At 40.4% G+C, this 115,343-nt stretch carries 96 protein-coding genes, 4 tRNA genes, 3 rRNA genes, 4 pseudogenes and 1 riboswitch (2 of these 108 only partly in view); of the genes and pseudogenes, 66 read left to right on the top strand and 41 right to left on the bottom strand.

Going from position 1 to position 115,343, the window contains the following annotated elements:
- Nucleotides 1-3,256, top strand: the 3' portion of a protein-coding gene (locus G7074_RS10245) for a HAMP domain-containing sensor histidine kinase (protein WP_166208260.1). The gene continues 476 nt to the left of window position 1, outside the view; 3,256 of the gene's 3,732 nt are visible here — the last part of the coding sequence; its start codon lies off the left edge, out of view; it ends in the stop codon at nucleotides 3,254-3,256.
- A gap of 31 nt (nucleotides 3,257-3,287) precedes the next feature.
- On the opposite strand, the gene G7074_RS10250 is transcribed toward G7074_RS10245, so the two are convergent.
- On the bottom strand, nucleotides 3,288-4,190 hold the full coding sequence (locus G7074_RS10250; protein ID WP_124558824.1) for a hypothetical protein: 903 nt from the start codon (nucleotides 4,188-4,190) through the stop codon (nucleotides 3,288-3,290).
- Nucleotides 4,191-4,396: 206 nt separating this feature from the next.
- Between G7074_RS10250 and G7074_RS10255 the strand changes: the two genes are divergently transcribed.
- Nucleotides 4,397-5,941 (top strand): glycoside hydrolase family 10 protein, encoded by a 1,545-nt coding sequence (locus tag G7074_RS10255; protein WP_166208263.1) that lies wholly within the window; start codon nucleotides 4,397-4,399, stop codon nucleotides 5,939-5,941.
- Between the two features lie 4 nt (nucleotides 5,942-5,945).
- Here the strand turns inward: G7074_RS10255 and G7074_RS10260 are convergent, their stop codons facing one another.
- From G7074_RS10260 to nagB, 4 genes are all read right to left on the bottom strand, one after another.
- Nucleotides 5,946-6,968, bottom strand: coding sequence for a LacI family DNA-binding transcriptional regulator (locus tag G7074_RS10260; RefSeq protein WP_166208266.1), 1,023 nt, complete (start codon nucleotides 6,966-6,968; stop codon nucleotides 5,946-5,948).
- A 42-nt stretch (nucleotides 6,969-7,010) separates the two neighbouring features.
- Nucleotides 7,011-7,679, bottom strand: coding sequence for a hypothetical protein (locus tag G7074_RS27910; RefSeq protein ID WP_205944173.1), 669 nt, complete (start codon nucleotides 7,677-7,679; stop codon nucleotides 7,011-7,013).
- 206 nt (nucleotides 7,680-7,885) lie between these two features.
- The gene (locus G7074_RS27915) at nucleotides 7,886-8,170 is read right to left on the bottom strand and encodes a DUF5009 domain-containing protein (protein WP_205944174.1); all 285 of its coding nucleotides are present in this window, start codon (nucleotides 8,168-8,170) and stop codon (nucleotides 7,886-7,888) included.
- Nucleotides 8,171-8,340: 170 nt separating this feature from the next.
- Nucleotides 8,341-10,266 carry a glucosamine-6-phosphate deaminase gene (gene nagB, locus G7074_RS10270; RefSeq protein WP_124558822.1) on the bottom strand — a complete coding sequence of 642 codons (1,926 nt, stop codon included), beginning with the start codon at nucleotides 10,264-10,266 and terminating at the stop codon, nucleotides 8,341-8,343.
- 152 nt (nucleotides 10,267-10,418) lie between these two features.
- On the opposite strand from nagB, the gene G7074_RS10275 reads away from it, so the two are divergent.
- The 3 genes from G7074_RS10275 (at nucleotide 10,419) to G7074_RS10285 (ending at nucleotide 16,168) form a co-directional block, all read left to right on the top strand.
- Nucleotides 10,419-11,615: an anhydro-N-acetylmuramic acid kinase gene (locus G7074_RS10275; protein ID WP_166208269.1), complete on the top strand. Its 1,197-nt coding sequence runs from the start codon at nucleotides 10,419-10,421 to the stop codon at nucleotides 11,613-11,615.
- A gap of 115 nt (nucleotides 11,616-11,730) precedes the next feature.
- Nucleotides 11,731-14,859, top strand: coding sequence for a SusC/RagA family TonB-linked outer membrane protein (locus tag G7074_RS10280; protein WP_205944175.1), 3,129 nt, complete (start codon nucleotides 11,731-11,733; stop codon nucleotides 14,857-14,859).
- A gap of 16 nt (nucleotides 14,860-14,875) precedes the next feature.
- Nucleotides 14,876-16,168, top strand: coding sequence for a RagB/SusD family nutrient uptake outer membrane protein (locus G7074_RS10285; RefSeq protein ID WP_166208272.1), 1,293 nt, complete (start codon nucleotides 14,876-14,878; stop codon nucleotides 16,166-16,168).
- Nucleotides 16,169-16,207: 39 nt separating this feature from the next.
- Here the strand turns inward: G7074_RS10285 and G7074_RS10290 are convergent, their stop codons facing one another.
- Nucleotides 16,208-16,954 carry a DeoR/GlpR family DNA-binding transcription regulator gene (locus G7074_RS10290; protein ID WP_124558819.1) on the bottom strand — a complete coding sequence of 249 codons (747 nt, stop codon included), beginning with the start codon at nucleotides 16,952-16,954 and terminating at the stop codon, nucleotides 16,208-16,210.
- Nucleotides 16,955-17,187: 233 nt separating this feature from the next.
- Between G7074_RS10290 and G7074_RS10295 the strand changes: the two genes are divergently transcribed.
- The 3 genes from G7074_RS10295 to G7074_RS10305 are packed head-to-tail and all read left to right on the top strand — an operon-like array spanning nucleotide 17,188 to nucleotide 22,597.
- Complete coding sequence (locus tag G7074_RS10295; protein ID WP_166208275.1) at nucleotides 17,188-20,268, top strand: SusC/RagA family TonB-linked outer membrane protein; 3,081 nt, start codon at nucleotides 17,188-17,190, stop codon at nucleotides 20,266-20,268.
- Nucleotides 20,269-20,279: 11 nt separating this feature from the next.
- The gene (locus tag G7074_RS10300) at nucleotides 20,280-21,833 is read left to right on the top strand and encodes a SusD/RagB family nutrient-binding outer membrane lipoprotein (protein WP_166208277.1); all 1,554 of its coding nucleotides are present in this window, start codon (nucleotides 20,280-20,282) and stop codon (nucleotides 21,831-21,833) included.
- Between the two features lie 23 nt (nucleotides 21,834-21,856).
- Complete coding sequence (locus tag G7074_RS10305) at nucleotides 21,857-22,597, top strand: DUF4397 domain-containing protein (protein ID WP_166208280.1); 741 nt, start codon at nucleotides 21,857-21,859, stop codon at nucleotides 22,595-22,597.
- Between the two features lie 145 nt (nucleotides 22,598-22,742).
- Here G7074_RS10305 and G7074_RS10310 read toward each other — a convergent pair.
- Nucleotides 22,743-23,207 (bottom strand): annotated as a pseudogene (locus G7074_RS10310) (porin family protein); the annotation flags it as partial.
- A gap of 385 nt (nucleotides 23,208-23,592) precedes the next feature.
- Here G7074_RS10310 and G7074_RS10315 point away from each other — a divergent pair.
- The 6 genes from G7074_RS10315 to G7074_RS10340 all read left to right on the top strand — a co-directional run bounded on the left by G7074_RS10315 (nucleotide 23,593) and on the right by G7074_RS10340 (nucleotide 33,046).
- A complete protein-coding gene (locus tag G7074_RS10315) occupies nucleotides 23,593-23,808 on the top strand; it encodes a hypothetical protein (protein WP_124558814.1) in 216 nt (71 codons plus the stop codon).
- Between the two features lie 89 nt (nucleotides 23,809-23,897).
- Nucleotides 23,898-24,731 (top strand): phospholipase, encoded by an 834-nt coding sequence (locus G7074_RS10320; RefSeq protein ID WP_124558813.1) that lies wholly within the window; start codon nucleotides 23,898-23,900, stop codon nucleotides 24,729-24,731.
- Between the two features lie 193 nt (nucleotides 24,732-24,924).
- Complete coding sequence (locus G7074_RS10325; RefSeq protein ID WP_124558812.1) at nucleotides 24,925-26,616, top strand: S41 family peptidase; 1,692 nt, start codon at nucleotides 24,925-24,927, stop codon at nucleotides 26,614-26,616.
- A gap of 24 nt (nucleotides 26,617-26,640) precedes the next feature.
- Complete coding sequence (locus G7074_RS10330) at nucleotides 26,641-27,969, top strand: alpha-L-fucosidase (protein ID WP_124558811.1); 1,329 nt, start codon at nucleotides 26,641-26,643, stop codon at nucleotides 27,967-27,969.
- Between the two features lie 107 nt (nucleotides 27,970-28,076).
- Nucleotides 28,077-30,335, top strand: coding sequence for a GH92 family glycosyl hydrolase (locus G7074_RS10335; RefSeq protein ID WP_166208283.1), 2,259 nt, complete (start codon nucleotides 28,077-28,079; stop codon nucleotides 30,333-30,335).
- 107 nt (nucleotides 30,336-30,442) lie between these two features.
- Nucleotides 30,443-33,046, top strand: a complete 2,604-nt coding sequence (locus tag G7074_RS10340; RefSeq protein WP_166208286.1) for a glycoside hydrolase family 2 TIM barrel-domain containing protein — start codon at nucleotides 30,443-30,445, stop codon at nucleotides 33,044-33,046.
- 97 nt (nucleotides 33,047-33,143) lie between these two features.
- Here G7074_RS10340 and G7074_RS10345 read toward each other — a convergent pair whose 3' ends face one another.
- The 4 genes from G7074_RS10345 to G7074_RS10360 all read right to left on the bottom strand — a co-directional run bounded on the left by G7074_RS10345 (nucleotide 33,144) and on the right by G7074_RS10360 (nucleotide 37,335).
- Nucleotides 33,144-33,470: a 2Fe-2S iron-sulfur cluster-binding protein gene (locus G7074_RS10345; RefSeq protein ID WP_025141835.1), complete on the bottom strand. Its 327-nt coding sequence runs from the start codon at nucleotides 33,468-33,470 to the stop codon at nucleotides 33,144-33,146.
- Nucleotides 33,471-33,508: 38 nt separating this feature from the next.
- Complete coding sequence (locus G7074_RS10350; RefSeq protein WP_039477703.1) at nucleotides 33,509-34,519, bottom strand: NAD(P)/FAD-dependent oxidoreductase; 1,011 nt, start codon at nucleotides 34,517-34,519, stop codon at nucleotides 33,509-33,511.
- 194 nt (nucleotides 34,520-34,713) lie between these two features.
- Nucleotides 34,714-35,205, bottom strand: a complete 492-nt coding sequence (locus G7074_RS10355) for a hypothetical protein (RefSeq protein WP_124558808.1) — start codon at nucleotides 35,203-35,205, stop codon at nucleotides 34,714-34,716.
- A 3-nt stretch (nucleotides 35,206-35,208) separates the two neighbouring features.
- Nucleotides 35,209-37,335, bottom strand: a complete 2,127-nt coding sequence (locus tag G7074_RS10360) for a prolyl oligopeptidase family protein (protein WP_166208289.1) — start codon at nucleotides 37,333-37,335, stop codon at nucleotides 35,209-35,211.
- Nucleotides 37,336-37,454: 119 nt separating this feature from the next.
- Here G7074_RS10360 and G7074_RS10365 point away from each other — a divergent pair, with 119 nt between their 5' ends.
- The 11 genes from G7074_RS10365 to G7074_RS10415 all read left to right on the top strand — a co-directional run bounded on the left by G7074_RS10365 (nucleotide 37,455) and on the right by G7074_RS10415 (nucleotide 47,981).
- Nucleotides 37,455-38,204 (top strand): UDP-2,3-diacylglucosamine diphosphatase, encoded by a 750-nt coding sequence (locus tag G7074_RS10365; protein ID WP_124558806.1) that lies wholly within the window; start codon nucleotides 37,455-37,457, stop codon nucleotides 38,202-38,204.
- Nucleotides 38,205-38,507: 303 nt separating this feature from the next.
- Nucleotides 38,508-39,581: a peptide chain release factor 1 gene (gene prfA, locus G7074_RS10370; RefSeq protein WP_124558805.1), complete on the top strand. Its 1,074-nt coding sequence runs from the start codon at nucleotides 38,508-38,510 to the stop codon at nucleotides 39,579-39,581.
- Nucleotides 39,582-39,684: 103 nt separating this feature from the next.
- A tRNA-Asp gene (locus G7074_RS10375) sits at nucleotides 39,685-39,758 on the top strand.
- A 196-nt stretch (nucleotides 39,759-39,954) separates the two neighbouring features.
- Nucleotides 39,955-40,028, top strand: a tRNA-Asp gene (locus G7074_RS10380).
- 564 nt (nucleotides 40,029-40,592) lie between these two features.
- Entirely contained in the window at nucleotides 40,593-40,910 is a 318-nt protein-coding gene (locus tag G7074_RS10385) for a VOC family protein (RefSeq protein WP_199748419.1), read from the top strand.
- A gap of 962 nt (nucleotides 40,911-41,872) precedes the next feature.
- A 16S ribosomal RNA gene (locus G7074_RS10390) occupies nucleotides 41,873-43,394 on the top strand.
- A gap of 183 nt (nucleotides 43,395-43,577) precedes the next feature.
- Nucleotides 43,578-43,652: transfer RNA gene (locus G7074_RS10395), tRNA-Ile, on the top strand.
- A 17-nt stretch (nucleotides 43,653-43,669) separates the two neighbouring features.
- Nucleotides 43,670-43,746: transfer RNA gene (locus G7074_RS10400), tRNA-Ala, on the top strand.
- Between the two features lie 365 nt (nucleotides 43,747-44,111).
- Nucleotides 44,112-46,987, top strand: a 23S ribosomal RNA gene (locus G7074_RS10405).
- Nucleotides 46,988-47,069: 82 nt separating this feature from the next.
- Nucleotides 47,070-47,181: ribosomal RNA gene (gene rrf / locus G7074_RS10410) — 5S ribosomal RNA — on the top strand.
- Together the 16S, 23S and 5S rRNA genes with 2 tRNA genes alongside form the textbook arrangement of a ribosomal RNA operon.
- Before the next feature lie 383 nt (nucleotides 47,182-47,564).
- Nucleotides 47,565-47,981, top strand: a complete 417-nt coding sequence (locus tag G7074_RS10415; protein ID WP_124558249.1) for a hypothetical protein — start codon at nucleotides 47,565-47,567, stop codon at nucleotides 47,979-47,981.
- Nucleotides 47,982-48,064: 83 nt separating this feature from the next.
- Here the strand turns inward: G7074_RS10415 and G7074_RS10420 are convergent, their stop codons facing one another.
- Nucleotides 48,065-48,958, bottom strand: coding sequence for a LysR family transcriptional regulator (locus G7074_RS10420; protein WP_124558248.1), 894 nt, complete (start codon nucleotides 48,956-48,958; stop codon nucleotides 48,065-48,067).
- 77 nt (nucleotides 48,959-49,035) lie between these two features.
- On the opposite strand from G7074_RS10420, the gene hutH reads away from it, so the two are divergent.
- The 5 genes and pseudogenes from hutH to G7074_RS27135 all read left to right on the top strand — a co-directional run bounded on the left by hutH (nucleotide 49,036) and on the right by G7074_RS27135 (nucleotide 52,590).
- Nucleotides 49,036-50,568 carry a histidine ammonia-lyase gene (gene hutH / locus G7074_RS10425; RefSeq protein WP_124558247.1) on the top strand — a complete coding sequence of 511 codons (1,533 nt, stop codon included), beginning with the start codon at nucleotides 49,036-49,038 and terminating at the stop codon, nucleotides 50,566-50,568.
- 20 nt (nucleotides 50,569-50,588) lie between these two features.
- Entirely contained in the window at nucleotides 50,589-51,488 is a 900-nt protein-coding gene (locus G7074_RS27575; RefSeq protein ID WP_255456796.1) for a hypothetical protein, read from the top strand.
- Nucleotides 51,489-51,490: 2 nt separating this feature from the next.
- Nucleotides 51,491-51,649, top strand: a complete 159-nt coding sequence (locus G7074_RS27580) for a urocanate hydratase (protein WP_255456797.1) — start codon at nucleotides 51,491-51,493, stop codon at nucleotides 51,647-51,649.
- Nucleotides 51,650-51,669: 20 nt separating this feature from the next.
- Nucleotides 51,670-51,816: pseudogene (locus G7074_RS27585) on the top strand (hypothetical protein); the annotation flags it as partial.
- A 69-nt stretch (nucleotides 51,817-51,885) separates the two neighbouring features.
- Nucleotides 51,886-52,590, top strand: coding sequence for a hypothetical protein (locus G7074_RS27135; protein ID WP_240916554.1), 705 nt, complete (start codon nucleotides 51,886-51,888; stop codon nucleotides 52,588-52,590).
- Between the two features lie 49 nt (nucleotides 52,591-52,639).
- Here G7074_RS27135 and G7074_RS10435 read toward each other — a convergent pair whose 3' ends face one another.
- Nucleotides 52,640-53,542, bottom strand: a complete 903-nt coding sequence (locus G7074_RS10435) for a LysR family transcriptional regulator (protein ID WP_124558245.1) — start codon at nucleotides 53,540-53,542, stop codon at nucleotides 52,640-52,642.
- 100 nt (nucleotides 53,543-53,642) lie between these two features.
- Between G7074_RS10435 and G7074_RS10440 the strand changes: the two genes are divergently transcribed.
- Together G7074_RS10440 and G7074_RS10445 are read left to right on the top strand one after the other, a co-directional pair.
- Complete coding sequence (locus G7074_RS10440) at nucleotides 53,643-54,272, top strand: NAD(P)H-dependent oxidoreductase (protein ID WP_124558244.1); 630 nt, start codon at nucleotides 53,643-53,645, stop codon at nucleotides 54,270-54,272.
- Nucleotides 54,244-54,528, top strand: a complete 285-nt coding sequence (locus G7074_RS10445) for a putative quinol monooxygenase (RefSeq protein ID WP_124558243.1) — start codon at nucleotides 54,244-54,246, stop codon at nucleotides 54,526-54,528. Before G7074_RS10440 ends, G7074_RS10445 begins: the two co-directional genes overlap by 29 nt.
- A gap of 1 nt (nucleotide 54,529) precedes the next feature.
- Here G7074_RS10445 and G7074_RS10450 read toward each other — a convergent pair whose 3' ends face one another.
- Together G7074_RS10450 and G7074_RS10455 are read right to left on the bottom strand one after the other, a co-directional pair.
- Entirely contained in the window at nucleotides 54,530-55,381 is an 852-nt protein-coding gene (locus tag G7074_RS10450) for a DMT family transporter (RefSeq protein ID WP_124558242.1), read from the bottom strand.
- A 117-nt stretch (nucleotides 55,382-55,498) separates the two neighbouring features.
- The gene (locus G7074_RS10455; protein WP_124558241.1) at nucleotides 55,499-55,846 is read right to left on the bottom strand and encodes a hypothetical protein; all 348 of its coding nucleotides are present in this window, start codon (nucleotides 55,844-55,846) and stop codon (nucleotides 55,499-55,501) included.
- A 116-nt stretch (nucleotides 55,847-55,962) separates the two neighbouring features.
- On the opposite strand from G7074_RS10455, the gene G7074_RS10460 reads away from it, so the two are divergent.
- From G7074_RS10460 to G7074_RS27140, 6 genes and pseudogenes are all read left to right on the top strand, one after another.
- Nucleotides 55,963-56,520: a superoxide dismutase family protein gene (locus tag G7074_RS10460; RefSeq protein ID WP_166208292.1), complete on the top strand. Its 558-nt coding sequence runs from the start codon at nucleotides 55,963-55,965 to the stop codon at nucleotides 56,518-56,520.
- Nucleotides 56,521-56,663: 143 nt separating this feature from the next.
- Nucleotides 56,664-57,191, top strand: coding sequence for a biopolymer transporter ExbD (locus tag G7074_RS10465; protein WP_124558239.1), 528 nt, complete (start codon nucleotides 56,664-56,666; stop codon nucleotides 57,189-57,191).
- 294 nt (nucleotides 57,192-57,485) lie between these two features.
- Nucleotides 57,486-57,692, top strand: coding sequence for a hypothetical protein (locus tag G7074_RS10470; RefSeq protein WP_124558238.1), 207 nt, complete (start codon nucleotides 57,486-57,488; stop codon nucleotides 57,690-57,692).
- 63 nt (nucleotides 57,693-57,755) lie between these two features.
- Nucleotides 57,756-58,916, top strand: a complete 1,161-nt coding sequence (locus G7074_RS10475; RefSeq protein ID WP_166208295.1) for an HlyD family secretion protein — start codon at nucleotides 57,756-57,758, stop codon at nucleotides 58,914-58,916.
- Between the two features lie 6 nt (nucleotides 58,917-58,922).
- Nucleotides 58,923-60,784, top strand: a pseudogene (locus G7074_RS10480) (peptidase domain-containing ABC transporter); the annotation flags it as partial.
- 96 nt (nucleotides 60,785-60,880) lie between these two features.
- Complete coding sequence (locus G7074_RS27140) at nucleotides 60,881-61,033, top strand: hypothetical protein (protein ID WP_240916580.1); 153 nt, start codon at nucleotides 60,881-60,883, stop codon at nucleotides 61,031-61,033.
- A gap of 106 nt (nucleotides 61,034-61,139) precedes the next feature.
- On the opposite strand, the gene metK is transcribed toward G7074_RS27140, so the two are convergent.
- On the bottom strand, nucleotides 61,140-62,390 hold the full coding sequence (gene metK / locus G7074_RS10485) for a methionine adenosyltransferase (RefSeq protein ID WP_124558235.1): 1,251 nt from the start codon (nucleotides 62,388-62,390) through the stop codon (nucleotides 61,140-61,142).
- Between the two features lie 225 nt (nucleotides 62,391-62,615).
- Between metK and G7074_RS10490 the strand changes: the two genes are divergently transcribed.
- The 6 genes from G7074_RS10490 (at nucleotide 62,616) to hisS (ending at nucleotide 68,092) form a co-directional block, all read left to right on the top strand.
- Entirely contained in the window at nucleotides 62,616-63,497 is an 882-nt protein-coding gene (locus tag G7074_RS10490; RefSeq protein ID WP_233603770.1) for a diacylglycerol kinase family protein, read from the top strand.
- A 121-nt stretch (nucleotides 63,498-63,618) separates the two neighbouring features.
- A complete protein-coding gene (locus G7074_RS10495) occupies nucleotides 63,619-63,969 on the top strand; it encodes a translation initiation factor (RefSeq protein WP_124558233.1) in 351 nt (116 codons plus the stop codon).
- A 221-nt stretch (nucleotides 63,970-64,190) separates the two neighbouring features.
- Nucleotides 64,191-64,736 carry a hypothetical protein gene (locus tag G7074_RS10500; protein ID WP_166208298.1) on the top strand — a complete coding sequence of 182 codons (546 nt, stop codon included), beginning with the start codon at nucleotides 64,191-64,193 and terminating at the stop codon, nucleotides 64,734-64,736.
- Nucleotides 64,737-64,795: 59 nt separating this feature from the next.
- Nucleotides 64,796-65,794, top strand: a complete 999-nt coding sequence (locus tag G7074_RS10505; protein ID WP_166208301.1) for a sensor histidine kinase — start codon at nucleotides 64,796-64,798, stop codon at nucleotides 65,792-65,794.
- Between the two features lies 1 nt (nucleotide 65,795).
- A complete protein-coding gene (locus G7074_RS10510) occupies nucleotides 65,796-66,539 on the top strand; it encodes a LytTR family DNA-binding domain-containing protein (protein ID WP_166208304.1) in 744 nt (247 codons plus the stop codon).
- Nucleotides 66,540-66,700: 161 nt separating this feature from the next.
- On the top strand, nucleotides 66,701-68,092 hold the full coding sequence (gene hisS / locus G7074_RS10515) for a histidine--tRNA ligase (RefSeq protein ID WP_124558230.1): 1,392 nt from the start codon (nucleotides 66,701-66,703) through the stop codon (nucleotides 68,090-68,092).
- A gap of 102 nt (nucleotides 68,093-68,194) precedes the next feature.
- Here the strand turns inward: hisS and G7074_RS10520 are convergent, their stop codons facing one another.
- Nucleotides 68,195-68,932, bottom strand: a complete 738-nt coding sequence (locus G7074_RS10520; RefSeq protein WP_166208307.1) for a class I SAM-dependent methyltransferase — start codon at nucleotides 68,930-68,932, stop codon at nucleotides 68,195-68,197.
- Between the two features lie 178 nt (nucleotides 68,933-69,110).
- On the opposite strand from G7074_RS10520, the gene G7074_RS10525 reads away from it, so the two are divergent.
- Entirely contained in the window at nucleotides 69,111-70,409 is a 1,299-nt protein-coding gene (locus G7074_RS10525; RefSeq protein ID WP_124558228.1) for an MFS transporter, read from the top strand.
- A 111-nt stretch (nucleotides 70,410-70,520) separates the two neighbouring features.
- On the opposite strand, the gene G7074_RS10530 is transcribed toward G7074_RS10525, so the two are convergent.
- Entirely contained in the window at nucleotides 70,521-70,901 is a 381-nt protein-coding gene (locus tag G7074_RS10530) for a VOC family protein (protein ID WP_124558227.1), read from the bottom strand.
- Between the two features lie 128 nt (nucleotides 70,902-71,029).
- Here G7074_RS10530 and G7074_RS10535 point away from each other — a divergent pair.
- The 4 genes and pseudogenes from G7074_RS10535 (at nucleotide 71,030) to G7074_RS10550 (ending at nucleotide 75,386) form a co-directional block, all read left to right on the top strand.
- Nucleotides 71,030-72,309, top strand: a pseudogene (locus G7074_RS10535) (replication-associated recombination protein A).
- A gap of 56 nt (nucleotides 72,310-72,365) precedes the next feature.
- Nucleotides 72,366-73,838 carry a DUF5687 family protein gene (locus tag G7074_RS10540; protein WP_166208310.1) on the top strand — a complete coding sequence of 491 codons (1,473 nt, stop codon included), beginning with the start codon at nucleotides 72,366-72,368 and terminating at the stop codon, nucleotides 73,836-73,838.
- 2 nt (nucleotides 73,839-73,840) lie between these two features.
- Complete coding sequence (locus G7074_RS10545) at nucleotides 73,841-74,533, top strand: ABC transporter ATP-binding protein (RefSeq protein WP_199748258.1); 693 nt, start codon at nucleotides 73,841-73,843, stop codon at nucleotides 74,531-74,533.
- Between the two features lie 175 nt (nucleotides 74,534-74,708).
- Entirely contained in the window at nucleotides 74,709-75,386 is a 678-nt protein-coding gene (locus tag G7074_RS10550) for an OmpA family protein (RefSeq protein ID WP_199748257.1), read from the top strand.
- Between the two features lie 470 nt (nucleotides 75,387-75,856).
- On the opposite strand, the gene G7074_RS10555 is transcribed toward G7074_RS10550, so the two are convergent.
- Entirely contained in the window at nucleotides 75,857-76,201 is a 345-nt protein-coding gene (locus tag G7074_RS10555; RefSeq protein WP_124558223.1) for a hypothetical protein, read from the bottom strand.
- Between the two features lie 149 nt (nucleotides 76,202-76,350).
- Here G7074_RS10555 and G7074_RS10560 point away from each other — a divergent pair, with 149 nt between their 5' ends.
- Genes G7074_RS10560 through G7074_RS10570 form a run of 3 tightly spaced genes read left to right on the top strand, consistent with a single transcriptional unit; the run spans nucleotide 76,351 to nucleotide 79,073 of the window.
- Nucleotides 76,351-77,382, top strand: coding sequence for a Gfo/Idh/MocA family oxidoreductase (locus G7074_RS10560; protein ID WP_166208313.1), 1,032 nt, complete (start codon nucleotides 76,351-76,353; stop codon nucleotides 77,380-77,382).
- Between the two features lie 5 nt (nucleotides 77,383-77,387).
- Nucleotides 77,388-78,164: a zinc-dependent peptidase gene (locus G7074_RS10565; RefSeq protein ID WP_317125514.1), complete on the top strand. Its 777-nt coding sequence runs from the start codon at nucleotides 77,388-77,390 to the stop codon at nucleotides 78,162-78,164.
- 18 nt (nucleotides 78,165-78,182) lie between these two features.
- On the top strand, nucleotides 78,183-79,073 hold the full coding sequence (locus G7074_RS10570) for a DUF6263 family protein (protein WP_124558221.1): 891 nt from the start codon (nucleotides 78,183-78,185) through the stop codon (nucleotides 79,071-79,073).
- Between the two features lie 51 nt (nucleotides 79,074-79,124).
- On the opposite strand, the gene G7074_RS10575 is transcribed toward G7074_RS10570, so the two are convergent.
- The 5 genes from G7074_RS10575 to G7074_RS10595 all read right to left on the bottom strand — a co-directional run bounded on the left by G7074_RS10575 (nucleotide 79,125) and on the right by G7074_RS10595 (nucleotide 83,121).
- Nucleotides 79,125-80,111 (bottom strand): alpha/beta fold hydrolase, encoded by a 987-nt coding sequence (locus G7074_RS10575; RefSeq protein WP_124558220.1) that lies wholly within the window; start codon nucleotides 80,109-80,111, stop codon nucleotides 79,125-79,127.
- A 126-nt stretch (nucleotides 80,112-80,237) separates the two neighbouring features.
- Nucleotides 80,238-81,080, bottom strand: coding sequence for a GIN domain-containing protein (locus G7074_RS10580; protein ID WP_124558219.1), 843 nt, complete (start codon nucleotides 81,078-81,080; stop codon nucleotides 80,238-80,240).
- 4 nt (nucleotides 81,081-81,084) lie between these two features.
- On the bottom strand, nucleotides 81,085-81,459 hold the full coding sequence (locus G7074_RS10585; RefSeq protein WP_166208316.1) for a GntR family transcriptional regulator: 375 nt from the start codon (nucleotides 81,457-81,459) through the stop codon (nucleotides 81,085-81,087).
- An 18-nt stretch (nucleotides 81,460-81,477) separates the two neighbouring features.
- Nucleotides 81,478-82,290 carry a hypothetical protein gene (locus G7074_RS10590; protein WP_124558217.1) on the bottom strand — a complete coding sequence of 271 codons (813 nt, stop codon included), beginning with the start codon at nucleotides 82,288-82,290 and terminating at the stop codon, nucleotides 81,478-81,480.
- A 3-nt stretch (nucleotides 82,291-82,293) separates the two neighbouring features.
- Nucleotides 82,294-83,121 (bottom strand): ATP-binding cassette domain-containing protein, encoded by an 828-nt coding sequence (locus G7074_RS10595; RefSeq protein WP_124558216.1) that lies wholly within the window; start codon nucleotides 83,119-83,121, stop codon nucleotides 82,294-82,296.
- A 295-nt stretch (nucleotides 83,122-83,416) separates the two neighbouring features.
- On the opposite strand from G7074_RS10595, the gene namA reads away from it, so the two are divergent.
- A complete protein-coding gene (gene namA / locus G7074_RS10600; protein ID WP_233603769.1) occupies nucleotides 83,417-84,499 on the top strand; it encodes an NADPH dehydrogenase NamA in 1,083 nt (360 codons plus the stop codon).
- A gap of 412 nt (nucleotides 84,500-84,911) precedes the next feature.
- Here the strand turns inward: namA and G7074_RS10605 are convergent, their stop codons facing one another.
- Nucleotides 84,912-87,224: a TonB-dependent receptor gene (locus G7074_RS10605; protein ID WP_166208319.1), complete on the bottom strand. Its 2,313-nt coding sequence runs from the start codon at nucleotides 87,222-87,224 to the stop codon at nucleotides 84,912-84,914.
- 121 nt (nucleotides 87,225-87,345) lie between these two features.
- Nucleotides 87,346-87,633, bottom strand: coding sequence for a hypothetical protein (locus G7074_RS10610; RefSeq protein ID WP_166208322.1), 288 nt, complete (start codon nucleotides 87,631-87,633; stop codon nucleotides 87,346-87,348).
- 223 nt (nucleotides 87,634-87,856) lie between these two features.
- On the opposite strand from G7074_RS10610, the gene G7074_RS10615 reads away from it, so the two are divergent.
- The 4 genes from G7074_RS10615 (at nucleotide 87,857) to G7074_RS10630 (ending at nucleotide 90,639) form a co-directional block, all read left to right on the top strand.
- Nucleotides 87,857-88,429, top strand: coding sequence for a TlpA disulfide reductase family protein (locus G7074_RS10615; protein ID WP_124558260.1), 573 nt, complete (start codon nucleotides 87,857-87,859; stop codon nucleotides 88,427-88,429).
- 95 nt (nucleotides 88,430-88,524) lie between these two features.
- Nucleotides 88,525-89,028, top strand: coding sequence for a GNAT family N-acetyltransferase (locus G7074_RS10620; RefSeq protein ID WP_124558213.1), 504 nt, complete (start codon nucleotides 88,525-88,527; stop codon nucleotides 89,026-89,028).
- On the top strand, nucleotides 89,029-89,514 hold the full coding sequence (locus G7074_RS10625) for a MarR family winged helix-turn-helix transcriptional regulator (RefSeq protein WP_124558212.1): 486 nt from the start codon (nucleotides 89,029-89,031) through the stop codon (nucleotides 89,512-89,514).
- A gap of 66 nt (nucleotides 89,515-89,580) precedes the next feature.
- Complete coding sequence (locus G7074_RS10630) at nucleotides 89,581-90,639, top strand: nucleoid-associated protein (protein ID WP_124558211.1); 1,059 nt, start codon at nucleotides 89,581-89,583, stop codon at nucleotides 90,637-90,639.
- A gap of 81 nt (nucleotides 90,640-90,720) precedes the next feature.
- Here the strand turns inward: G7074_RS10630 and G7074_RS10635 are convergent, their stop codons facing one another.
- The 6 genes from G7074_RS10635 to G7074_RS10660 are packed head-to-tail and all read right to left on the bottom strand — an operon-like array spanning nucleotide 90,721 to nucleotide 96,840.
- The gene (locus tag G7074_RS10635; RefSeq protein ID WP_166208325.1) at nucleotides 90,721-92,067 is read right to left on the bottom strand and encodes a DUF58 domain-containing protein; all 1,347 of its coding nucleotides are present in this window, start codon (nucleotides 92,065-92,067) and stop codon (nucleotides 90,721-90,723) included.
- Between the two features lie 53 nt (nucleotides 92,068-92,120).
- Nucleotides 92,121-93,098 (bottom strand): MoxR family ATPase, encoded by a 978-nt coding sequence (locus G7074_RS10640; RefSeq protein ID WP_124558209.1) that lies wholly within the window; start codon nucleotides 93,096-93,098, stop codon nucleotides 92,121-92,123.
- A complete protein-coding gene (locus G7074_RS10645; protein ID WP_124558208.1) occupies nucleotides 93,079-94,269 on the bottom strand; it encodes a DUF4350 domain-containing protein in 1,191 nt (396 codons plus the stop codon). Before G7074_RS10645 ends, G7074_RS10640 begins: the two co-directional genes overlap by 20 nt.
- Entirely contained in the window at nucleotides 94,266-94,997 is a 732-nt protein-coding gene (locus tag G7074_RS10650) for a DUF4129 domain-containing protein (protein ID WP_124558207.1), read from the bottom strand. Before G7074_RS10650 ends, G7074_RS10645 begins: the two co-directional genes overlap by 4 nt.
- Nucleotides 94,998-95,000: 3 nt before the next feature.
- The gene (locus G7074_RS10655) at nucleotides 95,001-95,885 is read right to left on the bottom strand and encodes a hypothetical protein (protein WP_166208328.1); all 885 of its coding nucleotides are present in this window, start codon (nucleotides 95,883-95,885) and stop codon (nucleotides 95,001-95,003) included.
- Nucleotide 95,886: 1 nt separating this feature from the next.
- Nucleotides 95,887-96,840 (bottom strand): stage II sporulation protein M, encoded by a 954-nt coding sequence (locus G7074_RS10660; protein ID WP_124558205.1) that lies wholly within the window; start codon nucleotides 96,838-96,840, stop codon nucleotides 95,887-95,889.
- A gap of 154 nt (nucleotides 96,841-96,994) precedes the next feature.
- On the opposite strand from G7074_RS10660, the gene G7074_RS10665 reads away from it, so the two are divergent.
- Nucleotides 96,995-97,735, top strand: a complete 741-nt coding sequence (locus tag G7074_RS10665; protein ID WP_124558204.1) for an RDD family protein — start codon at nucleotides 96,995-96,997, stop codon at nucleotides 97,733-97,735.
- An 8-nt stretch (nucleotides 97,736-97,743) separates the two neighbouring features.
- On the opposite strand, the gene G7074_RS10670 is transcribed toward G7074_RS10665, so the two are convergent.
- The 6 genes from G7074_RS10670 to G7074_RS10690 form a co-directional block, all read right to left on the bottom strand.
- A complete protein-coding gene (locus tag G7074_RS10670) occupies nucleotides 97,744-98,070 on the bottom strand; it encodes a DUF2752 domain-containing protein (RefSeq protein WP_124558203.1) in 327 nt (108 codons plus the stop codon).
- A 6-nt stretch (nucleotides 98,071-98,076) separates the two neighbouring features.
- Entirely contained in the window at nucleotides 98,077-98,565 is a 489-nt protein-coding gene (locus G7074_RS10675) for a DUF5684 domain-containing protein (RefSeq protein WP_124558202.1), read from the bottom strand.
- 86 nt (nucleotides 98,566-98,651) lie between these two features.
- Nucleotides 98,652-98,975, bottom strand: coding sequence for a hypothetical protein (locus tag G7074_RS27145; RefSeq protein WP_370526623.1), 324 nt, complete (start codon nucleotides 98,973-98,975; stop codon nucleotides 98,652-98,654).
- Nucleotides 98,921-99,373: a GDSL-type esterase/lipase family protein gene (locus G7074_RS27150; protein ID WP_240916519.1), complete on the bottom strand. Its 453-nt coding sequence runs from the start codon at nucleotides 99,371-99,373 to the stop codon at nucleotides 98,921-98,923. The genes G7074_RS27145 and G7074_RS27150 overlap by 55 nt, the downstream gene beginning before the upstream one ends.
- A gap of 66 nt (nucleotides 99,374-99,439) precedes the next feature.
- Entirely contained in the window at nucleotides 99,440-100,168 is a 729-nt protein-coding gene (lipB, locus tag G7074_RS10685) for a lipoyl(octanoyl) transferase LipB (protein ID WP_124558200.1), read from the bottom strand.
- 12 nt (nucleotides 100,169-100,180) lie between these two features.
- Nucleotides 100,181-100,828, bottom strand: coding sequence for a 4'-phosphopantetheinyl transferase superfamily protein (locus G7074_RS10690; RefSeq protein WP_124558199.1), 648 nt, complete (start codon nucleotides 100,826-100,828; stop codon nucleotides 100,181-100,183).
- A gap of 71 nt (nucleotides 100,829-100,899) precedes the next feature.
- Between G7074_RS10690 and dcd the strand changes: the two genes are divergently transcribed.
- From dcd to purD, 5 genes are all read left to right on the top strand, one after another.
- Complete coding sequence (gene dcd / locus G7074_RS10695) at nucleotides 100,900-101,436, top strand: dCTP deaminase (protein WP_124558198.1); 537 nt, start codon at nucleotides 100,900-100,902, stop codon at nucleotides 101,434-101,436.
- A gap of 268 nt (nucleotides 101,437-101,704) precedes the next feature.
- Nucleotides 101,705-104,395 (top strand): carboxypeptidase-like regulatory domain-containing protein, encoded by a 2,691-nt coding sequence (locus tag G7074_RS10700; RefSeq protein ID WP_240916520.1) that lies wholly within the window; start codon nucleotides 101,705-101,707, stop codon nucleotides 104,393-104,395.
- A 165-nt stretch (nucleotides 104,396-104,560) separates the two neighbouring features.
- Nucleotides 104,561-105,322: an enoyl-CoA hydratase/isomerase family protein gene (locus tag G7074_RS10705; RefSeq protein ID WP_166208331.1), complete on the top strand. Its 762-nt coding sequence runs from the start codon at nucleotides 104,561-104,563 to the stop codon at nucleotides 105,320-105,322.
- Nucleotides 105,323-105,454: 132 nt separating this feature from the next.
- Nucleotides 105,455-106,336 (top strand): SDR family oxidoreductase, encoded by an 882-nt coding sequence (locus G7074_RS10710; RefSeq protein WP_124558196.1) that lies wholly within the window; start codon nucleotides 105,455-105,457, stop codon nucleotides 106,334-106,336.
- 121 nt (nucleotides 106,337-106,457) lie between these two features.
- Entirely contained in the window at nucleotides 106,458-107,729 is a 1,272-nt protein-coding gene (gene purD / locus G7074_RS10715) for a phosphoribosylamine--glycine ligase (RefSeq protein ID WP_166208333.1), read from the top strand.
- 130 nt (nucleotides 107,730-107,859) lie between these two features.
- Here purD and G7074_RS10720 read toward each other — a convergent pair whose 3' ends face one another.
- Together G7074_RS10720 and G7074_RS10725 are read right to left on the bottom strand one after the other, a co-directional pair.
- Nucleotides 107,860-109,005 (bottom strand): TlpA disulfide reductase family protein, encoded by a 1,146-nt coding sequence (locus tag G7074_RS10720; RefSeq protein ID WP_124558194.1) that lies wholly within the window; start codon nucleotides 109,003-109,005, stop codon nucleotides 107,860-107,862.
- Between the two features lie 95 nt (nucleotides 109,006-109,100).
- A complete protein-coding gene (locus tag G7074_RS10725) occupies nucleotides 109,101-110,282 on the bottom strand; it encodes a formimidoylglutamase (RefSeq protein ID WP_166208336.1) in 1,182 nt (393 codons plus the stop codon).
- 71 nt (nucleotides 110,283-110,353) lie between these two features.
- Between G7074_RS10725 and G7074_RS10730 the strand changes: the two genes are divergently transcribed.
- Entirely contained in the window at nucleotides 110,354-111,316 is a 963-nt protein-coding gene (locus tag G7074_RS10730; protein ID WP_166208339.1) for an NAD-dependent epimerase/dehydratase family protein, read from the top strand.
- A complete protein-coding gene (locus G7074_RS10735; RefSeq protein WP_124558191.1) occupies nucleotides 111,316-112,617 on the top strand; it encodes an HAD-IB family phosphatase in 1,302 nt (433 codons plus the stop codon). Before G7074_RS10730 ends, G7074_RS10735 begins: the two co-directional genes overlap by 1 nt.
- Nucleotides 112,618-112,854: 237 nt before the next feature.
- Here G7074_RS10735 and G7074_RS10740 read toward each other — a convergent pair whose 3' ends face one another.
- Nucleotides 112,855-114,144: a voltage-gated chloride channel family protein gene (locus G7074_RS10740; protein ID WP_166208342.1), complete on the bottom strand. Its 1,290-nt coding sequence runs from the start codon at nucleotides 114,142-114,144 to the stop codon at nucleotides 112,855-112,857.
- A gap of 16 nt (nucleotides 114,145-114,160) precedes the next feature.
- Nucleotides 114,161-114,223: riboswitch (Fluoride riboswitch) on the bottom strand.
- Nucleotides 114,224-114,495: 272 nt separating this feature from the next.
- Here G7074_RS10740 and G7074_RS10745 point away from each other — a divergent pair.
- Nucleotides 114,496-115,343, top strand: partial view of a branched-chain amino acid aminotransferase gene (locus G7074_RS10745; RefSeq protein ID WP_124558189.1) — the 5' portion only. 217 nt of this gene lie beyond the right edge of the window; the window shows 848 of its 1,065 coding nt (coding positions 1-848); its start codon is at nucleotides 114,496-114,498; its stop codon lies beyond the right edge, outside the window.

A 115,343-nucleotide genomic window follows, 5' to 3' on the forward strand; every position in this document is an offset into this window, starting at 1 on the left:
GTATTTTAAAAACGATATAGACCCGCTGCTATCTAGCACTAAGATTTTAACCTTTGCTTCTTTTACCGATAAGGATGTTTACACGATAAAAAGCCTTGATAATAAGTTTTTATTTGGGTTGAAGGTTAAGCCGGGCTATGCCGATACCTATTACTCGGGTACGCAGCTTTGGCTTTTTGTGGCTGGTATGTTGTGCATTTGCATGTTTTTTAATTCGCTATGCTCGTTTATTGCACGGCGCGGGCATATCGCATGGGGTACCTTTTTATTGCTGTTTTTCTTTATGGCTTTTCGTTTAACAGATTTGTATTTCGGCTGGTTTAACCATCGTTTTACTTTAGATCTGTTTGACCCTAAAATATATGCCGATAGTTTCTTAATGCCTTCGCTTGGCGATTTTCTGCTCAATGTAATTGCCATTACCTGGTTGCTTTTGTTTATGTACAATCACAAAGAACAATACCAGTTTCCCGGGTGGATTAAACGGAATAAAGTCGTAGGGTTGTTTATTCAGGCCGTGCTACTGGTACTTATTGGTAAGATAGTATGGGATACCGACGATATTTTCTTCGGACTGATTTTTAACTCGCGCATTAACTTTGATATTGTAAACATCTTAAAGCTTAGCGGAACCAGTTGGGTTGGAATCGTAATTTTATGTCTGGCCTGGTTCCAGATTTACCTTATTACTGTAATTTCGGCAACGATAAGCAGTCAGTTAAATGTTACCAACAAAGAGCGGATTATTATTTTTGTAATCGGCTTTGCAGGAGTATTTGTTTACAAGTTGTTTGTTGATTTTAATGCCTTTTTTATTGTTTTTGCCCTCATTTTATTTATTGTAGCCAGGGCAGTTTATTTAAAGGAAAGCAATTTTTCCATTGGCATGTTTGCCATTGTGTTTTTTTGCCTGGCCTTTAATACTTCAATTAAATACACCCGGTTTAAAGACATTAAGGAAAGAAACCTGCGCGAACCTTTGGCGCGTAAAATACAATCGTCGGAAGATTTAAATGCCATTCTTGCCTTGGGGTCCTTAGGGAATGAAATTGCTAAAGACGATTTCCTGGCCCGGTATTTTAACCAAAATAAAATGGCCAATTATGCGGTACTTAAAAACCACCTTAAGGATTACCTGGATGGCTATTTAAGCCGGTACGACTCGCAGATTTATCCTTACGACAGGTTGGGAACTGCAATGGGCAATGCCGATAGCCCACCCATTGACAAGTATAAAAACCTGGTTGAGGCAGGCTCAGTGAAAATTGATGGTTCTAATTTTTTCTATCAGGTAAACAATACTTTTGGCTATCAGGACTACTTTGGGATTATTTCGGTTGTAGATAATGGCAATTTACTGGGTACACTGATTATCGAACTCCGTTCTAAACCCTACAATTACAATAACAGGCTCCCTGATCTTTTGGGTGACCAAAAAGAGGCAAAGGACGAGGATTTTAGAGGCTATTCCATTGCCTTTTACAGCAATAATAAACTGCTTAACCAATCGGGAAATTTTACTTTTCCTTTAGATGGTAGCATATTTAAAGGCAAAAAAGATGATTTTGTTATCCTCAGCGATGATAGCTTGCATTATAGCCACTTAATTTATAAGCCTTCTGCAAGTAAAATGGTGGTAATCAGTAAAGCAAAAGTAGATTATGTAGAACGGTTGGCGGCCTTGTCTTTCTTTTTTCTGGTTTTCATTATCTTCTCGTTACTTCTTTATGGGTTAATATGGTTGATTAAAAACCTCGACGATGATAAAGTAGGCTGGTTTAGTATTAACCGGTCGTTGATGATCAACGCCAATAAGATTTTATATAAAACACGCATCCAGGTGGTAATTGTATTATCGGTAGTGGCTACTTTGGTTATTGTTGGCTGGGTAACCTATTACTACATGAATAAAGAATACCGTGGCCAGCAAGATGCGATATTGAAAGATAAAATCAGAAAGGTTCAGCAGAACTTTGAAAAGCAGGTTTTTAATAATGGGATGATCTCTAACGATGAAAGTGCAGTGGCCGATTTCAACAACTTCGCCGATATTAACAATGCTGATCTGAACCTGTATGATTTAAATGGTAACCTGACCATGACCACTTATCCGAAGCTTTACAACTATAAAATTATTGGTCGGAAAATGGGTCCACTGGCCTATATTTCTTTAAATGGCCTGCACCGATCTGAATTTATTAACCTGGATGAGAAAATAGGAAATTTAACCTATGCTGCGGCCTACGCTCCCATAAGGAACGCGCAAAATAAAACAATAGCTTATTTAAGCCTTCCCAATTATTCGAATGAAGAAGAATATACGGATAAAATAGCCCTTTTTGTGAGTAACCTGATTAATATTTATGCTCTGGTTTTTGTTGCCATTGGGGTGCTGGCAATCTTTTTGGCCAACCAGATAACCAGCCCGTTAACTTTTATTCAGGAGAGTATAAGCCGAACAAAAATAGGACAGCGTAACGAACCGATTGTATGGCGGAGGCATGATGAAATTGGTTCGTTAATTAAAGAGTACAACAACATGATTGCCGCCTTAGAAGATAGTGCCCTTAGACTGGCCCGCTCTGAGCGTGAAAGTGCCTGGCGCGAAATGGCTAAACAAGTGGCGCACGAAATTAAAAATCCGTTAACTCCACTTAAATTAGGGGTTCAGTTACTGGAGAAATCCTGGAAAGAAAAAGACCCGAACTTTGAGCTGAAGTTTAATAAATTCAGCAAATCGTTTATCGAACAGATTGATAGTCTATCTAAAATTGCTTCTGAGTTCTCTAATTTTGCTAAAATGCCCGATACCAACTTAGAGCGCCTTTTATTGCTACCTATTATTGAGCAGGCGAGAGAAGTATTTAAAAGTACAGATAACGTAACCATTGATGTGTTAAACAAAAGTGAGAAAGACATCGAAATCATGGCTGATCACGATCAGTTGTTGCGCACTTTTAACAACTTGCTTAAAAATGCCATTGAAGCCATTGACGAGGAGACTTTGTGCTGCATAACCATTATTGTTTATATGGATACGAAAAACGCCTATATCGAAATTAAAGATAATGGTAAAGGCATACCTCCATCCCTGCACGATAAGATATTTGTACCCAACTTTACTACAAAATCTTCAGGTACAGGATTAGGGCTGGCGTTTGTAAAACAGGCTGTAGAAAATGCCGGTGGTTCAGTTAAATTTACATCAATAAGTGGCCTTGGGACAACGTTTTATTTGAATTTTCCATTGGCTTAATTGAGTGTCGAGAAGAAGCGTTTATGTGATTTTACCTCAGTTCTATCTGGGCTTTACCCATGGTGTTACCATCGGCATATAAGATTACGGTATAAATACCTTTAATAAAGGGCTTTGGGTTTGCCCAATCGATAACATAAGTACTGTCGTCGTTATTGTAGTTGATAAAGATAGAGTGGCTGTACTGCATATCCTGTCCGTCGGCTTCAAAGTGGTTACCTTCATCAGCGAGCAGGTTTCCTGCCGGATCAAAAACCCTTAGGTAAATGTTATGATGGCCTTTTTCTGCCAGTTGATTTGGAATAATGGTAAAACGCACGCTTAGTTTTTCGGCTGTAGACGATTTGGTTACTTCTACTTTTTTTCCGCTTGATTTAGTTCTGAAAGCTACAATTTCGGCCGATTGAAGTTTTAGCACCGCTGCAGTTTTAACTTTTGCATTGAGGTTACTGTTCTCACTTTCAAGGTTCGAGGCCTTGCTGCTCATGCTCCGTAAAGTATTCTCCAAGCTATCGCGACTGTTTTTTAAAAAGATATTATCTTTCTGTAGCTGGATAATCTGGTCGCTATAATTCTTAACAAAAGTTTTCAGCTCATTAATCTGGGCATTTGCTTTATCCAGTTCAACCTGTGTAATCTGGTTTTTTTCTAAGGCAAGCTTAAGCGCATCGATCTTTTTTCGTGCCTCTTTCTGTTCCTCAACCAGCTTTTCGTTTAAATCTAAATTAAGCGCATTAACCTTGTCTAGCTCAACTTCAATTTTTTCGACCTCGAGCCGCAGTTTATCCTTCTCCGTACTTACGGTAACAAACCTTTCGCTTTGCTTTCGGTCTTTAAGAAACAAATAAGCATTTGTCCCAATTAAAGCCGCTATAACAATTACCAGAAAGTAAATTTTGTTCCTATCACCTTTATTAACTTTTTGTGATTCCATTTTTAATAACGCTGTATCTTCTTTAAATTAATATACTTTTGTTCTCCATAGGTAAATGGGGGTACACAATTAATTTTTAGGAGGCGCAAATTAAAATTTTTAATAAACTTATAAGAGTTTTTAAAAAAAATCGTTTACTTGCTAATGTTCATTTGTACTCAAATCAACACAAACACACAACCTGAATAAAAAATAAGACAGAAATAATGCATAAAAACTTCCTATACGCACTTTTATCCTTAACTGTATTGCCTTATATATTAAATGCACAACCTTTATCAAAAATTGCACCAAAAAGGGAGTTTAGGGGGGTATGGGTAGCAACTGTTACTAATATCGACTGGCCTTCCAAGCCAGGACTAACTGTCGATCAGCAAAAACAAGAGCTTATTGGTATTCTTGAACGCCATAAAAGTCAGGGTATGAATGCCATTATTTTGCAGGTAAGGCCTGCGGCCGATGCTTTTTATGCCAAATCGAGAGAACCATGGAGCCAATGGTTAATGGGTAAACAAGGCCTGGCGCCGGCTGCGGGTTACGATCCACTGGCTTTTGCTATTAAAGAAGCACATTTTAGGGGAATGGAATTACATGCATGGTTTAATCCTTATCGTGCAAGTATGAGTAGCAATGCTGTTTTGAGCGAAAACCATGCTTACCGTAAGCACCCCGATTGGTTTTTTACTTATGGTGGCAAAAAACAATTCGATCCGGGGATTCCTGAAGTTAGGGAATACATTGTGCAGGTAATTCTGGATGTGGTAAAGGAATACGATGTGGACGGCATTCATTTCGACGATTATTTTTATCCCTATAAAGTAGAAGGGCAAGCCATTAATGATGGCAATACTTTTTATAAATACCCTAACAATTTTTCGGACATTAAAGACTGGAGGCGCAACAACGTTGATTTGTTGATTAAACAGTTGGATGATAGTATTCATCATTACAAAAAATGGGTAAAATTCGGGATCAGCCCGTTTGGTATCTGGAAAAATAAAAATGAAGACCCTGAAGGTTCAGCTACCAGTGGTTTATCTAATTATGCCGAGCTTTTTGCCGATAGCCGCAAATGGGTTAAAGAAGGTTGGGTAGATTACATTAACCCTCAGATTTATTTTACATTTACCAGGAGGGTTGCTCCTTATGGTGTTTTGGTTGATTGGTGGAGCAACAATACCTTTGGCAGGCATGTTTATATTGGCCAGGGGGCTTACCTCGTAAATTCGAGAGCTGAGGCCGCATGGAAAAATATGAGCGAAATTCCTAATCAGATCAGGTATTTAAGAGAGAATAACCGGATTCAGGGAAGCGTGTTTTTTAGTTCAAAGTCTTTGAGTACAGTAGCAAAGGCAGTAGGAGATTCGTTAAAGAACGATTTTTATAAATATCCGGCTTTGCCGCCGCAAATGCCCTGGCTGGATGAAGTGCCACCAAACGCGCCGCTGGCCCTAACCGCCGATGCCATGAAGGATGGGGTACACCTGAAATGGCAACTTCCACTAAAAGCCAAAGATGGCGAAACCGCTACGGGCTTTGTGGTTTATCGCTTTAGCGAGGGAGAGAAGATTTCGGTACTTGATCCTAAAAACATCATCAAAATAAGTTTTGAAGATTACCTTTCGTTTATTGATACCGGAGTAGAAAGCGGAAAGCGCTATAGTTACCTGGTAACGGCTTTAGATCGCTTAAAAAATGAAAGTGAACCTAGCGGCCCTGTTGGTGTAGAAGTGCCGCTAGCGAAAGAATAAAAGGTTAAACAGCCTTCTTATTGGTCGATTCTCTTTCTACAACAGTAGGATCGAGCACAATATGTTCCATACCAGAGTATGGGTTTTGCTGGTTAATCATTTTCAGAAACATTTTAGCACATGCTTTGCCGATTTGAGGTGCATGCTGATCTATTGTAGATAAATTAGGTGTAATGTAGGCAGAAAAGGCCTCATTGGCAAAACCAATAACGCCAATTTCGGGCGGGGTTTCATCAATTTCTTTAAGCTTTTTAATTACGCCTACAGCCGTAAAATCATCTCCCGCAATAATGGCGTCGGGTTTGTTCCGGCTGCGCATCAGTTTACCTGCACCAAAACGGCCATCTTTAATGGAAAGGCCACCAAAAATAATGTGCTCCTCTATTAACGGCAGGTCATTATCGGCAAGTGCCGCTTTATAGCCCTCCAGGCGATCGTTAAATATCTTAATCTGGTGAATAGTAGTTACAAAAGCAATTTTTTTATAGCCGTTATCAATTAAATGTTGCGTAGCTATATAGCCAGCCCTAAAGTCATCGAGGGTAATGGTAGGCACCTTTAAATCTGCATTTACTCGATCAAATAAAATTAGGGGTTTATTCTGTTTAACAATTTCGGCAAAGTGGCTTACATCTTGCGTTTCTAACGATAGTGAAGCCATAATTCCATCAACCTGTGCCTCTAATAATGTTTTTACGCCGTTTATCTCATTCTCTACCGATTCGTTAGATTGATAGATAATTACACGATATCCGCTGTCTTTTAAGCCATCTTCTATGCAGTGTATAATGGAAGCAAAAAAATGAGCCTGTACGCTAGGTACAATAACCCCAATAATGTGCGTTTTGCCCGATTTTAGTGCCGAGGCCAACTTGTTTGGGCTATAATTCAATTTTTTAGCCATATCTACCACCGCTTTTCGTGTGGTATCGCTTATGGCCGGAAAGCCACTCAATGCCCGTGAAACGGTAGATACCGTAACATTCAGCTCTTTTGCAATGTCGTATATAGTGGTTTTCTTTTTCAATTTTTGAATTAGCGGTCGATTTAATAATAGGTTATAAATGTACTAAACCTTAATAATAATGTTCTTTTTGTACATGAAATATAATAATACATAGAAGCCCAGTACGTAGGTAACGGCCCAAACCAGCGAGGCATTTATTGGGCTAAAAAAGGGAGTATAACAAGTTTCATAAAACCTGACCAACAATCCGGTCTTTGTTCCGTCGGGTTTGGTAACCTGAATGAGATTTAACACCCGGGGCATTAAACCTGCCAAAAAGAAAACGGTGATGGCGTTAACACCGTATACGACGAACGGGGTTGTAAATTTCCTGTAGCCCTGTACATCAATAATCCAGTAACATAGCGCGAGGCCAATGCTTGCCAATCCGCCTGCGTAAAGTACGTAAGGGCTTGTCCAAAGTGCTTTATTGATAGGAAACTGTAAATCCCAAAGCAGTCCCAGTATAATAGCAGCTATGCCTGCGGTAAAAAGCCAGGCTACTTTTGTGGCGTTATCTACATCTTTTCGGCGCATCCAAACGCCAACCAAAATGCCAAATAAGCAAGTGCCAACAGCTGGTAGCGTGCTTAAGATCCCTTCGGGATCCCATGTTTTTGATGAGGCCCAGGTATGCGCTTCAGTTAAAATGCCTCTATCAATCCAGGCCGCTAAATTGGTTTCTTTTTCTAAGTTAGGATAACCTACACCAGGTACTGGGATAAAAGTCATTAAAGCCCAATACACTGCCAGGATAATAATTAATGTTTTAAATATCGTTTTTTCCGAAGCTTTGAGAAAGATGATACTGCAGATGATAAAAACTATGCCTATTCTTTGCAAAACACCCAATAACCTAACCGTTTGGAAAGCTTCGAGAATGGTACTTTCTGTTGTAATTGCGCTGATGATTTTTCCAAAAATGGCTAAAAAGAATCCTAGTAAGTAAAGTATAAGCCCCGTTTAATGGCCTTAATGATGGTTTTTTTATGTATGGCCGGATCGATTTTGCTACTACTCATGGCAAAAGCAATGGATACGCCAACAATCCAAAGGAAAAAAGGAAAGATTAAATCTGTTGGTGTGCATCCGTTCCATTCAGCATGTTCTAAAGGAGCATAAATATGTCCCCAACTACCCGGATTGTTCACTAAAATCATTGCGGCTACCGTTAATCCCCTAAAAAAATCGAGTGAAAGCAATCGTTGTTTAGTTTCGGTCATGGTTAGTTGGTTTGAGAAAACTAATTTATAGTATTGTTTTTACAATGAGAAATAACTTGCTTACGAAGTTTAGCCAGGTATGGTTCTTCTGGCCTTTAAGACTTCGGAGGGCGGATAAAAAAAATCCTGCTTTGAGCAAACAAAGCAGGATTGATATCGATCAACTAAAACTAATCTTCAAATTTCCAGCGTACAAAAGCTTCCATGGCTTCGTATTCTGCAAGTCCCAAATCATCGTAAGCCTTAGCTGTTTCGCGGTTACGGTCTTCGGCACGTTGCCAGAATTCTCTTGAATCATCGCCAGGGAAAACAGCTCTGTCTTTTTGGCTCTGGTGTTTGAAAATCGCATATTTTTTACGCTCAAGTTCTTGCGGAGAAATTGGCACAGCCATTTCGATTTCGTGTGTTTCGAATTCGTGCCATGCGCCACGGTACATCCATAACCAGCAATCCTGAGCCCATGCTTCAGTTTTACGCAGGCGTTTTAAAGCTGCAAGTATAATATTGAAGCAAACAATGTGCGTGCCATGTGGATCTTCGAAATCGCCGGCAGCATAAACTTGGTGAGGCTTAACTTTTTGCAAAAGCTCCATGGTTAACTCGATGTCGGCATCGGTTACCGGATTTTTTTGCACTTTGCCACTTTCGTAGAAAGGAAGTGCCTGGAAGTGAATGTGATCATCTTCTAAACCACAATATCTCGCTCCGGCAATGGCTTCTCCTTTTCTGATTAAGCCTTTAACGGTTTGAATCTCCGGAGTATCTATCTGGTTTGGTTTTTTCTGCTCAATAAAGGTTCTCATGTTGTTGTAAAGTTCCTTTAAATGCGAGTTATCCATGCCCATTTTCTCAGTAAAATCTACGTTGAATTCTACAAAGCGAAGTGCGTCGTCATCCCAAACTGCCGTGTTTCCGGAAGTTTGATAAGCTACGTGTACATCATGTTTCTGATCAACCAGACGGATAAATGTACCACCCATTGAAATTACATCATCATCAGGGTGTGGCGAAAAGATAATTACTCTTTTCTTAGCTGGTTCGGCTCTTTCCGGACGCTGAGAATCGTCGGCATTTGGTTTACCACCTGGCCAGCCTGTAATAGTGTGTTGTAATTTGTTAAAGATATGGATGTTGATATTGTACACCGGCCCTTTTTCGGTAGCCAGTTGTGCCATACCATTGTTGTTGTAATCGTCTTCAGTTAATTTTAAGATTGGCTTATTTAAAGTATTGGCCAACCAAATTACTGCTTTACGGATTAAAGCATCGGTCCAGATACAATCTTTTACCAACCATGGAGTATCAAAACGGGTTAAATCCGAAGCTGCCGGAGCATCAAGAATGAATTCAACATGATCAGATAACTGAAGAAATGTAGCTGGTACATCGCCAGAAATTTCTCCTTCTACCGCTTTTTTAATGATCGAAGCTTTTTTACGGCTCCAAGCCATTAATATAATTTCCCTTGCTTTGAAAATGGTACCAATACCCATGGTAATGGCCTTAGTTGGTACAAAGGTTTTACCACCGAAATCGCGCGCAGCATCACGGCGGGTAAGGTCATCAAGAGTAACTAAACGTGTTCCCGAGTTTGGTGCAGAGCCCGGCTCGTTGAAACCGATGTGACCAGTACGACCAATACCCAGGATCTGGATATCAAGACCGCCTAAATCACCAATTTTCTTTTCGTAATCTAAACAAAACGCCGGAATGTCTTCAAGTGCAAGCGTTCCGTCCGGAATGTGAACATTATTTTTATCGATGTCGATGTGATCGAAAAGGTTCTCGTTCATAAAAGTAACGTAACTCTGTGCCGCAGTTGGCGCCATCGGATAATACTCATCCAGGTTGAACGTAATTACGTTTTTGAAACTTAAACCTTCTTCTTTGTGCAGTCTAACCAGTTCGGCATATACTGCAATTGGAGTAACACCTGTTGCTAAGCCCAGTACTGCAGGTGCGTTGTTTGCTTGTTTTGATTTAATGAGCTCCGCGATGCGGTTTGCTACATTAATGGAAGCAATTTTTGGATTTTCGAACACGCTTACGGGTAGTTTCTCGAAACGTGTCTCCTCCAGTAAATTTAATCTAGCCATTTTTTTTATATGGATTTTAATGTACGGAGCAGTAAATATAGAGAGTTATGCCCAATTTTTAACACAGGATATTTACTTTTATTGCAAGTATTTTTATAAAATTGAGTTAACGGTGCAGACAAACGTTTGTTCGTTTTTAAGTAAAAATTAATATGAACACACAGATCCAAAAGTTGTACGAAAAAGCAACTAAAAGCGAGCGTTTAATTATAGGGTTAATGAGTGGTACCTCTATGGATGGGCTGGATATTGCACTCTGTTCGGTTAAAAATAGCGGCTCCGATACCGACATAAAAATTCTGGCATTTAAAACCGGCGATTATACCGATAATTTCAGAGCCAAGATTAAAGCTGTTTTTTCTAAGAAAGAGGTCGATTTGCAGTTGGTTTGCCTCATGAACGAGCACATTGCCAATACGCATGCCCAATTAATTAACGAAGCTCTACAGGAGTGGGGATACGATAATGGAGCCATCGACTTTATTGCCAGCCACGGACAAACCATTTTTCATGCACCTAAATCCTTGCATCAGCTCGAAGATTACCCGAACGGAACCTTACAGATAGGAGATGGAGATCATATCGCACTTAAAACGGGGATCATTACACTTTCCGATTTCAGGCAGAAACATTTAGCGGCAGGAGGAGAGGGCGCACCATTGGCGGTTTATGGCGATTATCTGATCTTTTCTAAAGCAGGAGAAGACCGGGTAATGCTAAATATTGGTGGAATTGCAAACTTTACCTACCTACCTGGAAGTACCGAGGCCAGCGCAGTTTTTTCTACAGATGTTGGCCCGGGCAATACTTTAATGGATCAGTACATGCAAAAATATTTTGATCGGTTTTATGATAAAAATGCCGAAGTGGGGAGTGCTGGTCAATTAAACGAAAAGCTTTTGCATACATTATTGGATTGTAGTTTCTTTGAGCTTGGTTTTCCTAAAACAACAGGCCCCGAATTATTTAATCTCGAATACCTGAGCAATGCGCAGCAGCAATCGGGTACCACTGATATTCCAAAAGCGGATGTGATGGCTACTTTATGTCACTTTTCGGCACGCACCATCGCTGATGCCATTAGGCGATGTTTTGGTCAGCAGGCGAAAGCCTCGGTTTATATGAGTGGCGGTGGTATGCACAATCCTTTACTGGTAAAACTGCTGCATAACGAATTGCCTTTTTGTAATTTCTTAACCACTGAAGATTTGAAGATCAATCCTGATGCTAAAGAAGCTGTTTTATTTGCTGTTTTAGCCAACGAAACCCTTTGTGGTAAGCCGATAAGTTTTGGAAACAGGCAAGGTGTACCGGCGGTTTGTATGGGTAAGATCAGTTTGCCCGAATAGCTCGGATTGGCGTTAGTGTCTGATTGTAAAGTAGTTTGTGTAGCTTAAAAATTTGGTTTGTGCAGTATTTTGTTTAATTTGTTTTAAACTAATCTTCAACCCAAAACCAAATTTTATGGAAAAAAGTTACCTAAAATGGTTGTCAAAGCTCTTCGTAATTTTGATGATCCCATTTCTGTTACTCTTATTTACAGGAATGGCACAAGCACAAAGCAAACGGTACACCATTAGCGGCAAGGTTACCGATGCAGCTAACAGCGATCCTATACCTGGAGCAGTTGTTAAAATATTAAATACCACTTTGGCTACCAGTACCGATGCTAACGGAGCTTATAACTTTTCGGTTGATTTAAATCCCGGAAAATACCAGCTTCAGTTTTCTTATGTGGGCTATAAAAGTAGCCTTCAATCAGTTGATTTGGGCGCAAATGATAAAGTACAGGTAAGCGTAAAGCTTAGTGGCGATGCTGTAGGTCTTGATGAAGTTATTGTTACAGGCACCTCGCAGGGAACTACCCGTAAACAGTTAGGTAGTTATGTAAGTACTGTAAAAGGTGATGATTTAAACAAAGCGCCCAGCGGAAATGCCCTTGCCTCATTGCAGGGAAAAACACCTGGAGCACAGATTAGCCAGAACTCAGGCGATCCCGCTGGAGGAATTTCTGTTCGTTTAAGAGGTATAAGTTCTGTTAATTCATCATCTGAACCACTCTATATCATTGATGGTGTAATAATAAATAACTCTACTACAAGGGTAACCAATACGTCTGGCAATTACGACAATATTAACAATGGCATCCAGGTAGGAAGCCTCGGACAGAATAGGATGGTGGATATTAGTCCGGCAGATATTGACCACATTGAGGTTTTAAATGGCGCTGCGGCAGCGGCAATTTATGGTTCAAGGGCAAATGCAGGTGTAATTCAGATTTTTACCAAACGCGGGAAAAGCGGTGAGCCGCAGGTAAGTTTCAATACCAGCCTGACCATTAGCGAACTCCGGAAGCAGATTGAGGTAAATCAGGCACCAATTAAGTTTGGTGGATCTGTTGATGCGCAAACACAGGATATTTTAACCCCAACTTTAACTAATACCACCGCCGTTACCCGCTATAATTATCAGGATTATATTTTTCGCACAGGGGTAGGCACAGATAATTCCGTATCAGTTTCGGGTGGAAATGACAATACGAAATTTTATACTTCGGCCGGGTATTTTGCTAATCAGGGAATTATTAAGAATACCAATTTCAGAAGGATGAACTTTAGGGCTAATCTCGATCAGAAAATCAATAACTGGGCAAAAATTACTGCCGGATTTAATTATATCCATAGCGATGCAAATGAAAAGCCAGACGGAAATTCTTTTTTCTCACCAATGAACTCCGTAACCATTATCGGTAATTTTCATGACCTTTTCACCAGAGACGCTTCAGGTAACCTGAAATCTGTTGGTGAACGTGGAAGAGTGAATCCAGTTTCCGTAATTGAAGACATCAAACAACGGCAGTTTACTAATCGCATTATTGCTAACGCGGGAATAAAGTTAACGCCAGTTAAAAATCTTACCATCGATTACACCATGGGGGTTGATAATAGTATTCAAAACGGAACCACTTACATTCCGCCCTTCGCTTATAATGTAAGTACAGGTTTTTATGGTGGCGGACCAACTCTTGATCCGTCTTTAAATGGATATGCCAGTGCCGCAAATGCAACTACAACTTTATTTAACAACGAACTGAATTTTACTTATGATGCAAAAATATCAGACGCATTAAGTTCTACCACACAACTAGGAGGTTCTTTCCAGTATCAAAAGGATTTGTTCAGCTTGCTAAATGGCCGCGGACTTGCACCTTTTGTACAAACGGTTAACGGGGCAAGCACCATCTTAACGAATAACGATAACAGGTCTGAATTCTCGATTAGCGGGGCCTATTTGCAGCAGAATTTTAAATATAAGGACCATTTATTTGTAACAGGTGCAGTTAGGGTCGATCAATCAACAGTTTTCGGAGAAAATAACCGGACGCAATTCTATCCAAAAGCAAACGTGAGTTACGTTTTATCTTCAGCTGATTATTGGAAAAATCTGGGAGTTTCTTCATGGTGGAATGCACTTAAATTTCGTGCGGCATATGGCGAATCAGGAAACTTAACCGGTATCGGCGCCTACGATAGGTTTAATGTATATACTCCAGGCGCAATTACCAGTAAAACATCTTTAACGTCAAGCAGTATTCTTGCCAATACAGGTGTAAAGCCGGAGCGCCAAAAAGAATTGGAAATCGGTACCGATATGTCGTTTTTCAATAATCGCTTAGGCTTAACATTTAGCTGGTACGATAAACGGGTTAAGGATGTATTGCTTAATGTGATTGTAGCACCAACCATAGGTTATTCGAGCGTACTGGATAACATTGGAGGCACATTAAAAAATAAAGGAATTGAGCTGATGTTAACTGGTGTACCGGTTAAAACAACCGATTTTACCTGGACGGCCACTTTGATTTATAACCGCAACAGGAACAAAATTGTAGGTTCAGGTGCGCAAAGGTTGATTGCAACTAATGCCGGGGCACCGGTATCAATCACCGATGGATATCCTGTAGGGGTTTTTTATGGAACTTTCTTCGCACGAAATAGCGATGGTAGCTTATTAACAAATGCCCTGGGGATTCCGCAAACAGAGTTGGGTAAGCAACTAACTTCTACCACTTACGATCCGCAACGAACCAATGGTCAACCTTCGGGTGCTGTTCTGCGTAAAGTATTAGGCGACCCAAATCCTGATTACACGGGATCTTTAGTGAATGATTTTACTTATAAAAAACTAAGCCTCCATATTCAGTTAGATGCCGTTCAGGGTGGGGATATATGGAACGCCGATTGGAGGACCCGCCAGGGGGTAGGTAATGGTAAAGTAACCGAAGCTGAAGATTTAGGGCAATTGCCAAGAGGTTACGTGGCAGGAGTGTATAATGTAGAAGAATGGCGTATAGATGATGGTTCTTTTGTAAAACTGAGAGAAATTTCGCTGAGTTATAACATAGGCAAAGTGAAATTTGTAAAAGACTTGACAGTTAATTTAAGCGGACGGAATTTAGCTTCCTGGGATAATTACAAAGGTTATGATCCCGAGGTGAACGCAGGAGGACAATCGACAATTTTAAGGAATATCGATTTTGGCTCAGTGCCAATTCCACGTACCTTTTCTATTGGTTTACAGGCAAGGTTCTAATTTTAAAATAATGGTTATGAAAAATTTAAGACAAAAATATACGCTTTACACATTTTTTTTAGGATTGGTTGCCTTATCTGCTTGCAAAAAGGACTATCTCAATCCTAATGCACCTGTTGCTGAAGATGTAATGACTTCATCAAGGGCGCTAACCGGAGTAACCACGGGACTCCAAAAAAGTATTTCGACAACCCGCGCAGGCCTTCTATATGCCTCAATAACTCTAAACGGAATTACTACAAATGAGCTAATTTCTATCAATACCGGAAATACTTCTGAGGAAAGATTAATGGCTGGAGGAGTTCAGGTTGATGGTACCAATAGCGTAGTGCTGAATGTCTGGACAGCGGCAAACAAGGTTATCTTTGATGCTGATAACGTGATCAACAACGCAGCCAATTTAGCTGATAAAAATTATGCTGCCGGTTTAATTGCTCATGCCAGCATTTTTAAGGCTATGGCTTTAGGTAATTTATCTGAATATTGGGAAAAAGTGCCAGCAGGCATAGGCCAGAATATTGGTTTTATTACCCGGGTAGAAGGTTTTAACAAAGCGATTGCAACCATTGAGAATGCACAAGCCGTCATTGCAGCAAACCCAATCAGCTCAACTTTTTTAGGTAATGTTCCAGCAGGAGTAGATATTCCGAATACGCTGAATGCTCTAAAAGCCAGGTATGCGCTATTTGCGGGTAATTACACGCTTGCTTTAAGTGCGGCTAATGCGGTTGACCTCATTAAAACTTCTTTATTCAACTATGATGCCCAGAATTTGAATTCCATTTTTGAAGTTGCTACTTCCACTAATAATGTGGTTCAGCCAAAAAATATCAACCTTGGGCAAACAGGTGCATTTGTGCCCGATGCAGGTGATTTGCGCATTCCATTTTATACTACAATTAACACAACAGTGCGTATTAAAGGATTTGCAGCAAGCACCCTGGCGCCGTTTCCGCTTTATCTTCCTGGCGAGATGACTTTGATTAAAGCCGAAGCTTATGCCCGTCAGGCCACACCTAATCTGATTAGTGCATTAACAGAGCTAAATAAAGTGGTTACGAAAACACCTGCTCAAGATCCTTTGGGAGTAGGTGCCGGATTGCTTCCTTTAACTGGGCCATATACCCAGCAGCAGCTATTAGATCTCATTTACAAACACCGTTGCATTGAGCTGTTTATGTCGGGTTTAAAACTCGAAGATATGAGGCGGTTTAATCAGCCATTAGCAGATCGTAAACGTAATTTCTTCCCTTATCCTTTTCCGGAGCGGGATAACAATACCAATACGCCAGCGGATCCCTCATTCTAATAACGAAAAAAGCTTCCCTGACTAAACCAGGGAAGCTTTTTATAAAATATTCAATTCCTTTTCACGATAACGCGAAAGCGATTCGTCATTAATATCCAGCTCAGTTACCAAATAACTGATACTTTCTAAGGGGCAAACCCTTAAGCGCAGGGCGATATCCAATTTTTCTGAAATACACAATACTGCAGTTCTTTTTGCACAGGCCAGCATGGCCTTCTTTAGCTGGTTAATTTCCCAGTAAGTATCGGTTAAGCCTTCTTCAGGGTGGATTGCACTGGTTCCCATCAGGCATAAATCGGCTTTAATTTCTGAAAGCTGGGTAATCACCTGGCCGCCATAGGTAACCTGCGAGTTTTTAGAAAATAGGCCCCCAATTAAAATTACTTCAACATTGTTGTATTTAGCCAGCTCTACAGCAACCAGCGGGCTAATCGTAAAAAAAGTAGCTGATATGCCCTGGGGTAAGAGTTTTACCAATTCAAGTATTGTGGTACCGCCGCCCGTTAAAACCACCATGCCATCTTTAATCAGCTTGGCTGCCTTTTTTGCTATGATAATCTTGCTGTCGCGGGCGTAAACGGTACTATCATCAAAAGAGCTATGGTACGATTTGGATAGCGCACCGCCATGCACTTTGTACAGCAGATTTTCATCCACCAGTTCCTGCAAATCCCTTCTAATAGTATCCTCCGAAACATTGAGCAGTTGAACCAGATCGGACGTGAGCACGCGGTTGTGCAGGTTAATCTGGCGCATAATGAAATCATGGCGTTCTTTTTTCAGCATAAAATATGGTCTGGTTGAACGAAAGTATAAAAGATTTTTAAATTTTCTAAATATTGCGTGTTTGTGCGTGTTTGTGCGATTTAATGTTGTTAGTTGCTGGTAAATAGTTTGTTAATTAGTTTTTTTATTCCAAAACATTTATGATATTAGCAGTAAAATGCGTTATTGTGCGTGTTTTGCTAACTAACTATAAACAACTAAACAAATCATTTCATTCCCTAAACTGGCAGTTTATGAAAAAAAAGCTACTATTAATTTTTATTGGTACGTTTTTGTTGCTGGCTCATGCCATCGCGCAACAAATAACTATTGCAGGTAAGGTTACCTCGCCCGATGGGCCTATACCTGGTGTTTCTGTTCGGGTAAAGGGCAGCAATGTTGTTGCACAAACCAATGCACAAGGAAACTATGTTATTAAAGCATTAAAAACCGACGTACTTACTTATTCCTATGTGGGTTATGTAACCCAGGAGCGTGCGGTTGGCTCAAATACGGTTATTAACATTAGTCTTTCTGCCGATGCGGGTAACCTCAGTGAGGTGGTAGTAACAGCATTCGGTATAAAAAGATCTAAAGATGCGCTCGGTTACTCCGCGCAAACCTTAAAAGGTTCGGATATTGCCGATACACAACGCGATAACTTTTTAAATGCCTTACAAGGCCGTGTGGCTGGTGCAACCATTACGCCAACAACGGGTACACCAGGGGCATCTGCAACGATGATTATCCGTGGTGGTATTTCGTTGGATGGAGATAATCAGCCACTTTTCGTAGTAGATGGTTTGCCGATTTCTAACCGTACTTTTAGCGAGTACAATTTAGTGGGACAGGGAACCTTTAACCGCCAGAACGATTACGGAAACAGGGCAATGGATATAAATCCTGAAGAAATAGAATCGCTTACGGTTTTAAAAGGACCAGAGGCTTCAGCTTTATACGGAACAGATGGTGCTTCGGGCGCTGTTGTAATTACTACAAAAAGAGCAAAAGCCGGTACCGCCCGCGTAACCTATAGTAACTCGTTCAGGCTAGAAAATACCTATCGCTATCCAGAAGTACAAACTACTTATGGTGGTGGTGCCGGAGGTATTTTTGATGAAGAACAAAGAACACGTACTTTCTTTGGCGCGAAATACCCAGCCAATAAAACGATGTACGATAATATCGGTAATTTTTATAAAACCGGTTTCACCCAAAAACATAATGCAACTATAGAGGGTGGAAGTGAGAAGCTTTCGGTGCGGACAACGGTAAGCTATACCGATCAGAAAGGTATCATTCCGGGAACGGCTTATAATACTATCAATGGTAAAATAAACGCCACTTCTAAAATCAGCGATAAAATTAGCATGAATGCATCGCTAAACCTGATCTCTTCAAGAACTGATAAAACCTATAAGGGCGTAAGCAGCCCAATGTTAAGTGCTTTATCATGGCCGTTAACAGATGATATGCGGAACTACCTGACCCCACTTGGCGAAAGAAGAACCATTACCGGAAGCTTAAGTGGCGAATTGGATAATCCATATTGGGGCGTAGAAAGAAACCCTAACTACGATAAAATGAACCGTGTGCTTGGAAATATAGGCTTTACCTATGCGCCAACCAACTGGTTAAGCATGCAGGGAACTGCTGGAGCAGATATATTTTCTCAGACCGGTCTTTCTGCCTACGATATCCAGTCGTACGAAGCAAATAGATCCGGAACCACCAATTCGGGCGGTGGTTTAAATACCTATAATGCCAACGAGCGATTGGTAACAGCCAATTTTGTAGCAACAGCTAAAAAAGATTTTGGAAAATTTAAGCCTGTAATCCGTGTAGGTACTGAGATTAAAGATGATTCTTATCAGGTAAATGCACAGTTCGGTACACGTTTTTACCAGCCGAACTTTTTTAGCATGAACAATATCGATCCAACTACACAAAGGGTAGCTTATACCGATGAGCTAAAGCGTAAAGTTGGTGTTTTTGCCAATGCAGAGTTAGGTTACGATAATTTCTTGTATTTAACCCTGTCTGGTCGTCAGGATTTATCTTCAACCCTGCCACAAAAGAATAATACTTTCTTTTACCCTGCCACATCATTAAGTTTTGTGTTTTCGAATTTGCAGGCCGTAAAAAGCTTAGAATGGTTGTCGTACGGTAAATTAAGAGGCTCGTGGGGCCAATCAGGTAAAGATGCCAGAGTGGCTTACATTACCAACAATAAATTGGTTGCCCAACAAACTACAGGTGGTGGTTATGCATTGGATGTAAATATGGGTAATCCGGATTTAGAGGCCGAATTTACTACAGCAAAAGAGATTGGATTGGAATTGGGTTTCTTTAAAAACCGTTTATCATTCGATTTTTCTTATTACCATAACCTGTCTGATAAGCAAATTACTGCACCACGCTTAAGTTATGCATCGGGTGCTGTTTTACAATATATCAATAGCGGAAAAATTAGGGTACACGGTTTCGAACTTTTGGTTAAAGGTACACCGGTTAAAACACAGAACTTTAGCTGGGATATTTCGGCAAATGCATCGAGGGCAAGAGGAAAAATCTTGTCGTTGCCTGCAAATCAGGATGTGTTTTATGTATCTGATAGCTGGTTGTTTGATAATGTTAGGGCTCAATATGCTGTGGGAACATCGATTTCAGCTTTTGCGGGTATAGATTATTTGAGAAACAAAGATGGTCAGCTTTTAATCAATCCGGCAAACGGAATGCCGATTAAAGATGTTAATTTCACTCAAATGGGCGATCGCGCACCAGATATTATGGTGGGTTTAACCAACAGCTTTACCTATAAAAATTTCAACCTTTCGTTTTTGCTCGATTTGCGTAAAGGGGGCGATATTTACAACGCAACCGAGTTATACCTGTATGCAAGGGGTTTATCTAAGTTAAGTACAGATCGCGAGGTGCCAAGGATTATTGAAGGTGTAATGCGCGATGGTTTGGAAAATTCGGCCAACCCAACCAAAAATAATGTGGTGGTAATTCCTTACATCACTACAAGTTATTACTCAACATTTTATAATACAGCCGATTTCTTAGAAAAAGATATCAGCTGGATCAGGCTGAAGGATGTGACCTTGAGCTACAACTTGCCAAAAAGCTTATTCCAAAACAGTAAAGTGATTAAGAGCGCCAATGTTTTCGTTACCGGAACAGATTTGTTGTTGATTACCAATTACAAAGGTGTAGATCCGTCGGTTAATGGTTTAAGTGCTGCATCGGGCGGTTTAGGCGGTACAGGGATCGATTTCGGTTCAGTTGGCTTGCCAAGAGGTTATAATTTAGGTGTGAAAATTGGTTTTTAAAGATTAAAGAGATGAAAAAGATATATTTATTATCAGTTTTTGCTTCGCTGGTAATTGCGTCGGGATGTAAAAAGTACCTGGATGTGAATACAGATCCTGCAACGCCGCAAGAAGTATCGAGCAAAACATTAACCCCTCCTTTGTTTGCACAAATGGAAAGAGGTATACAATTCGATTCGAGGTATTTAGGTGGATTAATCCAATATTTTGGTGGGGCTGTAAATGTGGGAGAACAACATGGCTGGATTGCTGGCAGCGATGCCATGGGCGAAATTTGGAGGACTAATTATTTTGGCTTAGGAGCTAACTTAAACCTGATTATCAAAGATTCTGAAGCTAAGCAGGAATGGAATTATGTAGGTATGGCACAAGCATTAAAGGCATGGAGCTGGCAAACCACTACCGATTACCATGGCGAAATTATTTTAAAGCAGGCATTTGATGTAGATCGTTATGTTTACGATTACGATACCCAACCCGAGGTTTATGCAGAGGTGGTTAGATTAGCCAATGCTTCGATTGCCAATTTTAGCAGAACAGATGGTGCAGGAACAGTAGTGAAGTTTGGTCCGGCCGATTTGATTTACGCAGGCGATAATGCCAAATGGATTAAGTTCAATTACGGTATCCTGGCTCGAAATGCCAACAACCTGGTGAATAAGGCTACTTACGATCCGGCTAAAGTAATTGAGTATGTTGATAAATCGTTAGCCGGTAATGCCGATAATTTTATTGTACCTAATACCGGTACAACGGCTATTAATGGTAACTTTTTTGGTCCTTTAAGGGCAAATTTAGGTGCATACCGCCAAACGGCTATAATTGTGGCTTTGCTTGATGGTACCACCTTTGCTGTTGCCAACACACCTCTGGTTATCGATCCGCGCCGCAACAACATGATTACAGCATCGCAGGATGGTATATTTAGAGGTACGGCACCTTATACTGCTGACGCCGGAACTGCAGTTGCCAAGAACCAGATTCCTAATCCATGGGGATCGTTGGGATCTGCCAACCCCGGACCAAACCAGGGTAAATATCTGTTTAAAGATAATGCAGGTTTCCCGATTATGACTTACACCGAAATGCAGTTTATTAAAGCTGAAGCAGCCTTTAGAAAAGGAGATTTTCCTTTGGCTTATACCGCCTATATTAATGGGGTTACTTCAAGTATCGATTTTGTTAGCGCTTTGGGCACGGCCATAACTGCCACTGAAAAAGCAGCATATCTGGCAAGTACATCTGTAAAACAAAGCGCAGCTACTTTAACTTTAAAAGATATTATGCTGCAAAAATACCTGGCCCTTTATGGCTACGGTTTTGTAGAAACCTGGTGCGATTTAAGGAAGTTTAACTACAACGTTGGCGATGCAGCCGGATATAATCCTTATGTGAATGTTTACCGGTTTCCATCAAGCTTTTACGTAGATAATGGAGGCAAGCCTGCGCAACGCTATCGCCCACGTTACAACTCCGAATACCTATGGAACATAGAGGCATTAAAGAAAATCGGAGCCGATAAGAGCGATTATCACACCTACAAAATGTGGTTTTCTCAACCGTAATTTCACTATTTATCAAAAGAAAAATGAAAAAAATATTATATTTTATTGCGGTTAGTATCGGATTATTTGCCGCATGTAAAAAGGGCGAGCTTGTAGAAAATACAGCATATGAAAAGATAGCCCCAGCCGATCCTAAGTACTCTTATCTTAAAATTCTAAATTTAAGCCCGGCGAGCCCGGCATTAACCTTTTATATGGATGGCGCTAAATTTTCGTCCGCGCTTTCTACACTAGGAACTGAAAATGCTGGTTATGCATATAATGGATTATTTCCGGATTTGGGATATGCAGTTACTGCCCCGGGCTCACGAGTTTTAACCGGTAAAATACTTTCGACAGCTGCTGCAGATGCAAATTTAGAGGTTTTTAATACAACAATTACACCAGAAGCAGGTAAATACTACACGATATATACTGCCGGACAATATAACACTACAACTAAAAAAATTCCTGCATCATTAATGGTAGAGGATAGTAGGCCTGGTTTAGATACATCGAAGATTTTTGTTCGAATGCTTAATTTAGCTGCAGGTAGCCCAAATTTGGATCTTGTTAAAGATGTAGCTACCGGAACTAAAATTATATCAAATGTAGCTTACGGAACGGTTACAACCTGGACAGAAATACCAAGTTTAGGACCTGGAATAAGTCCGTCAATAAAGCTTTTTATTAATCCAGCTGGCACTACTACACCATTGCTTGCAGCAGGTTCAACTTTCGTGTTAACAAAGGGCAGAGCATATACCATATATGCTAGGGGATAATAGGAAATGCGACCTATCCATTTGCAGCAACATTTTATACTACCTTCTATTAAAGTCGGGTTACCGCAATAGCTGGAGAAACATAAAATAAAAGGGCGATATGTCAAATATCGCCCTTTTATCGTTTAAGAGTTCTGTTAAATCATTACAAAATCTTAAACCCTAAACTCAATTGGAAAAGATTAGGTTTCTGGCTATACTTTTCACTTTTACTGATGTTCGATAAACCAGCTTCGTAACGTAAATCAACAGAAATACTGCCTACATCAACACCTGCACCAGCCTGTAAGCCCAATGCTTGGTTTTTGTAATTGCCAAAATCTGTTGCTTGTTGGTAAGCCGAGCTAAAAGTCGAATTTTCATCCAGTATGAATGAAATTACCGGACCGGCCATTAAACGGAAGTTTAAGTTTTTAGCCCCGAATTTTGTTCCTAATAATACCGGAACATCCAGTGTCGTAAATTTTACTTTTCCTTCAGCTGCAACTTCGGTTCCATTGTCTTTAAAGCTGATAAATTTGTTGCCTTTGCTGCCAATGTAAGCCTCTGGCTGTACATAAAAACTGGCGCCACCAATGCGTGCCCATGCACCGATTTGGTAGCCCAAACGGTTTTCCTGGCTTGCGAAATCCGAATTTAACTTAGCTAAATTTACACCTGCTTTAACCCCAGGTTAAAGGTTTGTGCCTTTGCTGCTGCCCAACCCAAGGTCAGGAAAACAATAGAGAAGATGATCTTTTTCATTTTAGTTTAATTTTTAAGGTTATAAAATCAAAAACTTGCTTGTATGCATATTAAAGGTGTTTTTTGCACTTATGGCTTCTTTTTTAAAATTGCATACCGTAGTTTTTGTTCCGGGTTAGCTTTTATAACGCCGTTTTAACACAATTATCGTGCAAGAATTTTTCGCGAATGTCTGTTTTTTTTGTCAGATCACATAAAAAGGTATTAACCTGAACAAATATTTTTTACTTTTGCATCAAATAAAATATGCCATGGCTAATTTTCAACTCACTTCTGAAACCGCATTTAAAGTAAAAACCAAATTCTTAAGGAAATACCGCGATCTGGCGAACGAACCTTTGGCATTTGAGCCCGGTAAAGAAGATCAACTGGTTGAAGACTTAATGCGCCTGGTTAAACGCGACCGTACCTACGTTGAGTTTACCATTCAGAAAGCACTGGCCGATACCAAGGGAAACAGGCTTTAAGATTCCAGTTTTCACTTTTCTAAGTACAACATATTTAAGCTTTTTGTTGTCAATTTAACGTACAGGCGCTCGCTCTACCTCGCTTTCTCATGCAATTTGCATCTTTTATACTCGCATTCTTACTCTGGTTAAGTGCCCTTAAATTATCGGCACAACAACAGGCATTTAATGATGCTTTTCCTGATAGCCTAACATCAGCTCAAACCAGAAAACAATTAAACGACTTATCTGCGGATCAATATCTCAAACAAACTTTCATTAAAGGGGGTACATCGCTTAATTATAGATTGTTATTGCCGGAAAGTTATACCAGGCATTTAAAATATCCTCTGGTTATTACCTTTCATAACTCAACCAGGATAGGCACAGATAATGAAAGGCAATTAGAACCATTGGCCAGAATTTGGTTGCGACAGGACATTCGCCAACAATACCCGGCATTCGTAATTGCTCCACAGTTTCAAACACGTTCATCCAATTATTATCTGGATTCTGTACGGAATTGCCTGATCTCTAAACCATCAGAAGAGGTATATTTACTGTTGGAGTTGATCCGCGAGGTAAAAAATAAATATCCGCGGATAGACACTAATCGCATTTATTTGGTGGGTTATTCCATGGGGGCATCTACCGCGCAAAACCTCATGAACATTGCACCAAAAATCTTTGCGGCAATGGTTTCTATTGCGGCTGTTCCCGATTTCTTAAATATAAATGGCATTCAGCGAAAACCTATTTGGTTAATTCATGGCCGGCAGGACAATGAAAATCCATACAGTGGAAGCGAACATTTATATCAGGAGGTGAGAGGTAATCCCAATTTGTGCTTTACCACTTATAACAAGTTAGATCATAACCTCATTACCATTCCGCTATTGCTCACGCCTCAAATACCCGCATGGCTGTTTGCCCGGCATAAATAAAAAAGCTTAGGCTATACATTACTATTATTTGGGCGATTTTTTGCGTAACGCTTAATTTACGCCTGCCCCAAATAAGCTGTTTTTAATATTTATTGCTTTTTGTACATTTACGTTTCTACTAAAACGATAAATAATTTCCCCCATAAGCAGCCTTTTATTTAAATGCGCCTTTTGGGACTAAAATAATAAGGTTATGAAGAAACTAAAATATAGTCTTTTAGCAGTTAGCCTGGGGGTGGCTGCTTTATCTTTTTCTTTCAAAGAAGATTTATTTCTGGTTTCTAAAAACCTGGATATTTTTGCCTCCCTGTATAAAGAAATCAATATTAACTACGTTGATGATACCAATGCGCCAAAGTTGATGCGTACGGGAATTGATGCCATGCTCGATAGCCTGGATCCCTATACCGAATACGTTCCCGAATCGGAAATTGAAGATTATAAACTGAAATATGTAAGCACGCAGTACGGTGGTATTGGGGCCAGTACCGTTTTTATTGATGGTAAACTATTTATAAATGATATTAGCGAGGGCTATCCGGCATATAAAAGCGAAGTTAAACCGGGCGATCAGCTGGTAAGCATAAACGGAATTGTTGTTAAAGGTAAAGATCGTGCCGAAGTCAGTCAGTTGCTGCGCGGGCCAAAAGGCACCCCCGTTGATTTGCTGGTGATCAGGGATGGTAAAGAATTAACTAAAAAACTAACCCGCGAAGAAATTAAACAACCAAACGTTTCTTACTCGGGCATGGTGGGTGATGGTATCGGCTACATTAAACTTGATAAATTTTTAGAAAACTCAGGTCAGGAAGTTAAAGATGCTTTGCTAGCCATCCAGAAAGAAAATCCGAAAGGCGTAGTACTCGACTTGAGAAATAATGGCGGAGGGATTTTGCAGGAAGCAGTTAAAATTGTGAACCTTTTTGTAAATAAAGACCAATTGGTGGTTACCCAAAAAGGTAAAAATGTAGAAAAAACCCTTACCTATAAAACACTTTTTGCGCCAATTTCTACATCCGTGCCTTTAGTGGTACTGGTAAATGGAAATTCTGCGTCTGCTTCCGAAATTGTAGCTGGCTCTTTGCAGGATTTAGACCGTGCCATAGTAATTGGCCAGCGCAGTTATGGCAAAGGTTTGGTGCAGCAAACATTTAACTTGCCTTACAATAGTTTGGTAAAGGTAACCGTAGCTAAATATTATACCCCATCGGGGCGCTGTATCCAGAAATTAGATTACGCCCATAAAAATGCCGACGGTGTAGCCGAACGCTTTGCCGATTCTACCATGGTGATGTACCAAACCAAAGCCGGTAGAAATGTATATAGTGGCAACGGCGTTTATCCTGATATTGTAGTGGAAGCTTCAAAGTTGAGTCCGATTACAATCTCTATGCTGAATAAAAATCTTTTCTTCAGTTATGCTAACCAGTACAAAAAGGAAAAACCAACTGTAGCTGCAGCAAAAACCTTTCAACTTTCTGATGCCGATTATGCCGCATTTTCGGGCAGTTTGGCCGATAAGGATTTAACCTACCTGAGCCGCACCGAAAGATTACTCTCTGACCTGCGCGCAGAAGCTGAAAAGGAAAATAAATCGGCAGAAGTAAAAAGTGATCTCGAAAACCTGAAATATAAACTCACTTCTTCTAAAAAAACTGATTTGGTAAACCATAAAGCAGAAATTAAACGTGTGCTCGAAACCCAGATTGTAAGCCGTTACTTTTACGAAAAAGGAAGGATTGAGCAAAGTTTTCAATACGATAAAGAACTGGCTGCGGCGAAAAATCTGTTTACCAACCAAACCCAGATTTTAGCTATTTTAAAGGGCGACGGAAACTATAAAGTGATTGGAAAGCCTACAAAAGCAACAGCTTCAATTAATTAACCTAACCAAATTTTATCTTACCCAATGAAAAAACTAGCATTTGTAGGCCTTATTCTGTTACTGGCTTTAGAGTTAAACGCACAGGAATACACACCGGCAGCATCTAATTTAAAGCAAAGAACATGGTTTAACGATGCGCGGTTTGGCTTATTTATTCACTGGGGGCCATTTAGTATTCCGGGGAGTGGCGAATGGGTAATGAACGAAAGGAAGCTGACTGTACATAACTATACCAACCTGAAAGATTTTTTCAACCCCACAGCGTTTGATGCTGCACAATGGGTATCCATGGCCAAAAATGCGGGCATGAAATACATTACGCTAATTACAAGGCACCATGATGGTTTTAGCATGTGGGATACCAAATATTCGGATTTCAACATTGTGAACACGCCATATAAAAAAGATATTGTGAAAATGATGGCTGATGAATGCCATAAACAGGGTATACAACTTTACTTATATTATTCTTTGTTAGATTGGCGCCGTGAAGATTATCCGCATGAAACCGGGCGTACGGGCCAAAATTCGGGTAGAACGGGTAAAGGTGACTATGCCAGTTACCTGCAGTTTATGAAAAATCAGCTTACCGAATTATTAACCAAATATGGCGAAATAGGTGGCATCTGGTTCGACGGTCATTGGGACCAGACGGCTCCCGAAGGTGAAAAAGACCGAACCTCGCGCATAGACTGGAAATATGATGAAATTTACAGCCTCATCCATAAATTACAGCCACAATGTATGATTGGGAATAACCACCACCTGAGTCCTTTTGCTGGCGAAGATTTCCAGATGTTTGAACGCGATCTTCCCGGAGAAAATAAGTCGGGATTAAGTTTTCAGAAAGCATCAGATAAACTTCCGTTAGAAACCTGCGAAACGATTTCAAATTCGTGGGGATATAATTTGAGCGATACCCATTACAAATCGAACAAAGAGTTGGTGAATATGCTGGTTAAAGCCGCCAGTTTAGGGTCAAACCTATTGCTTAACATCGGACCAATGCCAAATGGTAAAATCCAGCCCGAGTTTCAGGAGCGTTTGGCCGGCATGGGTGCCTGGCTAAAAGTTTATGGAGAGAGTATTTACAACACCAAAGCAGGGTTTATTAAGCCGCAGGCTTGGGGAAGTATTACCCAAACCGATAAAAATATCTATATCCACATTTTGGATGGTAAAACCACTACGCTCGATTTAGAAAACATTCCGGCTAAAAAAATTAAAAAAGCCTATTTGCTAAAAGATAAAACTGCGGTAAATTATACCCTTAAAAAGGGAAAACTGAGCATAAATACTACAGTGAGTAGTACCGAGCCAGACCATGTAATTGTATTGGATATCGGGAAATAAATGGTTTGTGCTATTATAGCTTAGATGTAATTCTTTTTCATTTTAAATGAAAATTAACGTAAAACGTTTTACTTTTAGGGCTTTAAAATCTATCGTAGGACAGAACCATGCATTTCAACAAAATCTCATCCATTCTATTTTTAACTGCCTCTTTATGTGTTAATCAGGCCTTTGCGCAGCAAAAAACTAAATTAACCCAGTATATCGATCCGCTAATTGGCTCGGCAAAACACGGGCACGTTTTTGTGGGCGCCAATGTGCCTTTTGGCGCAGTACAGCTCGGACCCAATAACATTTTCGAAGGCTGGGACTGGTGCAGCGGTTACAATTATGTGGGTAACACGATTACCGGTTTTGCACATACCCATTTGAGCGGCACGGGCATCGGCGATTTAGGCGATATTTCGATTATGCCAGCAACAGGGAAAACCTTGTTAGAAAAGGGTAAAACGGCCAACGATCCGGCAGGTTATCTATCTACCTTTTCGCACCAAAATGAAGTAGCTAAGGCCGGTTATTATAGTGTATTGTTAGATAAATATGGAATCAAGGCCGAATTAACGGCTACCGAAAGAGTAGGGTTTCACCAATATACCTTTAAAAATGCGTCCGAAACGCCGCATATTATCATCGATTTAATTGAAGGGATTGGCTGGGATGCTCCGGTATCGGCCTCTTTTAAACAGCTCGATGCCATGACTATTGTTGGGCACAGAAATTCGAAAGGTTGGTCCAGCGATCAACGCTTGTATTTTGTAATCAAGCTTTCTCAACCGGTTAAAGCCATTACTTTATATGATAGTACTGTTGTTAAAAGCGGAAAAGCATTAACCGGTAAAAAGCTGAAAGCTGTTGTCGATTTTGCTGCAATAAATAATGGCAAACTGCAGATTAAAGTGGCACTTTCGCCGGTAAGTATCGATAATGCTATTTTAAACTTAAAAACAGAGCTACCCAATTGGGATTTTGCCGCAACAGTTAAAAAAAGCGATGCTAAATGGGAAAAAGAACTGGTCAAAGTGAAAATTGATGCTTCTAATAACACCAAAAAAGTATTTTATACAGCTTTGTACCATACCATGGTTGCGCCTTCACTGTTTAACGATGTCAATAAAGATTACCTCGGCACAGATAAAAAGGTTTACAAAAAAGCCGGCTTTAATAATTTAACTACTTTTTCGTTGTGGGATACTTACCGTGCAGCCAATCCGTTGTTTACTATCCTGCACCAGGATAAGGTGAACGATGTGGTGAATACTATGCTGGCCATTTACAAACAGCAGGGTAAACTACCTGTTTGGCATTTAATGGGAAGCGAAACCAATACCATGGTTGGCTACCACGCTGTACCGGTTATTGTTGATGCCTATTTGAAAGGATACCGCGGTTTTGATGTAAACCTGGCTTATGCAGCGGTGAAACAATCGGCCATGCAGAAAACAGATGGCATTGAGTACATCCAGGAGCTAAAATATATTCCTGCCGATAAGGTAAACGAATCGGTTGGTAAAGCTTTGGAATATGCGATTGATGATTACTGTATTGCGCTGATGGCTAAAGCACTGAACAAAACCGCCGATTACAACTATTTCAACAAAAGAGCAAAGTTATACTGCCAGTATTTCGATCCTAATGTTCAGTTTATGCGTGGTAAACTGGCCAATGGAAACTGGAGAAGCCCATTCGATCCTTTTTCATCTAAACACCGTGAAGATGATTATGTAGAAGGCAATGCCTGGCAGTACACCTGGCTGGTGCCTCAGGATGTTGAAGGACTGATTAATCTTTTTGGAGGTGATAAACCTTTTATCAATAAGCTCGATTCGCTGTTTACCTTACCTTTAGATTTGGGAACCAATGGTTCGCCTGATATCAGTGGTTTGATTGGTAATTATGCACAAGGAAATGAACCCAACCACCACATTACTTATTTATATACTTACGCAGGTCAGCCCTGGAAAACGGCCGATCTGATCCGCAAAATAGATAAAGACTTTTATTCGGCTAAGCCCGATGGTTTGTGCGGTAATGAAGATGTAGGGCAAATGAGTGCCTGGTATGTTTTCAACGCTATGGGTTTTTATCCGGTAAATCCTGCAAATGGTGCTTATGTTTTTGGCACACCATTAATTAACGAAGCCAGCATTGCGCTTAGAGGAAGCAAAAAGTTCGATATTAAAGTAATCGGAAATAGTACCGACAATAAATACATTCAGAAAATTGTGCTAAACGGCAAGCCTTATACCAAATCATTTATTTTACACAAAGCGATTATGGCTGGTGGAAATATGCAGATTTATATGGGCAACAAGCCATCGGCAACCTGGGGTGTAAAAACTGAAGACAGGCCTGTACCAACCAAATAATATAAGTATGATTAAATTAGCGGATGCTTGAATGACTAGAAATATCCTACTCATTCAAACATCCGCTCATTCATTCCAATAAATCACTCATTCAATAATTAATAATAATGAAGAAAATATTTCTACTTCTTTTATGCTGCTCGGGTTTAATCGCAGGTGCGCAGCAGCGTTACGAATTAAATTCGGGATGGATTTGTACCAATGTCAAAGATATAAAATCAGATGGTGCAGCAATTTCTAAAACAGGTTTCGCGCTCAATAACTGGATGCCAGCTACAGTGCCCGGAACGGTGCTTACCACTTTGCTGAACAACAAAAAAGTGCCCGATCCATTTTATGGCATGAACAACGAAATGATTGCCGATGTTTACCACACGGGTAACGAGCATTATACGTATTGGTTTGTAAAAGATTTTGACGAGCGTGCAACAGGTAATGAGCAGGTTTGGCTACAGTTTAGAGGGATTAATTACAAAGCCGAAATTTATTTGAATGGCAAAAAGGTAAATCCTAAAACCCAGGTAGGGATGCATATACGGGCGCAGTACAATATTACCAAACTACTTGCAGCTAGTGGTAAAAACAGATTGGCTGTAATTGTTTATCCGCCTGATTTTCCAGGCAATCCTAATGGTGGCCAGGGTGGCGACGGAACCATTGCCAAAGGTTTAACTACACAATATACTGCTGGCTGGGACTGGATTCAACCCACCCGCGATCGTAATACCGGTATTTGGGACAAGGTTACCATCGAAAAAACCAAAAGTATCAATCTCCAAAATCCACATGTGGTTACTTTGGTTCCGGGTAAAAGATTAGCAACAGGTAAGCAAAACCCGGCAACGGTGAAGGTTACTGTTGAGGTAGAAAACCCAACCAGCAACGCTGTTTCTGGTACACTGCAATACGAAATAGCAGGAAAGATAATTAAACAGCCTGCAACAATTGCCGCCAACCAAACTACTACTGTTAAGCTTTCAGATTTACAAATCGAGAACCCCAAATTGTGGTGGCCAAGTGGCTATGGCGATCAAAACCTTTACGATTTAAAGATCAGGTTTATTGCCTCAGCACAGGTACTGGATCAGGAAGCGCTTAAAGTGGGTATCCGCCAGATTGATAATATCTGGAACGACCATACCAAAAGCATGGGCACATTTGTAAATGGCCAAAAGATTTTTATTAAAGGCGGTAACTGGATTATTTCTGATGCGATGTTGCGTTTTACCGATGCGCGCTACGATGCTGAAGTACGTTACCACAAAGATATGAACCTGAACCTGATCAGGATTTGGGGCGGGGCAATTTTGGAAAGACCAGAGTTTTACAATGCCTGCGATAAATATGGTTTATTGGTTTTTCAGGATTTTTGGTTTAGCGGCGATTGTAATGGCCGCTGGGTAGATCCGATGAAAAAAGAAGATCAATGGACTAGAAGAAACTATCCAGACGATCATCCTTTGGTTTTAACGGCTATTGAAGATCAGATTAAACTCATCAGAAACCATGCTTCACTTGCGTTTTGGTGCGGCGGAAACGAAATTACCCCACCTGATGATATTTTAAATCCTTTGAAAAATGATATTCTTCCGAGGTTAGACGGAACACGTCAGTTTTTCGATTTCTCTAACAGCGATGAAATGTCGTACAATTCCATTGGTGGTAACGGCGACGGTCCTTATGGCATTCAGGATATTAAAACCTTTTGGGGAACACAGACATTCCCTTACAACTCTGAGGTGGGTTCGGTAGGGGTAGGCGACTACGCTTCTTTACTTCGCTTTATTCCGGAGAAAAACCTGGTTGCACCACAATATAAAGCCAAGCCAGATTCGGTATGGGATTATCACAAATACATTTCTTACGAGCAATATCTTAATCCTTATGGTAAACCAAAAGATGCTAAAGATTTTGCCATGAAAGCACAACTGGCCAATTACGATCAGTACCGCGCTTTAATGGAAGGTTTCTCGAACAAAATGTGGGATTGGTATACCGGTTCCATCATCTGGAAAACCCAAAACCCGTGGACAGCCATGCGCGGACAGATGTACGATTATTACCTTGACCCGAATGCCTGTTTATATGGTTTAAGAAAAGGTAGCGAGCCCCTGCACGTAATGATGAACCCTTTGGATAGTATGGTAACCATCGTAAACAATGGCTTTACCACCCGCAACAACTTAATGGTGCAGGCTAAAGCCTACGATATGGATGGGAAAGATTATTTCTACTCACAGGTATTTAATTCAGTTGGTCCATCATCGGTTAGAAGGTTGTTCCCTTTAAATGAGTTTTTAACCAAGCTTGATAAAAAAGAAGGCGTATTTGTTTCGTTAAGAATTTTGGATCAGCAGCAAAACATATTGAGCGAAAATATTTACTGGCTGCCTGGAAAAGATGGCGAATATTCTGGCCTGAAAAATATAAAACAGGCACCATTAAAAGTTGCTGCGGTTAAAAAGAATGGTAAGGTAGAAGTTACCTTAAGCAATGCTTCAGGAAATCCGGTTGCATTTTTCAATCGGGTAGCCTTAATTAACGGTAACAGCAACGAAAGGATATTACCCGCATTTTACGACGATAACTATGTGAGTATTTTACCGGGTGAAAGTAAAACCGTTACGGTAGAATATACAGATACACAAAATAATTTAGCTGTTGAGGTATATGGCTGGAATGTTGCTGCGCAAAAAGTGAATGTTCAGTAGAAAAGAGAAGACCTCACAGGTTTTTAAAACCTGTGAGGTCTGAAATAGAAAAGGCGATACTTTTGGTATCGCCTTTTCTATTTTATGTAGTTTGCAATTAGCTTACGCCGTGCAATTTCACTTTTAGTCCGTCCATATTGTTGTTTAACTGCAGTTGGCAGGCTAAACGCGAATTGGGTAATAAATCAGGTAAAGTATCTAACATGGCATACTCATCGTCTGTCATTTCGTTAAGTTTCTCTTCACCTTCCAAAACATCGACACAGCAGGTAGCACAAAGGGCCATTCCGCCACAGGTTGCCAAAATATCGTATTCTGATGCCTTTAAAAACTCCATCAGGCTTAAACCCATGTCGGTTGGTGCAACGTGTTCGGTAACCGAGCCATCCGGCTCTTGCATATATATGTTAATGTTGTTCTCCATTTTTAGCTCTCTTTATAACCGCAAATATAGCAGAAAGCTTAAAATTCTGAAACTCCGTTTACAGTTGTATATTTCATGGTATATTTCACACCAGGATTCATGTAAGAATAAGCACTGTGGCTCATTAATGCTGCCTCGTGGAAACCACACAGAATTAATTTTAGTTTATTGGTGTAAGTGTTGATATCGCCAATAGCATAAATACCCGGGATATTGGTCGAGTAATCATCAACATTTACCTCGATTGCACTTTTGCTGATGTTTAGATTCCAGTCTTCAATCGGGCCTAATTTAGGACTCAAACCAAATAAAGGAATTAAATGATCTGCATCTACAACAGTTTTTTCCATTGTACGGTTCTGTACAATTTCAACCTTTTCTAATTTATCGGTTCCGTGTACGGCTTGCAGGTTACTGTTTAAAATCAGGTTAATTTTTCCGCTTTCGGCCAATGCCATTACTTTAGCAACCGAATCTGGTGCACCACGGAAACTCTCGCTTCTGTGTACCAAAGTAAGCTCCGAACAAACTTCAGCTAAGTAAATCGTCCAGTCTAAGGCAGAGTCGCCACCACCGGCAATTACCATTTTCTGATCGCGGTATTTTTCCGGATCAAGGATCATGTAGTTAACACCCTTTCCGTTTTCAAAATTTTCTAAGTTCTCTACAGCCGGTTTACGTGGCTCAAAACAACCCAATCCACCTGCAATTACCACAACTTTAGCTTCGATTACGGTGCCCATATTCGTAGTTAAAACGAAATCGGCTTCGCCACGCTTTTCTAAACCTTCAATACGCTCGCCTAAAGTAAACGTTGGGTGGAAAGGCTTGGCCTGCTCCATTAGGTTATCAATAAGCTCCTGAGCCAAAACAGAAGGGTAGCCCGGGATATCATATATCGGTTTTTTAGGGTAAATTTCAGACAGCTGACCGCCAACCTGAGGCAGGTAGTCAATTAAATGGCAACGCATTTTTAATAAACCGGCTTCAAAAATGGCAAATAAGCCCACCGGACCAGCGCCTATTACGGCTATATCAGTAGTGATCATTAAAAAAAATTTGACGCAAAGTTACGAAATAAAGTATTATCAATTCTGTTATTTAGAAATATTCCAGATAATTTTGTAAATCTGTTGTATTCAATATTTTATATGCCCTGCCTCTGTTAAAAGCAAAAGTTAAGGGTTTTTAACGTTTTAAAGCAAATTATAATTGGTCTATAGGTTTAGTAGGGTAATGGTTTTTAAACTTCGTTGGTATCGTACAATGACAGAATTTTAGCTTGTCCAATTAACTTTTGTCCTTCATAGATATCCCAAGCTTTTCCGAGTTGCAAATGTCGGTGTAGTTTTGGGGAATCGATAAATCTGACTGTTACATTTTTTTTCTCTCCGGGTTCTATAGTGTGCCAATCATTAAAAGTGATATCTCCAATAAAGGTTTGCAGCACTTCTTCCTGTTTACGCTCAAATACGTGATTTGGCCTAAACCCGGATACAAAACCCGTTTTACGGCCACCATGTTCTGTTGGTTTTAATTCTAATTCTGCTTTTACTATTATTAAAGAATTTGAGGTTTTATAAGTTGTGTCGTTGTAGCTCTCTAATGTGTATTTATCGTAGGCCATTAGGTCAAAGACCTTTGAATAGCCAGTTTTAAGCCATTTTTTGTAAATAAGGACTCCATTTTGATAAACATATAATTCGTTGTTCTCAATCTTTTTATAGGTTTTCATCATTTACCAGCCCATCCCTAAGTTCTGAAATACAAAACTCCATACATCTGCCGATTCCTCAATCAATTTTGTAGTTGGTTTTCCGGCGCCATGACCGGCTTTGGTTTCGATCCGGATTAGCATCGGGTTATCACCTTTGTATTTTTCCTGTAAGGTCGCCGCAAACTTAAAGGAATGCGCAGGCACTACCCGGTCGTCATGATCGGCCGTAGTGATTAAAGTAGCCGGATAATTTACGCCACTTTTTACATTGTGCAGCGGCGAATACTTGATTAGATAATCGAAATCAGCTTTTTTATCGCTGGTTCCATATTCTACTGCCCAGCCCCAGCCAACGGTAAACTTGTGGTAGCGCAGCATATCTAAAACACCAACTGCCGGCAGGGCCACTTTAAAAAGCTCGGGTCTTTGGGTCATGCAGGCGCCAACCAAAAGCCCTCCGTTTGAACCACCTGAAATGGCAATTTTAGCTGGATTGGTATATTTTTCTTTTATCAGGTATTCGGCAGCAGCAATAAAATCATCAAAAACATTTTGTTTCTTCTCCATCATACCACCTTTGTGCCATGCTTCACCGTATTCGCTGCCACCACGCAGGCTCGGTTGTACGTAAATACCGCCATGCTCTAAAAACAACATGCGCGATAAGCTAAAACCTGGTGTTAAGCTGATCTGAAAACCACCATAACCGTACAAATAAACGGGATTATTGCCATCGAGCTTGATGCCTTTTTTGTGTACAATAAACATGGGCACTTTAGTGCTATCTTTTGATGGATAAAATACGTGTTTAGTTTCGTAATTTTCGGTATTGAGCTGAATAGCCGATTTTCTGTATAAAGTAGATTCGCCTTTTTTCAGATCGTAGCGGTAAATAGAGCTTGGTGTGGTGAAGTTAGAAAAGGAATAAAAGAATTCCTGATCTTCCTTATAGCCGCCAAAACCATCAACGGTGCCAATAGCGGGCAACTTTACTTCACTAATTTTTTTGCCGGTTAAATCGAACTGAACAATATTGGTGCTGGCATCTTTTAAATAAGTTGCCCATAAAAAGCCACCACCTGTAGCAATGTTCTCCATGGCCAGCTTTGATTCCGGAATAATTTTCTGCCAGTTTTTTCGATCGTTATTTTTCGGGTCGACCAGTACGATCTGCTTGTTTTCGGCATCCAGATCGGTGCTTAACAAAAGTTTATCGTCCACATTATCTACTACACCATGGTTGTTTTCAAAACCCTTTACCAGTTGGGCAATTTTACTGCCGGGTAATTTTAAATCCTGATAATACAAAGCATTGCCAGAAGTACCTGCATTGGCGTAAATAACCAAAAAGCGTTCATCTTCTGTAACACTGGCCCCAAAGTACAGGTTCGGATTGGTTTTATCTTCAAAAATCAGCTGATCGTTTTTCTGCGGATCGCCCAGTTTATGGTAGTATACTTTCTGGTATTTATTGGCCGCAGAAAGATCGGTGCCCTTTACCGGCTCATCGAACTTACTGTAGTAAAAACCATCGCCTCGCCAGGCCGCACCAGAGAATTTGGTCCATTTCAGTTCGTCGCCCTGTTTCATTTTGGTGGCCACTTCCATTACATATATATTACTCCAGTCTGATCCGGCCTGGGCTACAGAGTAGGCCAGGTATTTTTTATTGTGCGAAAAGCCAAGCAGCGAAACAGCCGCAGTTCCATCGGCAGTCAATTTGTTGGGATCGAGGAAAACTTCTTCCGCTCCATCCAGTCCTTTTTTAATAAACCAGATGCTTTGGTTCTGCAAGCCATCGTTTTTGGTAAAGAAATAATATTCGCCCACTTTAAACGGGGCGCTTTCTTTGGGATAATTCCAGAGGTCGGTTAGCCGTTTTTTAATATCGGCGCGGTAAGGAATCTGCTCGAGGTAATTTTGGGTTACCTTATTTTCTGCGTCAACCCATGCTTTGGTTTCGGCCGATGTATCGTTTTCGAGCCAGCGGTAAGGATCGGCTATTTTGTTGCCAAAGTAATTATCGGTGGTACTATCTTTTTTCGTGTTGGGATATTTCATTAATGTTATTTTTTCTGCGGCTTGCTTTTCTGGTTTACAAGCGAAAAGACTTACTGCAAATAAGCTCAATACAATTTGTTTTTTCATATTCAACAAGATTTATTTACTAATATATGTTTTTATAGAGGGATTACACAGATTACAAGGCTTTGCGCTTTAGTCTTTCACCTTGCTCTTTAGTCTTTTTACCTTACCTTTGCCTGTACATGGCCAAGAATATTTATTTCGCTTCCGATTTTCATTTGGGTACCCCGGATTATGCTGAAAGCCGCGCACGTGAGGCACGCATTGTAAGTTGGCTGAATTTTATAGCGCCAAGCTGTGCCGAGCTTTTTTTAATGGGCGATATTTTCGATTTCTGGTTTGAGTATGCGAAGGTAATACCGAAAGGTTTTATCCGCCTACAGGGAAAACTGGCGCAAATGGCCGATTCGGGGATAAAAATCTATTTCTTTAAAGGGAACCATGACATGTGGGTGCGCGATTATTTTACCCAAGAAATAGGACTGGAAATTATCAGTGATGAAATGATTATGGAGCGTGGCGGAAAGAAATTTTACCTGCACCATGGTGATGGCCTTGGTCCGGGCGATAATAAATATAAATTTTTACGGAAAATTTTTAGAAGCGGGCTCTGCCAATGGTTATTTGCCCGTTTACACCCCAATTTGGGCATTGGTATTGCCAATGGCTGGAGCAGAGGAAGTCGGGCCGCGCAAACAGAAAAGGAAGTTTTTTTAGGTGAGGATGAAGAATGGCTGGCCATTTACGCTAAAGAACAATTGCAGCAAACACATTTCGATTATTTTATTTTTGGGCACAGGCACCTGCCGCTCGATATCGATTTGGGTAAGGGAAGTAGGTATGTAAATATTGGCGAATGGCTCAATTACAATTCCTATGCTGTATTTGACGGAGAAGAGTTAAAGTTAGAATATTACCAGCCTAACGATTAGATTAACTTTATGTCTGGTGAAAGCACGCTGTACCTAAACCTGATAGAACGGAAAGCCCGGAGCGAAGTCTGAGTGAGGATATGGAGAGATAGCAGGACTACTGGCTGCCATTGGCACAGAATCTTTCATTTTCCAATAATGCTTCCTGGGTTTCAGTTTATACCTAAGCGCATAACCAATTCAAACAGTTGGCCAACTAACCCTCCGATCTAAACAAACAAATTCAGCTTTTTTCCTTATTTTTGCATTTTCCTTAATTTTTGGCCCTATGCCAACAGCGCGGAAATTTCAACAAGAATAAATATGTTAGACAAATTAGAAGCTATAAAACTACGCTGGGAAGATGTAGAAGAGCAATTGAGTAATCCTGATGTGATACAGGATATGAAACGTTTTGCGGCTTTAAATAAAGAATATAAAGACTTAGGCAAAATTGTAGACGAGTATAAGATTTACAAGAATGTGATGAGTAATATCGATGCCAATAAAGAAATTTTAACGGCAGAGAAAGATCCTGAAATGCGTGAAATGGCGAAAGAGGAACTGGATTTGCTGTTGAAACAGCAGGAAGAAATGGAAAGCGCAATTCGTGTGATGTTGATTCCTAAAGATCCGGAAGATGCTAAGAACGCTGTTTTTGAGATTCGTGGTGGTACTGGTGGAGATGAGGCCGCATTATTTGCAGGCGATTTATACCGCATGTACACCCGCTTTTTCGAAACCAAAGGTTGGAATGTTGAAACCGTTGATGTGACAGAAGGTACAGCAGGCGGTTACAAAGAGGTAATTTTAAAAGTAAGTGGCGAAGATGTATACGGCCAGTTAAAATACGAAAGTGGTGTGCACCGTGTACAACGTGTGCCCGATACCGAAACCCAGGGACGCGTGCATACCTCTGCAGCATCGGTAGCGGTATTGCCGGAGGCTGAAGAAATTGATCTTTATATTAACCCTGCAGATATTGAGCTGCAAACTTCGCGCTCGGGAGGGGCAGGTGGTCAGAACGTAAATAAAGTAGAAACCAAGGTGCAGTTAACGCATAAACCTTCGGGCATTGTAGTGGTGTGCCAGCGTGAACGTTCGCAATTGGGTAACCGGATTATTGCGATGGAGATGCTGCGTAGTAAACTTTATGACATCGAATTGCAGAAAAAGAATGGTGATATTGCCGCTAAACGTAAAACAATGGTGTCAACTGGCGACCGTTCGGCAAAGATCAGAACCTATAATTATCCACAGGGAAGGGTTACCGAACACCGCATTGGTTTAACAATGTATAACCTGCCAACCATTATGGATGGCGAGATTCAGGAGATTATTGATGCCCTTCAGTTTGCTGAAAACGCTGAAAAGATGCAGGAAGGTGCTGCAAATTAAGTAGTTGCAATTATTTTAAAAAAAAGTTTGCGAATTAATATATAGTCTCTATATTTGCAACCTCGAAAGAGACAAGAGGTTCGAACTTTAAAGGAGAACAAAAGGAGTGGTAGTTCAGCTGGTTAGAATGCCTGCCTGTCACGCAGGAGGTCGCGGGTTCGAGTCCCGTCCATTCCGCAACAAAAGCCTTAACTTGAAAAAGTTGAGGCTTTTTTGTTTTACAGCCTTTCCGGTAAAATTATTCGGAATGAGGTTCAGCGAGTTACGTAATTATAGCATAAAATGTTGCTTCATATAGTGATAAACCAAATATAGTCTCTATATTTGCAGTCCCGAAAGGGGAAAGAGGTTCGGACTTTAAAGAAGAACAAAAGGAGTGGTAGTTCAGCTGGTTAGAATGCCTGCCTGTCACGCAGGAGGTCGCGGGTTCGAGTCCCGTCCATTCCGCAACAAAAGCCTTAACTTGAAAAAGTTGAGGCTTTTTTGTTTTTTGTGGAGTCCTAAAAAAGGTTGATCAAATCTTAACAAAAGATGGTCAATAATAATTTAAAAAAACTGCAACGTCCACCCCGGAGTTACAGTGAGAGTTTCAAGCGGCTAGTTGTAGAGGGATACGAGAATGGGCATTTGAATAAAGATCAGTTGCAACGTAAATACGATATCCGCGGGAATCAGTGCATTCAGAATTGGTTGCGAAAATATAGTAAATTAGCCTATCCAGGATATAAAAGCATTGGTCGGCCTATGAAGGACAATGATCAATAGCGACTCAAAGAGCTGGAGTCTGAGTTAAAGCAAGAGAACAAGGCATTGGAGAAGAGGCTGAGGGAAGCAGAACATCAGCTTTCCATGTACAAGAGATTTGTTGAGATCGCAATCCGTTTGCTTTTGTTTTTAGGCAATGCAATTATCAAATCACATACATTAAATACTATATAATGAAAACAAGAAAGATATGAGCGAATTTAGCCGTAGCTGATTTGGCACAAACAACCCGGCTTTATACTGAAATTGGTTTTAAGCCACTCTGAAGATTTAACCAGCTTTTTGGTTGGGGAAAGCAATTTCGTAATTCATTTCTTTTTAAAAGATGTGCTTGAGTCCAATATCCACGGTGATATAGTTGATCTGAAACATGGAAACGAAGTGGTGTTCACCCTTTCCGCGGGCAGCAAAGCTGAAGTAAATGAATGGGCAGAAGAAATTGATAAGGCAGGTGAAAAGCTTGTTTCTAAGCCAGACAAATTTGGGGAGGGGTACTATGGCTTTGTTTTCTGCGATCCAGACGGGCATAAGTTTAATTTTTTTTATATGGATGAACTGACTTAAGCCAGAAGGTAAATGAATTATATAGTTATAAGTATACTATAGTTATCAGCAAAGCAGATTCCTGTGTCACTATATAAGTTAGTTCCCGTTCTTTGCTTCAAATCTTCGTGCCGGTGAAGGATCGGCACTGCGGGTTTTCCGCACCGGCCAGGTTTAGGTGGTGCGGACGGCGCAAACCGCCCGCTCATGGTGCCCCAAAACCACGAAATTCCCTTCCAGCCTTAATTTTCTCAACTGCTTAATGATAAAAAAGCGCCTTGATGGCGCTTTGAAACCACCTAAAGTGCCAATTGTTTACAACAGGTACGATTATTTCCTGCTGTAAACCATTAAGTTAGCCTAATATCCCCAAAAAATCGATAAAAGGATTTGTGCGGGTTGTAATTTTTCCTACCTTTGCAACCCGCTCGGAAGGAGAGGGGATTAGTTGAAAAGCGTACAATGGTGAGGATGGGGCGAGATTTATTTTAAAATAAAGCTTGCATGAAGGAAAAAGATTGTTACCTTTGCAGCCCGCTCCTGAAGGAGAGGGAAGCTGGATAAAACCGGCACTTGAAATAGTGGGAAGCAGGAAAAAATAAAACGAAAAAATAAAAATTATTTTATTTGGAAGTTAAAAAAAGATTCCTACCTTTGCACTCCCAACGATAAGGAAGGGTAAAAAAGCTGAGCGGCGGATGTCGCGGAAAGCAAACGAAAAAAGATTGAAACAGGCGAAAACTGAAAGCGGGACGAATAAGACCGGCAGAAACCAAGCCCTGAAGATATATAGAAAGGCAACCGCGAGGTGATGCCGATAAGTTCTTAAAAGAGATGTCAATGTAGCGAAAGCGGGTTTAATGAAGTACTGGTCGAAGTACATGATTAAGGAGCTTTATTTTAAAGGTGATGTCTAACAGACAAAACAAAAGAAGACTATTTTTAACAATAGTTAAAACTGGTCAGAATCAAAACAACATTTTACAATGGAGAGTTTGATCCTGGCTCAGGATGAACGCTAGCGGCAGGCCTAATACATGCAAGTCGAACGCGATTAAAGGGCTTGCTCTTTATGAAAGTGGCGCACGGGTGCGTAACGCGTATGCAACCTACCTTTATCAGGGGGATAGCCCGGAGAAATCCGGATTAACACCGCATAAAATCACAGGATAGCATTATTCAATGATCAAATATTTATAGGATAAAGATGGGCATGCGTGTCATTAGCTAGTTGGCGGGGTAACGGCCCACCAAGGCGACGATGACTAGGGGATCTGAGAGGATGGCCCCCCACACTGGTACTGAGACACGGACCAGACTCCTACGGGAGGCAGCAGTAAGGAATATTGGTCAATGGAGGCAACTCTGAACCAGCCATGCCGCGTGCAGGAAGACTGCCCTATGGGTTGTAAACTGCTTTTATCCGGGAATAAACCTACTTACGTGTAAGTAGCTGAATGTACCGGAAGAATAAGGATCGGCTAACTCCGTGCCAGCAGCCGCGGTAATACGGAGGATCCAAGCGTTATCCGGATTTATTGGGTTTAAAGGGTGCGTAGGCGGCCTGTTAAGTCAGGGGTGAAAGACGGTAGCTCAACTATCGCAGTGCCCTTGATACTGATGGGCTTGAATGGACTAGAGGTAGGCGGAATGAGACAAGTAGCGGTGAAATGCATAGATATGTCTCAGAACACCGATTGCGAAGGCAGCTTACTATGGTCTTATTGACGCTGAGGCACGAAAGCGTGGGGATCAAACAGGATTAGATACCCTGGTAGTCCACGCCCTAAACGATGAACACTCGCTGTTGGCGATACACAGTCAGCGGCTAAGCGAAAGCGTTAAGTGTTCCACCTGGGGAGTACGCCCGCAAGGGTGAAACTCAAAGGAATTGACGGGGGCCCGCACAAGCGGAGGAGCATGTGGTTTAATTCGATGATACGCGAGGAACCTTACCCGGGCTTGAAAGTTAGTGAATGATTTAGAGATAGATCAGTGAGCAATCACACGAAACTAGGTGCTGCATGGCTGTCGTCAGCTCGTGCCGTGAGGTGTTGGGTTAAGTCCCGCAACGAGCGCAACCCCTATGTTTAGTTGCCAGCATGTAATGATGGGGACTCTAAACAGACTGCCTGTGCAAACAGAGAGGAAGGAGGGGACGACGTCAAGTCATCATGGCCCTTACGTCCGGGGCTACACACGTGCTACAATGGATGGTACAGAGGGCAGCTACATAGCAATATGATGCGAATCTCACAAAGCCATTCACAGTTCGGATTGGGGTCTGCAACTCGACCCCATGAAGTTGGATTCGCTAGTAATCGCGTATCAGCAATGACGCGGTGAATACGTTCCCGGGCCTTGTACACACCGCCCGTCAAGCCATGGAAGCTGGGGGTACCTAAAGTATGTAACCGCAAGGAGCGTCCTAGGGTAAAACCGGTAACTGGGGCTAAGTCGTAACAAGGTAGCCGTACCGGAAGGTGCGGCTGGAATACCTCCTTTCTGGAGTAGCGTCACCTACTCGCTTCGCAACATGATATTTCACAACAAGAGAAACAAGAAACACCCAGAAGAAAACGGTGGGCTACTATAAAGGTAAGCTTAACGGAACTTAAAGATGGGGTAAGCCAAAGGAAGCAGTAGCGGTAAGGTACTATATACTGCGAAGCGCTTGCCTTAAACCATAGTCCCGTAGCTCAGCCTGGTTAGAGCACTACACTGATAATGTAGGGGTCTCCAGTTCAAATCTGGACGGGACTACATTACAACAACCTTTTGGGGGATTAGCTCAGCTGGCTAGAGCGCCTGCCTTGCACGCAGGAGGTCAACGGTTCGACTCCGTTATTCTCCACCAAATACAGACACTGTCAGGATTGATGGTCTACATTGACATAATTAAGAAAAGAAGAAACGCCATGGGGCACTGATGTACAACAAAAGAAGGACATCGGAAAACGGTTCGAGACCGCAGTTTTTTACTAACGAAGCTGATACGAAGCTTAAGGAAGGGCACATGACACCCTGTACTTTTATACCTTCGGTTTTCAGCCTCAGTAAAGTTCTTTGACATATTGGAAGAAGTTAAAAAAGAAGAGCAAACAACAATAGGCGACTGTTGTGTTTGTGCTCACCACTCAAATGAGCAATCAGATGAGGGGTATGAGACATCATAACAAGAGCAAAAAAGCATACCATGCGGCGCAAAAGGCGCATGAGTAGAAGAAAGTAATAAAGAGTACACGGGGGATGCCTTGGCTCTCAGAGGCGATGAAGGACGTGATAAGCTGCGATAAGCTTCGGGTATTTGCAAATAGGAATTGATCCGAAGATTTCCGAATGGGGCAACCCGGCATGTTGAAGACATGTCACATATAATGAGCAAACCTGCCGAACTGAAACATCTAAGTAAGCAGAGGAAGAGAAAATAACAATGATTTCCTGAGTAGTGGCGAGCGAAAGGGAAAGAGCCCAAACCTACTTTGTTACGGCAAAGTGGGGGTTGTAGGACTGCAACGTGGCATTAGCAAACAGAAGTGGAACGGGATGGGAAGCCCGGCGATACATGGTGATAGCCCAGTACACGTATAGAATGCTAGCCTAGCAGTATCCTGAGTACCGCGAGGTCGGAGACGCCTTGTGGGAATTTGCCGGCACCATCCGGTAAGGCTAAATACTCCTGAGAGACCGATAGTGAACCAGTACCGTGAGGGAAAGGTGAAAAGAACCCCGAACAGGGGAGTGAAATAGAACCTGAAACCGTGTACTTACAAGCGGTCGGAGCGTACAAGTTGCGTGACGGCGTGCCTTTTGCATAATGAGCCTACGAGTTACTCTTCTCTGGCAAGGTTAAGTGCTTCAGGCACGGATCCGAAGCGAAAGCGAGTCTGAATAGGGCGTATAGTCAGAGGAGGTAGACGCGAAACCTTGTGATCTACCCATGGACAGGTTGAAGGTGCGGTAACACGTACTGGAGGACCGAACCGATAAACGTTGAAAAGTTTCCGGATGATCTGTGGGTAGGGGTGAAAGGCTAATCAAACTGGGAAATAGCTCGTACTCCCCGAAATGTTTTTAGGAACAGCGTCGACGTTGAGTTATATAGAGGTAGAGCTACTGATTGGGTGCGGGGGAGTCAAATCCTACCAAATCCAGACAAACTCCGAATGCTATATAATATAGTCGGCAGTGAGGCGCGGGGTGCTAAGGTCACGCGCCGAGAGGGAAAGAACCCAGACCATCAGCTAAGGTCCCCAAGTTACAGTTAAGTTGAACTAACGAGGTCCGATTGCACAGACAGCTAGGATGTTGGCTTGGAAGCAGCCATTCATTTAAAGAGTGCGTAACAGCTCACTAGTCGAGCGATCGGGCATGGATAATAAACGGGCATTAAATTGTACACCGAAGCTATGGGATTGAAATATATCGGTAGGGGAGCATTCTAGCGGCAGTGAAGGTATCTGGTAATGGGTGCTGGAGCTTCTAGAAAAGCAAATGTAGGCATAAGTAACGATAAGGCGGGCGAGAAACCCGCCCACCGAAAGGATAAGGTTTCCTGATCAACGCTAATCGGATCAGGGTTAGTCGGGACCTAAGGAGAACCCGAAGGGGAAATTCGATGGACAACTGGTTAATATTCCAGTACTTTTTATAACTGCGATGTGGGGACGGAGTAGTGACACTGCCGCGATCTGACGGAATAGATCGTTAAAGGTTGTAGGTATACCGATGGTAGGCAAATCCGCCAACGGTGCTGAAAACTGATAGTACCGCGAGGCTTCGGCTGAGTGGATAGCGCAGGTAATCAGACTTCCAAGAAAAACCGCTAAGCTTCAGGTTATAAAAACCCGTACCGCAAACCGACACAGGTATCCGGGAAGAGGATTCTAAGGTGCTCGAGTGAATCATGGCTAAGGAACTCGGCAAAATGGCCCTGTAACTTCGGGAGAAGGGGCGCTTGCAGCAATGTAAGCCGCAGTGAAAAGGCCCAGGCGACTGTTTAACAAAAACACATGGCTTTGCAAAATCGAAAGATGAAGTATAAGGCCTGACACCTGCCCGGTGCTGGAAGGTTAAGAGGGGATGTCATCCGCAAGGAGAAGCATTGAATCGAAGCCCCAGTAAACGGCGGCCGTAACTATAACGGTCCTAAGGTAGCGAAATTCCTTGTCGGGTAAGTTCCGACCTGCACGAATGGTGTAACGATCTGGGCGCTGTCTCAGCCATGAGCTCGGTGAAATTGTGGTCCCGGTGAAGACGCCGGGTACCCGCAACGGGACGGAAAGACCCCATGCACCTTCACTACAATTTAACATTGACATTGGGTACAGGATGTGTAGGATAGGTGGGAGGCTTTGAAGCGGCGTCGCTAGGCGTCGTGGAGCCAACGTTGAAATACCACCCTTTCTGTATTCGGTGTCTAATCCCGCTCAGCGGGAGACATTGTTTGATGGGTAGTTTGACTGGGGTGGTCGCCTCCAAAAAGGTAACGGAGGCTTTCAAAGGTAAGCTCAATACGCTTGGTAACCGTATGAGGAGTGCAATAGCATAAGCTTGCTTGACTGTGAGACATACAGGTCGATCAGGGTCGAAAGACGGATATAGTGATCCGGTGGTTCTGCATGGAAGGGCCATCGCTCAAAGGATAAAAGGTACGCTGGGGATAACAGGCTGATCTCCCCAAGAGCTCATATCGACGGGGAGGTTTGGCACCTCGATGTCGGCTCGTCACATCCTGGGGCTGGAGAAGGTCCCAAGGGTTCGGCTGTTCGCCGATTAAAGTGGCACGCGAGCTGGGTTCAGAACGTCGCGAGACAGTTCGGTCCCTATCTGTTGTGGGCGTAGGAATTTTGAGTGGGGCTGACCTTAGTACGAGAGGACCGGGTTGGACTAGCCTCTAGTGAATCTGTTGTTCCGCCAGGGGCATTGCAGAGTAGCTACGCTGGGAATAGATAAGCGCTGAAAGCATCTAAGTGCGAAACTAGCCACGAGATGAGAATTCCATATAGGACCGTAGCAGACTACTACGTTGATAGGCTACAGATGTAAAGCTGGTGACAGCACAGTCGAGTAGTACTAATCATCCGAAGCTTTCAAAGCAAACAGACTGTTGTTTGTTCTTCAAACTAACTTCTTTCAATAATATGTCATTTAAGCTCGAGATAGCTTATCTAAAGAAATTTAGGTGCCTATATCGGTGGTGTCCACCTCTTCCCATTCCGAACAGAGAAGTTAAGCCCACCAGAGCCGATGGTACTGCGGTAACACGTGGGAGAGTAGGTCGGTGCCAAATCTTATAAGAAACCCTTTAACAAAACTGTTAAAGGGTTTTCTTCGTTTATAGCATTTTTCCTTTAAGCTTTCATACATACGATCTTAATGATAAAGAGAAGCAGTAGGTTTAACCTGCAAACCTATCCAAAATAGCCCTGATGACAGTGGAAATCCCTTTTGGCTCGAAAAGAATACACCTAAGCTAGCGTTATCTCCTCCAAAGGGATTGCAACGAACAGGAGGACGGTACCTACCCTATAAGTACTGCTTTTCGCTGCTAAATGATTAAGTGGTTTGATTAGGCAACCTGTTTATATAATTAACATGCTTTTTGGAACTATATGCTACGTTAACTGTAGCGTTTTAAGATTCGCTATCGTTTTCTTTCTAAACTAAATAACGATGAAAAAAATAACGCTTGTATTATTGATGGCTCTTGGATTGTTAAGTTGTAAAAAGAAAACAACTTCTGAGTGCGATGACAAAATGTGTACCTATGAATTTCGTTCCGTAGTCTTTAGATTTCTGGATAATAAAGGTGAGGGTGCCGAAGTAAAAGATTTTAGCGTAATTAACCAAAGAACTGGAGCAAAAGTAACAGCAAATTCAAGCGCTACCAGTAGTTTGATAAAAGGTGCCTTCGTTATAGTTGATGATGGAAATACCAGAAGTTTATCGGAAGCAGGAGATAATTTAAAAATTACAGGCACATCAGTACAAACTAACCAAACTAAGTCGGCTACAATTAAAGTAAGCGGAGGTGAATGCGCATGCCATATAGGTAAACTCTCCGGACCAGATCAGATTGCATTCGATTAGTCAACTGTTAAATACGGGCGCTAGAGGGTTAAAAGTATAAACCCTGGCAGGTAAATGCAGACTATTATTATGTTACTAGATCTTTAACGGTCGTTCTTCAATAATAAATCAATCACGTTTTTTAGCGCGGGATTTCTATTCGCATCTTTCCAGATCATGTAGAGTTCTGTGCGTTGTGGGATATGCGTTAGTTCTACAAATTTTACATTTTCTTTGTAACCATACTGAAGCGCTGTAGGTACAATAGCAATGCCCAAACCTTCTTCAACAAGTTTGTATATCGTTAATGCATTAACCGATTTGTGAAAAGTTTTGGGCTTGAAACCATGATCCTCGCAAATGCTCATAATCAAATCGTAGTAAAATGGGCTGTCATCACTCGAGAAAAAGATAAAAGGAGCGTTCCCCAGCTTTTTAACTTCTTCAAAACTGGCCTTTTCGAGCGGATGGTTTTGGGGTAGTACGAGCGAAAAAGTATCTTGATGGATAACGTGCTTAGATATGCCTTCCTTAAAATGTTGTATGCGCACAAAGCCTACGTCAAGCATATCTTTTTCAAGCAACTCAATCTGCAGCTTGTTTGGCATTTCATCCAGATTTGTTCTGATTTCCGGAAAATCTTTGTTCAACCTGAAAATTAGCTCAGGCACAATTTTTTGAGCTGCCGAGCCCAGGAAACCGATTCGGAGTTCGCCCTGTTTACCTTCATTGATATCGCTTAAATGCTTTTTAATGTTTTCGATATGGCTAAAGAGGAAATCGACTTCCGTTTTAAGGTATAATCCGGCTTGGGTAAGCGTTACCTTTTTCTTGGTTCGATCGAATAACTGGGCGTTAAAAATTTCCTCCATCTGTTTAATCTGCCGACTAAGGCCAGGCTGTGAAATAAAAAGCCGGTCGGCTGCTTTCCTGAACTTCAGTTCTTCTGCCAGTACCTGAAAATATTTAAAATGTCTTAGCTCAACTTGATAACCCATGGTTATTACGTGATGATGTAATTGGTATTTATAGGTATCAAATATAGGAGTTATTTTTGTTTAAAACCTTTTCTAACATGAGCGAGCAGATTTTTAACTACGGAACAGATCATTTAACGGCCAATATAGCTTTGGCTATTGGTAGTGGCAACTTAAAAGGGGTACTTAGCCCAGAGGTTCGCGATAAAGTGATCGAAAGTAGCAAAGTTGTAGAACGGATTGCACTTGCTGATAAAGCCGTTTATGGTATTAACACGGGCTTTGGGCCACTGTGTACGTCGATGATTTCGGCGGTAGATACCCGTAAACTACAGGAAAATATTCTGAAAAGTCATGCGGTTGGCGTTGGAGGATCTATTGATATGGAAATTTCGAGACTAATGCTTGTGTTAAAACTACAGTCGCTGGCACAAGGCTATTCTGGTATCCGAATTGAAACGCTAGATAGAATGATCTGGTTTTTAGAAATAGGAGCAACACCAGTAGTTCCAAAACAGGGATCTGTGGGGGCATCGGGAGATCTGGCACCATTGTCGCACCTTTTTCTGCCTTTAATTGGATTAGGAAGGGTGCATTATAAAGATGAGATTGTTGCTGCTGAAAAGTTGCTGCAAGATTATCGGATGCAACCCTTACAGCTTGGGCCAAAAGAAGGTCTGGCTTTAATTAATGGAACCCAGTTTATAGCTGCACATGCGGTTAAAGTTGTTTCACGTTTAGAAAATGTGCTTAAATCTGCTGATATTATCTCGGCGATGATGATCGAAGGTTTAATGGGATCTGAAAAACCATTCCATCCCCGCTTGCATCAGTTAAGACCTTACCCTGCCAATATCGCTGTAGCCGCGCAAATCAGTAAATTGTTGCAAGGCTCCGAAATTATGCCCTCGCATTCTGATTGCGCCAAAGTACAGGATCCCTATTCTTTAAGGTGCATTCCACAGGTTCATGGTGCTTCCCGTACCGCTTGGCAGCATTTAAAAGAAGCAGTAGAAATAGAATTGAATTCGGTAACCGATAATCCGGTAATATTTAGTGACGAACTTACCATAAGTGGAGGGAACTTTCACGGGCAGCCATTGGCCTTGGCTTTAGATTATGCCTGTTTAGCTGCATCCGAAATTGGCAACATCAGCGACCGGAGGATTTACCTTTCGTTAGAAGGAAATACGCCAGGTGTACCGAAATTGTTGATGCGTGAAACCGGCTTAAATTCGGGTTTTATGATTGTGCAGTACACTTCGGCTGCATTGGCCAGCGAAAATAAGGGACTTTGCTTTCCGGCAAGTGCCGATAGTATCCCAACTTCGCTGGGACAGGAAGACCATGTAAGCATGGGCTCAATTAGTGGAAGAAAGGCTTTGCAGGTGATAGAAAATGTAGAAAAAATTCTGGGTATCGAACTCTTCTGTGCCGCACAGGCTGTTGATTATCATGCGCCATTAAAACCAGGCAGAATTTTGGCTGCCGTACATGGTTTCATCCGTTCAGAAATTGATCATTTTGAAGAAGATCAGATTATGTACGATAGAATGGAAACTGCTATAAACCTTGTGAAAACAGGTAAAGTGGTATCGGTTGCTGAACAGGCAGAAAAAACACTTAATTAATCAATTTAGCCTCGTACGACATGAATTTTGCAGCAGAAATATTAGCTGGTATACCATCAGAATTACCGAAAGCAAAGGATAGAAACCCTCAGCTCAGCCATGCTCCGGTGAGGAGAACTGTTTTGAACACAACTGAAAAAAAACTGGCTTTAAAAAATGCACTGCGTTACTTCCCCTCAAAATGGCACAGTGAACTTGCTCCCGAATTTTTAGCGGAACTGGATAGCTACGGACACATTTACATGTACCGTTTTATGCCAAATTATGCTATTTATGCCAGGCCAGTTAACGAATATCCTTGTCAAACCATTCAGGCTGCTGCCATCATGTTGATGATTCAGAATAATCTTGATCCGGCCATTGCACAGCACCCTGAAGAGTTGATTACTTATGGTGGAAATGGCAGTGTTTTTCAAAACTGGGCACAATACCTGCTTACTATGAAATACCTAGCTACAATGACTGATAAGCAAACTTTAAATGTGTACAGCGGTCACCCGCAAGGCCTGTTCCCATCCAGTACAGCTGCACCGCGTGTAGTGGTTACCAATGGGATGATGGTGCCAAACTATTCATCTACAGCTGATTTTGAAAAATTTAATGCCCTTGGGGTAACGCAATATGGCCAAATGACAGCCGGATCGTACATGTACATTGGCCCACAAGGGATTGTACATGGTACCGCCATTACTTTAATGAATGCTTTTAGAAAAAAAGGCTTTTATGGTAAAGATACAGCTGGAAAAATATTCTTGACAGCCGGATTGGGTGGAATGAGTGGGGCACAAACCAAGGCAGGTAACATTGTTGGCTGTATAACCGTTTGTGCAGAAGTAAATCCGCATGCGGCTATTAAACGAAAAGAACAGGGCTGGGTTGATGAGTTGATTGAGGGCTGGATGAACTGGTTGAAAGGGTAAAATTGGCTCAAAACCAAAAGGAGATAGTATCCTTAGCCTATCTAGGCAATGTAGTCGATGTTTGGGAACGGTTTGATGAAGAATCGATTGATGTGACTATTGGCTCCGATCAAACTTCGCTGCACAATCCGTATTCCGGGGCTATTATCCTGTTGGCTTAAGCTTTAATGAAGCCAATGCGCTTATGGCCGGGGCTGCCGACGAGTTTAAAAACTATGTTCAGAATTCGCTAAAATGCCAGGCGGCCAGCATTAACCGCCATGTGGCTAAGGGAACTTACTTTTTCGATTATGGCAACGCTTTTCTTTTAGAATGTAGCCGTGCAGGAGCTGATATTATGGCTCCAAATGGAATCGATTTTAGGTACCCATCGTACGTAGAAGATATTTTGGGCCCTATGTGTTTCGATTATGGTTTTGGTCCGTTTAGGTGGGTATGTACATCAGGTAGTGATAGCGATCTGGATATAACCGACAGGATCGCAAAAGAGGTAATGGAGGAAATTAAACTTCAGGCCCCTGCCGAAATTGAGCAACAACTCCAGGATAATATCAACTGGATTGTAGCAGCCAAAGAGAACAGGCTTGTGGTAGGCTCAAAGAGCAGGATTTTATATGCTGATGCTGAAGGCAGGGCAAAAATTGCCTTACGGTTTAATCAGGCTATTAAAACCGGCAAATTATCTGCTCCGGTAGTTTTGGGCAGAGATCATCACGATGTGAGTGGAACCGATTCACCATTTAGGGAAACGAGTAATATTTATGATGGAAGCCGCTTTACAGCAGATATGGCCATTCATAACGTAATTGGCGATAGCTTTAGAGGCGCTACTTGGGTTTCTATACATAATGGTGGCGGCGTGGGCTGGGGCGAAGTAACCAACGGTGGCTTTGGAATGGTGCTGGATGGAACAGAAGAGGCGGCTGAAAAATTACAGAATATGCTTTTTTATGATGTGAATAATGGTATCGCGAGAAGAAGCTGGGCACGCAATAAAGAAGCCCGTTTTGCCATCGAACGCGAAATGGAACGCAGCCCATGCTTAACTGTAACATTGCCTAACCTGGTTGATAATGAATTGTTGGATGGCTTAAACATGTAAAAAATACCTGCAAAGCGTTACTGGTTTAAGGCTGGTAACGCTTTGCAGATCAAATACTCACCATAACTTCTTTAAAAAGGTTTTTAATTACACTAATTTCTGTAGCGTATTGGGTATTTTTTCTACAACCAAAGTACAAGGTGTTTTTAAGTTTACTGCTGCCTTCCCAAATCACCTTTATTTTTTGCTCCTCTACTTCTTTTTTGCAAAGAAAATCGGGAATAATGGCTAAACCTTTTCCCCCAGATAAGCAGCGCACAATAGAATTTAAGTTTGGTACAATATAATTCGGGCGGAAATCGGCATGCTTACCAAAATTAAGCTGCCAGAAACGCAAAAGGTGCTCCATATCTCCCGCGGTTCCATACCATTTCTGTTGTTTCAGCCAGTCTTCCATGCCAAAGAGATCATTCTTTTTAGCAAGCGCATTAAAAGTATCTCCATCTGTTTCTATTCCACCTACCAAAACAATCGTTTCCGACGAAAACGCTTCATGTTCTACGTTAGGCGAATTCCCTTTTTGTGGAGTAATAATCAGATCTAAAATACCCTTATCCAATTGGTCGAGCATTTCGGGATATTCACCAAAACGGATAATTACATTAAAAGGAAGTGTAGAAATGTATTGTTCGAGCGTAATCTGAAAAGTTTCAAAACACATACCTACACTAATGGTTGGGGTGTGTTTTTCCGTACTTTTCTGAAAGTGCTTTTCGGCATCTTCGAGCTTGGCCAGCGGTTCTACAATAAAATTATAAAGCACTTTTCCCTTTTCTGTAGGAATCATCTTCCGGCCAGTGCGCTCAAATAATTTGTAGCCTACATAACTTTCTAACGAACTGAGGTGTAAACTCACCCCAGGTTGCGATATAAATAAATTTTCGGCCGCACCTGTTAAAGTGCCTGTTTTATAAATTGCCTTAAAACTTCTGTACCATTCTAAATTAACCATAATTGTGTTATTATAATTCTGATACAAATCTATAAATTAACTTGTTTTAATAATAGAAGTAGGCAATGTAATTTTGTGTCATCAAAATAAAAAAAACGAAATGACAAAAATATTCATCATAAACGGCGGTCAGAAATTCGGCCACTCCGGCGGAAGGTTTAACGAAACCATTACTAATGCTACAATCGATTTCTTTTCGCAATTGCCTGAATTTGAAGTGCAAACAACCAACATTAACGATGCTTACGATCCTAAAGCAGAAGTGGCCAAATATGTTTGGGCAGATGTTGTAATTTATCATACGCCAATCTGGTGGTTCCAGGTGCCACATGCCTTTAAACAATATATTGATGTGGTATTTACCGAAGGCCATAACAGTGGTATTTACCTCAGCGACGGCCGCAAATCGGATAACCCAACGCGCAATTACGGTACCGGAGGGATGTTACATGGCCGTAAATATATGGTAACCTCTTCATGGAATGCACCAAAAGAAGCATTTACTTTACCGGGAGAGTTTTTTATGGAAACCAGCGTAGATGATGGCGTACTATTTGGTTTCCACCGGATGAACGCTTTTACTGGTATGGAACGGATTAATGGTGTACATTTTCATGACGTAGAAAAAAATGCCGATATCATAACCGATCTTAAAATTTACACTGAACATTTAACCGAAACCTTTTTAAATACCGAAGTATATGAGTCTCTATCTAACTGCAATAGTTAAAAGTAAAAAAGAAACTACGGCTGAATTAAAAGCCGTGTTATTGGATATGGTCGTAAATTCACGACAGGAAGCCGCCTGCATCCAGTACGATTTACACGAAGCTGCCGATCAGGAAACCTTCATTTTTCAGGAAGAATGGAAAAATCAGGCGAGTTTGGATTTTCACAATGACCAACCTTATATTCTAGCATTTGTTGTCAGAGCTGCTGAGCTAACAGAAAGTATTGCCATTTATAAAACAGATAAACTGGCTTAAATTACAATTTTGCTCGGCGGGCAGTAAGCGATGAACCTGCCGAGGCAATTACTACAAATGCAACGGCAAAACATTCTTTTAGCGAAAGATACTCGTGTAAAAATACCAATGCTGCGAGCGAAGCCATAGCCGGTTCGAGACTCATTAAAATACTAAATGTACGCGCAGGTAGTTGTTTAAGCGCGCGCATTTCGAGGGTAAAGGGAATAGCACTTGATAGTAGAGCAAGTGCAGCCCCCAATCCCAGTAATTTAGGATTTAACTGTCCTAAACCGCCACCAAAAATGCCAAATGGAAGGATTAGGACAGTGGCAAACAACATGCCTATGGCAACGGCATCGCCACCCTTCATAATTTTCGAAATCCGGCCACCTAATATGATATAACCCGCCCAAAAAAGACCAGCTAAAAGTGCCAGTAATACACCCACAATATCAAGTCCGGTGTTGGTCCAGGGAGCAATTAAAGCAATACCTGTTGCAGCCAGTATTACCCACAAAAAATCGATAGTTTTTTTTGAACCAAAAATGGCCAGGAGCAATGGGCCAACAAATTCTAAAGTTACACCAAGTCCTACCGGTATTCTGGCTATGGCCATGTAAAACACCATGTTCATAGTACCCAAACAAATGCCATACAGGATGACATACTTCCATTGCTTAAAATTTAATTTAAGCAGGTTTGGCCTGAAAGCAATCAATAAAATAATAGCCGATAATCCTATTCTCAACGATGCTGTTGCAGCAGCCCCGATTTGTGGGAAAAGCCCTTTCGCAATTGCAGCTCCGCACTGTACGCTGATGATAGAGAGTAAAACAGCAGGTATAGGTGGGATATTTAATTTGCTTTTCATCTGGGACTCGTAATTGAGGCGCAAAATTACGGAATTATCACTTTCCAGATTTTTTTAAATAAAAAAAGGAGAATCAGATTATTCCAATTCTCCTTTTTCAAATGTATCAATAGGTTATTAACAAAACAGTTCCTGTTCATCCCTGTTTTCAGTCGGGATTTTTTTTAAAAAATCATCAAAAGATGGGCCTTCGTTATCCGAATAGATGCCATAAGCATCAAGTATATAGCCTATGTTTTTATCCTGATCTTCTACAAGGTACAATACTGAATTGTCTGCAGGGTCGGAATCGCCTTCAAAGCGATAAGTTTTTACGATGGTTAAATCTTCTGGGTTATAAATGGTGCCCAGCGTTTTGCTTTGCATCTTGCCGTGATCGCTTATTTTTAATTCGTTATCTTTTCCTTTCAGCCTCAATTTCTCCAAAATTTGACTCAAAGTGTTCATTGCAATTGGCTGTTCCATGGTTATACGATTTTATAATTTAAACAAGTGGTTTTCGAAATGGTTTTATCACAAATGATTTTAAACCAAACCAAATGGTTTTCAGGCTGTTTCTCCTTAAACTAAATTTTAAAATCATGAAAAAATATTTTTTAAGCCTGTTAATTGTCGGCACAGCTTTTTTAAACGCCTGTACCAAAACCGATAAAGAAGTGGCGCAAGCCAACCTGACTGAAACAGCCGATCCATCGAAAAATATCGGTACAGCGAAGTTTTACGAGCTTAGTGATGGGAAGATTAAACTCGATATTGAAATGAATTTTGCGGCAAGGGCGGATAGTAATGTAGCCGTGCACTTTCACGAACATGGCGATTGCGGTAACATGGGCGAGAATACACACGGGCACTGGAATCCTACGAAAGAAGCACATGGGAAGTGGGGTTCGGTAGCTTACCACAGTGGCGATATTGGGAATATTATGCTCGATAGTAAAGGGCATGCAACCTTATCGATAACCACCGATCGGTGGAGCATTAAAGATGGCGACATTAAAAATATTATCGGCAGAGCGATTATTGTACACGGTGGTACCGACGATTATACAACACAACCTACCGGCAACTCGGGCCCAAGGGTAGGCTGTGGGTTATTGAAGCAGTTAAGTAGTCTCTTCGTCACTTCGAGCGGAATATAATGGAGCCGAGAAGTCTATTGATGAATGATTGTTGTAGATATAAGTAAGTGTTTTATTTGATTACTTTTTAAGCGGTTAATTTTTAACCGCTTTTTTTATGCAATTCGAGTTTTATTGTCATCATCATTAAAAAACCAAATATTATGGCAACACTAAACGAATCGCAAGGCAGCAAGGCTGCAAAAGGAAGAACCAAAAAAGCGACACCAAGGGTAGACCTTACTGCAATGGTAGATCTGATGTTTTTACTGACAACATTTTTTATGCTCACTACCTCTTTGGGCTCGCTAAATGCGGCAGATATTGCTAAACCCATCAAAACAGATGTTACTGATAATTATCCTGAATCCAGAACCATGACCATTTTATTGGGGAAGAATAACCAGGCTGTTTGTTACATGGGGACAATAGAAAAAGCAGATATGAAAGTAGTAGCCGTTAAAAATATTCAGGATGAGTTAAAGGCAAATGAACTTAAAGTGGCTAAAACACATTCCAATAATCCGGCAAAATTCATGATTGTGATTATCAAACCTACCAAAACGTCTAAATTTCAGGATTTTGTAGATTTGGTAGATGAAATGAAAATTGTCGGTATCAAATCGTATGCAATCGACGATGACCATATCAGTAAGGAAGAATCCTTATTTATGAAATCGAAAGGCATGTAAACAGGTAATGTTGGTCTAAAATCAGCGAATAAAACGAATATGCCCTGATTTTTTTCTAATGAATAAATTGAATATGATAAATAATACAATGGTTTTTGAGTAAACAGGCCAATTGGAGTCGATTTAAGCTGTTTTATGCGTTTTGTTAAGCTTACGTTAGTTTTTTGTTAGATGTTTAATAATACACCTGTACTGCTAATATGTTTACATTCGTCTATTGTCTGGCCAGGCATTAGGCGGCAATCCCGAAAAGCCTTTAATGAGTAGGGAGCTTAAAACTCAAAAAAATCTAGTATGAAAAGTTTAGAATTAAAAAATCTTAACGTTCAGGAAATGAACACAGCCGAAATGTCGCAAGTTGAAGGTGGTGGTATTGTTAACAATACTTTAACTGAAGTTTTAACTTCTCTTTCTACCGCTTTAAACGCAGTTGGTGCAGATACTTCAACATTCTTAAACAAAACATTGACCAATGTTTTGAAACTTGTTTGGAGCTTATAAGCAAAGTTATTGTATCCGCTGTTCTGATTTTCAGGATAGCGGATGCTTTATCAACTAAATACTATGGCTTTAACCAACTACTCAACCGAAAAAATTTCAAATACCGCTCTCGTTTATCGTTCTCAAATCAGTAAGCCCAGTCAGTTAATTTATGTGGTTACCGTAGTGGCCATTATAGCTGTGCTAGTGGCCCTTCCCATTATTAAAATACCCATTAGTATTAATGGTACCGGTATTTTACAATCAACTATCGAAAAAACTGAACTTATTGTACCCGTAAACGGTCGCTTAATACAGTATAAGCTAGCGGATAACAAAAGACTGAAACAGGGTGATACCCTCCTAGCCATTGATGCCGGATTACCCAAGCAGCAAGATGCGCTGGTTGAAACACGTAAAAACCAGATAACCCGCTTTTTACAGGATATTAGCACTCTTTTATCGTTTAATGGCGGTTCTTCCAGTCTACAAACGGGGCAATATGTAGCCTCATGGCAGCAATATGTACAGGAATTAAAAAATGCCGGTATTGCCAAGCGGCAGGCAACAAGCACCTTTGCACGTTACAATAAATTGTACCAGAATAAAGTGCTTACGCAATCTGAATATGAAAAATACAAATACGAACTGGAGCAGGCCGAATCGGTTTACCTTATGGTGCGTACCAAATATAAAACCCAATGGCAAACCGAAGCCAACGGCTACCGCAACGAACTGCGCGAGCTTTCTGGTCAGCAAGCCGAAATTAACGAACAGAAAAAACAGTATGTATTAAGGGCTCCGATCGATGGATCGGTTCAGAACTTAGTTGGGATACAAAACGGAGCCTATGTTTTTGCCAACCAAAAAATCGGAGAGGTTTCGCCCGATGCCGGTTTGGCCGCTTATTGTTACATCAATCCATCCGATATTGGCCTGATTAGAAAAGGACAGGAGGTGCACTTTCAGATTAATGCCTATAACTATAACCAGTGGGGCCTGGCTGTGGGTAAAGTGATTGATATTGCCGATGATATTGTGATTTTAAACGGTAACCAGCCTGCCTTTAAGGTAAAGTGCCTGATGGATAAAAATTTCCTGATGCTTAAAAACGGTTACAAAGGTTATTTAAAAAAGGGAATGAATTTTACTGCCCGTTTTAAAGTAACTGACCGCAGTTTATTTCAATTGCTTTACGATAAGGTAGACGACTGGGTTAATCCAAACTTAATCCAAAAAACATAACAGGCCATGAGTACTAAGGTTAAGCAAAGAGATATTACTGATTGTGGCGCGGCTTGTCTGGCCTCGGTGGCCTCGCATTACAAGTTAAATTTAGCGGTTGCCCGTATCAGGCAACTTGCCGGAACAGATAAAAAAGGAACCACGGTTTTAGGGCTGGTAGAGGCCGCTCAAAAATTAGGATTTGAAGCAAAAGGTGTAAAAGCGCCTTTTGATAGTTTATTTAAAATACCTACACCTGCCATTGCGCATATTATTGTAAATGATATCCTGCAGCATTTTGTAGTGATATATAAAGTAAACAATAAATTTATAGAGGTGATGGACCCTATAGATGGGAACGTGCATCGTAAAACACATGATCAATTTAAAAAGGAGTGGACTGGTGCACTGGTGTTGTTGTTGCCATCTGAAAGTTTTCAGCTTGGCAATGAAAAAAAATCAATTCAGGGAAGATTTTGGAATTTGATTAAACCGCACAAAGGCATTCTGACACAAGTTTTATTTGGTGCAGTTGTTTATACTGTGTTGGGTTTATCTACCTCTATTTTTGTACAAAAACTGGTCGACTTTGTGTTGGTTGACGGTAATCAGAATCTGCTCAACCTAATGAGCATTTCAATGATGGTAATTTTGGTCGTTCAGCTTTTTATTGGCTCGGCTAAAACTATTTTTACGTTAAAAACGGGTCAGTTAATTGATGCGAAGCTTATTTTAGGCTATTACAAACATTTGCTCCGGTTGCCGCAACAGTTTTTTGATACCATGCGGGTGGGCGAAATTATTTCGCGGATTAACGATGCAGTAAAAATCCGTACCTTTTTGAATGATGTATGCGTAAACTTTCTGGTAAACATTTTTATTGTTTTCTTTTCGTTTATCATGATGTTTACCTACTACTGGAAACTGGCATTGATAACGCTTACCGTTATTCCCTTGTACCTCATCATTTATTTTATAACCGATAAGTTTAACAAGCGTACCCAACGTAGGTTAATGGAAGATGCAGCCGAGCTCGAATCGCAGCTGGTAGAGAGTTTAAATGCCGTGGGTACCATTAAGCGTTTTGGTTTAGAAGAGCATGCCAACGAAAAAACCGAAACGCGCTTTATTAAATTATTGCAGACAGGCTTTAAATCTAACCTCAATGCGGTGGTATCGGGTACTTCAACCGAATTTGTTTCGCGCATCATTACCATTATTTTGCTTTGGGTAGGTGCAGGCTATGTGCTGAGCAATTCAATTACCCCTGGCGAACTCTTATCATTTTATACACTGATTGGTTATTTTACCGGTCCGGTTTCATCGCTGATTGGGATGAACAAAACGGTGCAGGATGCAGTTATTGCTGCTGATCGTTTATTTGAGATCATGGATCTGGAAAGGGAAACCGACGAAAACCAGATCGAATTAAGTACCGATAAAATTGGTGATATTCACTTCGAAAACGTATCGTTCCGCTATGGAAAAAGACTGGCTGTTTTTGAGGATCTGAATTTAACCATCCCACAGGGAAAATTTACTGCCATTGTGGGCGAAAGCGGTTCGGGGAAATCGACTTTAATGTCAATCCTGCAAAATATTTACCCTATCCAATCCGGAAATGTACGTATTGGCCAATATGATCTTAAGTACATTACCAATGCTTCGCTGAGGCGGATGATATCGGTAGTGCCACAGCAAATAGACCTATTTGCCGGCAATGTGATTGAAAATATCGCCATTGGCGAAGAAGAACCCGATATGCAGCGGATTATTGATATTGCCAGTAAGCTGGGATTGATGGGTTTTATAGAAGCTTTGCCCAAAGGTTTTCAAACTTATTTGGGTGAAAATGGCACCAGTTTATCGGGGGGCAACGGCAGCGTATTGCCATTGCGAGGGCATTATACCGCGATCCTGAAATTCTGATCCTGGATGAGGCAACTTCTTCACTCGATGCTGTTTCGGAACAGCATGTACAAAGGATGATTGCCCTGTTAAAAGCCGAACAAAAAACAGTAATTGTAATTACCCACCGATCGAGTACTTTAAATAATGCCGATAAGATTATTGTGCTTGATAAGGGGCAGGTAGTAGAGCAAGGCAGCCACCACGAACTGAAATACCATTTGGCCTAACTTCCGAAGTTTGCCATTGCATTGGCCCGTGCCGACTTCGTAAGTCTAACAAAAAAGGCGTTCTGCAATGCTGCAAAACGCCTTTTTTTAAATTTATCCTGATTGATTAAACGCCGAAAGCAGCTTTAACCTGATCTACGTAATCTAATTTCTCCCAGGTAAACAAATCAACGGTAACGGTTTTTTCTTCACCGTTTGGTGTTCTGAAAGTTTTGCTTACTGTTTCAGGCGTACGGCCCATGTGTCCGTAAGCAGCAGTTTCGCTATAAATCGGGTTTCTCAATTTTAAACGTTGTTCAATAAAGTAGGGACGCATATCGAAAATCGATTCTACAATTTTAGCAATCTCGCCATCGGTTTTACCAACCTTACCAGTTCCGTAAGTGTTGATGTAAATACCCATTGGTTTAGCCACACCGATTGCGTACGATACCTGCACCAAAATCTCATCGGCAACACCTGCTGCGACCAAATTTTTAGCGATATGACGGGTTGCATAAGCTGCACTTCTATCTACTTTACTTGGATCTTTACCCGAAAATGCACCACCACCGTGGGCACCTTTACCACCGTAGGTATCAACAATAATTTTACGACCGGTTAAACCAGTATCTCCATGCGGACCACCGATTACGAATTTACCGGTTGGGTTAATGTGGTATTCGATTTTATCGTTAAACAAATGCGCATATTGCGGATTGCTTTTAATGATACGTGGAATTAAAATATTTACCAGGTCGGTTTTGATTTTAGCCAACATGGTAGCTTCTTCATCAAAATCGTCGTGCTGTGTAGAAATTACAATCGCATCGATACGAACAGGTTTATTGTTGTCGTCGTATTCTAAAGTAACCTGGCTTTTTGCATCCGGACGCAGATATTTAATTTCGTTATTTTCACGTCTTAAAACTGCAAGTTCCTGTAAAAGCTTGTGTGATAGGTTTAAAGCCAAAGGCATGTAATCGGCAGTTTCGTTGGTTGCATAACCAAACATCATACCCTGATCGCCGGCACCTTGCTCTTCTTTGTTGCTTCTATCTACACCCTGGTTAATATCCTGAGATTGCTCATGTATGGCAGATAAAATTCCGCATGAGTTTGCCTCAAACATATACTCGCTTTTGGTATAACCAATTTTCTTGATCACATCGCGGGCAATTTGCTGTACATCTAAATAAGTTTTAGATTTTACCTCACCGGCTAAAATAACCTGACCAGTTGTAACCAATGTTTCGCAGGCCACTTTTGATTCTGGATCGAAAGCTAAAAAGTTATCAATTAATGCATCCGAAATTTGATCGGCAATTTTATCTGGGTGCCCCTCAGAAACAGATTCTGATGTAAATAAATACGACATTTATTAAATAAATTAATGATAAATAAACAAATTAATAATTGCCAAACCCCTTGGAAACAGGTGGTAAAATGATTGAAAGGAGGCATTAGCAATTTTTTTAAGTGGTTGCAATCCGGTCCCGAAGTGTCGGGATAGCAAATCAATCCACTTTTTTACTGCTGCAAAATTAGCATATTTTCTTTATTTCAAAAATTATAGATTATTTTGTGCATTCAATCTTACACTTTGCACACAAAGATCAATATCCTCTTTATAATCAATCCCATCTCGGGTGGGAGAGGAAAGCTACGTATCCCCGATTTTATCGATCAATACCTGGACAAGGAAAAGTTTAATGCGAACTTCGTGTTTAGCGAATATGTGGGGCATGCCGGAGAACTGGCTGATGAAGCGGCAACCAAAAATTTTGATGTAATTGTTGCTGCAGGAGGCGATGGTACCATTAACGAAGTGGCTACTAAAGTTTTGAAGCATAACAAGGTATTGGGAATTTTGCCGCTTGGCTCGGGAAATGGGCTTGCAAGGTTTTTAAAAATCCCGAAAAATTTAAAGTATGCTTTAGATTTGATTAACAATTTTAAAACCGATTGCATAGATACAGCTGAGTTTAACAATAAATGTTTTTTTAATCTCGCAGGAATGGGCTTCGATGCACATTTAAGCGCTGTTTTTTCGAAAGATAAAAAGCGTGGCTTATCCGGATATGTAAAACTTGGCTTTAAGGAAGTTTTTAATTATAAGCCGCAAACCTACCAGCTGGATATTGATGGTACAGCCTACACCCGGAAAGCTTTTGCCATTAGCATTGCCAACTCTTCGCAATATGGTAACGATGTTTACATTGCACCCAATGCTTCGGTAAAGGATGGTTTGCTCGATGTTTGCATTATTAAGCCTTTTCCGATAATAAAATTGCCTGTTTTGGGTTATGTAATGTTGAGGGGCAAGGCAGAAAAATCAGATATGATTGAAATTATTAAAGGAAAAAATATAAAAATTACAAGGGAAAAAGCCGGAGCTGTACATGTAGATGGCGAACCTTTACAAATGGGTGCCGAAATTGAAGCTCTTGTACATCCCTTATCGTTACAGGTAATTGTGCCATAACAAAGTTTGGAGTTGGAAGTTTGTAGCTGATCTGGCGATAAAACCATAAACCATTGAACAAATAGCTACCAAACCGAATCACCCTCATCCATTTTACATCTCCCATATTACATTATAAAGCATGAAACCAAAGAAAAATAGTTTAAGTGATCTAGGTGGAATTATGTATTCTACCAATCCCGATTTCGAATATGAAGAAGAAGTTGATGATACCACTACTTCGCCCAATAACCAGCAGGATTTACGGGTAATGCTCGATAAGAAGAACCGTGGTGGTAAAGCTGTTACCTTAATTACAGGTTTTAAAGGCCGTACCGAAGATTTAGAGGTGTTGGGCAAAATGCTTAAAACCAAATGTGGCGTTGGTGGCTCGGTTAAAGATGGCGAAATCATGATCCAGGGCGACGTTCGTGATAAAGTGATGGGTATATTGCAAAAAGACGGTTATAAGGCTAAAAAGGCTGGGGGGTAAATTCCGCTTTACCTGATCGTCATTCCCGCGCAGGCGGGAATCTCATTTGAGTTGCGAAAGCATTTTTTTGAGGAACCATTAGGGGTTTAAATCGGCTAGCGCAATACCTAAAACATAAATTCTGTTCACATCCCTCCATATACAAGGTTATTCGTGCCATATCCTGTTTTAAACTTTCGTAACCAGCTTTTTTGCAAGATGTTTATGAAAAAATTAAACGCATGAAAAGAATAATTATCTTCCTTTCTCTACTGTTGCCCGCTGTTTTAGTGAATGCTCAGAAGGATGAGTACAATGGATATGTTCACTATGGAGACAGGCATTCCTATTCAGCAGGAGGGTGTGATGGCTTTGGCATATCTTTTACAGTAGATCGGTTTACCAAAACTGTCAATTATCACAATGCCATTCAAAATCAACCGCTTAGTAATTTAGTTTATTTGGAAGGTACCCAAGAGATTAATCTTTTCGGTTATATCAATAAAGATAGCCTATCATTTTATCGTTATAATATTGTCGAGAATGATGATAATCAAATCGTTTCTGATGCTGTTCCCCAAGTAAATAAAACAAAAACACTCTACGGGAATAAAGTTGATATAAATTTGGGGAAATTTAATATAACGGATAAGAAGCTAACGATTAATATTTATAAAATTACCAAAAGGAGTGAAATTGCTACAATAATCATTTACAATAAAAAGATTCAACCTGCCTATATTTCAATGATCAATTTGAATATTAAAAGGGGACAAGGGGGATTGTAAGCTTTAAAAGCAAGGAAGATGCCGCAGTTCTAAGTGTAGATGAAACTACAAAAAATCTTATGATTGTAATCAAAAGCACTGATTTGGATTTTGTTTACAATGTTTATTTAAAAGATAAATCAACAGGAAAAATAGTCTTCCGGTCAAACAATTGGCTTTATGGTTACATCGTTCCAAGAGTACCATATTTATTGATTGGAGCAGAATATTTTAATAGAACTGGTAATTATGAGATTTTAATTATACCTAAACTGTCACAAGGTTTCGGTTCTAAGTCAATACAGGAAAGTACTATCAAGTATTCTTTTCACGTAAATAGCTCCAGAATAAAGCTTTTCTCCCAAAAACAGCTTATCACTTACGGTTTAATCTTATGCGCAATATGTGGTGCAATTTTCGGGGCTGCAGTAGCCTATATTAAGAGGAAGGAAGCCCAAAAACTTGCATTAAAACATCGTGATAAAGAAATGGCCAGGCTTCAACTGGCATCCGTTCGCTCACAATTAAACCCACATTTTTTGTTCAACGCGCTTGCTGGGATCCAAACGTTGATGAACAAAAATGAAACGGATAACGCCAACCGCTATCTGAGTAAATTTGCCCGTTTAACACGCAATGTACTCGAAAATAAAGATCTGATCAGTTTAACTTCAGAGAAAACCTTGCTGGATGATTATTTGCAAATGGAGCAACTGCGTTTTGGCTTTCAGTACACTATAAGCGCTTCGGCCGATTTGGATGCCGAGAATATCGAAATTCCGGCAATGCTGTTACAGCCCTTTGCAGAAAATGCCGTTAAACATGGTATAGCCGAAAAGGGAAATCTGGGTAAGCTTGAAATCAATTTTATTAAGAGTGAAGCAGATCTGATATTGAGCATCGCCGATAATGGAGCAGGGTTCGATAGCTCAAAAAATTACGACGGTTTGGGGCTGGCGTTGAGCAAAAACCGGATATCTTTACTCAATTCTATTTATAAGGAAACGCCGTTTGTACTCGATATCCAGTCGGGCGGCGAGGGAACAACGGTTAAAATTACACTTACTCAATGGTTATAATATGCGGACAATTTTAGTAGATGATGAAACGGCCAATCTCGATAATTTAAAGATTTTACTAGCCAAACATTGTCCGGATATTAAAGTGGTTGCCTGCGCCACCACTATTGATGAGGCTTTTACGCAGGTTAACCTGCACCAGCCCGATCTGCTTTTTCTGGATATCCAGATGGGCAAAACTACAGGTTTCGATCTGCTGAACAAACTTACTGTAAAAACCTTCGAAGTAGTTTTTGTTACCGCTTACGATAATTACGGCATTCAGGCCGTAAAATTTGCCGCTTTAGATTATCTGTTAAAACCGGTTGACCCCGATGAACTGAAAATAGCGGTTGCCAAGGCCGAAATCAGGATTAAAAACAAGGTACATGGCGAGCAGCTTAATTTTTTGCTGAGCCAGATTAAAAAAAGCGAACCCGCTATACCTAAAATTGCGTTACCTCAACAGCACGAAATCCGCTATGTTTCGGTTGAAGATATAGTACGTTGTGTTGCCGATAATACCTATACGTTTTTCTTTCTGGCGAATGACGACCGGGTGTTGATCTCGAAACCACTTAAAGAGTACTCAGATTTACTAAAACCGCATGGTTTTATCCGTACACATCAAAGCCATTTGGTTAATCCTAAATTCGTAAAAAGCTGGTTAAAAGAAGATGGAGGAACTTTACTGATGGATAGTGGCGATAAAATACCGGTAAGTAAACCGAACAGGGAAATGGTGAAGGAACTGTTGGGGAAGTAGTTTAAAATAATTCGTCATTGCAAGGCACGAAGCAATCTTAATGCACACGCATATAGCGATCGTTGTAAGATTGCCTGCCTGCTGCAAGCAGGCTTCGTCGTTTCCTCCTCGCAATGACGAATCTTTGTTTTTAAACCCTACATTTTTGTATTTTTGCGGCTATGTCAGTTATTAAACCCTCATTAGCAAAAGGTACCCGCGATTTTTCTCCGGTTGAAATGGTAAAACGTAACTTTATTTACGATACCATTAAAACAGTTTTCAAAAAATATGGCTATGCCGAAATTCAAACGCCGAGTTTCGAAAACTTATCAACCTTAACCGGTAAATATGGTGATGAAGGCGATAAACTGATCTTTAAAATATTAAATAGTGGCGAATTCCTGAAAGACCCTAAAAAGAAATCTTTTGATTTTGCTGAAGAAGAAAACAGCAATAAACTGGTTTCGTTAATCTCTGAAAAAGCTTTGCGTTACGATTTAACGGTGCCTTTTGCACGTTACGTAGTAATGCACCAGAATGATATTACTTTGCCCTTTAAACGCTTTCAGGTGCAGCCGGTTTGGCGTGCCGACAGACCACAAAAAGGCCGGTACCGTGAGTTTTATCAATGCGATGTAGATGTGGTAGGTTCTGAAAGTTTATTAAACGAAGCTGAATTCATCTTAATCTACAACGAAGCTTTAGGCAAATTGGGTCTGAAAGATTTCAGCATCAAAATTAACAACCGTAAAATTTTATCGGGTATTGCCGAAATTATCGGTAAGCCAGATTTAATTATCGATATGACCGTTGCCATCGATAAACTGGATAAAATTGGCCTAGATGGTGTAAGCAAAGAACTTTTAGAACGAGGTTTTACAGAGCAGGATTTAGAAAAGCTGCGTCCGGTGATTTTGCTGGAGGGCAGTAATGAAGAAAAACTAGCCAGCCTGAAAGAAGTTTTGGCTACCTCCGAAACCGGTTTAAAAGGTATTGCCGAAATTGAGCAGGTTTTTGCTTATGTAGAAAGCCTTATTTCGTACAGTTTGCCATTAACTGCAAAACTGGAGCTGGATATTACCCTGGCCCGTGGCTTAAACTATTATACCGGTTGTATTTTCGAAGTTAAAACCAACGAAGTTGCCATGGGCAGCATTGGTGGTGGTGGCCGTTACGACGATTTAACGGGTATGTTCGGTTTAAAAGATTTAACAGGCGTAGGCGTTTCATTTGGTGCCGATCGTATTTATGATGTATTGGAAGAGCTTAATCTTTTCCCGGCATCAGCAGAGGTTGGCACGAAGGTGCTGATCAGTAATTTTGATGCTGAGGCCGAAAAATATGCCCTGCCGATTTTACAACAGTTCAGAAATGCAGGTATTGCTATCGAACTTTACCCAGCTTCGGCCAAGCTTAAAAAACAAATGGCTTATGCCGATGCCAAAAACATCCCTTACGTAATTTTAATTGGTGGCGATGAAATGGCGAGCGGAGAACTTACTTTAAAAGATATGCAAAGCGGCGAGCAGAAAAAGCTAACGGTTTTGGGTATTTTGGATTTGATTAAATAGCATATTAACCGCAAAGTACGCGAAGATTTTCGCAAAGAAACGCTGAGTGTGGGTTAAACATCCTGCTTTGCGCACTTTGCGACAGCTTATTTTTCTTTGCGGTTAAATAAGTCTTCCAACCCGTAATAAAACCGGGAAATGAACATCCTTCTCTGCAGCATCGCCCCATGCTTCTTTTAGCTCGGTAAACATATATTCAAGCGGGTTACGCTCGTTGGCCTTTTTATAATGTTGTAATGCCGACCAGGTATTTAAATAACCAATTAACTGGTTAAAATTCCAGGTAGTTTTAATCTGAAAATGCGGTGCAACCAGCTCCTCGAAGGGAAAAGGGATGGTTTTATAACTTTCTTCGATATAGCGGCGCTCATTGTCCCAATATTTGCCCAAAATATCCTCATAAAGTTTATGCACCGCCTTATCCACTTTTTTATCGATAAACATGATGCCGTAACCAATCACGGCGAAAAGTCCGTTGGGTTTTAGCGTTCTTTTTACTTCCGCATAAAATGCTTCAAAATTAAACCAATGGATGGCCTGTGCCACGGTTATGAGATCGAAACTACTGTCTGCAGCAACGGTTTGCTCGGCAGGTTCGACTTTGTAGGTGATATTTGGTAGCTGTAAAGCATTTTTTAATTGATTTTCGCTAATGTCTGTGGCATAAACTGCATCAAAATGCTGAGCCAGCACACGTGCAACCTGTCCGTTTCCTGTGGCGCAATCCCATGCCGCTTGCTTATTTTCGGTAAGCTTAAACAGATAATCGTATAGCTCTTGCGGATAGGTTGGCCTGTAGATGGCATATCCTTCAGATTGGGTAGAAAAGTTATCTTTCATTTGATTAAATGTTGAATGAGAGAAGGGTTGAATGGGCAGGATCGAAATAACTCAGCCCTTTCTTTATAAAATTATTATATTTTTGAATAAGAACCGAATTATTGGGCTTAATGTTTCATTTGAAATTCAATCAATCATTCATCTAATAATTCAAAACCCGCTCATTCAATAGCCCCGTATGGAAGAAATATTAGCTAAGGACGAAATTAAAGATGTAGAATACCGGTTAAAATCAATATTTGGTGGTTCTGTAGGTAATTTGGTAGAGTGGTACGATTGGTATACCTATTCGGCTTTTGCCCTCTATTTTTCTCCTGCTTTTTTCCCCAACAGCAATCCAACTGCACAATTGTTAGATACTGCCGGTATTTTTGCCGTTGGTTTTTTAATGCGGCCCATTGGCGGCTGGTTATTTGGAAGCATTGCCGATAAGCTGGGGCGTAAACGTTCGATGACACTTTCGGTATTGATTATGGCCATTGGCTCATTGATTATCGGTTTAACTCCGGGCTACAAGCAAATTGGTATTGCAGCACCTTTACTGTTGATTTTTGCAAGGCTAATTCAAGGCTTAAGCACAGGTGGCGAATATGGTACTTCTGCCACATACCTGAGCGAAATGGCTACCAAAAAGCACCGTGGCTTTTATTCGAGTTTTCAATATGTAACTTTAATCGGCGGGCAGTTACTGGCGCTAGGCATTCAGCTAATTTTACAGAACTGGCTCTTAACACCTGCCGAGTTGCACGATTGGGGCTGGCGGATTCCGTTTTTTATTGGGGCCATTCTTTCTTTCATCGCTTTGTATTTAAGAAGGCATATCGATGAAACCACAGCTTTTAAAAGTAAACAATCGGCCGATAAAAAAGGTGGGATTGCAGTATTGTTAAAATACCCCAAAGAAGTTTTTACTGTAGTGGGGCTTACCCTTGGCGGAACTATCGCTTTTTATACTTTCAGTACCTACATGCAGAAGTTCCTCGTTAATACGGTACACCTCAGTAAAGAAACTTCAACTACGCTGTCATTTATTTCTCTACTGGTATTTGCCATTATGCAGCCATTATTTGGCCTGTTGTCTGATAAGATCGGGCGGAAGCCCCTGCTCATTGGTTTTGGTGTGCTGGGCACCTTATGTACTTACCCCATTTTAACCAGTTTAACGCACGCAACCAATACCACCATCATATTCTTGCTGATGATTGCCGCCCTGATTATAGTTAGCGGTTATACCAGTATCAATGCAGTGGTGAAAGCCGAGCTTTTTCCTGCTGAGATCAGGGCTTTGGGAGTAGGTTTGCCTTATGCTTTAACGGTAGCTATTTTTGGCGGAACGGCCGAGTATTTTGCCTTGTGGTTTAAAAAGATCGGTCACGAAAGTTATTTCTACTGGTACGTTACCGGGTGTATTCTAATTTCACTCGTTTTGTATACAACCATGAAAGATACCAAGCATCACTCAAAAATAGAAGGTTGATTTTGGGTGTTTGAATCGCCGTGCTCGCTCATCCACTTTATAAACGCGGACGATGAAAACGATGAAAAATATTTCCGCGCTAATCCGTGCCTCCCTGGCAGCAAGATGCCGCTACAAGTAATTACTCACCTCAATCAAATTCATATCGGGATCGCGGAGATAGATCGAAATAATTTTACCATTGGCGCCTGTTCTTTCAACCGGACCCTCCTCAATTTCGATACATTTCTGCTTAAGTTCTCCCACTACTTCGCCCAGCGGAAAATCGGTAATGAAACATAAATCGGCTGTGCCGGGTGTAGGTTTAAAGGCTTTAGGTTCAATTTCGCTTCCGTGTTGGTGAAGATTGATTTTCTGGTTGCCAAATTTTAGTGCCTTTCTGTTTTCTCCAAATTCAATAACTTCCATCCCTAAGGCCAGGCTATAAAAGCGGCAGGTACTTTCCAGATTAGAAACGGTTAGCACCAGGTGATCTAAATTTTTAATATCCATAACTGTCTGTTAGAACTAAAGCCTGCATCTTTTTGTTTTACTCTCGTATTAAAAGATTTATGCTTTCGATATTTGGTTAGTAAAGATTATCGACCAACAAAGTAATCAATTTTTATATATTTACCATTATGCAAAACCTGCCTCCTTTAGCCGAACGTATGCGCCCTCAAAACCTTAATGAATATGTTGGTCAACAACATTTGGTAGGAGCGGGAGCAGTATTGCGCAAGGCGATTGAGAGTGGCCAACTGCCATCCATGATTTTCTGGGGCCACCGGGCGTAGGTAAAACCACTTTGGCCTATATCATTTCTCAGGCCTTAGACCGCCCGTTTTTTAATTTAAGTGCCATTAACAGTGGGGTGAAAGATATCCGCGAGGTGATAGACCGCGCAGCACAGTTGAAAGACAGCTTTTTAGGGCTTCCAATCCTTTTTATTGATGAGATTCATCGCTTTAGTAAATCGCAGCAGGATAGCTTGCTTGGGGCTGTAGAGCGCGGACTGGTTACTTTAATTGGTGCTACAACCGAGAACCCATCGTTCGAGGTAATTTCCGCTTTGCTTTCGCGCTGCCAGGTTTACATTTTAAAATCACTTACTGAAAATGAGTTAGCTGGTTTGTTACAAACGGCAATTAAAAACGATAGCGTTTTATCAGCGAAAAAAATTACCATCAAAGAGCACGAGGCGCTGATTCGTTTATCGGGTGGCGATGCCCGCAAGCTGTTAAATGTACTCGAAATTGCCATTAACGGTATTGGTGGGGATAAAATGGTGCTCACCAACGAAAATGTTTTGGCCCATGCCCAGCAAAATCTGGCCTTGTATGACAAGGCTGGCGAGCAGCATTACGATATTATTTCGGCCTTTATCAAATCGATTCGTGGCAGCGATCCTAATGCTGCGGTTTACTGGCTGGCCCGCATGATAGAAGGCGGCGAAGATCCTTTGTTTATTGCCCGCAGGTTATTGATTTTATCTTCAGAAGATATTGGTAATGCAAACCCGAATGCTTTGTTGCTTGCCAATAATTGTTTTACAGCTGTCAATGTAATCGGCTATCCCGAAGCCAGGATCATTTTATCGCAATGCGTAACTTATCTGGCCAGTTCGCCAAAAAGCAACGCATCTTACGAAGCCATAAACAAGGCCCAGGCTTTGGTTAAACAAACCGGAAACCTGCCCGTACCTTTACATATCCGCAATGCTCCAACCAAACTGATGAAAAACATTGGTTATGGTAAAGATTATCAATATTCGCATGGCTATGAAGGTAATTTCTCGCCACAGGAGTATTTTCCGGACGAATTAAGTGGAACAAAACTCTACGATCCGGGGAAAAATGCGGCTGAAGAAAAACTGAGAGAAAAGCTTAGGCAGAACTGGAAAGACAAATACAATTACTAGTGTAACATTTCTTCCATAAGTGATACTAATAATTAAACTATTAACTAAACTATTATATGCTGAGTACTTTTTTAAGTCACCAAAGAAAATCTTTTTGGCGTTCGCGAAATAAAGGCGGGAGTATTGCAACACAAATCATTATTGGTTTCTTTATGCTTTATTTTCTCGTTATTGCCGCACTGGTTGGTTTCGGTATGACGTTGTTTCTTCCCAAAATTTTTCCTAATCAGGGCATCATGAAAAGTTTTAACGGAATAATTTTATATTACTTCGCGTTCGATTTCCTCATGCGTTTGCAGCTGCAGGAAATCCCAACCCTGAGTATCATTCCATACCTGCATCTTAAAATATCAAAGCGTAAAATCATTAATTTTTTGAATGCAAAAGCACTTTTTTCTGCATTTAATATCTGGCCGTTGTTTTTGTTTTTCCCATTTATATTTATTGAAATAGGTGGGGTAGAAGGGCCATTGGTGGCATTAATGTATGTTATTGCAATCCTTTCCATCATGGTATTTAACAACTATTTTGTGTTATACCTTAAACGTAAATCAATTACCAACTTCTTATTTACGCTAATTGGTTTGGGTATAGTGGGCACATTTGCTGCCCTTGAGTATTACAAGGTCATTTCGATCATGGCCGCATCCAATTTTGTTTTTAGCCAAATGACAGCAAGACCTTACCTCGGATTGGTTTTTCCGGCAGTAGCCGCTGTTATTTTTATCGTCAACTCCAACTACCTGCGTCGAAACCTGTATGTAGAGGAGATGGGCGCTAAACAGGAGAAAAAGGTAAGTACTGATTATCCCTTTTTAAACCGTTTTGGCAAGGCTGGCGAATTGGCCGCACTCGAACTAAAATTAATATTAAGGCACAAACGCCCGCGTTACTCGATAATTATGGGCGCATTTTTCCTTTTATATGGCTATCTCTTCTATAAGGCGCCATATATTGCAAGTGATTCTTTTGCCAAAATGATTTTCGCGGCCATTTTTATGACCGGTTTTTCTATCCTGAGCTATGGCCAGTTTATGTTTGCCTGGCAAAGTTCACATTTTGATGGCCTGTTAATCAACAAAATTGATTTCAAAGATTACATCAAAGGCAAGTTCCTGCTTTTTACCATAATATGCACGGTTGTAACCATCCTGGCCAGCTTTTATGCATTTTTAAGTCCGAAGCTTTTGTTGTTGCACCTGGCCGCTTACTTATACAACATTGGCTTTTGCACGGTGCTGGTTTTGTATCTGGCTACATTTAATTACAAACGGATAGATATTACCCGTAGTGCGAGCTTTAACTTTCAGGGGATGGGGGCCACACAGTGGATTTTAATGATTCCATTCGTTTTACTCCCTTACCTCATTTATTTACCTTTTGGTTATTTTAACAGACCTTATTTAGGTTTAATGGCCATTGGTTTCTTTGGTTTAGTAATGCTGGCCATGAGGAGTTACTGGATAAACTACATTGCAAAGAAATTAGAATTAAAACGTTATAAAATAGCCGAGGGCTTTAGAGAATAATTATGATTTTAGAAGTTAAGAATTTACAAAAAGTTTATGGCGATAAAACCGTTGTAAACATCGATGATTTACAAATCGTAGCGGGCGAAACTGTTGGTTTGGTTGGCAATAATGGCGCAGGTAAAACTACTTTCTTCAGGATGCTCTTAGATCTGATTCGCCCTACGCAGGGAGAGGTGTTATCAAAAGGCGAAAACGTAATGCAAAATGGCGACTGGAAAAATTACACGGCTTCCTTTTTGGATGAAGGCTTTCTGATCGATTATTTAACCCCTGAGGAGTATTTTATATTTATAGGAAGTTTGCACGACATGAGTGTGGCTGATGTTTCAACCTACCTGACGCAGTACAGCGAGTTTTTTAATGGCGAGATTTTAAACAGTGGCAAATACATCCGCGATTTTAGTAAAGGGAACCAGGTTAAAGTTGGTATTGCTGCAGCATTAATGCAAAAGCCCGAGATTTTAATTTTAGACGAACCTTTTGCCAATCTCGATCCTACAACGCAGATTCGCTTGAAGAATTTATTAAAAGCACAGGCTGGCAACATGACAACTTTTATTTCGAGTCACGATTTAAACCATGTTACCGATGTATGCCACAGAATCATTTTAGTAGAAAAAGGGAAAATAATTAAGGATTTTAAAACCGACGAAAATACATTACAGGAGTTGGAGAGTTATTTCTCTGCCTAGTTTTTGTACTAAGAATGATACAATATGAAAGCGTCCACAGTAAACTGGACGCTTTTTTTGTCTAAAAAATAGTCTTTTCGATGCGATAGGTTAAAAATAAGCCGAAAATGAAGTCTGTATAATTTTTGGCATTGTGTTTGAACACAAGCTGTAGAAATTATAAATCTAGATTATTATGAGTATTTCAAAAGTAAGAATAGCGACATTAAGTATAGGGTTAGCAGTTGGTTCGATGGCATTCCAAAGCTGTGATAGTTTAACTAAAACACAAAAAGGAGCCGGAATTGGTGCTGCAGCTGGTGGTGTTATTGGAGCCTTAATTGGTAAGAAGGCCGGTAATACAGCAGTTGGTGCTTTAATTGGTGGTGCTATTGGCGGTACAGCCGGAGCATTTATCGGTCGTAGAATGGATAGACAGGCAGCCGAAATCCAAAAAGCAATTCCTAACGCTGAAGTTATTCGTGAGGGCGAAGGTATTATTGTAAAATTCGACAGTGGTATCTTATTCGACTTTGATAAGACTGCATTAAAAGATGCTGCTAAAACCAATATCCAGAGTTTGGCTTCATCATTAAATCAATATCCAGATACGGATATCAAGATTATTGGTCATACCGATAGCAAAGGTACAGAGCAATATAACCAGGGCTTATCTGAGAGAAGAGCAGCTGCGGTTAAAGCTTATGCCGTTTCGCAAGGTGTACCTTCAAGCCGCTTAGTTACCATTGGTAAAGGTTTTTCAGAGCCAATTGCTGATAACGAAACTGATGCTGGGCGTGCTGCAAACCGTCGTGTAGAAATTGTAATCGTTGCTAACGATGCGCTAAAAGCTTCTGCACAAAAACAAGGATAATATCGCAATTTCCCTCTACCTATGAGGTCATTATAAATCCAGCCCCGGTGTACATCCACTGGGGTTTTTTTATGCTTTGTGGTATGCCTGTATTTATCGCTTCTTATCCTGGTCCTGTCGAAGGGCCTTAGCTAATCTTCTGTTTGCGAATCAATTAGTAATAGCATACCCTATTCCGGGTTTAGCGCCTCACGAAACATAAAGCAGACAGTAAAAATATCTTTTTTGGAAAGCAGATTTCTGTGCGTATCGGTTCCGACAGCCCTGCTATCCACTTCAAGCCTCCACTTTGTTACGGGCTTTCCGGTTCTATCAGGTTTATTTAACTGTGGTTGGCATAGGTTAACCTGTAAAGCTCGGCTAGCATTAAAAGAGGTAAACGGCCTGGTTTTCCAAAACATTTAAAATAAGTCTTCGAAAAGATTTATATCGGATGAGAATACCCAACACCACGAATGGCATGTTAATATTTAAGAATAAATATCTTCAAAATAGCTCACCACAAGCGATTTCATTAGCATTTCCTGCTCGAGCATGGTGTAAGGCGGAATGGCCTTAACCAGTTTCCAGTGTGGCCATCCATCCTGGTCTAAGCCCTCCAGTTCGTAAAAGCCCATTTCACTCAATAAGCGGCAGGTAGCAATGTGCATCAATTCCTCTTTCTGGCGCTTGCTGTATTTTTTCGGTCCTTTGCCTAGTTCCTGTACGCCAATTAAAAAAAGCATCACTTTTAAATCAGGAAAATCCGAATCAAATTCTTTTGAAATCTTCTCCTGTAAAACTTTCCACTTGGCATTAATCTCCGAAGGTTTCATGTATTGTTTTGTTAATTATTAATTTTTCAGATTTGATTCCAAATTTGTGCAAAGATAGTGTAAAAAGGTGTAAGCGGCAGGTAAAAAGGTTGACGGTTTTAGTACCAATGCTTCTATCTTAATTGTATTTTTGGTTACATTTATAACTTATGGATACAAACAAAACAATCGGTGCAGGAGTATTGGCTTATGGTATGTCGGGCAAAGTTTTTCATGCCCCATTTTTAGATGCACACCCGGGCTTTAATTTAAAAGCTATAGTAGAACGCAGCAAAAAAACAGCTGTTAACGATTACCCTAACATCATAAGTTACAATAGTGTTGATGAACTTTTAGCCGATGATGAAATAGAACTGGTTGTAATCAATACCCCAAATAACCTGCATTACGAACATGCAAAAGCAGCTTTGAATAGCCATAAACATATTCTGGTAGAAAAGCCCTTTACTGCAACAACAGCCCAGGCAAAAGAACTTTTTGAACTTGCAGATAGTGTCGGTAAACAAATCTTCTTTTACCAGAACCGCCGCTGGGACAGCGATTTTACTTCGGTACGAAAGGTTATTGAAAGCGGTAAGCTGGGTAAGCTGGTCGAAGTACACATGCGTTACGATCGCTACCGCAATGTAATTGGGCCGAAAGCATTTAAAGAAAACCCTGTTGAAGCCAGTGGCTTATTATATGATTTGGGACCTCACCTTTTGGATCAGGTAATTGGTTTATTCGGTAAACCTCTAAGCTACCATAAAATTTTAGGTAAAAACAGGGCTGGTACCTTAGTTGATGATTATTTTTCGATCCAGTTAAGCTACCCGGATAGTCTGAATGTTTTTGTTACTTCTAGTATGTTGGTGGTAAACCCACAGGCTGGATTTGTTTTGCATGGCATGAACGGCAGCTTTATAAAACATAGAACCGATATTCAGGAAGAACAGCTTCTGGCAGGCATGAAATTAAGTGATCCGGCTTATGGTATTGAATCTGAAAGTAAAGATGGCGTATTAACCACCATTGATGCGGATGGAAACAAAACCGAAGAAACCATTCCGTCAGAAAGAGGAAGTTATCTGCCACTTTTCGAAGCTGTTTATCAGGGTATAGCCAACAATAAGCTTTATCCGGTAACGCGCGAAGATGTTTTAGCTCAAATGGAAATTATAGAAAGCCCTGCAACTGCGTAATCCCGATGATGAATTCTCTTCCGTTTGTTTACCTGATCCCAATTTTTCTGATCGCCCTCTATTTCATATTGAAGAAAAAGAAAGTGGCGATAGAGCCCTTAACCGATGTCGACAAAAAAATACTTGACGAATATGTAGACTATTACCATAATCTCGACTCGACGGATAAACTGAGGTTCGAAGAAAAGGTTGCTACTTTTTTCAGTACGGTTAAAATTGAGCCTGTTGGCCTGGAAATGACCACGCTCGATGAGTTGTTGATCGCCTCTAGTGCAGTGATCCCGATTTTTGGTTTCGACGACTGGCAATACAAGAATTTAACCAGCGTTTTATTATATCCCGATACCTTTAACAAGGATTTTCAGTTTGAAGGGGGAGAACGAAATATTATGGGCATGGTAGGTACAGGCTATATGAACGGACAGATGATTTTATCGAGATCTGCACTACGCCATGGGTTTTCTAAAAGTGCAGGAAAAGAAAATACCGCTATCCACGAATTTGTTCACCTTTTAGATAAATCGGATGGTGCAACCGATGGTGTGCCAGAGAATTTAATAGCACACGAATACACCTTGCCGTGGATTAAAATGATGCACGAGGAAATTGAAAAGATTGAAGATAATAAATCGGATATTAATCCTTATGCTACCACCAACGAGGCCGAATTTTTTGCGGTAGTTTCAGAATATTTTTTCGAAAAACCCGAGCAGCTAAAAGATAAACACCCCGAATTGTACTGTCAGTTAAGCCGTATTTTTGCCCAGCAACCAGCCGGATAGTTTTAACAATAAGAAAGAATGAAAATATTCATCACACTTCTCTGCAGTTTGGCATCACTTGGTGTATGGGCGCAAAAAACGTACTCGCTTAAGCAAAATTATCCTACCGGTAACAAGTATAACTTTTCGTTTATTTCAGATCAGATTATTAACCAGAAAATCAGCGGCAGGAGTATCAATTTAACGCAAGCCATAGGTACCGATTACACTTTTGATATTACCGAAGGGCATAATGGCGATAAAGATATAAAAGTAACCTACAACAGGTTATTTATGAAATCGACTGCAATGGGAAATACCATGAACCTGGATTCGGACGAAGCAGATAGCACAAAGAAAGGACCGTTTGCAGGTTTAAAAGGGGCATCTTTTTACATGACAGTGGCCTCAAACGGTGCAATTAAAACTGTTGCAGGTATTGACAGGATGCTGGATAATGTGGCTGGGAAAATGACCACTGATACCGCTAAGTTGAAGGCCATCAAAAACGCATTGGGTAAGCAATTTAGTGCCGAGGTGGTTAAACAAACCATGGAATCTTCCTTTAAAATTTATCCCGAAAAACCGATTAAAATTGGAGATAGCTGGACGGTTGATACCAAACTGCAAATGAGCATGCCGATTGAAACCATTACCCAATATATTTTAAAAGAGGTGAATGATGGCGTTGCGATATTGATTGTAAAAGGCACTTTAATTTCGAAGGGAAGTTTTGAGGTGATGGGCAACAAGATGGAAACCGATTTAAAAGGCACTAATTCTGGAGAAACAGCCGTCGATTTAAAAACTGGAATTGTATTAAACAGTCATCTGCGCATTGAGCTCTATGGCAAAATGAAATCGATGGGGCAGGATATCGATTTTGAAATGCAGGGCATTAATAAAATTGTAGGGAAAGAGATTAATTAGTTGAATTTTAACCCTTATAGGTTTAAACAACCTATAAGGGCTGGTAAAAGATTATAAACTACCCGTTAAAGCCACCATAAATTCTGTCGGAATTTCGATGTGCGGAATATGGCCACAGGCATCGAATTCAATAATTTTGGCGCCAATAATTTTAGCTGCGGTTTGTTTACCTAACAATCTGTACTGGCCATGTATCGACTGCTGATCGGGCGAAAGCAAACCCTTACCTACAATGGTTTTATCTTCTTTACCAATAAACAGCACTGTTGGTACTTTAAGGTTCTGAAATTCGTAAACCACCGGTTGCTCATAAATCATGGTAAATGTCATGGCTGCCACTTTAGCCCAGCGTGCATAATCGGCACTTAGTGTAACCCCTCCGGCAACGCCCACCAGATATTCGTATTCTGGTTTCCAGTAAGTAAAATAAGAGCCCTGATAATATTTACGTACACTTTCTGCCGTAGTTTTAAGTTCTGTTTGGTATTGTTGTTCAGTCGTTACATAAGGTACAAAGGTTTTATAATCTTCGAGACCAATCGGGTTTTCGAGTAAAAGTTTTTCCGTTTTTTCGGGAAACATTAATGCAAAGCGTGTGGCCAGCATGCCGCCCATACTATGCCCCAAAACTACCGTTTTCTGAACGCCAAGGGTATCCAGCAACCTACTGTTCCACGTGGCCATCTGGTGAAAACTATAATGGATAAAAGGCTTTGATGATTTACCAAAACCAATCTGATCAGGTACTATAACGCGGTAACCAATTTGGGTTAAGGCTTTAATTACCTCGGTCCAATAATAACCACCAAAGTTTTTACCGTGAAAAAGAATGGCCGTTTTGCCGTTGGCAGCCTGCGTAGGCTGAATATCCATATAGGCCATTTTAATATCCTGGCCTTCGGTGTTTATCGGGAAATATTTTACGGGGTAGGGGTATTTTACGCTTTCTAAAGTGATAGATAGCGTATCAATCTTTTGTGCTTTAACCTGGCTAAAAACGAATAGTGAGAGGGCAAATAAAAAGAAAAACTTCTTCATGGATTGGGTATTGATATAAAAACTAAACTAATTGGCCCAAGTTATACTTTTGCCAATTAGTTAGCTTAAAAATCATGCCCTTTTTACATTGTCACGAATTAGATGTAAGTGCTATGACGATTCAAATTAATCTTTGAGCATCTGTTTTAAATATTTTACAGGCATTGCAATGGTTGTTTCATCTGATAAACTCCCAGAAATTTTATCGATTTTAACTTTGTCTATCTTAATCTCTGATTTTTCAAAAGTATTAATCGTTAAGTTTTCTATATTTTTATTTTCCTTCTCCTCGCTCTCAATATTTACGGATGAGTTTTTACAGATAATATTTAAATTCTTGTAATTGTTGTTTCCTGAATTAAATGTCGCACTATCCAAATTGATGTTTAAATTTTTAATTTCAGTTTGGTTAATTACCCTGTTAATCTTCCCATTTGAACTAAATGTTATAGGTGAACCAAATGTTAGCAGCCCTGAATTTTTAATATTAATACTTAAACTATCTGTTTTTGCAGTTAAAGTCAGGTTCGCAGAGTTATTCAGGTTAAGTTTATCAACGTTAGGGCTATATATCAAGATGACTACTTCATATCGATGACTAACTGATTTGCTCTCCTTGCTATCAAAATTGATCTGCAATATACCTTCGCTATTTACGCTTACATTGATGTTCTCTTTCATGTCGGCAGGTATCTTTACGCCAGTTACTGTACTTTTAATAAAGTGAAGTTCAAGGCCATTTCTTTGTGCATCTGGAATATTAACAGCGTTGAATGAACTTTTGATTGGAATCGAAATTTTATCCTGACTCACCTTGTCAAAAGGTTCCGCATTTATAACCTGTTCTTCTACAAAGTCATTACCTGTTGAGGGGCGGTAATTCATTTTAACATTTACGGCCACAACAATTATTGGGATAATAATTAGCAGAGCTGCAAGGGTGATCAGTAATTTATTACTTGTTTTCATTGTTTTAGGCGTTAAAGTTTTCTTTTACAAACGTTTTGTATTGGTTTTCCAGTTCATCAAAACCAATGTTGAGCAGGTAAATATTCCTGAAAACGCTTGGTAGCTCATCTGTTATAAACTGTTGTTTGCGATAGCTTTTTACATGCTCAGCAGCAGCTTCGTCTACAAAAAAACCTATACCTCTTTTATTGTTGATGATGTTTTTATTTTGCAGCAACTCGTAAGTGCGCATTACTGTATTGGGGTTTACTTCCATTTCTACAGCCAGTTCCCGCACCGAAGGAACTTTCTCGTCGGCTTTCCATTTTCCTAACAAAATATGTTCACAAACATACTCCGCTATTTGAAGGTATATTGCCTTGTTATCTCTAAATTCCATATCTATACCTTTTTTAAATTAAACTTCTTTTTCTTTAAGGCGAACATAAGCGATCAGCCAAATGATCAGGCTAAGTGTAACAGATGACCAGAAAAATATAGTGAACACAAAATCCTTTTCCATGAGATTAGAATTATATATGCGGCTTTTACCCGCCGTTATCCAACTTCCAAACTTGATGGTCAAGAAAATGATGAAAGAAAATAAAGCGGTTACCGACACAGCAGTTTTAATGTAATGAAAGCGGTTAAAGTAGATAGAGCCAAGCAGAAAAATACTCGAGAAGAAAAAAGGAAGTGCAAATAAAAATTTGAATTCGCTTTCCGAAGTTAAATCGTCAAACAACGTACTAAAAGAAACCGCAGTTAGTTTACCCGTATTGTAATTAGTGGCTTTATTGTTCTGCCATAGCTCATTAATGTAGTTTAAAAACAGTGAATCAATTACATAGAAAATGAGCAGGTAACTTATTAAACTTAGAATTGCTGTAAAAAGGAATGCAACAATAAACTTCTCGCTAGCAGAGGCTGGGGTCATTAACTCCATAATTGCCTTTGGCTTTTGACCGAATGCACTAAAATAGGCGCTAGCCTCTATGGTTAAAAACAGAAAACCGATAGCAATAAAAGTAGGTAGGCGAAAACCCAGTTGAACATGGCCATGATCATCCCATCTATAAAGAGATCGGTTGAAATCCGGAATGTTAAAAAAATAAAACCCAATTATAATGCCGGCTAATACCACCAGACTCATCAAATAAATTTTTCCAAATTCAAGCCATTGCCTTTTAAGCAATAAGCCAAATCGATTCATATTAAAAGTGTTGTTCATGGTTTAGCTGAATAAAGGTTTAAATTTGGTTTTCTCGGCAAGGATGGCGTTAAATAGCAATTCCATATCCAGTTTGCTTTCTTCGTGATGATAGTTTGGCATTACAGCATTGTAACCCGATAAGGAAGGCTCTGCGTAAAAAATGCTCTCATCTAGTTCTTTTACTTTTTTAAAAGTGAGCTTTGTTGTAATTTCTTCTACCGATGCTTTTAGGGCAACATCGTTTTCATCAAGCATAATTATTGTATCGATTAAGTTATCCAGATCCCGTACCTGGTGAGTAGAAATGATGATGCAGCGTTCATCGGTTAATGCAGAAGCCATAATTTTTCTAAACTGTGCCTTGGATGGAATATCCAACCCGTTGGTTGGCTCATCCATAATTACCAGTTTGGCTTGCGTAGCCAGGCCGAAAGCAATGATGAATTTTTTCTTTTGACCATAACTCATGTCGATCAGTTTATTGCTTACTGGAATATCGAACTCCTTTAAAAGGGTGGCCAAATACTGGTGGTCGAAGTTGGGGTAAAAAGGTGCATTGGCTTTGAGGTAAGAATCGATTTTTACCGGGGGTAAATAAAATTCTTCGGGTATAAAACAAATTTGCGACAACAATGCAGGCTGTCTTTTGGCGGGATTAAATCCCATTACTTCCAGTTTGCCTCCTTGTGCGTAAACCAAACCAGCCAGGTTTTTGAGTAGCGTTGATTTACCTGCACCGTTTTTTCCAAGCAAACCATAAATATGACCATTGCTTAAGCGCATGCTCATATTTTTAAATAATGGCTTATGCTTGCTGTAGCCAAAATTCAGATTGTTAATTTCGATCATATCTACTGTATTAGTTAAATAATACACTAAGGTATGATTGATTCTTTAATTCACCAAATTTTTGTAGAAAAAAGTTTAGCGTTCAGCGAAAGGCGATTTTTTTATGAGTCGAATTAAACGTCCTAAGCTCTTCGCTCTCCGCCATAGGAAGGTAAAATCTCCTTTTAATAAGTGATGTACTAAAACATCCTTAAGCTGTAGGTTGTATGTTTGTGGTATATGCAAAGAGCAGTACGTTACCGACTTATTTTCCTTTGCGGAAAACTTTGTGTTCTTTGCGGTAAAATAACCCAAGATGATGTCAAAATTATTTTCTCCCTTTAAAATAAAGGATGTAACCTTAAAAAATAGAATTGTTATTTCTCCAATGTGCCAGTATTCTGCTGTTGATGGTTTTGCTAACGACTGGCATCTGGTACATCTGGGAAGTCGTGCGGTAGGTGGTGCCGGCTTAATTATCCAGGAAGCTTCTGCCGTAACGGCCGACGGCCGGATTACTTACGCCGACTTAGGCATCTGGAAAGATGAGCATATCGAAAAATTAAAACAGATCGTTTCCTTTATTCACGATAACGGAGCCATTGCTGGCATTCAATTAGCACATGCCGGCAGGAAAGCCAGTTGCGAACTACCCTGGAACGGTGGCGAGCAGATTGCCGAAGGCGAAAATAGCTGGCAACCCGTTGCGCCATCGCCCATTTCTTTTAAACCAGGTCAGGTGGTGCCACATGAGTTGAGCATTAAAGAAATCCAGGATATTGTTTTTGCCTTCAGGGCCGCCGCAAAACGCGCCTTAGCTGCAGGTTATAAAGTTGTAGAAATACATGCAGCACATGGATACCTGTTGCACGAATTTTTTAGTCCATTGAGTAATAAACGCAGCGATGTGTACGGCGGGAGTTTTGAAAATCGGATTCGTTTGGTGATTGATGTTGTAGAGGCTGTACAGTCGGTTTGGCCGGCAGAGCTACCTTTGTTTGTACGGATTTCAGCTACCGACTGGACCGAAGGCGGCTGGAATGAAAACGATTCGCTGCAACTGACAGCAGTTTTAAAAGACCGTGGAGTAGATCTGATCGATGTTTCTTCTGGCGGAAATGTACCTGATGCCTTTATTCCGGCCGGACCAAATTACCAGGTTCCCTTTGCCGATAAAATCCGGAATGAGATTGGTATTTATACCGGTGCTGTGGGTGTGATCGTAGATGCACATCAGGCTGAAGAAATTTTGCAGGAAGGAAAGGCAGATTTAATTTTTATTGCCCGCGAATCGTTACGCGATGCTTATTTCCCAACACATGCGGCACAGGTTCTTGGCGATGATATTGAATGGCCAAACCAGTATGTTAGGGCAAAAAGAGAAACGTTAAAGAAATAGTTTGGTACGCTTAAAATAAATGAGATTCGTCATTGCGAGATGGCTTTTTCAGCCGTCGAAGCTTGCCTGCAGCAGATACCCAATCTTACAACGATCGCTATTAGCGTATGCTTTAGGACTGCTTCGTGCAGCAATGACGAATTTTCTATTTAGATCAGTCAATGATAAAGATCAGATTTTTGGCAAAAACATTGGATTGCTGATAACAGACCTTTTTAAGAACCGTCATTTCGAGCGGAGTGCAACGTAGTCGAGAAATCTGCTTAAAGATCTTTCCCCGCCTGTACGGGCAGGCATTTCGTTGCGCTTCAGTCGAGATGACGAATCTCTAATCTATCATTAATAGCTTGTCGAAGGACCTATCGAAATGCTTTTGAAGGCGTTTCGACAGGCTCAACGTGACAAAATTTTATTATTTAACCACAGTAAAAGGGATATAAAGTCCGAAAGTGATATTTCTTCCAGTATTGTATACGCCTAAACTAGGATTTTCCTGATCAAAACGACCTGGTTTAAACCTGCTTAAAGCATCGTAATATTTCTGATTTAAAAGGTTGTTTGCCGAAACAGATAATTTAACGGGTTGTTTGCCCAGATTAAAGGTTGCGCCAATACCTGCGTTTAACAAAGTATAGCCACTGGTTGGCGTTTCGAAAACTTCATCAACACGCGTTTGCTTAAATGCCGAATTAATACCTACTGAAAGGTAAGCGTCATTTGTGCCTTTTAATTTAGGTTCGAAGCGTAGCTCGTTCCTTAATGTTCCTGCCGGGATAAACGAAAGTGGTTTATCTAAAGTGTTATTTTGGGCATGTACGTATCCAAATGTATTTTCGAAGTGGATAAATGGAACTGGATGTATAGTTAAACTTGCCTCAGTACCATAGAGGTTGGCATTTACCTGTCCGTAACGGTAAACCGCAAAATCGGTTCCATCAACATCTCTTATTTCGCCATTGTTTGCCGCATAAATGTAATTATGGATGTAATTGTTGTAGACACTTACACTTGCACTCACAATTTTTCCTTCATATTCTAAAGCAGCATCTACCTGATAGCTGCGCTCGGGGCTCAAATTCGAATTGCCGATTTCGTATCTGAAAGTTCCTTCATGAACACCATTCGAGCCTAATTCGGCTGGGTTTGGTGCACGGAATGCCGAACCAGCATTGGCTTTAAAGTTCAGCTCATCGTTAAACTGGTGGGTAAAACCTAAAGCACCACTTACATTCGAAAACTTATTTTTGAAAGGCGCAAAAAGTTCTTCGCCATCATCAAATAACTGTTTGCCATTGTTTTTTCTAAAATCATAACGTGCTCCGATGCTAAATGTGCTGTTTTCCCAATTTTTCTTAGCATAAGCAAAAACGCCTAATCCAAAAGTGTCGTAAGCAGGAATTAAAAACTCAGTTCCCTTGTTCTGGCTGTGTGCATCATCTATACTTAGACCGAAAACAGGTTGCCATCCGTTAGTTTCATGGATATAATATTTCAAATCTGCATTGTAAGTTTTAAGGTCGAAAAATAATGCAGGATCTGGTCCGTCCAGTTCGCGGCGTTGGTTTTGCTGATAGCCAAAATCGGCCTTTAAATTACCGTTACCTAAAACAAAATTGTTATTTAAGGCAATTTTGAAATGCCTGATATCCTGACGTGGGTAATCTAAAGTACGGCTTTTGTAATCGCTGTTGGTAAAAGCACTTCCGTCTTCTTTAACAAAATTTCCGTTGTCATCTAAAGCAGGCTCGTAAAAACCAATGTTGTTGCGGAAATTCGAAACGTTTAAGTGTGTATAACCCCAGCTTTTGTTTAAGCCTACCATTCCGCTTAAATCGGTTTCGTTAAAGCCCGAATTAGGGAAATATCCGGTAGGTGTTTTAAAGGAATATGCGTTTTTATATGTTCCACGCGCTCTCCAAACAAAACCGTTTTCGTTACCGTTTAACATTAGCGAGTTTGCAGTAAGGCCGTTATTGGTCGAGTAATTGGTAATAAACTCACCTTTAACCTGACCTTCGGGTGCGGTACTGGGCTCTAATAAATTAATTACACCGCCAAGTGCATCAGAACCATACATTAAAGATGCTGCGCCGCGTAAAATCTCTACACGGTCTGATTTGAACTGGTCGATTTCGATGCCATGTTCATCGCCCCATTGTTGTCCTTGCTGTTTAATTCCGTCATCTAAAGTTACAATGCGGTTATAACCTAAACCTCTGATCACAGGTTTAGAAATAGAAGGACCTGTGGTAATTTGCGATACGCCAGGGATTTTGGTGAGGGCATCTATTAAATTAGTCGATGGCTGCAAAAGCAGGTCTTTACCTACAACTGCCGATGAGGCACTGTTTCTTTTACTGGTACTACTGATCAAACTTCCGGTAATTATAATTTCTTTGGTTTCGATAGCGGTTGGCTGCAGCGAAAACTGGAGACCTGCACCCGTTGAAAGATTAACCATTTGTGTAGCCGTTTTGTAGCCCACGTAATGAACCTCAACCAAATAAGTGCCTTTCGTAGGGAGGTTTTTAAGTGTAAAAGCACCATCGTTGTTAGTTACGGCAGTAACCTTTAAATCGGGTATAAAAATAGTGGCACCCGGTAATGTTTGTTTGGTACTGGCATCAATAACCTGACCTGTTATATCTTTTAGTGCCGAAGCAAAGGCAGTATTGCCCAATAAGGTATATAGAATTACTAAGCCAATTAGCTGTAATTTTTTCATGATAATGTATCGTAAATAAGCATGATAGAAAGCCTAAAGCCATAGCGCTAACCTGGCTAGTTTAGTCTTTCGTATAAATAATGTTAATATAGGCACGCGAATGGTGCATTGGAAGAAAAAATTAAGCTGTTGGTGGGCCACGTAAGCTTGAGCGCTTTACTTCGGTAAAGGCATTTTTTAAGGTAGGCTCAGTAGGGTTAAAAATCTTTGCACATAAAAAGATCCTGTAAATGTGGTGTGCAGACACATAGTTTTTCTCAAAACTTGCATTACAGATTAAGCAGGTATCTCCATGAGCCTGCAGGTGGCTAACATGTTTACAGTTAATTTCTTTTTCTATAACCGGAACAGGCCTATGGCTGTGGAGTACGCTCCAGGGTGTTAAAGCAATGGCGAAAACAACCAGCATAAATGCCGATAAATATTTTTTGATATTTTGCCTGTGCTTTTTCAACGCTTCAAAAGTAGCAAATACTATTCATTATTGTATAATGCATTGGTAACATTGCTTTTATAGTACATTCGACTGTATTTCTTGCGTAAAGTTTAAGGTATATGCTTTGGTTATAGCTTATTCCCAGTAGGTTTGGCGTCTGGAATCAGTAACTTTGACATTGATGATTAACAATACTTTGAAATTTCTTAAGAAAAACCTCCTAAACGCTGCGTTAGTGTTGTTGCTACTGGTTGTGATCTTTGTACCCGATGCCAAAGCTTTTTTAATTAAAGGTTTGATGGAGATTGGCTTTTACAAACCCGAAATAGAAACACCTATTGCCCCGGACATGAGCCTGAGCGGTATCCGATTTAAGGATGCGAAAGGTAATCTGGTTGACTTGGGCGATTTAAAAGGTAAAGTCATCTTCCTTAATTTTTGGGCAACCTGGTGTCCGCCCTGCCGTGCTGAAATGCCATCAGTTAATAAATTGTATAAACAGTTTAAAGACGATAAAAATGTGGTATTCATTTTTGCAGATGCCGATGGCGACCTTGGTAAATCTACCCGCTTTATGGCTGACCGCAAATACGAAATGCCGGTTTATAAGGTGGAAAGCAATGTTCCTGAAGAAATATTTTCGGGTGTGCTACCTACTACCATCATATTCGATAAACAAGGCCGTCTTTCTTTGCGCCACGAAGGTGCAGCAGATTATGCAGATAAAAAAATCGTAGATTTCCTGAATAAACTTAGCCGTTCAAATTAATCAGGCAATGCTTAATTATATTCTGATGGTAAAATGATATTTGCATTTTTGATATACGTAGTTAACTACATATATTTGAAGTAAAATTTTATACTATGCAAAATGAACTTAAAATAGAGCGGTTAAACAATCAAAATTGTGAACAAATTATTGGCTTAATTTTACCCATTCAGCAAATCGAATTTAATGTAGATATTGATTTGGCGGCACAACCCGATTTGTTAGATATTGAAACTAATTACGATGCTACTGGTGGTGCGTTTTGGGGAGCCTGGCTAGATGGTGAGCTTATTGGTACCATTGCCTTAATCGCAGTACCCGAACACCATTCGGGCGCCATTAGAAAAATGTTTGTGAAAAAAGAATTTAGAGGTAAAGCACTGGGACTGGCGCAGGTCTTGCTGGAAACCCTCATTGCCTATAGCCGGAAAAATGACCTGAAAGAATTATATTTAGGTACTAAAGATATTTTACAGGCTGCTTGTCGTTTTTACGAACGCAATGGATTTGCACAAGTTGACATGGAAAAGCTACCTTCGTATTTCCCACGGATGGCTGTTGATAATGTTTTCTACAGCCTGGATTTAAAACCTGCTTAAATGGAACAAAATGTAATTGATGCTTCAGGTTTATTGGCCATTTCTACGCGGTTACAGCGGTTGAGTGATCAAATCCGTAAAGACGGCTTGCTGATATATAAAGCCTTTGGCATCGATTTTCAGCCCAAATGGTTTCCGGTTTTGTACACATTATATAAAAAATCGAGCATGACTGTGGTACTGCTTTCAGAAGAAATTGGTTATGCCCATCCATCAACCATCAGTTTGTTAAAAGAGCTGGAGAAAGAAAAACTAATCTGCTCCAAAAAAGATAAAACAGATACCCGTAAGCGATTGGTAGAGCTTACAGAAAAAGGGCAAACGCTGCTATCTGCCATGGAACCGGTGTGGGAAGTCATTATTAAAGCAACAGCCGAAATTACCAATACCCAAAATAACCTGATGGCAGCCATAAATGAAGTTGAGGCGGGTTTAAAGAAAAAAAGCTTTTTACAAAGAGCTGAGGTTTATATGAAGAATGATTGAATGAATGGGGATTGAGTGTGTGAATTTTGAATGAGGTTAATCAATCATTTTGTTATTTTTGCCCTCATGATTTCATTTTTCGAAGCTTCGCTGAAGCAACTTTCCATCCATCATACAGGCAACAAACTGCTTGAAGAATATTACAAGCTTTCTGATGCACCTTTAAAAATTGATGATGAGGTATTGGGCAATCTGTTGATGCAGTATTTTTTAAAGCCTTTCGAAAAGGTAAATGAAGTTTATCACTTTTATCATCCCAATGATAATCTGGAATTGAACGAAGTATTCCACTTTGTGCATGAAATTTTCGAAAACAATGAACTTTTTCATGAAGATTCGCAGCAGCTGGCAAAACATTTATACGATGTAGCCAACCACCCCAAAATTAAATCGGGTGAGTTGTATGTGGCTTATTTTGAAAAGGTACAGATTGAAGGTGAACAGCTAGAGGTAGTGGGTATATTTAAATCGGAGAACAAAGATACTTACCTGAAAGTTTACCCCGAGCTGGATGGCTTTAATGTAAGTTATGAGCAGGAAGCCATTAGCATTAACAAACTGGATAAAGGCTGTTTGATTTTTAATGTGGAGCGGGAGCAAGGCTACAAAGTTGTAGTGTTGGATCAATCGAAAAGCAGCAACGATTCTGCAGTATATTGGAAAGATGAATTTCTGAAACTGAAGATCAGGAACGACAGTTATAACCAAACCAATAATGTTTTAGGCGTTTACAAGAACTTTGTTACCCAGAAACTGGATGATGACTACGAAATTAGCAAGGCAGATAAAATTGACCTGTTAAACCGCTCAATGAAATATTTCAAAGAAAAGGAAACTTTTGATATTGAAGAATTCGGTAATGAGGTAATTGGTAATGCCGAAGGAATTGAGTCGTTTAAAAATTATAAGAAAAATTACGAAGAAGAGTACGAAAGCCCAATTGCCGACCATTTTGAAATTGCTGAATCGGCGGTTAAAAAACAGGCTCGTGCCTACAAAAGTGTTTTAAAACTCGATAAAAACTTCCACATCTATATTCATGGCAATAAAGACATGATCGAAAAAGGGTACGATGATGATAAATCGATGAATTTTTACAAGGTGTATTTTAGGGAAGAGGAGTAGTTTTTAGTCAAGATTCTGTAGTCTTTAGTGGGGAGTATTCTAGCAATCGTCGGGTTCGAACTCAAGACTTTGAACTCACGACTAAATCCTTTGCTGTGCTTTTAAAGCCAGGTATTGGTTAATCACGTTTACCGTTAGTTTTTGTGGTGGGGTAAGAATGGCTAAAATACCGTGCGTATTCAACTCCTTAACCATGAGTTTTTTCTCGTAAATAAACTTTTCTGCAATGGTTTTGTGATAAATCCCTTCAACGTCTTTAGCTGGTTCGCTGCTTAAGGCTTTTAGTTCGGTGTTTTCAAAAAACACGACTACCAATAAGTGATATTTTGAAATCCGCTTTAAATAGGGGAGTTGCCTTTGCAATGCCGATAAGCTTTCGAAATTGGTGAAAAATACCAATAACCCGCGTTGTTTTACTACCGAACGTACAGTGGCGTATAAGGCTTCCAGATTGTTTTCTAAATATCTGGTTTTTTCTTTGTAAAGCACGTTCATGATGGTGCCAAGCTGTGCTGATTTCCTGTCGGCAGGTACAACGGCACCAATATTTTCTGATACGGTAATTAATCCGGCCTTATCTTCTTTGAGCATGGCCACTTTAGCCAGGGCAACAGCAGCATTGATGGCATAATCGAGCAGGCTTAAGCCCTCAAAAGGCATTTTCATTACGCGCGATTTATCTATAATGCAATAAATATTCTGCGACCGCTCATCAGTGTAGGTATTCACCATCAGGCTGCTTTTCCGGGCTGTAGCTTTCCAGTTAATGGTGCGGATATCATCGCCCCCAACATAGTTTTTAATCTGATCGAATTCGCTGCTATGACCAACCTTTCTAATCTTTTTGATGCCAAAAGCTGTTAAATGATGCGAAACAGCCATGAGTTCGTACTGCCCCAGATTAATAAAAGAGGGGTAAACAGGTAAAATTTTGGCGCCATCAAAGTTATAGCGGCGATTGATTAAACGTAAGGGAGAACTGATATATGTTCTGATAAAACCAAAATTGTATTCGCCACGCTTGGTTGGCCGCAGATTATAGTGGATCGATTTAATCTCGGCCGGCTTAATATGCAATCTGAAATCTTTATCACGCAGTTGAAACTGAAAAGGAACTTCGTCAATTACCCTTGCGTTTATGCCAAAACCATAGCGGTTTCTGATTTCTATCTGAATTGGATTTTCGTCGCCATTGCTTAACCGCTTCGAAGTAAATCTTTTGGCATCGATACCCTCGCTTACACGGTAGAGGATAAAAACATCAATCAAAAAGAGTATCAACAGTACGCCGATGGCTATTTCGGGTATGTCGCCCAGCCAGGCAAAAAAGAATTTCAGTAAAAAAAGCACAACACAAAACCCAATCGCAGTAAAAAGGCGGTCGGTTAAGAATAAATTGATGTAATATTGCTGAAAGAGTTTTTTCAATGTTGTTTAATCGGTTAATTGTTGAAACTTGTTAACTGACTTCGGACTCCCGACTATCTCGGTACTTCAATTTTTTTAATAATCTGGTTTACAATATCGCTGGTGGTTAAACCTTCCATTTCTTTTTCGGGCGATAACAATATGCGATGTGCCAATACCGGCCCTGCAACGGCAATAATATCATCAGGCGTTACAAAATCGCGGTCTTGAATCGCGGCAAAGGCTTTAGCACTATGTACGATTGCCAGCGATGCACGTGGCGAAGCACCCAGATAAAGCGAAGGATTGTTGCGTGTTTCGTGCACAATTTTGGCAATAAACTCTAGTAATTTAGGCTCAACAAACAAATTACGGATAATAGCCCTGGCCTGCTGGATCTGTGCTACAGAAAGTACAGGTTTCACTTCATTTAGTAAAGTTTTATTTACCAGGGTATGCTGTGCCGCTAATATGGCGGTTTCCTCTTCAAGCGAAGGGTATTTTACTTCTATTTTAAAGAGAAAACGGTCTAACTGTGCCTCTGGTAAGCGGTAGGTACCTTCCTGTTCAATTGGGTTTTGAGTAGCGAGCACCATAAAAGGCTCATCCATTAAATAGGTTTCGCCATCAATCGTTACCTGGCGTTCTTCCATCACCTCGAATAAAGCCGATTGGGTTTTGGCAGGGGCACGGTTAATTTCATCAACCAGAATAATGTTGCCAAAAATAGGGCCTTTCCTGAATTCGAAATCGCCGGTTTTGGTGTTGAAAATCGGTGTTCCCAAAACATCAGATGGCATTAAATCGGGTGTAAACTGCACCCTCGAAAATTGCGCAGCGATAGATTTGGCAAGTAATTTAGCACTAAGCGTTTTGGCCACGCCGGGTACACCTTCTATTAAAATATGTCCATCGGCAAGCAAACCGACAATTAAGAAATCAATAACCTGTTTTTGTCCGATAATGACATTTCCAAGTACGTTTCTGATCTGGTTTACCGCTTCATTTAATGCGCTTAAATCTGTACGTGGGTTAAACTGTTCTTGTTCCATTGCTATGTGTATATTTATAAAACTGTTCTATGCTTTCGTTTAAGCTGATCAACTCATGGTCGCTTAATTCGTTCATTTGGGGTATCTGGATAAAATAGCGGGTTAATGTTTTAGCCAAAGCCTCATTAATGCCGGTCTTATCGATTAATAACTGCGTAAATTCCTGATTAATTTCAGTTGTTTTAAGGAAATACCTGCTGCGGAGGTACTCCATAAAATAATTGATTTTTTTCAGCGCTATATCGTGGTTGTTGCGTTCCTGATAATATAAACTGCCAACTACATACGTAAATGCCAGCGAAGAATTTGTGTTTGGATCGGCTAAGGGAATAATCCTTTGCCTGCGTTTAATTTCAAACAGCACAAAAACGAGCAGGCTGAAGATAGCCAGGTAGTAGGCAAATTTTAGTTCTGGATGCTTAAAAAACACCCCTAATATATCAGTTGTTGTGTTTTTTTGTCCGGTAAAATACTCGTCGAAAATGATGGATTTATTACCCTGTAAATAGCTTAATGTTTTGGCCGCATATTCTGCTCCATATTTATCAAGCAAATTGAAATTGGTGTAAAAACCAGGCTCGGCAATTAGATATAGAAAGCCCTTACCATAAGGGTAGCGGATAAAATTTGGCTGGCCATTGCCGTTTATTCCCAAAACGGTTACTTTGGTAGAATCGGTTCGGCTAAAAAACTGCGCGCCAATACCTCTTTCGAAACCATAGCTTGCATCTGTTTTAAAATTGGGGTGTGTAAAGTTTAGCGTATTGCCTGCGGCATTTAAAGAAGTGCCTGTTTTTAACTTCAGCTCTTTTTCCATTTTACCAAAATCATAACTGGCAATAAAAACATCATTGCCGGCCTGCATGTATTTGATGAGTTCTGCTAAATCATACTTGCTGATATCTGCCTGCTGGGCTACAATTAAATAAGCTGTTTTGTTAAAGTGCTTCGATTTCAGTGTGTTGTAAACGGCCAGCTGCGAAGTTTTAACACTGGCATTAGGCAGAATGTCTTTTATCTGGTTGTATAAAATGTAGGTACCATAGGGTATTTTATCCTTTGCTGCATAGGTGGGCGCCCAATTGGTTGGGGTAGGTTTGTTGTATTGTGCAACCAGATAAGCCACAATTAAAAAGCAACCGATAATTATATATGCTTTATATCCTTTCATCTAATCTGGCTGTTAAAGTGATTAAATGATTGGTTAATTGGTTCGAACCGTGTGGCATCAATAGGGAAATCGCCATACCAGATATAGTCGAACTGAAGTGTAAGTTTGCCAAAATCGTTTTTAAGGGCAGGTTCACGAAGCTCCGTTAAATAATGATAATTGGTTTTTTCGGGCTGCCACTGGATCAATTCCGCATCGCTTAACTTTTTTAAAGCCCTTAAATACAAAAGTCTTACCGCCAGGCGGAATTTTCCTTCGGTAATTAAACGCTGTAATTCCTGCTCATAGTCAATTTCATGGATGTTCTCGGTCAATACATCATAAGGCAGGATGGTTTCTTTGGATTTCCGGCTAAATATGTTTTCCGAACCAATTAACTTAAGTACAATGAATATAACCACGCCAACACCCACGCCGATAAAGATATACCGCGAAATGGGATTACCAGCTGCTCCTTGAAACAAATCGCCTACCATTTGCCAAAACCAGAGCCAAAAGCGGTCCCACCAGGATAGTTGTTGCTGGCCAATTTCATCGTATTGAAATTCTTTTTGTGCTTTATAATTGCTGATCGCTTCTTTATCAAATTTTGCAGGTGTAACCTGGCTATTGGTATCAATGCGCACAACACCAACCACAGACTTAGTTTTGCCAGCCTGTGCTTTGCCAATTACAGGGGCAAAAAACAAGAGAAATATGAGAATGTTTCTGATTAAAACGCGTTGCATCTGCTAGTATTCTTCTGGCCTGGTGTCAACTGGTTTTTCGTTATTGCCGAAATTCGAAATGCGCTCCTTTAAACCGGGACTTTCTTTCTGCTCAACCAAACTATAGTAAACAAGTGAAATGGTAATAACCGGAATAATGGTAAATACCTGGCAAAGCGATTGGAGTACTGTAGTTATCATGGTTAAGGTTACATTCATGTGTGGGCTTTTACTGGTAAACATGGTTACCATGTTAAGGAGGCTGGTGGGCAATACAATCATGCTCATACAGGCGGAAACAATGATCCATACTACAACTAGCGTACCGAAAGTTACCCAGAAATTATCTTTAATTATTTTGAAGCTCCTGCTAAAAGCGTAGCCAAGCGATCCGTTTTCCAATACCATAATCGGGAACATCATGGCCACAAAAGGTGCAAGCCAAAAACCTGGTACCAGGCAGCAGATAAGCGCAACTACAAGCATTAATATGAGCAATATGGAACTGCCGAAAACCCGTAGAAAGTAATATTTAAAGTAACCCCAAACTTCATCTGTAGCAGGTGGTTGGTTGCCCTTGCGTACATATAGCGCTATATAAGAAAGTACCGCAACCGTCATACTCGAATAACTGGCCATAGAGAACAGTAACGATAAAAAATATTCAATACCATAAACAGATCCGATACCAAAGCCTTTTCCATATCTGTTACCAATACCTGTATTTATTATATTAACCATTTTGTACTGTTGCATAAGCATGGCAGCCATGCTGGCTAAAACAAACAGACCACAAAAGGTAAAATAGGTTGTGATTAGCGGCTTAAAATTTTGCCGCATAAAGGTGAAGGTATCATTAATTACCTGGCCGAAATCCCTTCTTTTCTTAAATTCTAATTGGTTTACCATTTTAATTGCTTTCGGGTTGTTTGAGCTTAATTTTAACGGGATAAATGAATACGTACCAGACAATAAAGGCTGCCGATAATAGCAGGATGGAGGCACTCAATACCAGTGGCATTTCGGTATGGCGGGTAACAAAACTTTCGAAAAAGGCAGCTACAATAAAGATGGGTATCAAACCAATTACGATTTTTAAACCATCTTTTGCACCTTTCAATACCGACACCTTGCGCGAATAGGTTTTGGGGAACAATAAGCTGTTACCTAAAATAATACCGGCCGCACCTGCCAGCACTATGGCCGATATTTCTAGCGTTCCATGGATCCAGATTACCAGTACAGATTGAATGCCCAGGCCTTTGCTAAAAAAGAAGTATTGAAAAGAGCCGAGCATAACCCCGTTGCGGAAGATAGAAACAATTGAACCGAAAGAAAATATAATGCCTAAAACAAAAGTATACAGGGCAACGTAAATGTTGTTGATGCCAATCTGAAAGAACATCATAAATTCGTTTGGTTGCTTGTATACCCCAAAAGGATCGCCTTTAGCAATGTTTTCGTTGGTCATATTTACGTAGCCATCGCCCATAATCAGGCGAACAAAAGTGTCGTCGTATTTGGCTGATAAGGCGCCTATGGCACACGAGATGATAAAAAATGCAAATGCATACCAAATCTGTTTTTTATACTGAAAGAATACGAGTGGGAGCTCGGTTTTCCAGAACTGGATAAACCGGTTAGTTTTCTCCTTTTTATTTTTATAAACCGATTGATGTAATTTGGAAGCCAGCCCGTTTAAATAAGCGGTAGTTTTCGAGTTTGGATAAAATGTTTTGGCGTAAGCAAGATCGTTGGTAATTTCGATAAACTGGTTGGCCACCTCATCAGGATTGGCCTGCTGCATGGAATCGTAATTTTGCCACTTCTCCGAATGCTTTTTAACAAATAATGCTTCTCTCATGTTAAGGCGTTACCAAATCTTGGGTTAAAATAGTTAATTTTTTATGGATAAAGAATCAATCTGGTAAAATGACAGCAAAATATAAGAAATGTTTAGTTAAAAAATTAGTCGTTGATATACAGCGATTATCCTTAAAAAAAATTATGTTTGAAATATGGATAGTATCAGAATTAGCACTGCTCAAAATATCGATATCTCATATGAAATTGCCGGTCTGGGTGAGCGCATTGCGGCCAGATGTATAGATTTGGGCGTTTTTCTGGTACTGGGTATAATTACACTGATTTTGATGGGCGCTAGTGAAACAAGCATGTCGGGTGGCGGAAAAATTATCTTAATTGTATTCCTCGCCATTTTTGTTTTTTACGATCTGGTTTGTGAGCTCATTATGGATGGGCAAAGTTTGGGTAAGAAGGTGCTTAAAATAAAAGTGATTAGCCTGGATGGTGGGCAACCAGCTCTTAGTCAGTATATTTTAAGGTGGCTGTTCAGGACAATTGATTTCGGTATTCCGTTAGGCTGGGGTGTAGTAGCGCTGATATCGGTAATCGTAACCAAAAACCACCAGCGTTTAGGCGATATTTTAGGAAAAACAACTTTGATTAAAACAAATCCAAGAACTCAGTTTACCAACATGGCCTTTAGCTTTAGCCTGCCCGAAACCTACGAAGCCCGGTTTAAAGATGTACTCCATTTAAATGATCGCGAGATTGAGCTCATCCACGAAGTATTAACCAGTTATTACCAAACAGGCAATGCCGAGTTGATTTATGCCATGGCTGCTAAAACAAAAGAACATATCGTGGTAAGCATTCCAGCGGGCATGAACGAATTACAGTTTTTAGAAACGGTACTTAAAGATTATAAACACCTAACCTCAATGGTGAATGTTTAAATGTGGCACTAGTGCAACAGCATTTTATACAGGTAAGAAAGCATTACGAAATTGCCAACAACAATAACAAGTATTCGTAAAATCAGAGATTGGTTTTTAATAGGGAACTTATAAAGCAAGCCTGCTGCAATAAATAAGATCAGTAAAGGAATAGTTGGTGGATAGAGCAGCCAGCTTTTTGATAAATCGCCTTGAATTATTGCAATAAAAGAACGTTGAAACCCGCAACCTGGGCAATCAATGCCTGTTAAAGCTTTAAATGGGCAGGAGATTAAATGATTTTGCAGCCAATCAACCAGGTTGATTAAACTGCAAAATATAAAAAGGATAAACATAATTGCTTAAACTACCGGTGGCGGTGTATCGCTTGGTTTATCTTTATTCTCGAAAGGATTGTTAAAAGGGTTGTTTGGATTATTGAAAGGATTATTTCCAAAACCACCATTTTGAGCCTCAGCAGCTGACGGGCCTAAATAAGTAGCTGGTCCGAAACCTAACATTGGCCAGAATACAAACGGCAATAAAATTAGACCTACCGTGTAACCTTCTGTTTTTCCAAAGCTTTTGCTAAATAGGTTGATCAACCAAATTCCAAATACAAAATTTACGCAAGGGATTATTAACCATAAAATCCATATCATTGGTTTCCCAACAATCTCTATCATTACAATTTCACGGTAAATAGGTATAATGCATGCCCAACCTGGTTTACCTGCCTTTTCGAATGCTTTCCACATCCCAGCCAGCGAAATCACAATTAAAATGAGATAGAAGATAACTGCTCCAAAACCAATGCCTGCGATTATTCCGCCTGAATCATATTCGTTCATAATTTAATGTTTTTAAGGATTATTAATTTAAATAGTTAAACTAATGTAATTTTTTTAATTTAAAAACAGATGAACAGGGAGTTAAATTATTTCAACACGGTGGCCACTTTTGTTAATAATGCATCGGCCCACTGACCATACATTTTGCCACTGGGGTGTAAGCCATCACTTGCAATCAACGCATTATCGGTTGCCGCATTTCTTGATGCAGGAGTAATATTGGTGTAGTTTATGCCCGCTGCAAGCGTTATTTCCTGGTTTGCAGCATTGAAACTATCTATTTCAGTGGCAATTGCCTTGGTATCTCTTCCCGAGTTTTTACCAAAAGGCGTAACGCCCCAATCGGGTATAGAAATCACAAAAACTTTACGCACATCGCCGCCAGCAAAAGCGATAGCCTTTTGTAACAATTCTGCGAACTCTTTGCGGTAAGTGCTAAGGGATAGCCACGGTACTGGTTGTTTACGCCAATGAGCAGCGTAACAAAATCATAAGTTCCGCTTAAATTTTCTTTTTTAATCCCTACCTGCAGTTCATCGGTAGTCCAGCCGGTTACCGCAATAATTTTGGGATTGGCTACGCTGATGTTTTTGCCTTTTAGTAAATTTTGCAGCTGGTAGGGAAAGGATTCAGCTTGCTTAACTGCTTCTCCAATCGTGTAAGAATCGCCCAGCGCCAGATAGCTAAATGTGCTTCCTCCGGTAGTGGGACTTGTAATAGAAGGATCAGTATTTGTAGGCATGTTTTCGTGCTTAGTACAGCCCGAAGTTAATAAAGAAAATAAAATGACACCGAATAAAATCTTCATGACTTGATTTACGAAGTAAGTCTGGCCTTAGTTTTATTGGAGTGCTGTAATATTGTTTTACGGCAACTAAACCAATTTCATTTTAAAAAGGCTGGCAATATGATTTTTTAGCTTGGCTTTCACTTCTTCCATGTCGAGCTTGCGGCCAAGTTCATGCTGTAATGAGGTAACTGCTTTATCATCTATCCCGCAGGGTACAATGTTTTTGAAATAATCGAGGTCAACATTTACATTAAAAGCAAAACCATGCATGGTTACCCAGCGGCTGCAACGAACGCCCATTGCACAAATTTTTCGGGCCTTTTCGTTATCTGCATCTAACCACACACCCGTGTAGCCAGGATAACGGCCGGCCTCAATATCGTAATCTTTCAAAGTTAAAATTACAGCTTCCTCGAGGGTACGCAGATAGAGGTGGATATCGGTAAAAAAATTGTCGAGATCCAATATGGGGTAACCTACAATCTGCCCCGGACCATGGTAGGTAATATCACCTCCACGGTTAATTTTATAATAAGTAGCCTGTTTGTCTTTTAAGCCCTGCTCATCAAGCAAAAGGTTTTCGGGGTGACCGCTTTTGCCTAAAGTATAAACATGCGGGTGTTCGCAAAAAATCAGGTGGTTTGGAGTAGGGGTATGGGTGTTGTTTACCCGGTTGGCAGTTTTAATGGCAACCGTTTGGTTCAGTAAGTCTTCCTGTTTATCCCAGGCTTGCTGGTAGTCGGTTAAGCCCCAATCTGTAAAAACCGTTGGCATTAAATCTTTGGCAATTACTTTTTCTGCTGTCTCGTTCATCTCCATTTGTATTTAATAATTGCCGGCTACATAGCCCAGCATATAGCCATCTTTGGTTTTAAAATAATTAACCGTCAGTTCGCGGGTACCGGTTGGCAGCTCTACCAATGCGTTTAAGGCACCTTCGTTTTTTAGTTTAAAAGGCTTAATGTGGATATGCTGCTTAAACTCCAAGCCTTTTTTGCCATGCCATTTGTAAATGGCCTCTTTGGCACACCAGGCTACATAAAGGCCGTCGGTATTATCGCCAATTTGCTTTTGCGCCAGCTCTACATCACTTAAGAACTTGTGTTTAATGCTTTTTATTTTATGCTTAATCAGCTCAATATCAACCCCAACTGCATAGTTTTTGCTAATCATTACCGCGGCGTAATCGTAAGAATGGCTTAACGAAATGTGGTAATCAAAATTAACCAGGTAAGGTTTGCCATGCTCATCAAACTGGCAATCGATATACTCGGTAGTATTGAGCATTGTGCGGAGCAAAAGCCTGGTGCTTAGCCAGTGCAGTAACCTTTTGCCACTGTTTAAAGATGAGATAATATCGTGTTCGTGCTGTTTGAGTTGCAGCCCTGCCAACAATTCATCTTCTGTTTCTTCAATTTTCCAGATTGCTAAAACAGCATGTTCATCAATATTTTGGTTGTAAATTATTGGCATTGATTAAATTGGAGATTACATGCAAAATTATCTTAAATAAATGATAATTTAGGCCAAAAATACGCATAAAAATGATATTATCTGATAGCAGGATATTAGAAGAAATTGAGAAGGGAACCATCATCATTGAGCCTTTTAAACGAGAGTGTTTAGGAACAAACTCTTATGATGTGCATTTGGGGAAATATTTGGCTACCTATAAAAGCCGCGTGCTGGATGCCAAAGTCCATAATGAGATCGAACATTTTGAAATTCCAAAAGATGGTTATATCCTTCATCCCGGAACGCTTTACCTTGGGGTTACCTTAGAGTATACCGAAACCCATGGTCACGTACCTTTTTTAGAGGGGAAAAGCAGTACTGGCCGCTTAGGAATCGATATTCACGCTACCGCAGGTAAGGGCGATGTAGGTTTCTGTAATACCTGGACATTAGAAATATCAGTTGCGCAACCTGTAAAGGTTTATGCGGGGATGCCCATTGGTCAGCTTATTTATTTTGTGGTAGAAGGCAATATCGGCACCATGTACAACACTAAGGGGAATGCCAAATACAACAATAAAACCACACGGCCTGTTGAAAGCATGATGTGGAAAAACAAATTCTAAAGGATTTGGCGCTGCACACAGTAGCAAGCTTTCTTGCTCCTCATGATTTGACGCTGCATACTGCAGAAAGTTTTACTGACCCTCATAATTGTTTGCCGCGCACTGCAGGAGCTTTTCATGAGCAAGCAGCACTATTTTAAATTGGTTCGCTATACTCGCTGTTCAATTGTAAACTATAAATTTAGTATTATAATCAAATTTCATGTGTTCTTCATAAAAATATGCCTCAGGTTTTGTACCTTGAGGCATATTTATTTTACCTAACCACATGAAACCCAGAATTATTCTCGCCCTCAGTTTTGTATTACTATTAATTGGCTTTACGGCATTTAAAATGGATGATGATCCTTTTAGCCAGCTGTTACAGAAGTTAGAAGATTATACCACAAAATATCCTCAGGAAAAAGTGCACCTGCATTTGGATAAGCCTTATTATGCTATTGGCGATGATATCTGGTTTAAAGCCTATGTTTTAAATACCAAAACATCGGCCTCTTCCAACATCAGCAAAATTTTGTACGTAGAGCTTATCAATGAAAAAGATTCGCTTAAAAAACTGGTTAAACTTCCCTTAATGGGCGGTATTACATGGGGCGATTTTAAACTGACCGATTCGCTTAGTGAAGGAAACTACCGGATTCGGGCCTATACCAATTACATGCGTAATTTCGGAACAGAGTTCTTTTTCGATAAAACCATTAAAATCGGAAACAGCTGGGCCAATAAGGTATTTACCAAAACAACTTACAATTTTACCAAAGAGAACAACAACGATAAAGTAACTGCCAACATCCATTTCGAAGATAAAAACGGTATTGCATACAGTGAAAATGAGGTGAGTTATGATGTGCAGCTCGATTACAGGAGTGTAAGCAAAGGCAAAGTAAAAACCAGCTTAACTGGCGATGCTGTAATCAGTTTTACCAACAACCAGTCTTTCCAGAATAAATCGGGGAAAATTATTGCCACTATCACCCTCGATAATAAGCAGAAAGTAATCAAATCAATTCCGATTACTTCAACTTCAAATGATGTCGACGTACAGTTTATGCCTGAAGGTGGTACGCTGATAGAAGAGCTGCCCCAAAAAATTGCTATTAAAGCGGTTAACCCGAGCGGTAAGGGAGAAGATGTGCAAGGCGATATTGTAGATGAGACCGGAGCCACCGTAACCAGTTTTACAAGTAGCTACCTGGGCATGGGTAATTTCGTGTTCAATAGTCAGGCAGGCAGGGTTTACTCTGCAAAGGTTAAATTTAAAGATGGTTCCGAAAAAACATTCAAACTTCCTTTGGCTGCTAAAAGTGGCTATACTATTTCATTAAATAACACCGATACCGCTAAAGTATCGTTAAAAATTATGGCCAGCGCCGATCTGGTTAATGGCGATGAGCTAAAAGTTGTTGCGCAACATGGAGGCACGGTATATTACGTTTCGAAAGCCAAAATGGATAAACAGGTATTGATGGCCAATATCCCTAAAAAGAACCTGCCATCGGGAATTGTCCAGTTTACCCTCTTTTCTGCAGCCAACCAACCTGTTGCCGAGCGATTGGTATTTGTAACCAACAAGACTGACATAATTGATGTATCGCTAAATGCAAGCGATGTAGCCACTGCCAGAAAAGGGAAGGCAAGCTTTACATTCGATGCTGCAAGTGAAGGCAAACCTGTATTGGGCAGTTTTTCTGTTGCAGTTACCAATGCAACCAAGGTAGCCCCCGATGAAGATAACGAAACCAATATCCTCACTTCGCTTTTACTTACCTCTGATTTGATTGGTTACGTAGAAAAACCTAACCATTATTTTTTAAAGGATGATGTTCAAACGCAAAGGGAGCTTGATAACCTAATGCTTACCCAGGGCTGGAGACGTTTTACCTGGAAAAATATCATCAACAATGTTGGCCCCAATATTACCTACAAGCCAGAACAATCTATCTCCATTAGCGGTACTATTACCAAAGGCAACAAGCCTGTGGTCGGAGGTAAAGTAATGTTGATGGCTACAAAAGGCACGCTATACATTTTAGATACCGTTACCAATGCCGAAGGTAAATTCGTCTTTGATAACCTGAGTTTTGGCGATAGTACCAAGTTTGTAGTGCAGGCGCGTACCAAAACCGAACGTAAATTTGTAGATATTAACCTCGATATAGTACCTGGACAAATTGTAACCAAGAATAAAAATGGTGCCGATATCGATATTAATGTGAACAATACTTTAATGAAATACATTAAAGAAAGCGATAATTATTTTAACGAAATGACCCGCCTCGGCTTGTTAGAGCGTACCATTAAGTTGGAAGAAGTAACCATTACCGAAAAGAAAAACCCGGCGAAAAATTCTTCTAACCTAAATGGGGCAGGAAGGGCCGATTTCGTTTTAACTGCCGATCAGCTTTCTACCTGCGTTACCCTTTCGCAGTGCTTGCAGGGTCGCTTACCGGGGGTAATATTCAGGGGTAATGTTCCTTACCTGATGCGCAGCCAAAACACACCAATCCAGATTATTGTGGATGGTATGCAAATGGAAGCTGATTTTCTGGATAATGTAGTGCCATCTGATGTAGAATCGATAGAACTGCTAAAAAGCATTGGCAACACAGCCATTTATGGTTCTCAAGGTGGAGGCGGCGTAATTATCATTACCACCAAACGTGGCGACGGGGGCAGAAGTTCTGATCGATATGCGCCGGGTATAGTTACACTGAGTCCTAAAGGATTTACAGTTTCGAGAGAATTTTATTCGCCTAAATACGATGCCGCAAGTACCAGTAGCCGTGCCGATTTAAGAACAACCATTTACTGGAACCCGCAGGTAGTTGCTGGTACCGATGGTAAAGCTAAGTTTGAATTTTACAATTCCGATGAACCCGGAAATTACCGTGTAGTAATAGAAGGAATAGATGCACTCGGTCATTTGGGAAGAAAAGTTTACACTTATGATGTGAAATAAAGAAAAATAGATAAATTTGAGTTGTTATGCAAGCATAGTTTGTGGTAAACTGTTTCGATAATGCTATCTTGATACTGTAGTCTCGAAACTTTAATCTTGATACATAAGTCTTGATAGTTGTACCCGCTATTATACTTGCTACTCAAAACCTGATACTATTTTACCATGAACACCATAAAAGTAAGCGTTAAAGATCGTTTAGCTACGATAACATTAGATAGAGGAAAATCAAACGCCTTAAACCGCGAACTGATTACCGAACTGGATGATATGCTAAAAAATATCGCTGCCGATGATAACATTGGTGGCGTTATTTTAACCGGTACAGCCCCTTTCTTTTCGGCAGGACTAGATCTTGTAGAACTTTATAATTATGATGAAGCCGAAGCCAAATCTTTTTGGGAGCTGTTTTTAGGCTTTACTGCAAATCTGGTTTCCTTTAAAAAACCAATGGTAGCGGCAATAAGCGGGCACAGCCCTGCAGGTGGTTGCGTAATGGCTTTAGCCTGCGATTACCGTTTGATGGCTGAAGGACAATATATTATTGGTTTAAATGAAGTGCCGGTTGGTATTATTGTGCCTAACAGCATTTTTCAGTTGTATGCTTTCTGGATCGGCAAAGCCGAGGCAACCCGTAGTTTGCTCTCAGGTAAGTTGTATAATCCCGAAGAAGCCTTGAAAGTAGGTTTGGTAGATGAGTTGGTGCGGAACGAAAGCCTGCTCACTGCTGCCGAGCGCAAGATTAAAAAATATATGGAGCTGGAAGGGAATACCTGGTCGCAGAGTAAACTCAACATCCGCGAAGAACTGATTGCTGCGGTAACTGCCGATCAATCGGCTACCTTAGAGAAAATGCTCCAACAATGGTGGTCGCCTGCAACACGCCAAATTTTAAAAACCATTTTAGCTAGCTTGCAGCGGAAGTAATTTCAGTTGGCAGTTTTCAATTTACAATTGGCAGTTTGCAATAAACAGTTAACCAATTTCAACGATTAACCAGTTTAACAAAACCCAACAATTTAGCAATAAAACAATTTCAACAATTAACCCACATAGCTTATGTTCAGTTATAATTCACCTATGCTTAGAGACGATGCTTTAAAAGGTAAAACCATTGTAATTACCGGTGGTGGTACCGGGCTTGGTAAAGCCATGGGCGTGTATTTCCTGAAATTAGGGGCCAATCTGGTAATCACCAGCCGCAAGCAGGATGTTTTGCAAAAAACAGCGGACGAAATGGAAGAGAAAACCGGAGGCAAAGTATTGGCAGTAGCTTGCGATGTACGGGAGATTGCACAGGTAGAAAATGTGCTTGCCAAAACAATCGAAAGATTTGGTTCAGTTGATGTACTGCTAAATAATGCGGCAGGTAATTTTATTTCACCTACCGAACGCCTGTCGGCCAATGCCTTTTCTTCTATTATCGATATTGTTTTAAAGGGAACTGTTAATTGCACGCTCACCTTTGGTAAACACTGGATTGCCGCAAATCAGCCGGCTACAGTGCTAAATATCATTACTACTTATGCCTTTACCGGCTCGGCCTATGTAGTGCCATCGGCTTGTGCCAAGGGCGGGGTTTTGGCCTTAACCCGTTCGTTAGCAGTAGAGTGGGGTAAATATGGTATCCGTACCAATGCAATTGCCCCCGGGCCATTCCCAACCAAAGGTGCCTGGGAGCGTTTACTGCCCGGCGATCTGGCTAAAAAATTCGATTTTAAAAACCGTGTGCCACTAAAAAGGGTAGGCGATCATCAGGAACTGGCCAATCTAGCTGCGTTTTTAGTAAGCGATTTCTCCGGTTACATTAATGGCGAAGTAATTACCATTGATGGTGGCGAATGGTTGCAAGGCGCTGGTCAGATGAATGGTTTAGAAGCAATTCCCAACGAAATGTGGGATATGCTGGAGCAAATGACAAGAAGCGCTAAGGGAAGCTAGTTAATTAGCGGAAAGCTTAAAGGAAAAAGTCTAAAGCAAAAACCAGGGCGTTAGCTCTTGCTGCCTGATTCTCTGTACTTGATGCGCGCTACTTGCTACTAAAATATTATCTTTGCCCTATATGAATATCTTACTTTTAGGTTCAGGCGGCAGAGAAAGTGCATTTGCCTGGAAAATGAGCCAGTCTTCGCACTGCGATAAATTAATTATTGCACCCGGAAATGGTGGTACAGGTGCATACGGTACCAATATCAACATCAATGTAAACGATTTTGATTCCATTAAGAAAGTAGTTCTTGCCGAGAATATTGAACTTGTTGTGGTAGGGCCAGAAGAACCTTTGGTAAATGGTATTCATGATTTTTTCCTTGCCGATCAGGCACTTGCACACATTCCCGTTATCGGACCGAAAAAAGAAGGTGCTATTTTAGAAGGAAGTAAAGATTTTTCTAAACAGTTTATGGAGCGTCATGGTATTCCAACCGCGGCATCAAAATCTTTCACCCCCGAAACATTGGAAGATGGTTTAGCTTATTTGCAGAACCATGCTTTGCCAGTGGTTTTAAAAGCCGATGGATTGGCTGCAGGTAAAGGTGTATTAATTTGTACCGAAACTGTAGAAGCACAGGAAGAATTAAAACTGATGCTTGGCGGTAAATTTGGTGCAGCTGGTGCAACCGTGGTTATCGAAGAATTTTTAAGTGGGATTGAACTTTCGGTATTTATTTTAACAGATGGTGAGAATTATGTTACCCTTCCATCAGCCAAAGATTACAAAAGAATTGGTCAGGGCGATACCGGTTTAAATACAGGTGGTATGGGCTCGGTTTCACCTGTTCCGTTTGCAACGCCCGAGTTTTTAGCCAAAGTAGAAGAACGCATTATAAAGCCTACTGTAGCAGGCTTGAAAAAAGATAATATCGATTACACAGGCTTCATTTTCTTTGGTTTAATCAAAGTTGGTGAAGAACCTTATGTAATTGAATACAATGCACGTATGGGCGATCCGGAAACCGAAAGTGTTATTCCGCGTATCGAGAACGATTTGGTAGAGTTGTTTATGGCTAGCGCCAACAAACAGTTAAATCAGGTTAATCTGGTTATTTCAGAACAAACAGCTGCTACTGTAATGATTGTTGCGGGTGGTTACCCAGGCGAATATTTAAAAGGTAAAGCCATTACTGGTATCGAAAACCTGCGTCATTCTAATGCTTTCCACGCCGGAACACTTTTAGAAAACGATGTGGTTAAAACCAATGGCGGTAGGGTAATTGCCATTACAAGCTTGCAGAAAGATTTATTTACCGCTTTACAATCGGCCACTGCAGATGCCGGAAGAATCTACTTTGATGGAAAATATTTCAGAGAAGATATCGGCTTTGATTTGGTTTAAAAGCTAAATTTATATAAAAAGAAACCCGCAGATTTTATTGATCTGCGGGTTTCTTTCTTTATTCGTCCTGCTGGCACTGGATCGTCATTTCGAGCGAAGTCGAGAAATCCAGCCAATTTGGTAAATATCCTTATTTCGATTTACTTCCCAATAACTCCTGAAGTTTATCTTGTAAAGCTTGCTCTCTTAGTCCTTTGGCTATAATTTTTCCGTTTGGATCAATTAAAAAGTTGGCCGGGATAGATTGGATGCCGTACATTCTGGCTACTTCATTATCCCAGAATTTTAAGTCCGAAACATGTGTCCAGGTTAATTTATCATCAGCAATGGCTTTTAACCAAGCATCTTTTTTACCCGGACGATCTAAAGAAACACCCAATACGGTAAAGCCTTTATCTTTAAATTTATTGTATGCTACAACTACATTCGGGTTTTCCTGACGGCATGGACCGCACCATGAAGCCCAGAAATCAACCAGTACATATTTGCCTTTAAAATCAGAAAGTTTTACAGGTTTACCGTTTGCATCATTTTGGGTAAAATCCATAGCCATTGCACCTACAGCAGTTTTTCTGCTCGTTTCGAAAATTGCGGCTATTTTTTTACCGGTTGTACTTGCTTTTAGCTCAGGAGATAATCCATTAAAAGCTTTTTCTGCAGCCAATACCTGATCTGGGTCTGAAGCCAACTGGTTAAGTGCAGTTAAGCTGATGTAAGATTTGGGGTTGCTGCTGGCATAACCCAAAAGTATAGGTGTTAAACTTGCTGTAGCTTTTTCGTAACGGCTCATGGCATCTTCCTTTACTTTGGGATCTTTTTGCTGCTCTGGCGTAAGTTTCGAATACTCTACATTAATGGCGTTGATCTGATCATCAACAGGCTTGGTCAGGGCCTTTAATTTTTTGCTGTCATCATTGATCACCGATCCACTGATCGCTGCGGTTTTGATCGAATCTGTGCCGATTATCTTGATGTCAGCACATTCAAGAAAAAGGGAGGTATAATCAAGTATCTCGCCTTTTGCCGGACGGTTAACGTAGGGATTTTTGTTAAGAAATAGGTTTCCGGCAGTTGGATCCACTAAAGTACCTCTAAATATAAAAGTACCTTTGTCAACCGTTACTGAATCTGTTACTGATTTATCATCCGCACGGTAAATCAGGTATATCTTATCGCCATCTTTCAGTCCTTTAATATAACCTGTAACAGTAAACGGCTTTTGCGCCAAGGCTGCCAGCGGCAATAAAGCTATAGCAGAGAATAATATTTTTTTCATACGGTTAGTTAATCGTTTTTCAAATATAGATATATGTATGTTTAAAACGTAATCGGTTAGGTGAAATTATAATAATCTGTGTTTTAAGCGCATTATCAGTTTAATTTTTGATAGGTACGCCACCATAAATCGGGCATTTCGCCATTAACTGCGGTTTGGTAATCATCATAGCGACAAGGTACCAAATGATAACGCTCATTTTTAGATTGGCCTGATGGATAAGGAACCTGCATCCACCAGCGGTCTGATTTTTTACTTTTAACAAAGGTCATTTCGCCCGAGCCATCTTTCAAACTCGTTCTGTAAATAATAAATTGCGATTTTGGCGTAAGCGGGAAATCCTTTTTGCGGGCATAAAATCCATCAACAAAATACCAAACCATTTGTGCCAGTAAAAAAGCGGTTTGTCCGTTATTATCGTAAGCAGGGTTAAATTCGTAAAAACCGATTGAGGTTAATTTATCGTTCATACCGGCATAGCGTGCCAGTCTGCAGGCTTCCTCGCCATCAAAACCATTTGGTGTGGTGTTGGCATTGGCTGCGGCATCGGCCGAACGGATAGCACCTATATCAAAACTGATCATGTTGGCGTTGCGGATAATCGGTTCGGTTAGCATAATATCCTGTGCAAACTCGCCAAGGCGGTGTACATCAAAATAGAGCTTGTCCATTACACTTAAACTCTCCTGGTTTACAAAATAGGTTTGGTAACCCACATTGCTAAAGTTGAAGAGATAATTGGGCTGGTGTAAAAAAATCTTGTTCAGATAACAGTCAGAACGGGTAGCAATCCCTTCATGGTCATCATCGCCAATATCAAACTGGTTGTCGATAATAACCAGGTCTACCTTTTGTTCCAGATCCTCGTAGCCTAAATATTGTGCGTAGGTTAAATCCTGTCCGCCACCAATAATGATCGGGATAATATTCATTTTGATGAGCTCCGAAACTACCATTTTAATCGCAATGTAAGTGTCGGCAATGGTTGCGCCATGTTTAATATTGCCTAAATCAACAATACGGCTGGTAAAAGCTCCTTCGTTAAGGCGGTAAAATTTCTCTCTGAAATAATCGGGTGCCAAGGCAGTACCTTCGTTGTTTACTGCACCACGACCATCGAGTACGCCAAAAATGGCCAGATCGTAAGTGTTCTCTTCAAAATCAGGGAACGATTCGGTATAAATTTGCGCTTTTAAACCCAGCTGACTTGTAAAAAATCCTTGTTTTGGTGTAAAACTATCGGCGTTTATGGGCGAAAAAAAATCCGTTAATGACATATATTTAAAACTCTCGGCTCAAATATCTATTTTTGAATGCGTATTTCCACATATAGCTCGAAAAAAATAAAATGATACTGGTAACCGGAGGCACGGGATTTTTAGGATCTGAACTGATTAAACAATTAACCAATAAAGGTTTAGCTGTTCGGGCGTTAAAGCGGGCGCAATCTAAAATACCAGCTTTAATTGGTAATAACCCGCTAATAGAGTGGTTTGATGCCGATATTAACGAAACTGCAGCGCTCGAAGATGCATTTGAAGGGATTACAAAAGTTTATCACTGTGCGGCATTTGTATCTTTAAATTCTAAACACAAGAAACAGCTTTTTCATGTCAACATTGATGGCACGTCGAATATTGTAAACCTTTGTGCCGAAAATAATTGTCGCTTATTGCATGTTAGCTCTATTGCGGCGCTGGGTAATGCAAAAAAAGATAATAAAATAACCGAAAAAGATTTTTGGGAATATGATGCTCAGGCGCATGCTTACGGCTTATCCAAATACGAAGGCGAAATGGAGGTTTGGCGTGGCATTACCGAAGGACTTGATGCCGTAATCGTTAATCCATCCGTTATTATTGGTAAAAATGCCGGTTTTGAAGGAAGCGGGGCTATTTTCAAACTGGTAAAAGATGGTTTTTCTTTCTATACTGATGGAGCATCGGGCTTTGTTGATGTTGAAGATGTAGCCAAAGCCATGATTTTGTTGATGGAAGCCGAAGTTTCGGGCGAACGTTATATTATTTCGGCTGATGACTATCATTATAAAGATCTTTTTAGTGATATAGCCAAAGGCTTTTCGGTTAAAGCACCAACCAAAGAAGCTAAACCTTGGATGTTGGGACTGGCCTGGAGGGCACTCAAATTTGTTTCTCTTTTTACCGGTAAGCAGCCTTCAATTACGAAAGACACGGCCAAAAGCAGCGTAACATTAAGTTATTACAACAATAATAAGATTATAGCGGAAACTGGTATCAAATTTAAACCAGTAGCCCAAAGCATACAGGAAATTACCCAACACTTAAAATAATGCCCAAACAAAAAGCTTATTACATTATCGATTTCGATAGTACTTTTACGCAGGTAGAAGCACTTGATGAACTCGCGAGGATCTCTTTAAAGAACCACCCAGACAAAGAGGCCATTTTCCAAAAAATTGAAGACTATACCAACTTTGCCATGGAAGGCAAAATGTCTTTCTCTGAAAGTTTGGCTCAGCGTGTTAAACTTCTTGAAGCCAATGAAGATCACCTGAAACAGTTGATTAAACATTTAAAAAAGAAGGTGTCTACTTCTTTTTCGCGTAATGCAGCTTTTTTTAAAAAACACAGCGATGATGTTTTGATCGTTTCCGGAGGATTTAAAGAGTTTATTACGCCTGTGGTGAGCCAGTACCATATTAAAAAGGAAAACATTTATGCCAATACTTTTGTAACCACCGGCGATGGAAAAATTATCGATTACGACCATGCCAATCCTTTAAGTGAAGAAGGAGGAAAAGTAAAACTGCTTCAACATTTAAAACTGGAAGGCGAATTATTTGGTATAGGGGATGGATATTCTGATTTTCAGCTGCGCGAGAGTGGCTTAATTAATAAGTTTTTTGCTTTTACAGAGAATATTGCCCGCGAAAGCATTGTGGCAAAAGCAGACCACGTTACGCCGAGCTTTGATGAGTTTTTGTACGTAAACAATTTACCCCGCGCCATTTCTTATCCAAAAAACAGGATTCTTTGCCTGGTAATTGGTGATGTTGATCCTTTAACCATTTCGATCCTTAAAAATGATGGCTTGTCTATCAGGCACAAAGCTACTTTCGAAGAGAAATATGTTAAAGATGTGGGGATTATCCTTTTGGCAGACGGTGAAAAGCTAACCAAAGAGCAATTAAAAAATGCAGTTAAGCTTAAAACGATAGGTTATTTAGGTAATGCGAAAAATAAGATCGATTTGGATCTATGTACCAAACAAGGCATAGTAGTTTTTGACGATCAGAAGAATAACCCGCGTAACCTCGATTTTATCCCGAAAAGGGTAACCGATTTTATGAATACCGGTGCCACTTATTTAAGCAGCAACTTCCCGAATTTACAGTTGCCTAAAATTGATAAATCGCACCGTTTAATACACATCCATAAAAACGTTCCGGGTATTATGGCCAAAATCAATACGGTTTTTGCCAAGCACGATATTAATATTGTTGGCCAGTTTTTAATGACCAATACTGAAATTGGTTATGCCATTACCGATATCAATACCGAATACGATAAACAACTGTTCAAATCGCTTAAAAAGATTGAGCATACCATTAAGTTCAGGGTGCTTTATTAATCCCTCTAAGTCACCGTCATTTCGAGCGGAGTGCAACGCAGTCGAAAAATCTGTCTAGATAGATCTCTCCATTTCGCTGCGCTTCAGTCGAGATCACGACTCTTTTTTTAACTTTAAGGACTAAAGTGTAAAAACAGATGACGGAATTAGTTCTTCGTCGATCAGCAAAATCTGCGGGATGCAGCTAAATTATGGTTTCCCGCTGATTTAAATCTTTAGTCCAGCGCCATTCCCTGCTTATTTCAAAAACTGATGCCGCTTCAACAATAAATGTTTGGGAGCACCGATAGCTTGTGATTTGTAAATACCCGTATGACCGGAAAATAAATAAGCTACAACACAAGCCAGGGCAATATAAATTCCGGATGAGGTGCCAAAGAGTTCTACCCCCATAAAAATACACGCCAAAGGTGTATTGGCTGCACCGGCAAAAACAGCCACAAAACCCATTCCTGCTAACAAGCTGTAAGGTAGTGGTATAAACAAACTGATAAAGCTGCCTAATGTGGCGCCTATAAAGAAAAGGGGAGTAACCTCGCCACCTTTAAAACCAGCTCCCAGTGTTAATGCGGTTAAAAATAATTTAATGGCAAAGGTATAATAAGGTTCTTGTTGCGTAAAAGCTGCTGATATAACCGGAATACCCAGGCCAATATAACGGGTGTTACCAATGAGGTAAATAAGTGCAATTAAAATAAACCCACCAATAAGCGGGCGCAGGGGAGGATAATTAACCTTACTGAAAATTTTTGATATGCCATGGTTCATTGCGGAAAATAGACGTGCTGTTAATCCAAACAATATTCCGGCACCTAGCGATAGGAATAAATTAATGGCGTTCATTTCGGGCACGTTGGCAATGGCATAATGTGTGTGCCCAACTCCCCAGGCTTTACAGGCATAATCGGCAATTACGGCCGTTATAAATGATGGCAAAATAGCACCATACATTACCGAACCTACCACAAAAACCTCTAAACCAAAAACGGCTCCTGCCAATGGCGTACCAAAAACAGAGGCGAAACCGGCACTGATGCCACAAATGAGGATAATTTTCCGGTCTCTGGGTTTAAGTTTAAATATTTTGGTCAGCTGGTCGGCAAATGCCCCGCCAATTTGTACTGCCGTTCCTTCTCTGCCGGCCGAGCCGCCAAACAAATGCGTAATAATAGTGCCAGCATAAATTAGGGGAGCCATAATCAACGGAATAATCTTTTTAGGCGATTGAAGCTCTTCTATTAACAGATTGTTCCCTTTTACAACTGCTGTACCCCAATAATAATAAGCCAGGCCGATAAGTAAACCGGCAAGGGGCAAAAATGCAATAATCCACAAGTGCTGCTCGCGGTAATTTGTTGCCCAATTTAGGCTTACAAGAAACAACGCCGACGCAGAACCGATAATACTGCCAAGTACAAGCGAAATAAGCACCCATTTTATCGTGCTGGTTAATACTAAACCAAAATCTTTTTTAATGAAATGGCTGAAAGACAGAAGAAATCCCTCACCTAATTTTTTAACAGGCATTTAAATCAATTTTAATAAAATCGTAGGAGTCATCAGCCTGTTTTGGCGGTTTTGGCGGCACCCCATCGCCCTGTTCTCAAATGTATAAAATTTAGTTATTTGTTGCAAAATCTTTATCTGCATATCCTGACTGAGTTTAAAGAAAGTACTAATCCGTAAACGGTTGCTTAGTGTACTTAAAACACTCAAAAACAAAGATTAATATTAGAAAAAACTATTAAAAAAGCCTGTTTTTTCTTAATTTGCACAAATTAAAAAATGATAGATTGAGCGAATGCTAAAATGATTGAATTTGTAGGATACAAATCATTCAATCACTCAAAATTCACTCATTCAAAAATGAATAAAAGTATGACCGAGACATTGGATATAAAAATCACCAAAGCAGATCAAACACGTTTGACTGTTACAGATTTTTCGCAATTACCGTTCGGTAAGGTTTTTACCGATCACATGTTTACTGCCGATTTTGAAGACGGCGAGTGGAAAAATTTACAGATTCTTCCTTATGGACCAATTCCGATGAGTCCGGCAATTTCTGCCCTTCATTACGGACAAGCCATTTTTGAAGGATTAAAGGCCTACCGTCAGCCTGATGGGAAAATTAGTGTCTTCCGTGCTGATAAAAATTTCGAACGCTTTAATAAATCAGCGGCAAGGATGTCTATGCCATCCATTCCTGAAGAAATTTTTATGCAAGGTTTGGCTGCATTAATCGGCGTTGATGAGAAATGGGTGCCATCTCAGGAAGATTACGCACTATATATCCGTCCGGTAATGTTTGCAATGGATCCTTATTTAGGAGTAAAAGCTTCTGATACGTATAAATTTGCACTTTTAACTACTCCAACAGGGCCATACTACAGTAGCGCTTTAAAGGTGAAGGTCGAAACTGAATATACACGTGCCGATGATGGTGGTGTTGGTTTTGCCAAAACTGCAGGTAACTATGCTCGTTCTTTATATCCTTTCGAACAAGCTAAAAAAGAAGGCTTTGATCAGTTAATCTGGACAGATTCAGTAACGCATGAATTTATTGAAGAAGCCGGAACAGCTAATTTACTTTTTGTAATAGATGGCAAACTGGTAACGCCTTCTGTTCGTAGTACTGTTTTAGATGGCGTTACACGAGATACCATTATCAAATTGGCTAAAGATGCTGGTGTTGAAGTAGAAGAGCGCAGGGTGTCGGTAAAAGA

It is taken from the genome of Pedobacter sp. HDW13, from assembly GCF_011303555.1.
Classification (GTDB): Bacteria; Bacteroidota; Bacteroidia; order Sphingobacteriales; family Sphingobacteriaceae; genus Pedobacter.

Bases quoted from the DNA above. Each gene is read 5' to 3' on its own strand.
- G7074_RS10250 (WP_124558824.1), bottom strand. From the start codon at position 4,190: ATGGAATCACAAAAAGTTAATAAAGGTGATAGGAACAAAATTTACTTT.
- G7074_RS10455 (WP_124558241.1), bottom strand. From the start codon at position 55,846: ATGGAACAGCCAATTGCAATGAACACTTTGAGTCAAATTTTGGAGAAA.
- G7074_RS10340 (WP_166208286.1), top strand. From the start codon at position 30,443: ATGAAGAAAATATTTCTACTTCTTTTATGCTGCTCGGGTTTAATCGCA.
- G7074_RS10450 (WP_124558242.1), bottom strand. From the start codon at position 55,381: ATGAAAAGCAAATTAAATATCCCACCTATACCTGCTGTTTTACTCTCT.
- G7074_RS27140 (WP_240916580.1), top strand. From the start codon at position 60,881: ATGATTGCCCTGTTAAAAGCCGAACAAAAAACAGTAATTGTAATTACC.
- G7074_RS10320 (WP_124558813.1), top strand. From the start codon at position 23,898: ATGCAATTTGCATCTTTTATACTCGCATTCTTACTCTGGTTAAGTGCC.
- G7074_RS10295 (WP_166208275.1), top strand. From the start codon at position 17,188: ATGAAAAAAAAGCTACTATTAATTTTTATTGGTACGTTTTTGTTGCTG.
- G7074_RS10655 (WP_166208328.1), bottom strand. From the start codon at position 95,885: ATGGTAAACCAATTAGAATTTAAGAAAAGAAGGGATTTCGGCCAGGTA.
- G7074_RS10435 (WP_124558245.1), bottom strand. From the start codon at position 53,542: ATGGTTAATTTAGAATGGTACAGAAGTTTTAAGGCAATTTATAAAACA.
- G7074_RS27150 (WP_240916519.1), bottom strand. From the start codon at position 99,373: ATGAAGATTTTATTCGGTGTCATTTTATTTTCTTTATTAACTTCGGGC.
- G7074_RS10575 (WP_124558220.1), bottom strand. From the start codon at position 80,111: ATGAAGAAGTTTTTCTTTTTATTTGCCCTCTCACTATTCGTTTTTAGC.
- G7074_RS10645 (WP_124558208.1), bottom strand. From the start codon at position 94,269: ATGAAAGGATATAAAGCATATATAATTATCGGTTGCTTTTTAATTGTG.
- hutH (WP_124558247.1), top strand. From the start codon at position 49,036: ATGAGCGAGCAGATTTTTAACTACGGAACAGATCATTTAACGGCCAAT.
- G7074_RS10540 (WP_166208310.1), top strand. From the start codon at position 72,366: ATGCTGAGTACTTTTTTAAGTCACCAAAGAAAATCTTTTTGGCGTTCG.
- G7074_RS10285 (WP_166208272.1), top strand. From the start codon at position 14,876: ATGAAAAATTTAAGACAAAAATATACGCTTTACACATTTTTTTTAGGA.
- G7074_RS10670 (WP_124558203.1), bottom strand. From the start codon at position 98,070: ATGTTTATCCTTTTTATATTTTGCAGTTTAATCAACCTGGTTGATTGG.
- G7074_RS10335 (WP_166208283.1), top strand. From the start codon at position 28,077: ATGCATTTCAACAAAATCTCATCCATTCTATTTTTAACTGCCTCTTTA.
- G7074_RS10445 (WP_124558243.1), top strand. From the start codon at position 54,244: ATGAGTCTCTATCTAACTGCAATAGTTAAAAGTAAAAAAGAAACTACG.
- G7074_RS10350 (WP_039477703.1), bottom strand. From the start codon at position 34,519: ATGATCACTACTGATATAGCCGTAATAGGCGCTGGTCCGGTGGGCTTA.
- G7074_RS10255 (WP_166208263.1), top strand. From the start codon at position 4,397: ATGCATAAAAACTTCCTATACGCACTTTTATCCTTAACTGTATTGCCT.
- G7074_RS10525 (WP_124558228.1), top strand. From the start codon at position 69,111: ATGGAAGAAATATTAGCTAAGGACGAAATTAAAGATGTAGAATACCGG.
- G7074_RS10460 (WP_166208292.1), top strand. From the start codon at position 55,963: ATGAAAAAATATTTTTTAAGCCTGTTAATTGTCGGCACAGCTTTTTTA.
- G7074_RS10585 (WP_166208316.1), bottom strand. From the start codon at position 81,459: ATGGAATTTAGAGATAACAAGGCAATATACCTTCAAATAGCGGAGTAT.
- namA (WP_233603769.1), top strand. From the start codon at position 83,417: ATGATGTCAAAATTATTTTCTCCCTTTAAAATAAAGGATGTAACCTTA.
- G7074_RS10605 (WP_166208319.1), bottom strand. From the start codon at position 87,224: ATGAAAAAATTACAGCTAATTGGCTTAGTAATTCTATATACCTTATTG.
- G7074_RS10280 (WP_205944175.1), top strand. From the start codon at position 11,731: ATGGAAAAAAGTTACCTAAAATGGTTGTCAAAGCTCTTCGTAATTTTG.
- G7074_RS10415 (WP_124558249.1), top strand. From the start codon at position 47,565: ATGAAAAAAATAACGCTTGTATTATTGATGGCTCTTGGATTGTTAAGT.
- G7074_RS10700 (WP_240916520.1), top strand. From the start codon at position 101,705: ATGAAACCCAGAATTATTCTCGCCCTCAGTTTTGTATTACTATTAATT.
- G7074_RS10300 (WP_166208277.1), top strand. From the start codon at position 20,280: ATGAAAAAGATATATTTATTATCAGTTTTTGCTTCGCTGGTAATTGCG.
- G7074_RS10275 (WP_166208269.1), top strand. From the start codon at position 10,419: ATGAACACACAGATCCAAAAGTTGTACGAAAAAGCAACTAAAAGCGAG.
- G7074_RS10510 (WP_166208304.1), top strand. From the start codon at position 65,796: ATGCGGACAATTTTAGTAGATGATGAAACGGCCAATCTCGATAATTTA.
- G7074_RS10730 (WP_166208339.1), top strand. From the start codon at position 110,354: ATGATACTGGTAACCGGAGGCACGGGATTTTTAGGATCTGAACTGATT.
- dcd (WP_124558198.1), top strand. From the start codon at position 100,900: ATGATATTATCTGATAGCAGGATATTAGAAGAAATTGAGAAGGGAACC.
- G7074_RS10495 (WP_124558233.1), top strand. From the start codon at position 63,619: ATGAAACCAAAGAAAAATAGTTTAAGTGATCTAGGTGGAATTATGTAT.
- G7074_RS10290 (WP_124558819.1), bottom strand. From the start codon at position 16,954: ATGCTGAAAAAAGAACGCCATGATTTCATTATGCGCCAGATTAACCTG.
- G7074_RS10665 (WP_124558204.1), top strand. From the start codon at position 96,995: ATGGATAGTATCAGAATTAGCACTGCTCAAAATATCGATATCTCATAT.
- hisS (WP_124558230.1), top strand. From the start codon at position 66,701: ATGTCAGTTATTAAACCCTCATTAGCAAAAGGTACCCGCGATTTTTCT.
- G7074_RS10690 (WP_124558199.1), bottom strand. From the start codon at position 100,828: ATGCCAATAATTTACAACCAAAATATTGATGAACATGCTGTTTTAGCA.
- G7074_RS10565 (WP_317125514.1), top strand. From the start codon at position 77,388: ATGATGAATTCTCTTCCGTTTGTTTACCTGATCCCAATTTTTCTGATC.
- G7074_RS27135 (WP_240916554.1), top strand. From the start codon at position 51,886: ATGTGTTTCGATTATGGTTTTGGTCCGTTTAGGTGGGTATGTACATCA.
- G7074_RS10360 (WP_166208289.1), bottom strand. From the start codon at position 37,335: ATGAAAAAACAAATTGTATTGAGCTTATTTGCAGTAAGTCTTTTCGCT.
- G7074_RS10735 (WP_124558191.1), top strand. From the start codon at position 111,316: ATGCCCAAACAAAAAGCTTATTACATTATCGATTTCGATAGTACTTTT.
- G7074_RS10725 (WP_166208336.1), bottom strand. From the start codon at position 110,282: ATGTCATTAACGGATTTTTTTTCGCCCATAAACGCCGATAGTTTTACA.
- G7074_RS10520 (WP_166208307.1), bottom strand. From the start codon at position 68,932: ATGAAAGATAACTTTTCTACCCAATCTGAAGGATATGCCATCTACAGG.
- G7074_RS10330 (WP_124558811.1), top strand. From the start codon at position 26,641: ATGAAAAAACTAGCATTTGTAGGCCTTATTCTGTTACTGGCTTTAGAG.
- G7074_RS10555 (WP_124558223.1), bottom strand. From the start codon at position 76,201: ATGAAACCTTCGGAGATTAATGCCAAGTGGAAAGTTTTACAGGAGAAG.
- G7074_RS10545 (WP_199748258.1), top strand. From the start codon at position 73,841: ATGATTTTAGAAGTTAAGAATTTACAAAAAGTTTATGGCGATAAAACC.
- prfA (WP_124558805.1), top strand. From the start codon at position 38,508: ATGTTAGACAAATTAGAAGCTATAAAACTACGCTGGGAAGATGTAGAA.
- G7074_RS10440 (WP_124558244.1), top strand. From the start codon at position 53,643: ATGACAAAAATATTCATCATAAACGGCGGTCAGAAATTCGGCCACTCC.
- G7074_RS10650 (WP_124558207.1), bottom strand. From the start codon at position 94,997: ATGCAACGCGTTTTAATCAGAAACATTCTCATATTTCTCTTGTTTTTT.
- G7074_RS10660 (WP_124558205.1), bottom strand. From the start codon at position 96,840: ATGAGAGAAGCATTATTTGTTAAAAAGCATTCGGAGAAGTGGCAAAAT.
- lipB (WP_124558200.1), bottom strand. From the start codon at position 100,168: ATGAACGAGACAGCAGAAAAAGTAATTGCCAAAGATTTAATGCCAACG.
- G7074_RS10550 (WP_199748257.1), top strand. From the start codon at position 74,709: ATGAGTATTTCAAAAGTAAGAATAGCGACATTAAGTATAGGGTTAGCA.
- G7074_RS27575 (WP_255456796.1), top strand. From the start codon at position 50,589: ATGAATTTTGCAGCAGAAATATTAGCTGGTATACCATCAGAATTACCG.
- G7074_RS10355 (WP_124558808.1), bottom strand. From the start codon at position 35,205: ATGAAAACCTATAAAAAGATTGAGAACAACGAATTATATGTTTATCAA.
- G7074_RS10465 (WP_124558239.1), top strand. From the start codon at position 56,664: ATGGCAACACTAAACGAATCGCAAGGCAGCAAGGCTGCAAAAGGAAGA.
- G7074_RS10610 (WP_166208322.1), bottom strand. From the start codon at position 87,633: ATGCTGGTTGTTTTCGCCATTGCTTTAACACCCTGGAGCGTACTCCAC.
- nagB (WP_124558822.1), bottom strand. From the start codon at position 10,266: ATGGCTAGATTAAATTTACTGGAGGAGACACGTTTCGAGAAACTACCC.
- G7074_RS10675 (WP_124558202.1), bottom strand. From the start codon at position 98,565: ATGAACGAATATGATTCAGGCGGAATAATCGCAGGCATTGGTTTTGGA.
- G7074_RS10530 (WP_124558227.1), bottom strand. From the start codon at position 70,901: ATGGATATTAAAAATTTAGATCACCTGGTGCTAACCGTTTCTAATCTG.
- G7074_RS10505 (WP_166208301.1), top strand. From the start codon at position 64,796: ATGATTGTAATCAAAAGCACTGATTTGGATTTTGTTTACAATGTTTAT.
- G7074_RS10475 (WP_166208295.1), top strand. From the start codon at position 57,756: ATGGCTTTAACCAACTACTCAACCGAAAAAATTTCAAATACCGCTCTC.
- G7074_RS10740 (WP_166208342.1), bottom strand. From the start codon at position 114,144: ATGCCTGTTAAAAAATTAGGTGAGGGATTTCTTCTGTCTTTCAGCCAT.
- G7074_RS10580 (WP_124558219.1), bottom strand. From the start codon at position 81,080: ATGAAAACAAGTAATAAATTACTGATCACCCTTGCAGCTCTGCTAATT.
- G7074_RS10560 (WP_166208313.1), top strand. From the start codon at position 76,351: ATGGATACAAACAAAACAATCGGTGCAGGAGTATTGGCTTATGGTATG.
- G7074_RS10640 (WP_124558209.1), bottom strand. From the start codon at position 93,098: ATGGAACAAGAACAGTTTAACCCACGTACAGATTTAAGCGCATTAAAT.
- G7074_RS10315 (WP_124558814.1), top strand. From the start codon at position 23,593: ATGGCTAATTTTCAACTCACTTCTGAAACCGCATTTAAAGTAAAAACC.
- G7074_RS10470 (WP_124558238.1), top strand. From the start codon at position 57,486: ATGAAAAGTTTAGAATTAAAAAATCTTAACGTTCAGGAAATGAACACA.
- G7074_RS10625 (WP_124558212.1), top strand. From the start codon at position 89,029: ATGGAACAAAATGTAATTGATGCTTCAGGTTTATTGGCCATTTCTACG.
- metK (WP_124558235.1), bottom strand. From the start codon at position 62,390: ATGTCGTATTTATTTACATCAGAATCTGTTTCTGAGGGGCACCCAGAT.
- G7074_RS10345 (WP_025141835.1), bottom strand. From the start codon at position 33,470: ATGGAGAACAACATTAACATATATATGCAAGAGCCGGATGGCTCGGTT.
- G7074_RS10620 (WP_124558213.1), top strand. From the start codon at position 88,525: ATGCAAAATGAACTTAAAATAGAGCGGTTAAACAATCAAAATTGTGAA.
- G7074_RS10325 (WP_124558812.1), top strand. From the start codon at position 24,925: ATGAAGAAACTAAAATATAGTCTTTTAGCAGTTAGCCTGGGGGTGGCT.
- G7074_RS10570 (WP_124558221.1), top strand. From the start codon at position 78,183: ATGAAAATATTCATCACACTTCTCTGCAGTTTGGCATCACTTGGTGTA.
- G7074_RS10630 (WP_124558211.1), top strand. From the start codon at position 89,581: ATGATTTCATTTTTCGAAGCTTCGCTGAAGCAACTTTCCATCCATCAT.
- G7074_RS10500 (WP_166208298.1), top strand. From the start codon at position 64,191: ATGAAAAGAATAATTATCTTCCTTTCTCTACTGTTGCCCGCTGTTTTA.
- G7074_RS10305 (WP_166208280.1), top strand. From the start codon at position 21,857: ATGAAAAAAATATTATATTTTATTGCGGTTAGTATCGGATTATTTGCC.
- G7074_RS10365 (WP_124558806.1), top strand. From the start codon at position 37,455: ATGGCCAAGAATATTTATTTCGCTTCCGATTTTCATTTGGGTACCCCG.
- G7074_RS10595 (WP_124558216.1), bottom strand. From the start codon at position 83,121: ATGATCGAAATTAACAATCTGAATTTTGGCTACAGCAAGCATAAGCCA.
- G7074_RS10710 (WP_124558196.1), top strand. From the start codon at position 105,455: ATGTTCAGTTATAATTCACCTATGCTTAGAGACGATGCTTTAAAAGGT.
- purD (WP_166208333.1), top strand. From the start codon at position 106,458: ATGAATATCTTACTTTTAGGTTCAGGCGGCAGAGAAAGTGCATTTGCC.
- G7074_RS10720 (WP_124558194.1), bottom strand. From the start codon at position 109,005: ATGAAAAAAATATTATTCTCTGCTATAGCTTTATTGCCGCTGGCAGCC.
- G7074_RS27910 (WP_205944173.1), bottom strand. From the start codon at position 7,679: ATGACTTTTATCCCAGTACCTGGTGTAGGTTATCCTAACTTAGAAAAA.
- G7074_RS27915 (WP_205944174.1), bottom strand. From the start codon at position 8,170: ATGACCGAAACTAAACAACGATTGCTTTCACTCGATTTTTTTAGGGGA.
- G7074_RS10590 (WP_124558217.1), bottom strand. From the start codon at position 82,290: ATGAACAACACTTTTAATATGAATCGATTTGGCTTATTGCTTAAAAGG.
- G7074_RS10420 (WP_124558248.1), bottom strand. From the start codon at position 48,958: ATGGGTTATCAAGTTGAGCTAAGACATTTTAAATATTTTCAGGTACTG.
- G7074_RS10705 (WP_166208331.1), top strand. From the start codon at position 104,561: ATGAACACCATAAAAGTAAGCGTTAAAGATCGTTTAGCTACGATAACA.